This is a genomic window from Mycobacterium vicinigordonae, assembly GCF_013466425.1.
GTDB classification, from domain to species: Bacteria; Actinomycetota; Actinomycetes; order Mycobacteriales; family Mycobacteriaceae; genus Mycobacterium; species Mycobacterium vicinigordonae.
Map to the genome: position 1 here is coordinate 1,093,043 of NZ_CP059165.1, position 115,343 is coordinate 1,208,385.

112 protein-coding genes, 3 tRNA genes and 1 pseudogene (1 of these 116 cut by a window edge) are annotated in these 115,343 nt (G+C 65.5%); 80 read left to right on the plus strand and 36 right to left on the minus strand.

Translation table 11 applies throughout. The features are described from left to right. Positions 1-296 precede the first annotated feature (296 nt). The gene (locus H0P51_RS04735) at positions 297-2,921 is read left to right on the plus strand and encodes a GH92 family glycosyl hydrolase (protein WP_180916871.1); all 2,625 of its coding nucleotides are present in this window, start codon (positions 297-299) and stop codon (positions 2,919-2,921) included. Positions 2,922-2,930: 9 nt separating this feature from the next. On the opposite strand, the gene H0P51_RS04740 is transcribed toward H0P51_RS04735, so the two are convergent. Further along, complete coding sequence (locus tag H0P51_RS04740) at positions 2,931-5,306, minus strand: lysylphosphatidylglycerol synthase transmembrane domain-containing protein (protein ID WP_180916872.1); 2,376 nt, start codon at positions 5,304-5,306, stop codon at positions 2,931-2,933. A gap of 144 nt (positions 5,307-5,450) precedes the next feature. Here H0P51_RS04740 and H0P51_RS04745 point away from each other — a divergent pair, with 144 nt between their 5' ends. After that, complete coding sequence (locus tag H0P51_RS04745) at positions 5,451-6,392, plus strand: class I SAM-dependent methyltransferase (RefSeq protein WP_180916873.1); 942 nt, start codon at positions 5,451-5,453, stop codon at positions 6,390-6,392. Positions 6,393-6,404: 12 nt separating this feature from the next. Here H0P51_RS04745 and H0P51_RS04750 read toward each other — a convergent pair whose 3' ends face one another. The 4 genes from H0P51_RS04750 to recC form a co-directional block, all read right to left on the minus strand. Next, complete coding sequence (locus H0P51_RS04750; RefSeq protein ID WP_180916874.1) at positions 6,405-7,676, minus strand: metal-dependent hydrolase family protein; 1,272 nt, start codon at positions 7,674-7,676, stop codon at positions 6,405-6,407. Positions 7,677-7,758: 82 nt separating this feature from the next. Beyond that, complete coding sequence (gene recD / locus H0P51_RS04755) at positions 7,759-9,504, minus strand: exodeoxyribonuclease V subunit alpha (protein ID WP_180916875.1); 1,746 nt, start codon at positions 9,502-9,504, stop codon at positions 7,759-7,761. Further along, the gene (gene recB / locus H0P51_RS04760; RefSeq protein WP_180916876.1) at positions 9,501-12,806 is read right to left on the minus strand and encodes an exodeoxyribonuclease V subunit beta; all 3,306 of its coding nucleotides are present in this window, start codon (positions 12,804-12,806) and stop codon (positions 9,501-9,503) included. Before recB ends, recD begins: the two co-directional genes overlap by 4 nt. Beyond that, on the minus strand, positions 12,806-16,102 hold the full coding sequence (gene recC / locus H0P51_RS04765; RefSeq protein ID WP_180916877.1) for an exodeoxyribonuclease V subunit gamma: 3,297 nt from the start codon (positions 16,100-16,102) through the stop codon (positions 12,806-12,808). Before recC ends, recB begins: the two co-directional genes overlap by 1 nt. 73 nt (positions 16,103-16,175) lie before the next feature. Between recC and H0P51_RS04770 the strand changes: the two genes are divergently transcribed. Next, entirely contained in the window at positions 16,176-16,691 is a 516-nt protein-coding gene (locus tag H0P51_RS04770) for a nitroreductase family protein (protein ID WP_180916878.1), read from the plus strand. Between the two features lie 27 nt (positions 16,692-16,718). Beyond that, the gene (gene cynS / locus H0P51_RS04775) at positions 16,719-17,174 is read left to right on the plus strand and encodes a cyanase (protein WP_425488960.1); all 456 of its coding nucleotides are present in this window, start codon (positions 16,719-16,721) and stop codon (positions 17,172-17,174) included. A gap of 27 nt (positions 17,175-17,201) precedes the next feature. Here cynS and H0P51_RS04780 read toward each other — a convergent pair whose 3' ends face one another. Next, positions 17,202-17,978: an SDR family NAD(P)-dependent oxidoreductase gene (locus H0P51_RS04780; protein ID WP_180916879.1), complete on the minus strand. Its 777-nt coding sequence runs from the start codon at positions 17,976-17,978 to the stop codon at positions 17,202-17,204. A gap of 123 nt (positions 17,979-18,101) precedes the next feature. Here H0P51_RS04780 and H0P51_RS04785 point away from each other — a divergent pair, with 123 nt between their 5' ends. Continuing rightward, a complete protein-coding gene (locus H0P51_RS04785; RefSeq protein ID WP_180916880.1) occupies positions 18,102-19,112 on the plus strand; it encodes a patatin-like phospholipase family protein in 1,011 nt (336 codons plus the stop codon). 10 nt (positions 19,113-19,122) lie between these two features. Here the strand turns inward: H0P51_RS04785 and H0P51_RS04790 are convergent, their stop codons facing one another. The 3 genes from H0P51_RS04790 to H0P51_RS04800 all read right to left on the minus strand — a co-directional run bounded on the left by H0P51_RS04790 (position 19,123) and on the right by H0P51_RS04800 (position 21,533). Continuing rightward, positions 19,123-19,818: a crotonase/enoyl-CoA hydratase family protein gene (locus H0P51_RS04790; RefSeq protein WP_180916881.1), complete on the minus strand. Its 696-nt coding sequence runs from the start codon at positions 19,816-19,818 to the stop codon at positions 19,123-19,125. A 49-nt stretch (positions 19,819-19,867) separates the two neighbouring features. Then, positions 19,868-20,701, minus strand: coding sequence for a hypothetical protein (locus H0P51_RS04795; RefSeq protein WP_180916882.1), 834 nt, complete (start codon positions 20,699-20,701; stop codon positions 19,868-19,870). Between the two features lie 115 nt (positions 20,702-20,816). Beyond that, positions 20,817-21,533: an MBL fold metallo-hydrolase gene (locus H0P51_RS04800; protein ID WP_180916883.1), complete on the minus strand. Its 717-nt coding sequence runs from the start codon at positions 21,531-21,533 to the stop codon at positions 20,817-20,819. Between the two features lie 84 nt (positions 21,534-21,617). On the opposite strand from H0P51_RS04800, the gene H0P51_RS04805 reads away from it, so the two are divergent. The 12 genes from H0P51_RS04805 to rplA all read left to right on the plus strand — a co-directional run bounded on the left by H0P51_RS04805 (position 21,618) and on the right by rplA (position 26,732). Further along, on the plus strand, positions 21,618-21,833 hold the full coding sequence (locus H0P51_RS04805; RefSeq protein ID WP_180916884.1) for a type II toxin-antitoxin system VapB family antitoxin: 216 nt from the start codon (positions 21,618-21,620) through the stop codon (positions 21,831-21,833). Between the two features lie 124 nt (positions 21,834-21,957). Continuing rightward, positions 21,958-22,030, plus strand: a tRNA-Thr gene (locus H0P51_RS04810). Positions 22,031-22,078: 48 nt separating this feature from the next. Then, positions 22,079-22,152: transfer RNA gene (locus H0P51_RS04815), tRNA-Met, on the plus strand. Between the two features lie 56 nt (positions 22,153-22,208). Continuing rightward, complete coding sequence (gene rpmG / locus H0P51_RS04820; protein ID WP_036352522.1) at positions 22,209-22,376, plus strand: 50S ribosomal protein L33; 168 nt, start codon at positions 22,209-22,211, stop codon at positions 22,374-22,376. A gap of 61 nt (positions 22,377-22,437) precedes the next feature. Next, positions 22,438-22,917 (plus strand): (3R)-hydroxyacyl-ACP dehydratase subunit HadA, encoded by a 480-nt coding sequence (gene hadA / locus H0P51_RS04825; protein ID WP_180916885.1) that lies wholly within the window; start codon positions 22,438-22,440, stop codon positions 22,915-22,917. Continuing rightward, positions 22,904-23,332 (plus strand): (3R)-hydroxyacyl-ACP dehydratase subunit HadB, encoded by a 429-nt coding sequence (gene hadB / locus H0P51_RS04830; RefSeq protein WP_180916886.1) that lies wholly within the window; start codon positions 22,904-22,906, stop codon positions 23,330-23,332. The genes hadA and hadB overlap by 14 nt, the downstream gene beginning before the upstream one ends. Before the next feature lie 3 nt (positions 23,333-23,335). After that, a complete protein-coding gene (hadC, locus tag H0P51_RS04835; protein ID WP_180916887.1) occupies positions 23,336-23,836 on the plus strand; it encodes a (3R)-hydroxyacyl-ACP dehydratase subunit HadC in 501 nt (166 codons plus the stop codon). 118 nt (positions 23,837-23,954) lie between these two features. Beyond that, a tRNA-Trp gene (locus tag H0P51_RS04840) sits at positions 23,955-24,027 on the plus strand. Positions 24,028-24,152: 125 nt separating this feature from the next. Continuing rightward, on the plus strand, positions 24,153-24,665 hold the full coding sequence (gene secE / locus H0P51_RS04845) for a preprotein translocase subunit SecE (RefSeq protein WP_180916888.1): 513 nt from the start codon (positions 24,153-24,155) through the stop codon (positions 24,663-24,665). A gap of 26 nt (positions 24,666-24,691) precedes the next feature. Continuing rightward, positions 24,692-25,471 carry a transcription termination/antitermination protein NusG gene (gene nusG / locus H0P51_RS04850; RefSeq protein ID WP_180916889.1) on the plus strand — a complete coding sequence of 260 codons (780 nt, stop codon included), beginning with the start codon at positions 24,692-24,694 and terminating at the stop codon, positions 25,469-25,471. Positions 25,472-25,513: 42 nt separating this feature from the next. After that, complete coding sequence (gene rplK / locus H0P51_RS04855; RefSeq protein ID WP_180916890.1) at positions 25,514-25,945, plus strand: 50S ribosomal protein L11; 432 nt, start codon at positions 25,514-25,516, stop codon at positions 25,943-25,945. Between the two features lie 76 nt (positions 25,946-26,021). Continuing rightward, positions 26,022-26,732 (plus strand): 50S ribosomal protein L1, encoded by a 711-nt coding sequence (rplA, locus tag H0P51_RS04860; RefSeq protein WP_180916891.1) that lies wholly within the window; start codon positions 26,022-26,024, stop codon positions 26,730-26,732. Positions 26,733-26,802: 70 nt separating this feature from the next. Here the strand turns inward: rplA and H0P51_RS04865 are convergent, their stop codons facing one another. The 9 genes from H0P51_RS04865 to H0P51_RS04905 all read right to left on the minus strand — a co-directional run bounded on the left by H0P51_RS04865 (position 26,803) and on the right by H0P51_RS04905 (position 35,850). Continuing rightward, on the minus strand, positions 26,803-28,041 hold the full coding sequence (locus H0P51_RS04865) for an RNA polymerase sigma factor (protein ID WP_180916892.1): 1,239 nt from the start codon (positions 28,039-28,041) through the stop codon (positions 26,803-26,805). A 9-nt stretch (positions 28,042-28,050) separates the two neighbouring features. Further along, complete coding sequence (locus H0P51_RS04870; RefSeq protein ID WP_180916893.1) at positions 28,051-28,749, minus strand: YciI family protein; 699 nt, start codon at positions 28,747-28,749, stop codon at positions 28,051-28,053. Between the two features lie 84 nt (positions 28,750-28,833). Beyond that, positions 28,834-29,730 (minus strand): hydroxymycolate synthase MmaA4, encoded by an 897-nt coding sequence (mmaA4, locus tag H0P51_RS04875; RefSeq protein WP_180916894.1) that lies wholly within the window; start codon positions 29,728-29,730, stop codon positions 28,834-28,836. Between the two features lie 146 nt (positions 29,731-29,876). Beyond that, complete coding sequence (locus H0P51_RS04880; protein ID WP_180916895.1) at positions 29,877-30,758, minus strand: cyclopropane mycolic acid synthase family methyltransferase; 882 nt, start codon at positions 30,756-30,758, stop codon at positions 29,877-29,879. A 143-nt stretch (positions 30,759-30,901) separates the two neighbouring features. After that, entirely contained in the window at positions 30,902-31,765 is an 864-nt protein-coding gene (gene mmaA2, locus H0P51_RS04885; RefSeq protein ID WP_180916896.1) for a cyclopropane mycolic acid synthase MmaA2, read from the minus strand. Positions 31,766-31,916: 151 nt separating this feature from the next. After that, positions 31,917-32,777, minus strand: a complete 861-nt coding sequence (locus H0P51_RS04890; RefSeq protein ID WP_180916897.1) for a cyclopropane mycolic acid synthase family methyltransferase — start codon at positions 32,775-32,777, stop codon at positions 31,917-31,919. Positions 32,778-32,862: 85 nt separating this feature from the next. After that, positions 32,863-33,765: an alpha/beta fold hydrolase gene (locus H0P51_RS04895; RefSeq protein WP_180916898.1), complete on the minus strand. Its 903-nt coding sequence runs from the start codon at positions 33,763-33,765 to the stop codon at positions 32,863-32,865. A 3-nt stretch (positions 33,766-33,768) separates the two neighbouring features. After that, a complete protein-coding gene (locus H0P51_RS04900; RefSeq protein WP_180916899.1) occupies positions 33,769-35,115 on the minus strand; it encodes an ABC1 kinase family protein in 1,347 nt (448 codons plus the stop codon). 213 nt (positions 35,116-35,328) lie between these two features. Continuing rightward, entirely contained in the window at positions 35,329-35,850 is a 522-nt protein-coding gene (locus H0P51_RS04905) for a DinB family protein (RefSeq protein ID WP_180918747.1), read from the minus strand. 81 nt (positions 35,851-35,931) lie between these two features. On the opposite strand from H0P51_RS04905, the gene H0P51_RS04910 reads away from it, so the two are divergent. The 5 genes from H0P51_RS04910 (at position 35,932) to rplL (ending at position 43,043) form a co-directional block, all read left to right on the plus strand. Beyond that, positions 35,932-40,110, plus strand: coding sequence for a glycoside hydrolase family 38 N-terminal domain-containing protein (locus H0P51_RS04910; RefSeq protein ID WP_180916900.1), 4,179 nt, complete (start codon positions 35,932-35,934; stop codon positions 40,108-40,110). Further along, positions 40,107-40,724, plus strand: a complete 618-nt coding sequence (locus tag H0P51_RS04915; protein ID WP_180916901.1) for a DUF7158 domain-containing protein — start codon at positions 40,107-40,109, stop codon at positions 40,722-40,724. The genes H0P51_RS04910 and H0P51_RS04915 overlap by 4 nt, the downstream gene beginning before the upstream one ends. A gap of 2 nt (positions 40,725-40,726) precedes the next feature. Beyond that, positions 40,727-41,650, plus strand: coding sequence for an ROK family protein (locus tag H0P51_RS04920; protein WP_180916902.1), 924 nt, complete (start codon positions 40,727-40,729; stop codon positions 41,648-41,650). Between the two features lie 370 nt (positions 41,651-42,020). Then, a complete protein-coding gene (rplJ, locus tag H0P51_RS04925) occupies positions 42,021-42,602 on the plus strand; it encodes a 50S ribosomal protein L10 (RefSeq protein WP_180916903.1) in 582 nt (193 codons plus the stop codon). A gap of 48 nt (positions 42,603-42,650) precedes the next feature. After that, positions 42,651-43,043, plus strand: a complete 393-nt coding sequence (gene rplL / locus H0P51_RS04930) for a 50S ribosomal protein L7/L12 (RefSeq protein WP_180916904.1) — start codon at positions 42,651-42,653, stop codon at positions 43,041-43,043. Positions 43,044-43,104: 61 nt separating this feature from the next. On the opposite strand, the gene H0P51_RS04935 is transcribed toward rplL, so the two are convergent. Further along, a complete protein-coding gene (locus H0P51_RS04935; RefSeq protein ID WP_180916905.1) occupies positions 43,105-43,785 on the minus strand; it encodes a TetR/AcrR family transcriptional regulator in 681 nt (226 codons plus the stop codon). A 93-nt stretch (positions 43,786-43,878) separates the two neighbouring features. On the opposite strand from H0P51_RS04935, the gene H0P51_RS04940 reads away from it, so the two are divergent. The 5 genes from H0P51_RS04940 to H0P51_RS04960 all read left to right on the plus strand — a co-directional run bounded on the left by H0P51_RS04940 (position 43,879) and on the right by H0P51_RS04960 (position 55,676). Further along, positions 43,879-45,435, plus strand: a complete 1,557-nt coding sequence (locus tag H0P51_RS04940) for a carotenoid oxygenase family protein (protein ID WP_180916906.1) — start codon at positions 43,879-43,881, stop codon at positions 45,433-45,435. Positions 45,436-45,564: 129 nt separating this feature from the next. Beyond that, positions 45,565-46,569: an ABC transporter ATP-binding protein gene (locus H0P51_RS04945; protein WP_180916907.1), complete on the plus strand. Its 1,005-nt coding sequence runs from the start codon at positions 45,565-45,567 to the stop codon at positions 46,567-46,569. 549 nt (positions 46,570-47,118) lie between these two features. Next, positions 47,119-50,610 (plus strand): DNA-directed RNA polymerase subunit beta, encoded by a 3,492-nt coding sequence (gene rpoB, locus H0P51_RS04950; RefSeq protein ID WP_425488961.1) that lies wholly within the window; start codon positions 47,119-47,121, stop codon positions 50,608-50,610. 35 nt (positions 50,611-50,645) lie between these two features. After that, on the plus strand, positions 50,646-54,596 hold the full coding sequence (locus tag H0P51_RS04955) for a DNA-directed RNA polymerase subunit beta' (RefSeq protein WP_180916909.1): 3,951 nt from the start codon (positions 50,646-50,648) through the stop codon (positions 54,594-54,596). Between the two features lie 144 nt (positions 54,597-54,740). Then, the gene (locus H0P51_RS04960) at positions 54,741-55,676 is read left to right on the plus strand and encodes a type IV toxin-antitoxin system AbiEi family antitoxin domain-containing protein (RefSeq protein WP_246398402.1); all 936 of its coding nucleotides are present in this window, start codon (positions 54,741-54,743) and stop codon (positions 55,674-55,676) included. Here the strand turns inward: H0P51_RS04960 and H0P51_RS04965 are convergent. Further along, entirely contained in the window at positions 55,663-57,579 is a 1,917-nt protein-coding gene (locus H0P51_RS04965) for a neutral ceramidase (protein ID WP_180916910.1), read from the minus strand. The genes H0P51_RS04960 and H0P51_RS04965 overlap by 14 nt on opposite strands. An 80-nt stretch (positions 57,580-57,659) precedes the next feature. On the opposite strand from H0P51_RS04965, the gene H0P51_RS04970 reads away from it, so the two are divergent. The 5 genes from H0P51_RS04970 to H0P51_RS04990 all read left to right on the plus strand — a co-directional run bounded on the left by H0P51_RS04970 (position 57,660) and on the right by H0P51_RS04990 (position 62,542). Further along, entirely contained in the window at positions 57,660-58,418 is a 759-nt protein-coding gene (locus H0P51_RS04970; RefSeq protein ID WP_180916911.1) for a deoxyribonuclease IV, read from the plus strand. Between the two features lie 64 nt (positions 58,419-58,482). Next, a complete protein-coding gene (locus tag H0P51_RS04975; protein WP_180916912.1) occupies positions 58,483-60,111 on the plus strand; it encodes an acyl-CoA dehydrogenase family protein in 1,629 nt (542 codons plus the stop codon). Continuing rightward, entirely contained in the window at positions 60,108-61,046 is a 939-nt protein-coding gene (locus H0P51_RS04980) for a crotonase/enoyl-CoA hydratase family protein (RefSeq protein ID WP_180916913.1), read from the plus strand. The genes H0P51_RS04975 and H0P51_RS04980 overlap by 4 nt, the downstream gene beginning before the upstream one ends. 3 nt (positions 61,047-61,049) lie before the next feature. After that, positions 61,050-61,778: a PaaX family transcriptional regulator C-terminal domain-containing protein gene (locus tag H0P51_RS04985; protein ID WP_180916914.1), complete on the plus strand. Its 729-nt coding sequence runs from the start codon at positions 61,050-61,052 to the stop codon at positions 61,776-61,778. Next, entirely contained in the window at positions 61,775-62,542 is a 768-nt protein-coding gene (locus H0P51_RS04990) for a crotonase/enoyl-CoA hydratase family protein (RefSeq protein ID WP_180916915.1), read from the plus strand. The genes H0P51_RS04985 and H0P51_RS04990 overlap by 4 nt, the downstream gene beginning before the upstream one ends. A 6-nt stretch (positions 62,543-62,548) precedes the next feature. Here H0P51_RS04990 and H0P51_RS04995 read toward each other — a convergent pair whose 3' ends face one another. Next, positions 62,549-63,052 carry a DUF3060 domain-containing protein gene (locus tag H0P51_RS04995; RefSeq protein ID WP_180916916.1) on the minus strand — a complete coding sequence of 168 codons (504 nt, stop codon included), beginning with the start codon at positions 63,050-63,052 and terminating at the stop codon, positions 62,549-62,551. A 37-nt stretch (positions 63,053-63,089) separates the two neighbouring features. Continuing rightward, a complete protein-coding gene (locus H0P51_RS05000) occupies positions 63,090-63,467 on the minus strand; it encodes a DUF3060 domain-containing protein (protein WP_180916917.1) in 378 nt (125 codons plus the stop codon). Positions 63,468-63,635: 168 nt separating this feature from the next. Here H0P51_RS05000 and H0P51_RS05005 point away from each other — a divergent pair, with 168 nt between their 5' ends. The 8 genes from H0P51_RS05005 (at position 63,636) to H0P51_RS05040 (ending at position 71,962) form a co-directional block, all read left to right on the plus strand. Beyond that, positions 63,636-64,292, plus strand: a complete 657-nt coding sequence (locus tag H0P51_RS05005; RefSeq protein ID WP_246398403.1) for a TetR/AcrR family transcriptional regulator — start codon at positions 63,636-63,638, stop codon at positions 64,290-64,292. Positions 64,293-64,549: 257 nt separating this feature from the next. Beyond that, positions 64,550-64,924, plus strand: a complete 375-nt coding sequence (gene rpsL / locus H0P51_RS05010; protein WP_007167812.1) for a 30S ribosomal protein S12 — start codon at positions 64,550-64,552, stop codon at positions 64,922-64,924. Then, positions 64,924-65,394, plus strand: coding sequence for a 30S ribosomal protein S7 (gene rpsG / locus H0P51_RS05015; protein ID WP_068033913.1), 471 nt, complete (start codon positions 64,924-64,926; stop codon positions 65,392-65,394). The genes rpsL and rpsG overlap by 1 nt, the downstream gene beginning before the upstream one ends. 75 nt (positions 65,395-65,469) lie before the next feature. Continuing rightward, entirely contained in the window at positions 65,470-67,575 is a 2,106-nt protein-coding gene (fusA, locus tag H0P51_RS05020; RefSeq protein WP_180916918.1) for an elongation factor G, read from the plus strand. Positions 67,576-67,674: 99 nt separating this feature from the next. Continuing rightward, entirely contained in the window at positions 67,675-68,865 is a 1,191-nt protein-coding gene (gene tuf, locus H0P51_RS05025; RefSeq protein WP_180916919.1) for an elongation factor Tu, read from the plus strand. A 148-nt stretch (positions 68,866-69,013) separates the two neighbouring features. Continuing rightward, on the plus strand, positions 69,014-69,817 hold the full coding sequence (locus H0P51_RS05030; protein ID WP_180916920.1) for an SHOCT domain-containing protein: 804 nt from the start codon (positions 69,014-69,016) through the stop codon (positions 69,815-69,817). A gap of 134 nt (positions 69,818-69,951) precedes the next feature. Next, positions 69,952-70,770 (plus strand): mycofactocin-coupled SDR family oxidoreductase, encoded by an 819-nt coding sequence (locus tag H0P51_RS05035; protein WP_425488962.1) that lies wholly within the window; start codon positions 69,952-69,954, stop codon positions 70,768-70,770. 25 nt (positions 70,771-70,795) lie between these two features. Next, positions 70,796-71,962, plus strand: a complete 1,167-nt coding sequence (locus H0P51_RS05040; RefSeq protein ID WP_180916921.1) for an NAD(P)/FAD-dependent oxidoreductase — start codon at positions 70,796-70,798, stop codon at positions 71,960-71,962. Positions 71,963-71,965: 3 nt separating this feature from the next. Here the strand turns inward: H0P51_RS05040 and H0P51_RS05045 are convergent, their stop codons facing one another. Genes H0P51_RS05045 through mftR form a run of 4 tightly spaced genes read right to left on the minus strand, consistent with a single transcriptional unit; the run spans position 71,966 to position 75,420 of the window. Then, a complete protein-coding gene (locus tag H0P51_RS05045) occupies positions 71,966-73,201 on the minus strand; it encodes a VOC family protein (protein WP_180916922.1) in 1,236 nt (411 codons plus the stop codon). Continuing rightward, on the minus strand, positions 73,198-73,716 hold the full coding sequence (locus H0P51_RS05050) for an RNA polymerase sigma factor (protein ID WP_180916923.1): 519 nt from the start codon (positions 73,714-73,716) through the stop codon (positions 73,198-73,200). The genes H0P51_RS05045 and H0P51_RS05050 overlap by 4 nt, the downstream gene beginning before the upstream one ends. Positions 73,717-73,771: 55 nt before the next feature. After that, a complete protein-coding gene (locus tag H0P51_RS05055) occupies positions 73,772-74,830 on the minus strand; it encodes a DUF2332 domain-containing protein (protein WP_180916924.1) in 1,059 nt (352 codons plus the stop codon). Continuing rightward, positions 74,827-75,420 (minus strand): mycofactocin system transcriptional regulator, encoded by a 594-nt coding sequence (gene mftR / locus H0P51_RS05060; protein WP_180918751.1) that lies wholly within the window; start codon positions 75,418-75,420, stop codon positions 74,827-74,829. Before mftR ends, H0P51_RS05055 begins: the two co-directional genes overlap by 4 nt. A 116-nt stretch (positions 75,421-75,536) precedes the next feature. On the opposite strand from mftR, the gene mftA reads away from it, so the two are divergent. From mftA to mftG, 7 genes are all read left to right on the plus strand, one after another. After that, positions 75,537-75,626, plus strand: coding sequence for a mycofactocin precursor MftA (mftA, locus tag H0P51_RS05065; protein WP_180916925.1), 90 nt, complete (start codon positions 75,537-75,539; stop codon positions 75,624-75,626). After that, positions 75,611-75,940: a mycofactocin biosynthesis chaperone MftB gene (gene mftB, locus H0P51_RS05070; protein ID WP_213016726.1), complete on the plus strand. Its 330-nt coding sequence runs from the start codon at positions 75,611-75,613 to the stop codon at positions 75,938-75,940. The genes mftA and mftB overlap by 16 nt, the downstream gene beginning before the upstream one ends. Beyond that, on the plus strand, positions 75,937-77,127 hold the full coding sequence (gene mftC, locus H0P51_RS05075) for a mycofactocin radical SAM maturase (protein ID WP_180916927.1): 1,191 nt from the start codon (positions 75,937-75,939) through the stop codon (positions 77,125-77,127). The genes mftB and mftC overlap by 4 nt, the downstream gene beginning before the upstream one ends. A gap of 2 nt (positions 77,128-77,129) precedes the next feature. Continuing rightward, positions 77,130-78,305 carry a pre-mycofactocin synthase MftD gene (gene mftD, locus H0P51_RS05080; RefSeq protein WP_180916928.1) on the plus strand — a complete coding sequence of 392 codons (1,176 nt, stop codon included), beginning with the start codon at positions 77,130-77,132 and terminating at the stop codon, positions 78,303-78,305. 217 nt (positions 78,306-78,522) lie between these two features. Beyond that, a complete protein-coding gene (gene mftE, locus H0P51_RS05085) occupies positions 78,523-79,221 on the plus strand; it encodes a mycofactocin biosynthesis peptidyl-dipeptidase MftE (protein ID WP_180918752.1) in 699 nt (232 codons plus the stop codon). After that, complete coding sequence (gene mftF, locus H0P51_RS05090; RefSeq protein WP_180916929.1) at positions 79,218-80,642, plus strand: mycofactocin biosynthesis glycosyltransferase MftF; 1,425 nt, start codon at positions 79,218-79,220, stop codon at positions 80,640-80,642. The genes mftE and mftF overlap by 4 nt, the downstream gene beginning before the upstream one ends. A 9-nt stretch (positions 80,643-80,651) precedes the next feature. Continuing rightward, positions 80,652-82,091, plus strand: a complete 1,440-nt coding sequence (gene mftG, locus H0P51_RS05095) for a mycofactocin dehydrogenase MftG (RefSeq protein WP_180916930.1) — start codon at positions 80,652-80,654, stop codon at positions 82,089-82,091. Between the two features lie 22 nt (positions 82,092-82,113). Here mftG and H0P51_RS05100 read toward each other — a convergent pair whose 3' ends face one another. From H0P51_RS05100 to H0P51_RS28335, 3 genes and pseudogenes are all read right to left on the minus strand, one after another. After that, a complete protein-coding gene (locus H0P51_RS05100; protein WP_180916931.1) occupies positions 82,114-82,800 on the minus strand; it encodes a PE family protein in 687 nt (228 codons plus the stop codon). Positions 82,801-83,062: 262 nt separating this feature from the next. Continuing rightward, a complete protein-coding gene (locus tag H0P51_RS28330; protein WP_246398404.1) occupies positions 83,063-83,581 on the minus strand; it encodes an MFS transporter in 519 nt (172 codons plus the stop codon). A 17-nt stretch (positions 83,582-83,598) separates the two neighbouring features. Next, a pseudogene (locus H0P51_RS28335) lies at positions 83,599-84,118 on the minus strand (MFS transporter); the annotation flags it as partial. A 229-nt stretch (positions 84,119-84,347) separates the two neighbouring features. Here H0P51_RS28335 and H0P51_RS05110 point away from each other — a divergent pair. The 12 genes from H0P51_RS05110 to rpsQ all read left to right on the plus strand — a co-directional run bounded on the left by H0P51_RS05110 (position 84,348) and on the right by rpsQ (position 90,903). After that, on the plus strand, positions 84,348-84,908 hold the full coding sequence (locus H0P51_RS05110; protein ID WP_246398407.1) for a TetR/AcrR family transcriptional regulator: 561 nt from the start codon (positions 84,348-84,350) through the stop codon (positions 84,906-84,908). A gap of 458 nt (positions 84,909-85,366) precedes the next feature. Beyond that, entirely contained in the window at positions 85,367-85,672 is a 306-nt protein-coding gene (gene rpsJ, locus H0P51_RS05115) for a 30S ribosomal protein S10 (protein ID WP_003873519.1), read from the plus strand. A gap of 15 nt (positions 85,673-85,687) precedes the next feature. Then, complete coding sequence (gene rplC, locus H0P51_RS05120; RefSeq protein ID WP_180916932.1) at positions 85,688-86,341, plus strand: 50S ribosomal protein L3; 654 nt, start codon at positions 85,688-85,690, stop codon at positions 86,339-86,341. Beyond that, positions 86,341-87,003, plus strand: coding sequence for a 50S ribosomal protein L4 (gene rplD, locus H0P51_RS05125; protein ID WP_180916933.1), 663 nt, complete (start codon positions 86,341-86,343; stop codon positions 87,001-87,003). The genes rplC and rplD overlap by 1 nt, the downstream gene beginning before the upstream one ends. After that, on the plus strand, positions 87,003-87,305 hold the full coding sequence (rplW, locus tag H0P51_RS05130; RefSeq protein ID WP_180916934.1) for a 50S ribosomal protein L23: 303 nt from the start codon (positions 87,003-87,005) through the stop codon (positions 87,303-87,305). Before rplD ends, rplW begins: the two co-directional genes overlap by 1 nt. Before the next feature lie 31 nt (positions 87,306-87,336). Further along, positions 87,337-88,179 (plus strand): 50S ribosomal protein L2, encoded by an 843-nt coding sequence (rplB, locus tag H0P51_RS05135; protein ID WP_180916935.1) that lies wholly within the window; start codon positions 87,337-87,339, stop codon positions 88,177-88,179. Positions 88,180-88,191: 12 nt separating this feature from the next. Then, positions 88,192-88,473, plus strand: a complete 282-nt coding sequence (gene rpsS / locus H0P51_RS05140) for a 30S ribosomal protein S19 (protein WP_085258074.1) — start codon at positions 88,192-88,194, stop codon at positions 88,471-88,473. Further along, positions 88,470-89,006: a 50S ribosomal protein L22 gene (rplV, locus tag H0P51_RS05145; protein WP_180916936.1), complete on the plus strand. Its 537-nt coding sequence runs from the start codon at positions 88,470-88,472 to the stop codon at positions 89,004-89,006. The genes rpsS and rplV overlap by 4 nt, the downstream gene beginning before the upstream one ends. Continuing rightward, positions 89,006-89,845 (plus strand): 30S ribosomal protein S3, encoded by an 840-nt coding sequence (rpsC, locus tag H0P51_RS05150; RefSeq protein WP_180916937.1) that lies wholly within the window; start codon positions 89,006-89,008, stop codon positions 89,843-89,845. The genes rplV and rpsC overlap by 1 nt, the downstream gene beginning before the upstream one ends. Positions 89,846-89,848: 3 nt before the next feature. Next, positions 89,849-90,265, plus strand: coding sequence for a 50S ribosomal protein L16 (rplP, locus tag H0P51_RS05155; RefSeq protein ID WP_047313519.1), 417 nt, complete (start codon positions 89,849-89,851; stop codon positions 90,263-90,265). Further along, on the plus strand, positions 90,265-90,516 hold the full coding sequence (rpmC, locus tag H0P51_RS05160; RefSeq protein ID WP_180916938.1) for a 50S ribosomal protein L29: 252 nt from the start codon (positions 90,265-90,267) through the stop codon (positions 90,514-90,516). Before rplP ends, rpmC begins: the two co-directional genes overlap by 1 nt. A gap of 6 nt (positions 90,517-90,522) precedes the next feature. Continuing rightward, the gene (gene rpsQ, locus H0P51_RS05165) at positions 90,523-90,903 is read left to right on the plus strand and encodes a 30S ribosomal protein S17 (protein WP_180916939.1); all 381 of its coding nucleotides are present in this window, start codon (positions 90,523-90,525) and stop codon (positions 90,901-90,903) included. Here rpsQ and H0P51_RS05170 read toward each other — a convergent pair whose 3' ends face one another. After that, entirely contained in the window at positions 90,904-91,482 is a 579-nt protein-coding gene (locus tag H0P51_RS05170; protein WP_180918754.1) for a TetR/AcrR family transcriptional regulator, read from the minus strand. It lies immediately after the preceding gene. A gap of 105 nt (positions 91,483-91,587) precedes the next feature. Here H0P51_RS05170 and H0P51_RS05175 point away from each other — a divergent pair, with 105 nt between their 5' ends. The 4 genes from H0P51_RS05175 (at position 91,588) to H0P51_RS05190 (ending at position 97,680) form a co-directional block, all read left to right on the plus strand. Beyond that, positions 91,588-92,907 (plus strand): oxygenase MpaB family protein, encoded by a 1,320-nt coding sequence (locus H0P51_RS05175; RefSeq protein WP_180916940.1) that lies wholly within the window; start codon positions 91,588-91,590, stop codon positions 92,905-92,907. Between the two features lie 399 nt (positions 92,908-93,306). Then, positions 93,307-95,664 carry an arylsulfatase gene (locus H0P51_RS05180; protein ID WP_180916941.1) on the plus strand — a complete coding sequence of 786 codons (2,358 nt, stop codon included), beginning with the start codon at positions 93,307-93,309 and terminating at the stop codon, positions 95,662-95,664. A gap of 28 nt (positions 95,665-95,692) precedes the next feature. Next, the gene (locus tag H0P51_RS05185) at positions 95,693-96,583 is read left to right on the plus strand and encodes a formylglycine-generating enzyme family protein (protein WP_180916942.1); all 891 of its coding nucleotides are present in this window, start codon (positions 95,693-95,695) and stop codon (positions 96,581-96,583) included. A gap of 104 nt (positions 96,584-96,687) precedes the next feature. Next, positions 96,688-97,680 (plus strand): DUF4436 domain-containing protein, encoded by a 993-nt coding sequence (locus H0P51_RS05190; protein ID WP_180916943.1) that lies wholly within the window; start codon positions 96,688-96,690, stop codon positions 97,678-97,680. A gap of 5 nt (positions 97,681-97,685) precedes the next feature. Here the strand turns inward: H0P51_RS05190 and pstS are convergent, their stop codons facing one another. Next, a complete protein-coding gene (gene pstS, locus H0P51_RS05195) occupies positions 97,686-98,807 on the minus strand; it encodes a phosphate ABC transporter substrate-binding protein PstS (protein ID WP_180916944.1) in 1,122 nt (373 codons plus the stop codon). Between the two features lie 442 nt (positions 98,808-99,249). On the opposite strand from pstS, the gene H0P51_RS05200 reads away from it, so the two are divergent. The 11 genes from H0P51_RS05200 (at position 99,250) to rplO (ending at position 104,435) form a co-directional block, all read left to right on the plus strand. Next, entirely contained in the window at positions 99,250-100,080 is an 831-nt protein-coding gene (locus H0P51_RS05200) for a DUF4436 domain-containing protein (RefSeq protein ID WP_180918755.1), read from the plus strand. A 229-nt stretch (positions 100,081-100,309) separates the two neighbouring features. Beyond that, positions 100,310-100,678, plus strand: a complete 369-nt coding sequence (gene rplN, locus H0P51_RS05205; RefSeq protein ID WP_003403649.1) for a 50S ribosomal protein L14 — start codon at positions 100,310-100,312, stop codon at positions 100,676-100,678. Beyond that, positions 100,679-100,996: a 50S ribosomal protein L24 gene (rplX, locus tag H0P51_RS05210; protein WP_180916945.1), complete on the plus strand. Its 318-nt coding sequence runs from the start codon at positions 100,679-100,681 to the stop codon at positions 100,994-100,996. Next, positions 100,996-101,559, plus strand: a complete 564-nt coding sequence (gene rplE / locus H0P51_RS05215) for a 50S ribosomal protein L5 (RefSeq protein WP_180916946.1) — start codon at positions 100,996-100,998, stop codon at positions 101,557-101,559. Before rplX ends, rplE begins: the two co-directional genes overlap by 1 nt. A 4-nt stretch (positions 101,560-101,563) precedes the next feature. Then, positions 101,564-101,749, plus strand: a complete 186-nt coding sequence (locus H0P51_RS05220) for a type Z 30S ribosomal protein S14 (protein ID WP_011739072.1) — start codon at positions 101,564-101,566, stop codon at positions 101,747-101,749. Positions 101,750-101,762: 13 nt separating this feature from the next. Continuing rightward, positions 101,763-102,161 carry a 30S ribosomal protein S8 gene (gene rpsH, locus H0P51_RS05225; protein ID WP_180916947.1) on the plus strand — a complete coding sequence of 133 codons (399 nt, stop codon included), beginning with the start codon at positions 101,763-101,765 and terminating at the stop codon, positions 102,159-102,161. Positions 102,162-102,175: 14 nt separating this feature from the next. Further along, positions 102,176-102,715, plus strand: coding sequence for a 50S ribosomal protein L6 (gene rplF, locus H0P51_RS05230; protein ID WP_180916948.1), 540 nt, complete (start codon positions 102,176-102,178; stop codon positions 102,713-102,715). Positions 102,716-102,756: 41 nt separating this feature from the next. Beyond that, entirely contained in the window at positions 102,757-103,125 is a 369-nt protein-coding gene (gene rplR / locus H0P51_RS05235) for a 50S ribosomal protein L18 (protein WP_180918756.1), read from the plus strand. Positions 103,126-103,144: 19 nt separating this feature from the next. Next, positions 103,145-103,819, plus strand: a complete 675-nt coding sequence (gene rpsE, locus H0P51_RS05240; RefSeq protein ID WP_180916949.1) for a 30S ribosomal protein S5 — start codon at positions 103,145-103,147, stop codon at positions 103,817-103,819. Continuing rightward, complete coding sequence (gene rpmD / locus H0P51_RS05245) at positions 103,816-103,998, plus strand: 50S ribosomal protein L30 (protein WP_180916950.1); 183 nt, start codon at positions 103,816-103,818, stop codon at positions 103,996-103,998. Before rpsE ends, rpmD begins: the two co-directional genes overlap by 4 nt. Next, positions 103,995-104,435, plus strand: coding sequence for a 50S ribosomal protein L15 (gene rplO / locus H0P51_RS05250; RefSeq protein ID WP_180916951.1), 441 nt, complete (start codon positions 103,995-103,997; stop codon positions 104,433-104,435). The genes rpmD and rplO overlap by 4 nt, the downstream gene beginning before the upstream one ends. Before the next feature lie 12 nt (positions 104,436-104,447). On the opposite strand, the gene H0P51_RS05255 is transcribed toward rplO, so the two are convergent. Further along, on the minus strand, positions 104,448-105,374 hold the full coding sequence (locus tag H0P51_RS05255) for an LLM class flavin-dependent oxidoreductase (protein WP_180916952.1): 927 nt from the start codon (positions 105,372-105,374) through the stop codon (positions 104,448-104,450). 58 nt (positions 105,375-105,432) lie between these two features. On the opposite strand from H0P51_RS05255, the gene sppA reads away from it, so the two are divergent. After that, the gene (gene sppA, locus H0P51_RS05260; RefSeq protein WP_180916953.1) at positions 105,433-107,229 is read left to right on the plus strand and encodes a signal peptide peptidase SppA; all 1,797 of its coding nucleotides are present in this window, start codon (positions 105,433-105,435) and stop codon (positions 107,227-107,229) included. A 10-nt stretch (positions 107,230-107,239) separates the two neighbouring features. Here sppA and H0P51_RS05265 read toward each other — a convergent pair whose 3' ends face one another. Then, on the minus strand, positions 107,240-108,151 hold the full coding sequence (locus H0P51_RS05265; RefSeq protein WP_180916954.1) for a class I SAM-dependent methyltransferase: 912 nt from the start codon (positions 108,149-108,151) through the stop codon (positions 107,240-107,242). Between the two features lie 10 nt (positions 108,152-108,161). Continuing rightward, entirely contained in the window at positions 108,162-109,124 is a 963-nt protein-coding gene (locus H0P51_RS05270) for a class I SAM-dependent methyltransferase (RefSeq protein WP_180916955.1), read from the minus strand. 105 nt (positions 109,125-109,229) lie between these two features. On the opposite strand from H0P51_RS05270, the gene H0P51_RS05275 reads away from it, so the two are divergent. Together H0P51_RS05275 and H0P51_RS05280 are read left to right on the plus strand one after the other, a co-directional pair. Continuing rightward, the gene (locus H0P51_RS05275; protein ID WP_180916956.1) at positions 109,230-110,015 is read left to right on the plus strand and encodes an SDR family NAD(P)-dependent oxidoreductase; all 786 of its coding nucleotides are present in this window, start codon (positions 109,230-109,232) and stop codon (positions 110,013-110,015) included. Continuing rightward, positions 110,012-111,244 carry a zinc-dependent alcohol dehydrogenase gene (locus tag H0P51_RS05280; RefSeq protein WP_180916957.1) on the plus strand — a complete coding sequence of 411 codons (1,233 nt, stop codon included), beginning with the start codon at positions 110,012-110,014 and terminating at the stop codon, positions 111,242-111,244. The genes H0P51_RS05275 and H0P51_RS05280 overlap by 4 nt, the downstream gene beginning before the upstream one ends. Positions 111,245-111,274: 30 nt before the next feature. Here H0P51_RS05280 and H0P51_RS05285 read toward each other — a convergent pair whose 3' ends face one another. Then, entirely contained in the window at positions 111,275-111,931 is a 657-nt protein-coding gene (locus H0P51_RS05285; RefSeq protein ID WP_425488963.1) for a class I SAM-dependent methyltransferase, read from the minus strand. A gap of 74 nt (positions 111,932-112,005) precedes the next feature. On the opposite strand from H0P51_RS05285, the gene H0P51_RS05290 reads away from it, so the two are divergent. The 3 genes from H0P51_RS05290 to H0P51_RS05300 are packed head-to-tail and all read left to right on the plus strand — an operon-like array spanning position 112,006 to position 114,688. Next, a complete protein-coding gene (locus H0P51_RS05290) occupies positions 112,006-112,884 on the plus strand; it encodes a helix-turn-helix transcriptional regulator (RefSeq protein WP_180916959.1) in 879 nt (292 codons plus the stop codon). Positions 112,885-112,916: 32 nt separating this feature from the next. After that, positions 112,917-113,465 (plus strand): TetR/AcrR family transcriptional regulator, encoded by a 549-nt coding sequence (locus H0P51_RS05295; protein ID WP_180916960.1) that lies wholly within the window; start codon positions 112,917-112,919, stop codon positions 113,463-113,465. Continuing rightward, the gene (locus H0P51_RS05300; RefSeq protein WP_180916961.1) at positions 113,462-114,688 is read left to right on the plus strand and encodes a cytochrome P450; all 1,227 of its coding nucleotides are present in this window, start codon (positions 113,462-113,464) and stop codon (positions 114,686-114,688) included. The genes H0P51_RS05295 and H0P51_RS05300 overlap by 4 nt, the downstream gene beginning before the upstream one ends. On the opposite strand, the gene H0P51_RS05305 is transcribed toward H0P51_RS05300, so the two are convergent. Next, on the minus strand, positions 114,685-115,343 hold the 3' portion of the coding sequence (locus H0P51_RS05305; RefSeq protein WP_180916962.1) for an MBL fold metallo-hydrolase. It continues 256 nt past the right edge of the window; the window shows 659 of its 915 coding nt (coding positions 257-915); the start codon falls outside the window, past its right edge; its stop codon occupies positions 114,685-114,687. The two genes, H0P51_RS05300 and H0P51_RS05305, sit on opposite strands and share 4 nt — an antisense overlap.

Below are 115,343 nucleotides of genomic sequence, written 5' to 3' on the forward strand. Positions count from 1 at the left end.
TGACGGTCTGGTCGTCGATGGTGTGGGTGACGTCCATCAGCGTTCTTGTCCCTGAAGCTGTCGTCGACGGTGTAATGGGCTTGACCCGGCGACGGACTCGGCGTCCCGACGAGGTCGAAGTCGACGTCGACGGCGAGGTGGAGACATTCGTGGAAGTGGAGGTCTTGAATTCGCCGGTTCTGTGCCGGCGATGTCGGACTGACACGAGTCGAACATGTCAAACGGTCCATAGATAGCTGGCGCGTCGTTTGCCCAAATACGCCCCTGAAGGCCGTGCGTGGAGTAATGAGACTGCTATGAGGTCGCGGCGGGTGTGGCGGGTTCTCGTCGCGATGCTTGCGGTGCCGGTCCTGTTCGTCCCGTTGATCGCGGGTTCGCCGACGGCCTACGACGGCGAACCCACCACGGTCGTCAATCCCGTCGATCACGTCGACACCCTGATCGGTACCGGGACGGGGGGCAAAGTGGTGGGGGAGATCAACAACTTTCCGGGCGCCACGGTGCCGTTCGGCATGGTGCAGTACTCGCCCGACACGGTGAACAACTACGCGGGTTACGCGCACGACAATCCGCGGGCCACGGGGTTTAGCATGACCCACGCATCGGTGGGCTGCCCTGCGTTCGGCGACATCTCGATGTTGCCGACCACCACCGCCACCGGTTCGCAGCCCTGGTACGCGTGGGAGCGCATCGCCCACGACCGCACCGAAGTCGGAACGCCCGGTTACTACGCGGTGCGGTTCCCCGACACCGGGGTGAAAGCCGAACTCACCGCGACCACCCACACCGGCATCGGACGATTCAGCTATCCACACGACGGCCGGCGAGCACTGTTCCATGTGCGTTCCGGTGCGTCGTTGGCCGGCGCCTCACGCGCCGCCATCCAGATCAACGAGGACAACACCACGATCACCGGCTGGGCGACCAGCGGATCGTTCTGCGACAAGTCCAATACCTACACCGTCTACTTCGCGATGAAGTTCAGTCAGCCGTTCAGCTCGTACGGCACCTGGGATGGCTACTCGGTGGCCGACGGGTCCCGCAGCTCCAATTCCCCTTACAGCGGGGGATATGTCGAGTTCGACGCCGGCTCGGTGGTCGAGGTGCGAACCGCGATCTCCTACGTCGGCATCGATGGTGCCCAGGCGAACCTCGCAGCGGAGGGCGAAAGGAGCTTCGACGACACGCACGCGGCGGCTGCCGACGAATGGAACGGCGCGCTCAAACGCATTGCGGTGGCGGGTCGCAACCCCGGCGACGTGCAGACCTTCTACAGTTGCCTGTACCGGTCATTGTTGCACCCCAACACATTCAACGACCACGACGGCCGCTACATCGGCTTCGACAACATAATCCACGTTGTACGACAAGGGCATACGCACTACGCCAACTACTCCGACTGGGACACCTACCGCAGTTTGGCCGCCCTGCAGGCGCTCATCTTCCCCGAGCGGGCCAGCGATATGGCACAGGCGCTGGTCGACGACGCCGAACAGAGCGGAGCGCTACCCCGCTGGGCGCTGGCAAATGCTGCGACAAGCCAGATGACCGGCGACAGCGTAGTTCCGCTAATCGTGAGCCTATATATGTTCGGGGCCAAGGACTTCGACACCCGGACGGCGCTGGCCTACATGGTCGACGCCGCGACCCGCGGTGGCGTCGGACGCAACGGCTACGTGGAGCGGCCGGGAATCGAGACCTATCTACGGCTGGGCTACGCCCCGCAGCTGCCCGAATTCGGACCGGGCGCCTCGGTCACGCTGGAGTGGTCGATCGACGATTTCACCATTGCCCGCTTCGCCGATGCACTGGGCGACGCGGCGACGGCCGGGGAATTCCAGCGCCGCTCCCAGTACTGGCAGAACCTGTTCAATCCCACCACCGGCTACATCTCCCCGCGCGGCCCCAGCGGCTTCTTCCGCACGGGCCCGGGATTCATCGAAAGTCACACGGGTTTCGGCCAGTTCGGTTACGACGAGGGCAATGCTGAGCAGTACCTGTGGTGGGTGCCCCACAACGTGGCCGGCCTGGCCACCGCCCTGGGCGGTCGCGCCGCGGCGGCGCAGCGGCTCGACAGGTTCACCCAACGCATCAACGTAGGCCCCAACAAGCCCTATCTGTGGGCGGGCAACGAGCCGGGTTTCGGTGTGCCGTGGTTATACAACTACTTCGGCCAGCCATGGCAAACCCAGCGCACTGTCGACCGCGTGCGCGGTCTGTTCGGCCCCACTCCCGACGGCGCTCCGGGAAACGACGACCTCGGCGCGTTGTCCAGCTGGTATGTCTGGGCGGCGCTCGGCCTGTACCCTAGCACCCCGGGTACTCCCATCCTGACAATCGCCACACCGCTGTTCGACCGGGCCGAAATCAGCCTTGGGGCAGGCAAATCCATTCGAATCACCGCGCCCGGCGCCTCCGGCGTCAATCGGCTCAGGTACATCCGGAGCCTCAGTATCGACGGGCAACCCACCGATCGCACGTACCTGCCCGAGTCGATCATCGGAACCGGCGGTGATGTCTCCTTCCTACTGTCGGGGCGTCCCGACAAGTCCTGGGGCACCGCCGAATCCTCGGCGCCGCCGTCGTTCGAGGCAGGTAGTGCGACGGTCACCATCAACGTCGCCCAACCGATCGTGGCCATCGCGCAGGGGACCACGCGCACCGTCGAACTCGACTTGCAGCGGATGCTCGCCGGTGTCGTCGACTACCGGGTCACCGGTGCCGCCGCGGCCGGCGGGATCACCGTGGCGCCGGTTTCCGGACGCTTCGACGACGACGGTTCGGCGACGGTCGACGTCGCAATCACGGTGGCGTCGTCGGTGCCCGACGACAACTATCCGGTGTATCTGACGACAACCGTCGGCGACACCAGCAGGCGAGCCGTCGTTCTCCTGGTGACACGGCCGTCATTCGACGAATAGCTAAGCTGCTTAGACCATTTCGTTCTTGGTCAGCCAGCGCATCACCGGCCATCCGATGAACACCGGCAGCCAGCAGGTGAGCACCCGGTACAGCAGTACGGACGGCACCCCGATGGCCGCGGGCACGCCGAACGCGGCGAGTCCACCGATCAGGGCGGCCTCCACTGCACCGACGCCACCCGGGGTGGGGGCGGCCGACGCCAACGTCCCACCCACCATCGTGACGACCGTGACGGTGACGAACGTGGTGCCCCCACCGAACGCTTCCACGCTAGCCCACAACGCTAGCGCTGCACCGAGGGTTGTTCCGGCACTGCCCAATACGATCAGCGCAAGTCGTTTGGGCTCTTTGGCCAGCTCGACGAGGTCATTGGTGACCTCCTTGAGTTTGGGTTGCAACTCAATGGCCAGCCAGCGCCGCAGGTTGGGCACGAACAGGAAGGTGCCGATGATGCCCAGCGCGACCCCGGCGATCAGGTACAGCACCGTGGCATTCGGCACGAAATGCGACAGGTCGGTCGAGGTTCCGGCCACCGCGCTGAAGAAGATCAGCAGCGACAGGTGGACGATCACCTGCACGGCTTGTTGCAGGGCCACCGCGGCGGTGGCGCGCAGCGCGTTGAGGCCGCTCTTTTGCAGGAACCGAGTGCTCAAAGCCAGCCCGCCCACCCCTGCAGGGGTCGTGGTTGCCGCAAAAGTGTTGGCAATCTGCATGATTGTGAGCTTCCAGAAGCTCACCAGCCCGTCGGCACAGGCCCACAGCGCGCCGGCCGCACCGACATAGGTCAAGCCCGATACCGTCAGGCCCAGTAACGCCCACCACCAATTGGCGTTCCGGAGCTCGGAGAAGAACGTCGGCACGGTGCTGATGAACGGGTATGCGACGTAGACCAGGGCTCCGATCAGCACCAGCTGGATGACCTGGCTGCGGCTGAACCGGGTGATGGTCTCGTCTTTGATCTGGTCGGCGCCGGTCTGCCGCTTGACTTCCCCGCGGGCGTCAGCGATCACCGCCTTCGCATTGGGCACTGATGCCCGGATACGTTTCGGCACAGCCGATTTCGTTAGTCGCCGGGAGGCGTCGAGGATGGTGTCCTTGCCGAACGCATCGATCGCGGCGGCCACCGCCGACCTCGCGTCATACAACGCCGATGTGGTCACCAGCAGGTGGGCGATATCGGATTGCAGCTGGGCGTCAGTGGCGCCGTATTCGGCGGCGCCGAAACCGCCGAACAAAACCCGGCCGTCGGCGACGGTGATCTCTTTGCAGCGCAAGTCGCCGTGGGATACCTGATGGTCGTTGAGGGTCCGCAATGCCTTCCACACCTGCAGTACCGGTGTTTCGGCCGCGCACTCGTCGAGCGGAATACCCTGAACTGGATTGTGCGCGTACAGGGTCCACCCGCGGTCGAGCGCGGCCATCGCGATGGTGGCGGAGTTGGCGACGCCAATATCACCGATCGCGATGGCCATTAGTGCGCGGTGCTCCACCGCCCGGCGCAGCGAGGTCTGCAGCGGAGCGGTCTCCGACCCGCGCAGCCGCAACTTCCACCACAGCTGGCGCAGCGCGCCGCCGCTGCGTTGATGCGGGCCGTACAGCTCGACCGTCGCACTGGCCTCGGGATCGGTGGATTCGGCCGAGAGCACCAGCGGTCCCGGGCCGCCGGGGCGCACCACCAGCAGTCGGGACGCCAGGAATCCGCGCTTGGCCAACGCGCGAACCGCGCCGTCCAGCGGCACCTCGAGTGCGGGAGTTCCGACCACCAGCACCACGAAGGCGCCGACGAACCAGCCCACTGCCAATCCGACCACCGCACGGGCGGGGACGATCGCGCTGACAACGAGGTGGATCGGCACAAAGGCCAGCAACAATCCCCACCACCAGTGCCGCCAGCGCGCCGGCAACCACGGGCCCGACACGGTCAGCACCGCCGCCAGCATCGCAATCCATCGAGGGTCGTCGAGAAACTGGGCGGGCAGCGTGCTGAGTTTGTCGGAGAGGTCGAAGTGCCAGCGCGGTGCCGCGATCCGGTTGCTGCTGATCGACAGCGGCAGGAAGGCCATCAACCCGGCGGCGGCGTATGCCGCAAGCAGCTTCCATTGCCGGGAAACGATCAGCCCGATCAGGATCACGAACGGAAGCGCGAGGATCGCGGTGCCGTACACCAGGTACACCAGATCGGCCTGGTTGGGGCTCAACACCCCGACGATCTCGGAGATGGATTTTTCCAGGGCCACCCATCGCGGCCGGGTGATCAGTGAGCTCGTCACCACCGCTATTAGGGCCACCGTCGCCAGCGCCAGCCGGATGATGTCGTTGGTCCGCCGGGTGAGTGGTTGCAGCAAGCTGCCGGACACAGTGATGTCGCGACCGTCAACTCGCATGTGCACGGCTCGTCCCTCGGGGTCCTTCGGATCGGTTGCGGGTGCCGGCGTCGGCTGTTCTACGACAACTTAACGTGCCGACCTCTGCCGATCCTGCTCAAGTAGGGTCGGCAGGGATGTGTCCCATAAAGAGGGGGTCTGGGCGTGGCGCGTAGCGATGGCGACAGTTGGGAGATCACCGAGAGCGTAGGGGCCACCGCGCTGGGGGTAGCCGCGGGGCGGGCCGCCGAGACCGAAAGTGAAGATCCGCTGATCAACGACCCCTTCGCACGGGTATTCCTGGACGCCGTCGGGGACGGGGTGTGGAGCTGGTTTTTCACCGCCGACCTGCCGGACGCGGTGATCGAGGCCGAGCCGCAGTTGCCGGCTGAGATGCAATTGATGGTGAGCTACACAGCGTGTCGGACCGCGTTCTTCGACGGTTTCTTCCTCGATGCCGCCCAGGCAGGGGTGAACCAGGCTGTGATCCTGGCCGCTGGGCTGGACTCGCGAGCATGGCGGTTGCCCTGGCCGGACGGGACCACGGTCTACGAACTCGACCAGATCAAGGTGCTGGACTTCAAGGTTTCCACCTTGGCCGGCCACGGTGCCGAGCCGTCCTGCGACCGGATCGGCGTCGCCGTGGACCTGCGTGACGACTGGCCGGCGGCGCTGCGACGGGCCGGGTTCGACCCGTCGGCGCGCAGCGCCTGGTCGGTCGAAGGTTTACTGCCTTATCTCCCGGCAGCAGCCCACGAGTTGCTGTTTGAGCGGATCCAGGGCTTGTCCGCCGCTGGCAGTCGGATCGCCGTGGAGGCGCACGGACCCGGTTGGATGGATCCGGACCTGTTGGCGCAGCGGCAGGAGCGAGGGCAACGGCTGCGTGGGCTGATCGCAAAGGCAGACCCGGATCGCCAGGTGCCCGCCACCCAAGAGCTGTGGTACCTCGAGGAACGCGAAGACGTCGGCAGCTGGCTGAGCCGGCACGGGTGGCAGGCCACGGTGACTCCGGCCAGGGAGCTGATGGCGGGTTACGGTCGCGGGGTTCCCGACGGGATCGAAGACCCCACGCCGCGCACGCTGTTTGTCGCCGCGGTGCGCTCCTAGCCGCGGCGCTCGCTAGGCGGTGCTGCCCTTGACCAGTCGTCCATCCTTGACGATGGCGGTGAAAGCCTCGGCGGGCCTGGCGATCAGTGAGATGTCGGCGACCGGGTCCCCGTCGACCAGGATCAGGTCGGCCAGCGCTCCTTCGTCCACCACCCCCAGCCGGCCCGGATAAGGGTTGCGCGGCCCAGACATGGCCAGCAGCTGCGCATTGTGGAACGTAGCCTGCTGCAACACTTCTGCCGGCTTGAACCAGCGCGTCAGCTTGGCCAGCTGGGCGCCTTGGCGGGTCGCGAGGTGGGCATCGAACAAGGTGTCGGTGCCGAACGCGATCTTGACGTTGTGCTTGATCGCGAGTTCGTAGGCCCGGTCGGTGCCGGCGACCATCTGCTTGAACTTGGGAATATTGGCGGGAGGCAATGGTGTCGCATCCTCGTCGTCGAGGAACGGCTGCAAACACCACCAGATGTCCTTTTCGGCCAGCATCTCGACAGTCTCCTCGTCTATGAGCTGGCCGTGCTCGATGCAACGGACACCGGCCGCCACGGCGGTACGGATCGCCCGGGGAGTGTAGGCGTGCACCGTGACGTAGGTGCCCCAGTTCTCGGCAGCTTCCACCGCTGCGCGCATTTCGGCGTAGGTGAACTGCGAGACATCGAGCGGGTCGTAGGGTGAAGCGACTCCGCCGCCAGCCATCAGCTTCACTTGAGATGCGCCGCGGCGCAAAACTTCTCGCGCCCCGCGCAGCACCTCGGCTTCACCGTCGGCGATGACGGCCGCACCCACGATCTCGGTGTAGCTCAGGTGACCGCAGATGCCGCGCGGTACCTCGTTGGGCAACCGGAAGTCGCCGTGGCCGCCGGATTGCGAGATGAAAGCACCGGCCGGGAAGATGCGCGGACCCAGGATTGCGCCCTCGTCGATGGCCTGCTTTATCCCGAACACCGGGCCGCCCAGGTCGCGAACCGTGGTGAAGCCGCGCGACAGCGTCTCTTCCGCGCTGACCACGGCCTTGGCGATCACGTAACCGATCTCGCTGACCTGCGCCTCGATCGCCGGGATGGTGGTGAAGGCAGCGTGCCAGTGTGCATCGATCAGACCCGGTAGCAAGGTCTTCCCCGTACCGTCGAGCGTTGGCCCGCTTGATGTTCCGGCGCCATTGCCAGTACTGGGGGTGACCGTCGCGATCAGGCCGCCGCGGAGCGTGACGTCCAGCGGTCCGGTGATGCGGGCGTCCACGCTGTCGAAGACGTTGACATTGGCGATGCGGAGGTCGTGCGTTTGCATCCGGAACTCCTCGTCGACACCTGGAAGCTGACGTCACCGGGCGCCGCAAAGCGTCCATGGCCAGCTTAAAGAACGCGTCCTCTCATTGACGCGGCGGTGGCATGAGCCGGTGCGCCAAGCCGCTGGCCCGGATCGCTCGTCGTCCGACGGCGGAGCGCACCGCGCTTTCAGGGCCGACCACACGAACCTTCGTCTTGGCGCGGGTGACCGCGGTGTAGAACAGCTCGCGCGTCAGCAGTCGCGAATCCTCCGGCGGCATGAGCACGGTGACGGTATCGGCCTGGCTGCCCTGACTCTTGTGGATCGTCATCGCGTGCATCGTCTCGACATCCGACAACCGGCTGGGGGCGAACTCGAGCACATCTTCGGCACCGGCGATGACAACGCGCAGCGTGTCCCTACGATCTGCGTCGAGAACGGTTACACCGGCGTCGCCGTTGTAGACGCCCAACCCGTAGTCGTTATTCGTGACGAGCACGGGTCTGCCGACGTACCAGGTCGACCAGATCGGCTCGCCCGTGGCCTCCGCCAGCCAGCGCTCGACCTGCCGGTTCCAATACTGAATGCCGTACGGGCCCCGCCGGTGCGCGCACAGCAGTCGATGCTCGTCGAGGGTCGACAGCGCGGCTGTCGCGTCCCCCAGCGCAGCGGCCTCCCGCAACCGGAGTGCATGCGGTACAGCTAAATTGCGCAATTGTGTCCTCGGATCGTCGGTGTCAATCCATTCGACGTGATCCCCGCCGGCACGCAGCACGTCGACTGCCAGGTCGGCGTCACCGTCGCGGATCGCCAGTGCCAGCGCGCCAATCGATTCACCGAAGCGGTGTGAGGTTTTCAACATCGCAAGTGCGGTTTGCTGCGTCCCCAGCCCGTCCACTAGGTCGGCCAGGACGGCCCCTGCTTCCACCGAGGCCAACTGGTCCGGGTCGCCGACGAGCAGCAGGCGGGTCTGGGGTCGCACCGACTCGAGCAGTCGCGCCATCATGGTCAGCGACACCATCGAACACTCGTCGACCACGATGACGTCGTGCGGCAACCGGTTGCCGCGGTGATGGCGAAATCGCGTCGCGGTATCCGGTCGGCTGCCCAACAACCGGTGCAATGTGGTGGCTCGTAGGCCCGAAACCCGTTGTTGGTCAACCGCAGTCAGTTTACTGATTTCTAACTGCACCGCCTCGTTGAGGCGGGCTGCGGCCTTGCCCGTCGGCGCCGACAATGCGATTCGCATCCTCGGTCTGCCGGCCAGTTCAGCCTGCTCGGCGAACAGCGCCAGCAGCCGAGCCACCGTGGTTGTCTTGCCGGTGCCCGGGCCACCGGTAAGCACGGTCAACCCTTGTCGTAGCGCGACGTTCGCCGCCACACGTTGCTCCGCGAAGTCAGGCGGAAACAGGCGGTCGATACCAGCCACGTCTTCCGCTGCGCGGCTGGACAACAAGGCTACGAAGTCTTCGGCGACCTGCTGCTCCTCGCGCCAGTACCGGTCCAGGTACAACAGGCGGTGGTCGTAGACGCGCAACACCGAAGGGAATCCAACTAGCGGGCTGGCCAGCACCGCGGCCAGCCACGCGTCCGGTGCCGGCCACGGCAAACCCGTCACGCCGACCTGCGCCTCGACCAAGCGCAAGTCGAGGCAGACCGAGCCGCCTCGCAACGCACGCACCGCCAATGCCACGGCCAGCGAGACCAGCGGGTTCGACTCGCCGGTAATCTCCGAAAGCCTTTGTGCAACATGAATATCCGCGGAATCGATCACACCGGCCTCGTTGAAAGTCCGCAACACCCCGGTGGCCCCGACGGCCTGCCGCCAGTCCGCCGGGTCGACGGTCATACGGCAACCCTGCCCGCGTCGAGCAGATCAGAAATCGACGTCACCAACGCCGCCGGCGGCGCCCAGCTGAACACGCCGGCCGGGTGTCCGTCGACCACCGGAGTGTCCGGTCCGCACATGCCGCGCAGGAACAGGTACAACACCCCGCCCAGGTGCCGGTCCGGGTCGTAATCGGCCACGCGCCATCGCAGAAACCGGTGCAGCACAACGCTGTACAGCAACGCCTGCAGTGGATAGTCCGAGTGCAGCATCGCTTCGACCAGCCGCCCCCGGGTGTAGTCGGCTGCCGTCAGCGCAGAGCGGTCCGGGTCGCCGAGCCAGTTGGTCTTGTAGTCGACGACCAGATACCGGTATTCGGCGCCGTCGGCAATCCGCAACACCGCGTCGATCGAACCGCTGAGATACCCGCGCAGCGATTGGTCGCCCAGCGGTTCGTCGATGAGCCTGTCGGCGTAGCAGGCCAACGCGTCACTGGCGGGCAAGTGGGATCGCAGCAACAGCCCCACATCCGCGAGTCGGATGTCCGCCGCGCCCCCGCGCACGTCACCGCCGGCCAAAGGAAATTCGAATTCCAACTCGCGCAACCGATCCCGTAAGCCGACTTGCCGCAGCGTCATACCCTCGGCCAGCGGGCCTAGCGGAGTGTCATGCATCGGGACCAGAGCATCGGCCAGTACCTCGGCGGGCACATCCACCGGCCACCACACCGAATGCACCCGGATCTGCGCCGCGAACTCACCGGCGAGATCGGCGGCGAACGGATCGGCTGTCTCCAGAACCGCGTGCACCAGCGAACCGAACTTCGCCCCGGTCGGCAGCGCAGCCATGGGCGAGGGTACATCGGCGGTGGCTGCGGGCTCGGCCAGCGCAATGTCGCCGACTTCGTCGTCCAGCTCGGCGACCTCGGGCTCACTGCTCGCGCCGACGGATCCCTCCGACACTCGGAGGAGGCCCGAGTAGGACGTGCGCCGCCATGCGGTGTCGATGGGTCGGTGGAAGTGGCGAATGCTCAGGTCTGATGGCGTTATTCGGCCCGAAATGGTCGGATGCGGGCCGATCACGGATTCTTCGATGACCGGGCCACCTGCGTCAGCCCACTCCTGCAGTCGCGCCCACGCTTCCTCATCGCTGATCTTGGCGGGCGTGCAGCGGTCGGGCACCGCCGCCTCTCCGGGGCGCCGGCCGCGCAGCAATCGGGACAAGCCCCCGTTTGGTTCGTCATACGCCGGCGACCACCAGGCCACAACTTGTGACTGGGCCCGCGTCAGCGCCACGTAGGTCAGCCGGCTGTCGTCGCTGGCCGCTTCCCGACAACCCAGCTGTTCGACCTCGGCGAAATCCGGACTGTCCTTGCCCCCGATATGCAGGCAACGCACCTGCCCATCGTGGAACAACACCAGATCGCGTTCCTGGATATTGCGATTAAACGCGAAAGGCAGGTAGACGATCGGATACTGCAGGCCCTTGCTCACCCACACCGTCATGATCTGGACCGCCGCGGCGTCGCTGTCCAGCCTGCGGTTGCGTTCGATGGCGCCGCCCCGTTCGTCACGCTGATCGCGCAGCCAATCCCGCAGCGCAGGCAGCGAATAATGCTCGCGGTGGGCGGTTTCCTGCAGGAGCTGCGTCAGGTGCGCCAGGTCGGTCATGTGCCGCTCGCCGCCTTGCCAGGACAGCACCCGGTCACTCATGCCGGCCATTTGCGCGGCCTCGAATATCGCCGCCACTCCGCGCTGTCGGGCGTGGTCGGCCCAGCTGCGTAAGGTGTCGGCTACGCCGTCGGTGAGCGAGTCACCGCCGCCGGCGAGGTCTTCGGCGGTATAGCCGAAGAACATGGTCGCCGCTGCGGCGCGCACTATGCCGGGTCGGTGTGGTTGGTCGAAGGCTTCCAGCAGCGCCAGCCAGTCGTCGGCCGCCGCCGAGGCGAACACGTCCGAATCGCCGGTGTACACCGCCGGGATTCCGGCGTCGGACAGTGCCCGGTGGCACGCGCGGGCATCCTTGTGCGTCTCTACGATCACCGCGACGTCCCGAGCCTCCAGCGGTCTGTCACCGAACGTGGCTCCGCCGGCCAACAGAGCGCCGATGTCCGCAGCGAGGTCGCGCCCGATGTGCTCCCGCAGTTCCCCGATGGGTATATTTTGAAGTCCGCTGCGGCCCAATGCTTCTCGTCGCACCACGCGGATCCGGAACGGATCGTTGCGCGGCGCGCCGGCCAAGCGGTGGCCTCGGTGATACGCCTGCACATCGCGCACGACGATGTCGGGGCCGCCGAGTTCGGCACCGAGCAACACCGCCTGCAGCCGGTCGACGAGCGCGGCGTCGCTTCGCCAGTTCATCGCCAGCGTCCGTTTGTCGCCTGCGTTGGCTGCGGCATGCAGATAGGTCACGATATCGCCGCCGCGAAACGCGTAGATGGCCTGCTTGGGGTCACCGATGAGGATCAGCGTGGACCGCCCACTGAACGCGCGCTGCAACACCTGCCACTGTACCGGGTCGGTGTCCTGGAACTCGTCGACCATCACGATCGGCCAGCGTTGATGCATGCGGACGCGGGCCGGGGAGTCGTCGGTATCGAGGGCGACTGCCAACCGGATAAGCAGATCGTCGTATCCCAGGATCCCGCGCTTGCGCTTGCGCCGTTCCAGCTCGGCCAGAACGTTTTTCACGAAATCAACTCGGACCGCCGCCGAAGATCCCTGCGGCGCGTCGAGTGGCCGCAGCTGCGTCGACGGGTTATTCACCGCCTTCCGCGCGATACGCAGCGCCTCGGGGTAATCCAGTACGGGATCGTCACGCTCCTGCCCGAAATGAGCCAGGAATAGGTCGTCGACGATTTCGGTGACCAGTTCGCCGAGATCCTCGACCAAGGTGACTCCGGCGTCGGTATCGCCAGCCACCCCCAGCGATTTGAGCACCAACTGACAGAACTGATGGATGGTTGCGATAGTTGCGGAGTCGAAGCCGGCCAATGCATCTCGCAGGCGTTGCCTGCGCTGTTCACGTTCGGTGTCGGTGGCCGCGACGAGGCGGCAGATAAGTTGGTTGTCGCCTACCGACGCAGGATCGTCGAAAGCATTGAGTGCGTCGACTATTTGGCATCGCACCCGCTCGCGAAGCTCTTGACTGGCCGCTCGTCCGAACGTGATCAGCAACATTTCATCCAGGGTGGCCCGGCCTTCGGCGACGTACCGGGTCACCAGGCCGGCCAACGCAAACGTCTTGCCGGTTCCGGCACTGGCTTCCAGGACCGTGGTAGAGCGATCGCCGGGCAGCGGCCCGAGCAGGTCGAACGCTAGCATCAGCGAGACCTCCGCTCGGCGCGCAGCTCGGCCCGCAGCATCGGCAGCCAGAGGCGAGCGGCATAGGCGCCCAAGCGATTGTCCTCTCCCTCGTGCTCCTCGCCGGGCCGCAACGGCTGCATCAGGTCGCTCAGCGGTGCGTGCCTGCCCCAGGCGCGCACGTGAGCAGGCTCGTCGTCCTCGCCGGGGTAACGCTCGGATTTCCACCGGTATCTGGCATTGGTCAGCGGGTCCTCGCCGGAGTAGCGGGCCACCGCCCACGCGTAGGACGTCTTGACGGGCAAGGGAACTGGCTCCCGGCGTCCGGCATCGTAGATGGATACGAGGTCGCGCAGCAATTCGACGGGGGACTGCTGTGGTTGCCCCAGCCCTTCCTCGCGCGGGGTGGATCCCCGCTTCGGCCGCCCTATGCAAATGGCGGACCAGTCGCGCCCAGGGAACTCGGTAAGCAACGCCAACAACGGAATCCACGATTGCAGCAGATGCTTGCCGTCGAGCTTGGAGTACGTCACCGACACCAGTCGGTCTCCGAAAACCTGTGGCACGGTGCCGGTCAACCGCCTGCCACCGAGGTCGATGTCCACGTCGTAGACAGCCGCTTCGGCGTGCCGGTATTGCAGTGCCGCATCCGCGAGCAGGGCAGCCTGGTCACGGATCTCGGTCACCTTGCGCCAGCCGAGTCGTCCGGGCGGCAGCGTGCCGCGCCGCCACTCCGCATGGCGGGCCTCGTCTGGAGCCATGCCGGCCAAGATGTCGTTGAGCATCCGATCGCCGACGGTCCACGCCTCCAACGCGTCGATCTCCACCGGCATGGCATCCGCGACGCCGTCCACGTCCCACGGCAACGTGTACTCGAGCGCCCGAAAGAAACCCTTCACGGGATCTTTGAAAAAGGTGATCAGATCGGCCAGGCCAACATCGTCGAGCGGCGGAGGCGGCAGCGGCCCACAGATGAACTTCGGTTGCTCGGCGCGAATTCCGCTGGCCGCCCGGGCCGCACGCAGCACGGTCGGATCGAAGCTGAACGGCTCGTCCGGCACCAGGCGCCCGCGTTCGACGTTACGAATGTCGAAAGGCTGCAAAGGATGTTCGATGACAATTCGGGAACGGACCTGGTGTTCGGTTGTCTTGTCCAAGGTGTCGAGCAACTCAGCCAGCGGCACCGCGGGTGGTCGGCGCTGACCCGAGTACTCGTTTGCGCCGGTATAGGTGATGACCAGATGGCTGGTGGCCGCACCGACCGCGTCGAGGAGCAGTTGGCGGTCCTCGGAACGGATGTCGCGCTCACCGGTCATTGGGCGGCGAGCCAGCACATCGTCGCCGTCGACGACACCTAGGCGCGGAAAGACGCCGTCGTCCAGACCCACCAGGCAAATCACCCGGTGCGGGACCGAACGCATCGGAACCATGGTGCAGACCGTCAGCGTGCCGGTGCGGAAGTTCGCTCGAGTGGGACGCCCGGCCAGGTGCCGGTGCAACAGCGCGCGGATATCGGGCAGCCGCAACGGTGTCTTTGACCGGGACCCCGCGGTGCCCAGCACGTCACCGAACTCGCGCTGCAGCTGACTGGTCTGCCAGGCATCGGCATCATCGATCTTGGTCAGCAAGGCGATGCCGTCCGTCAGCGCGGTCAACCAAGCCCGCAGCGTACGCGTTCCGGTCAGCGAGTCGACCACGCGCTGCAGCCGGTCGACGAATTCGGCGAACTGACCGACCAATTCGACCCGGTTGCTGCCGACGTCGTCGAGCGGCAAGGTCGAATCGATCCACGAGTGCGAGGCTTCCGACATCGCGACTCCCGCCAGCACACGGTCAATACCGAATCGCCATGTGTTGTGGACGAAGTCAACTCCGAATGGTGCGCGGTGTTCCCGATCGAAGCCCCACCGGATATTCGCCTGGCGCACCCACCGGGTGATGGCCTCCAAATCGTCGTCACCGAACCCGAAACGTGCTCTCACCGGAGCGGATTGCGCGAAGTTGAGCACCTCGCTCGCCCTCACCCGGCCGTTGGCCAGTTCGAGCAACTGCGAAGCCACACCGAGCAGCGGATTAGTTTGCAACAGCGCACGGTCGGCGAGCCGCACCCGCAGCCGGTGAGCCGGATGCACGCCCTGCACCACATCCCCGAGGCCGAAGTCCGCCACGATCAACGGCGCGTAGGTCTCGATATCTGGGCACATCACCAGGATGTCGCGGGGCTCCAGCGTGGGGTCGTCGGCAAGCAGGCCGAGCAGCACCTCGCGAAGCACGTCGATTTGCCGGGCCGGACCATGACAGCTGTGCACCTGGATCGAGCGGTCGTCGGCCGCCAACGTGCGGCCCCGCGGCCGCAGCGAGTTAGCAGCCAGGTCGGACTGCAGCCAGCCGAGTAAGGTGGCAGGGCGTGGGGGGCCGGCGAGCGCCTCATCGGTCGCGGGACGAGCGGGCAGGCTGTGCTGCAACTCGCGCAGATCCCGGCCCAGCGTGGCCAACAGTGGATGGCCGACCTCGCGGTGGCTGGTGTCCTCCCGACGAGGCAGCACGCCGTGACTGCCGGCCAGCACCCGCCACATTGCATCGCTGGGATGCGGCAGCCACAGGTGCAGCTCGTGGCGGGTGGCGACTGCCTCAAGCAACTCCACGTCGGTGCAGGCCAGCCGGGTATGACCGAACAGAGACAACCTGGCCGGTAGCACCGTTAAGCCTGCGCGCAGTCGCCCGAGCGTCTTTTCGTGCCGGATATGCGGCGGATCGGCAGACACCCGGGCCACCAGTGCCCGCCATAATTCGGGCTGCCAAGCGAGATCCTCATCAAGGTCGCCGACGGTGCCGGCCAGCCAATCGACCAGTAAGCCGGGACGCTGCCGAGCGTAGGAGGCGAACAATCCAGCCAGCCGCCGAGCCACCGAGTACCGCCGTCCCCGCCGTAGCTCGGCCTCGTCTCCAATTTCTAAGTGCCCCAGATGTTTTGCCAGCGTGGCGCACCACGGCTCGTCCAGCGAGCAGTCGATCACCTCCAGCAGGGGCCACGTCATCGCCTCGGGCGACCACGGATCGTCGTCGACGGTGCCGGTAATCTCGGCGATCAGCGACGCCGGGCTACGGAACGAAACGCCTGCGCAGACGCCGTCGCTACGATCCGCCTTGCACCCCAGCCGGTGGGACAGCCGCTGACTCAGCCAGCGCTCGACCCCCCGGGCCGGCACCAGAACCAGCTCCTCGGCAAACGGATCCGGCAGCGGCTCGGCCAGCAGGGCGCCGAGACCGTCGGCAAGCAGATCGGTTCGTTCGGCACGGTGCAGATGAAGGCCCATCGCGGGTCACCCTAGACCGTGGTGTCGACATGCTCGCGACCCGCTGCGCAGCACTTGGTGGCAGCATGGCCAGATGGAGACCTGGGATGCGATCTGCGCGCGGCGCAATGTCCGGCAATACACCAACCAACCCGTGTCCGATGCGGATCTCGACCGTATCGCCGAGGCCGGGTGGCGGGCACCGTCGGCAAAGAACAGGCAGCCGTGGGATTTTGTGATCGTCACCGATCGCGCTCAGCTGCAAGAACTCTCGACTGTCTGGATGGGTGCCAGGCACATCGCGTCGGCGGCGGCTGCGATCGTGCTGGTGGTGCCGGTGCCACCGGACGAACGCCGCAAGATCGTCGACCAGTATGATGTCGGTCAGGCGACCATGGCGATGATGCTGGCCGCCACCGACCTGGGCATCGGCACCGGCCACTCATCAGTGGGGGACCAGGACAAGGCGCGGGCGATCCTCGGTGTTCCTGACGATCGTCTAGTCGCCTTCATGCTAGGCCTGGGATATCCCGCTGATCGGCCGCTGCGGCCGATTCGCAAACCGAACCGTCGCCCGTTTGGCGAAGTTGTCCACCGCGGTCGCTGGTGAGACCGCACGCCGGGCATCCTGGTACGCGTGAACAGACACGAAATCACCGAACAGATCGTCGTGGCGCGGCTGACCAACGGCCTGAGCTGGCAGCAGCTGGCCGACGCCGTCGACCGGCCGCTGCTATGGACGACGTCGGCGCTGCTGGGTCAACACTCAATACCCCCCGAACTGGGCAAGATCCTGGTCGAGATGCTCGGTCTGGACAAATCGACCGTGCCGATATTGGCGGCAACCCCGATGCGGGGCGGACTGCCGACACCGGTGCCCACCGACCCCACCATCTACCGCTTCTACGAGGCGCTGCAGGTCTACGGTGGCGCACTCAAAGAAGTCATCCACGAGCAGTTCGGCGACGGCATCATGAGCGCCATCAACTTCAGCATCGACCTGCAGAAGAAGCCGCACCCTTCCGGCGACCGCGTCGTGGTCACCTTCGACGGCAAATTCCTTCCCTACCAATGGACTTCGGCCCACGATTAGATTTCAGCGAAGGCGCAAGCCGCGAGACTACTTGGGAGGCATCCGGATTCCGCCGTCCACGCGGACAACCTCGGCGTTCATGTAGGAGTTGCTGAGCAGCTCGAGAACCATAGAGGCGAGTTCGTCGGGTGCGCCCAACCGGTGCGGAAACAGCACCGATTCACCCAGCTTGGCCTTGAACGCCTCCGAAGCTTCGCCTTCCCCGTAAATCGGGGTGTCGATGAGGCCGGGAGCCACCGTATTGACCCGGATACCCACCGCAGCCAGGTCGCGGGCCACCGGCAGTGTCAGTCCGACCACGCCGCCCTTGGACGACGAGTACGCGGCCTGGCCGATCTGGCCGTCGAAGGCGGCGACACTAGTCATGTTCACGATTGCCCCGCGCTCACCGGTCGGGCTGGGTTCCAGTCGGCTCATGGCCGTCGCCGCCAGGCGGATGCAGTCGAACGTACCGACCAGGTTGATCGCCAGCACCTTCTTGTACGCGTCCAGGTTGTGCGCCGAGGCGAATTCGCCGTCCTTGCCGATGGTGCGCTGCGCCCAGCCAACACCGGCGGAATTGACCAGTGCGCGCAACGGACCGAGGTCGACCGCGGTGTTCACGGCATCCTCGATCTGCTCCGTCTTGGTGACGTCGACGGTGACGAAGGCACCGCCGATCTCGTGAGCGAGTTCCTTGCCGCGATCCTCCTGCAGATCGGCGACGACGACCCGGGCGCCCCTGGCGGCCAGTTGCCGTGCGGTGGCCGCACCGATTCCTGATGCCCCACCGGTGACGATTGCACTGATTCCGTTGATATCCACGAGGCCACACTAACGATTGGCAAATCGGCGACCGACAAAGGATCTGCCCGGACTGTGACCGGGCCGCGATCCGTGGCTAGTCTCATCAGTATCGCTGGTACAAAATCGCGGAATTCCAAACCCGTGCGCCGCAAACCCGTCGACCTGGTGCTCTCCGGCGGCGGCGTCAAGGGCGTCGGTCTGGTCGGTGCCGTCGTCGCCATCCTGGATGCCGGATATGCGATCAAGCGGGTCTCCGGTGTCTCCGCCGGATCCTTGGTCGGCTCAATCCTGGCCGCGGCGTCCAACGGCGACCAGCTGACCACCGATCAAATCAAGGAGATTGCGCTCACCCTGCCCTACGACAAATTCCGTGACAGCGGACCCGTCGGTCATCTGCCGTTGGTCGGCTCGGCATGGGGGTTGTTGCGCGACAACGGTTTGTATCGAGGCGATTTCGCCCATCAATGGATCCGCAGTGAACTGAAGAACCTGGGCGTGACTACCTTCGGCGATCTGGCCCTGACCGATCGGCAGATCACCCCCGAGCGCCGCTACCGGCTGGCGGTCACCGTCACCGACATCACCACTGGTCAACTTGTGCGGCTGCCGTGGGACTATCGACGGCTCTACGGACTGGATCCCGACGAGCAGGTTGTCGCCGACGCGGTGCGCTCCTCGATGTCGATCCCGTTCTACTTCCGCCCGACCATCCTGACCAGCTCCACTGGCCAGACGTCGACACTGGTGGACGGCGGCGTGCTGTCGAACTTTCCGATCGACTCATTCGACCGACTCGACTTCAAGCCCCCACGCTGGCCCACCTTTGGCATCACCGTGGTGCCGAACCTGCCCGAAGGCAACGACCAGTTGATCCCGGGTGTGGGCGCGCTACGTCTCCTGGGTCCGCCCTCGGTCTTGCTCGAGCAATTGATCACGACCATGTTCGTCGGTCACGACCAGACCTACCTCAACCAGCCGTGGGTCAGTGCCCGCGCCATCAGGGTCGACTCGACGGCGGTCAATTTCCTTGATTTCGGCATCAGCCGAAAAGAAGCCGAAGCCCTGTACGACAAGGGTTACGCGGCGGCCAAGGCGTTCTTGTCGACCTGGAACTGGGTCGAGTATCTCGAGCACTACCGGCAGTACCAGTAGCCGTCGGGAGTTACTGGCCGAACTCTTTCTCGACGCCGTCGAGGCCGGCGCGGATCGCCTTGAGAGCGTCCGCCCGGGCCCGCAGCTTTGTCGCGGCATGCGCGGACTGCTTGAGGTGAGCAAATTCGTGCGCCGCCTCCTCGGCGCGGGCGACCACCATATCGGGCAGCGCTATCTCGTCGATGAAGCCCGCGGCCAACGCCGTCTCGCCGAAGAACGTCTTCGCCAGGCCGGTCGCCTGCTGGTAGGCCGACGGAGTCAACCGCAGCTTCATGACTTCCAGTGCGGCCCAAGGGATCACCATGCCGATTGCGACCTCGTTGGCCTGGATGTTGTACGCATGGGCAGCGATTCGGTGGTCGCCCGAACACAGCAGGAACGCTCCCATCGCGATGGCCGGACCCGTGCAGGCCATCACCACCGGCTTGGGGTAGGACAACAGCCGGTAGGACAACTCGAAGCCGCCACGCAGCATGTCGATCGCGGGCTGCAGCTCCCCAGACGTCAGGATCTTCAAGTCGAATCCACCACTGAACACCCGTTCGTTCCCGGTGATCACCAACGCGCGGACATCGTCGCGGTCGGCTTGGTCGAGCGCTTCGTTGAGGGCCTGCTGCATAGTCGGGCCCAGTGCATTGACCTTGCCGTCGTCCATCCGGATGACCCCGATGGCGTCGTCGTGGGTGTAGACGACCGGACCGCTCATTCAGATTCTCCTTCGCTACAGACGTTCGATCGAGACGTATCCGCCGCGCCTACACGCGTTGGCTGCGATGCTTACCCAGTTCGTTCTCGGCGTCACCCCAGCGCAGGCTCACGTCCGTTGGCTCGTCCAGCTGCCGGGTGCGCCACCTGTCCTGGGTTTCCTGTACCGCCCGGTTGATGCGGTCGATCTCGCCGCGGAACACCTCGGGACGCGTTTCCTTACTCGCGTAGTGAAAGTAAGTCAGGACGCTGCGCAGCAGTTCCAGCTTCTGCTTCTCGCGCTTGGCCAGATCGTGCGTCGTCATCAGTTCGATGCGCTGCACGGGTGGCAGCGCATCCCAGTCCAGCACCACCTTGGTCTCCAGGGGCTGGCGCGCGCGCTGCCAGAATTTCCAGCCCCGCGGTCGCTGCGGCCGGTCGTAGTAGCTCACTGTGCCCTCGAAGCGCGACTCGACCCCGTGGCCGATCTCGGCACGGTCGAGCGCCGAGTCCCACACCATTCGCCATTCCTGGCCGGGCGCCAGCATCGGCAACTCCCGCGGCAACTGCAGTTCGACGACGTCGGCGTACCCGTCGGAGGCGTTTTCGTACTCGGCGACGGTCGGGGGGTTGGGAAAGTTGAACCGGATGTCGTAGGCCGCGGTGCGACCGAAGTTCCGCACCACCAGCTCGATGACATGCCAGTCTGCTACGTGCGGTTCCATCAGCATGGCGACGTAAGGCCGCGTCTGCTCCGACGTCAACGCACGGTTCCGCTGCAGCTGGCGGTAGGTAAAGATCAGCGCGACGACCCCCAGCGCCAGGGCCGCCCAAGCGGCCCAGGCCAACCAGGTGTTGGACTCGGCGTCCGTGATCCCCTGCAAGCTTCCTTGGATCCAACCCATGGAATCTGCCCTCCGCTCGGGAATATAGCTGTGATGATCGTAGAGGGACGAGCTGTGGATTGCTGACAGGCCTATCGACAGTGCCCAGAAACACGACCCGTGTTCGCCGAGACCATCAGCCGCCCATCATCATTCGCCACTGGTCGAGGTTGGCGGGCCGGTACACGTAGTTGGTGCGCTTGACCTCCGACAGCGCCGCGTGGGGCTCGGGCGCGTACCAGTGCCCCGGATACACCGTCGGGTCGCCCGGCAGCGAAGCCAATTGCTGCAGGCTGCGAAACATTTCGTCGGAGTCGCCGCCGGGGAAGTCGGTGCGCCCACACCCTTCCAGGAACAGCGTGTCGCCGGCCACTAGTCGCCCGTCGAGCAGGAAGCACTGGCTGCCCGGCGTGTGCCCGGGGGTGTGCAACAGTTCGATCGGGATGTCTCCGATGCTGAGCTTGTCCCGGTGCTCGTGCGTGGTCAGGTCGGTCATCGGGATTCCGGTGATCCGAGACACCCACAGCGCCTCGTGGGTATTGACGTGCACCGGCACGCTTACCCGGTCGAGTAGCTCGGTCAAGCCCTTTAGCTCGAACCCCATCATCGATCCGCCGACATGGTCCGGGTGGTGATGGGTGACCAGCACTCCCGACAGGTGCATTCCGTCTGCTTCCAGCGCGTCAATGAGATCGCCGGCGGCGTACGCCGGATCGACGACCACGCAGTCACCCGACTGCCGGTCACCGATCAGATAAGCGAAGTTGCGCATCTGCGCCGCGATCGGGTCGGCGGCGGCGAAATCGCGGCCGGAAAGCAGCTGACGGAAATACAGTCGATCCGAGTCTGGCATCCCATCAGAGTATGGGCTGCCCAGCAGCCGACCAATCCGGCCTTCGACCAGGCAAGACCTTGCTTCGGCTCGTAAAATCGAATAATGCTGAAAAGGGTCGAAATTTTGGTTGAAGACTCTTTGCTTCAACAGGTCATAGGCAAGTACCACCTGGCTGATGCGCGCGAAGCCGTTTTTCTGGCGCTCAAAGCTCTGCTCGACGAGACCGACCAGCCCGAGCACGAGCCGAAGGACGACGAGTACGACGAGTTCAGCGACCTCAGCGCCTGGCGCCTGCAACCACACCACGACACCGGTTAGCCACATCCCCTCGCTGTTTGCGAGCCGACGACCACGACACAACCGACCCGTGGTTTGGAGACGTTGCGCGCCAGGCTGTACCCTCTTTTAGGCCCGGGACCGGACTGGTCGCTACGGGCGAACGGCCCCCTTAGCTCAGTCGGTAGAGCGTTTCCATGGTAAGGAAAAGGTCAACGGTTCGATTCCGTTAGGGGGCTCGGCGGACGCCGAGCAGGCGACGGCCCCGACCCTCGGGTTGGCGCTGAGGCGGTGTAGCTCAGTTGGTTAGAGCGAACGACTCATAATCGTTAGGTCGCCGGTTCGAGTCCGGCCATCGCTACAAGGCAACATTGGTTTTCGACAGTTTTGAACGACAGACGCGAGAGAGATTGAGTCATGGCTTCCAGTACCGACGTCCGCCCAAAGATCACTCTGGCGTGCGAGGTGTGCAAGCACCGTAACTACATCACAAAGAAGAACCGCCGCAACGACCCCGACCGGCTGGAACTCAAGAAGTTCTGCCCGAATTGCGGCAAGCACCAGGGACACCGCGAAACTCGATAGCTGCCACCGAGCAGTCGGTTTCAGATTGGCCCCGGGAAATACTTAGGTAGGTTCGAGAACTGTGGCGTTGTCCAAAGACATCGTCGGGATGCATTATCGGTATCCCGACCACTATGTGGTGGAGCGGGAGAAGATTCGTGAATACGCCACCGCTGTCCAAAACGACGAGCCCGCTTTCTTCGGTGAGGACGCGGCGGCTGAACTCGGTTACAAGGGGCTGGCGGCTCCGCTGACGTTCATCTGCGTATTCGGTTACAAGGCGCAGACGGCGTTCTTTGACCACGCCAAAATCGCGATCTCGGACGAGCGGATCGTTCAGATCGATCAGGTACTCAAGTTCGTGAAGCCGATCGTTGCCGGCGACAAGCTGTACTGCGATGTCTACGTCGACTCGGTGCGCGAGGCGCACGGCACCCAAATCATCGTCACCAAGAACATCGTCACCAATGATGCTGGTGAGATCGTGCAGGAGACATACACGACCCTGGCGGGCCGTGCCACCGAAGACGGGGAAGAAGGATTCTCACATGCCTCTGCGTGAGTTCAGTTCGGTCAAGGTCGGTGACCAACTCCCGGAGCGGGTCTACCCGCTGACGCGTCAGGACCTGGTCAATTACGCCGGTGTCTCGGGTGACCTCAACCCGATCCACTGGGACGACGAGATCGCCAAGATGGTTGGGCTGGACACCGCGATCGCCCACGGCATGCTGACCATGGGAATCGGGGGCGGTTATGTCACCTCGTGGGTCGGCGATCCCGGCGCGGTGACCGAGTACAACGTGCGCTTCACCGCGATCGTCCCGGTGCCAAACGACGGCAAGGGCGCCGAGCTGGTGTTCAGCGGCCGGGTGAAGTCCGTGGACCCGGAGAGCAAGTCCGTGACAATCGCGCTGACGGCTACCACCGGCGGCAAGAAGATCTTCGGCCGGGCCATCGCCTCGGCGAAGCTGGCGTAGCGGATGGCACTCAAAACCGACATCCGTGGAATGACCTGGAAGTACCCGGACTATTTCGAGGTGGGGCGCGAGCAGGTTCGGCAATTCTCCCGCGCCATCAAGTGTGACCATGGGGCCTACTACGACGAAACCGCGGCCGCTGAAGCCGGCTACGACGCCATTCTGGCCCCGCTGACGTTTGTGTCGATCTTGGCGAAGTTGATCCAGGACGATTTCTTCCGCAACGTCGACGTGGGCTTCGAGACTATGCAGATCGTGCAGGTCGACCAGAAATTCGTCTATCACAAGCAGATCAGGGTCGGCGACAAGCTGTACGGCAGCCTCCGTATCGAATCCGTCGACGAGCGTTTCGGCGCCGACATCGTCGTCACGAAGAACTTCTGTCACAACCAGGACGGCGAGCTGGTTTTGGAGGCCTTCACCACCTTGATGGGCCACGAAGGGGACAATTCGATCCAGCTCAGATGGGACAAGGAAAGCGGGCAGATCGTCAGGACTGCGTAATTAGTATCTGGGTCCTGCGTCGATGTACACTCGGACCTCGGGTTTTCCCATTACCAGCGCGCTGTCCGTCGGTTCGCATCACCGCACGGGGAGCGCGCGAGTCATGTAAGCCCGCCGAAGGGGCGTAGCTCAACTGGCAGAGCAGCGGTCTCCAAAACCGCAGGTTGCAGGTTCAAGTCCTGTCGCCCCTGCTGAAGGCCGTAGGGCCTGAGGTGGAGCCGGGCCATGGTTGTGCCGTGCCATGGTGGACACTGGAAGATGTGGCCCACGAAAGTGGCACGGAGCGCGAAATAGCTAGCGAACGAAGGAGCATGCGGTGAGCGACGAAGGCGACGTTGCCGACGACGCCGCAAGCAACAGCGGTGAGACCGAGGACAACGGCGGTCGGACGGCCGTGGTGACCAAGGCGGTGACCCGACCGCAACGTCCGACCGGTAAACGGTCACGGCAGCGTGTGGAGGTCGACGACGACGCGTCGACGTCAGACGAGGAAACGTCGGCCGACGACTCCAAGCCCGGCAAGGTCTCCGCGACGAAGGGCGCCAAGAAAGACAAGAAGGGCGCTGCCAAGTCGTCGGCCAAAGCCAAGGCGGCCGTCAAGGACAAGAAGTCCAAGAAAGCCGGTTCGTCGAGCACGGTCAACCCTTTCGTCTTCGTCTACAACTACCTCAAGCAGGTTGTAGCCGAGATGCGCAAGGTGATTTGGCCCAACCGCAAGCAGATGCTCACCTACACGTCGGTGGTGCTGGTGTTCCTGGCCTTCATGGTTGCGCTGGTAGGCGGCGCCGACCTGGGTCTGAGCAAGCTAGTGCTGCTGGTGTTCGGCTGAGACAGAGATAGAGAGGACTGAGAACCGTGACTACGTTCGACGGTGACACGTCCGCGGGTGAGGCGGTCGACTTGCAGGATGCCCAGGACGCAGGCGCCCCGGCTGAAGATGCAGGTGCCGCTCCGGCTGAAGACGCAGGTGCCGCCCCAGCTGAAGACGCAGGTGCTGCCCCGGCTGAAGATGTCGACCCGGCCACCGCGCTCAAGGCGGAGCTACGCGCCAAGCCCGGCGACTGGTACGTCATTCACTCCTACGCGGGATACGAGAACAAGGTAAAAGCCAACCTTGAGACCCGTGTGCAGAACCTCGACGTCGGCGACTACATCTTCCAGGTGGAGGTGCCCACCGAAGAGGTCACCGAAATCAAGAATGGCCAGCGCAAACAGGTCAATCGCAAGGTGCTGCCCGGCTACATCCTGGTGCGGATGGACTTGACCGACGATTCGTGGGCAGCTGTGCGTAACACGCCCGGAGTGACCGGGTTCGTCGGCGCCACCTCCCGGCCGTCGGCGCTGGCGCTCGATGACGTGGTGAAGTTCCTGCTGCCGCCCGGGTCGGCCAAGAAGGTTGCCAAGGGCGCGGCGAGCACCGCGGCCGCGGCCGAGACGGGTGGGCTGGAACGCCCGGTTGTCGAGGTCGACTACGAGGTGGGCGAGTCGGTGACGGTCATGGACGGCCCGTTCGCCACGTTGCCGGCCACGATCAACGAGGTCAACGCCGAGCAGCAGAAGCTCAAGGTGCTGGTCTCCATCTTCGGCCGCGAAACACCGGTGGAACTGACCTTCGGCCAGGTCTCCAAGATCTAGCCCATTGGGCACACAAATCACGGAAGGAACGTAGGACAACTCATGGCCCCGAAGAAGAAGAAAGTCGTCGGGCTGATCAAGCTACAGATCGTGGCAGGTCAGGCCAACCCTGCACCGCCCGTTGGCCCCGCACTCGGCCAGCACGGCGTCAACATCATGGAGTTCTGCAAGGCGTACAACGCCGCAACAGAAGCTCAGCGCGGCAATGTCATCCCGGTGGAGATCACGGTCTACGAGGACCGCAGCTTCACCTTCGCGTTGAAGACCCCGCCCGCCGCCAAGCTGCTACTCAAGGCTGCCGGCGTGGGCAAGGGTTCGGCGGAGCCGCACAAGACCAAAGTCGCCAAGGTCACCTGGGACCAGGTGCGTGAGATCGCCGAGACTAAGAAGACCGACCTCAACGCCAACGACATCGACGCTGCGGCAAAGATCATCGCCGGCACCGCCCGGTCGATGGGCATCACCGTCGAGTAGTACCCGCAACAAGGAAAGCGTGGGAGGGCCAGCTTCGGCCCGCTAACCACGAACCCAACACAGATTGGACATCAAAATGAGCAAGACCAGCAAGGCATACCGCGCCGCCGCCGAGAAGGTGGACCGCAACACCCTTTACACCCCGTTGCAGGCGGCCAAGCTCGCCAAGGAGACCTCCTCGACCAAACAGGATGCGACCGTCGAGGTGGCGATTCGCCTCGGCGTCGACCCGCGTAAGGCCGACCAGATGGTTCGCGGCACGGTGAACCTGCCGCACGGTACCGGCAAGACCGCGCGTGTCGCGGTGTTCGCGGTGGGCGAGAAGGCCGAACAGGCGCAGGCCGCGGGCGCGGACATCGTTGGCAGTGACGATCTGATCGAGAAGATCCAGGGTGGTTTCCTGGACTTCGACGCCGCGATCGCCACTCCGGACCAGATGGCCAAGGTCGGTCGGATCGCCCGGGTGCTGGGTCCCCGGGGCCTGATGCCCAACCCGAAGACCGGCACTGTCACCCCCGACGTCGCCAAGGCCGTCGCCGACATCAAGGGCGGCAAGATCAACTTCCGCGTCGACAAGCAGGCGAATCTGCACTTCGTCATCGGTAAGGCGTCATTCGACGAGAAGGCTCTGGCGGAGAACTACGGTGCCGCACTCGACGAGGTGCTGCGGCACAAGCCGTCGTCGTCCAAGGGGCGTTACCTCAAGAAGGTGACGGTGTCGACGACCACGGGTCCGGGCATCCCGGTCGACCCGTCGATCACCCGCAACTTCAGCGCGGAGAGTTAGCGAGCGACGCCGATTCCGCGCGGCGAGAGTGACTCGTCCGACGAAGAATCGGCGTGTTCCGTCGTCATCTTCACGGCCGCCGCAGAGGGTGCGGGCCGCCGCATTCGACGACGCGACGCCTCAAAAAGTCGCGGCTCGGCTCGGAACCGTTGGACGCCAAGGCAATTCGATACCACTCGACGGCCTCACTGAAACGGCCGGCGCGCCGTAGCAGATCGGCCCGCACCGGTGCCACCAGATTGGACCGGGCCAGCCGCGGATCATCGGCTACCTCCGCCAAGACAGCCAGCCCGGCGTCTGGGCCGTCGCGGAACCCGACCGCCAGGGCCCGGTTGACCGCCACTACTGGCGAATCGGTGAGTCCGCGCAACCGGTCATAGGCCGCGCAGATAGTCCGCCAGTCGGTCTGTTCCCACGACGCCGCAGTGGCGTGGGCCGCCGCGATCACCGCTTGCGGCAAATACGGACCGGTCGATCCCGCGGCTCGTCGCAACCGCTGCACGCCGCGGGCGATGCGACTGCGATCCCAGCGCCGACGGTCCTGCTCCTCGAGCGGGACCAGGCCCCCGGAGCCGTCCACGCGTGTCGTCCGGCGTGAATCGTGCAGCAGCATAAGGGCCGCCAGTGCATGGCACTCCGGCTCCTGTGGCATCAGCGCACACAGCTCCTCACCGAGCCGTACTCCCTCGTCGCACAGCTCGTCACGAATCGCCGACGGGCCGGCCGTCGACCAGTATCCCTCGGTGAACACCGAGTAGATGCAGCCCAGCACATGCGGAGTGCGTTCGGGCAGCAGCTCCGCCGGCGGCACCCGCAGCGGGATGTTGGCGTGCCGAACCTTGTTCTTGGCCCGCGTGATCCGCTGACCGACGGCACTCTCGGACTGCAGCAGTGCGCGCGCGATCTCCGCGACGGTCAATCCCGACACCAGTCGCAGCGTGAGCGCCAGCTGCGACTGGCGGTCCAGTGCCGGATGCGCGCAGGTGAACATCATCCGCAGCTCGTCATCCCGCACCGGCTGCGGATCCCTGTCCTCGGTGCGCGCCCGGATGTCGTCCACCACGGCCGCCAATTCCTTTCCGGGACGGAGTGATTCACGACGCAGCCGATCTCGGGCGCGGTTGCGCGCCACCGTCACCAGCCAGGCGCCGGGACTATCCGGAATCCCGTCGCGCGGCCAAGCCCGAAGCGCCTCGGCGCACGCCTCCTGGACGGCGTCCTCGGCGAGGGTGAGGTCGCCGGACCACCGCGCGAGCGCGGCGACAGCGGGTCCCCACTCCCGCCGGAAGACACCGTCCAGGCCGGTCACGCGGCTCGGTTACAGTCCCGAGATGCCGGCCAGGCGGCGCAACTCCACCGCGGACGCCGGGATCATCGACGCCACCTTCACGGCCTCGTCTCGATCGCCGGCGCACAAGAGGTACATCCCGGTGGCGATTTCCGCGCCCTCGGCGAAAGGCCCGTCGGTGATCAGGGTTTCGCCGTTACGGACCCGCACGGTCGTCGCGGTGGACCGGTCGTGCAGCGCGGTGCCACCGATCACATGGTCGCCGGCGGCGGCCGCGAAGTCTTGGTGTTGGGCCGCCACCGCGTTCCACTCCGGAGTGCCTGGCGTGTGCGCGGACGCGGGCGGCTCCAGCAGCAGCGCAAGCCAGTCGGCACCGGAGACCTCACGCGACAGGTTGAGTGAGTGGACCACCGGCCACAATTCCACCGCCCCGAATTCGGCAACCGGGATCTCGCGCGCCAGCGCCAGGGCGTCGTCGAGGTTCTCCACCTCGAATAGGTAGTAACCGCAGGCGACCTCGGCGGACTCGGCGAACGGACCGTCGGTGGTGATCGGCGCATCCTGTCCGCCGGTGATCCGCACCCCGGCCGCCGTCGGTGCCAGCGCGTCACCGGCCCGGATCGCCGGACCCGCCTTAGCGTGAAAATTCTGGAACGCTGCCATCGCGGCCGCGCCGTCGTCGGGCTGGCGGTCCTGCTCCTTGCTGATCAGTAAGGCCAAATACTGCATGTCGTTACCTCCGGCAGTGAGCGAAACCCTGGTGTTTCACTCTCTACCTGTCCGACGAACGGTACCCGCCTGATCCGACAGCCGCTAAGCGGCAGCGCCGGGCTTGAGGTAGGTGACCAGGCTGCAATCAAGCATTTCGTCGTCGAAGTAGTGCTCACAACCGCGCAGGTACTTCATGTACCGGTCGTAGACCTCTTGCGAGGTCACCTTGATAGCTTCTTCTCGGTTGGACTCCAGCGTGTTGCCCCAAATGTGCAGCGTCTTGATGTAGTGCGAACGCAGCGAGACAGGTTCGGGGACAACAAAACCAGCCTTCTCGCCATGCTCGACCATCATCTCGGTGGTCGGCAGGCGGCCACCCGGAAATATCTCGGTGATGATGAATTTGATGAAGCGGACGGTCTCGAAGGTCAGCTTCTTGCCGCGCGCGTGCATGTTGTAGGGGTGGTAACTGACGCTGCTCTGGATCGTCATCCGGCCGTCGTCGGGCATGATGTCGAAGCAGCGCTTGAAGAAATCGTCGTAGTTTTCGTGCCCGAAATGTTCGAACGCCTCGATCGACACGATTCGGTCGACGGGTTCGTTGAAGTCTTCCCAGCCGTGCAGCAGCACCCGGCGTGACCGGTCGGTGTCGATCGCGTCCAGGATCTGCTGACTGCGGGCGTGCTGGTTCTTGGACAGCGTCAGGCCGATGACGTTGACGTCGTACTTCTCGACGGCGCGCTTCATGGTGGTGCCCCACCCGCAGCCAATGTCCAGCAGCGTCATACCGGGCTTGAGGTCCAGTTGGTCCAGGTTCAGGTCAACCTTGGCGATCTGGGCTTCTTCCAGAGAGATATCCGGGGGCTCGAAATAGGCGCAACTGTAAGTCCGCGTCGGGTCCTGAAACAAGGCGAAGAACTCGTCGGAGACGTCGTAGTGCGCCTGGATGTCTTCGAACTGAGTTTTCTTCGTGACGACATCGTTCGGTTTCTCGGCCATTAGCGGTGGTGTTCTCCTGGATGATGTGGCATTGACTCGCCGCGCGCACACGCCGCACGTCATTGACGTGCAACCATACCCGATCTAACGGGGCAGCCGACCGGCTCGGGGCTGCGGTCGGGTGCCCGTCTGTGACACCGGAAAGTCTACTTCTGCAGGGTGAAGTGGTGGCAGTCGATGTAGCCGATCCGGAACGACTCGGCGGAGCCGGTCAGATACTTCATGTACCGGTCATAGATTTCCTCGGACTGGATCTCGATGGCCGCTTCCCGGTTCGCGGCGAGGGCTTCGGCCCACAGGTCCAGCGTCCGGGCAAAGTGAAGTTGCAGCGACTCCACATGGGTCACCGAGAAGCCGGCCTTGGTCGCGTGCTCTTGCACTTTCTCGATCGACGGCAGCCGGCCACCAGGGAAGATGTCGGTGACGATGAACTTGATGAACCGAGCCATCTCGAACGTGACAGGCATGCCCCGCTCGACAATCTGGCCGCCGGTCAAGCCGGTGATCGAGTGCAGCAACATCACCCCGTCTGCCGGCAGAGCGTTGTAGACGAACTTGAAGAAGTCGTCGTAGCGCTGGAAACCAAAGTGCTCCAACGCCTCAATGGTGATGATCCGGTCCACCTGCCCGTTGAAATCCGCCCAGTCGCTCAGCAGCACCTGATGTGTGCGGGTGGTATCGACCTGGTCGAGCAGTTGCTCGCAGTAGGCGTGCTGATTCTTGGAGAGAGTCAGCCCAATGACGTTGACGTCGTACTTCTCCAGGGCCCGCTTCATAGTCGAACCCCACCCGCAGCCGACATCGAGCAAGGTCATCCCGGGCTCGAGTCCCAGCTTGCCCAGCGCCAGATCCAGCTTGGCGATCTGGGCTTCCTCCAACGTCATGTCCTCGCGCTGGAAATAGGCGCAGCTGTACGTCCGGGTTGGATCGGTGAACAGCTCGAAGAATTCGTTGGATATGTCGTAGTGCGCCTGGACGTCGTCGTTGTTCTCTCGTCTACTCCGGGCGCGAGTCAAGTTGTTAGACATTCGTCCTCCCGATGGGACTGACCATCCCCCCGCGAGGTGGCCATCCCCGGCACCCTACACGCGCGAGGGGGCAACCTTCGCATCTGACGGCCGCGGTTGCCGGAATTTTTGCAGAGTGAGTGAGCAGACGTCACTTCGGTCCCTTACTTTTCTAGCGTGAATTGATTGACGTCGATGTATCCCACCCGGAACGCATCGGCACAACCGGTCAGGTACTTCATGTACCGCTCGTAGACCTCTTCGGACTGCACCTTGATGGCCTCGTCCCGATGCGCCTCAAGCGCCTCGGCCCAGAGGTCGAGGGTCCGGGCGTAGTGCGGTTGCAGCGATTGGCGGCGGGTTAGCTTGAAGCCCGCCTTTGACGAATGCTCCTCGACCTTTTCGATCGACGGCAGCCGGCCGCCGGGGAAGATCTCGGTCACGATGAACTTGATGAAGCGGGCCATCTCGAACGTCAGCGGCATGCCCCGCTCGATCATCTGGTCCGGAATCAACGCGGTGATGGTGTGCAGCAGCATCACGCCGTCATCGGGCAGGACCCTGGCGGCCAGCGCGAAGAAGTCGTCGTAGCGGTCGAAGCCGAAGTGCTCGAATGCGCCGATTGACACGATGCGGTCGACGGGCTCGTCGAACTGCTCCCAGCCTTCCAGTAGCACCCGCTTGGTTCGCGGCGAGTCCAGCTCGTCGAACGACTTCTGGACGTGAGTGGCCTGGTTCTTCGATAGCGTCAGGCCCACGACATTCACGTCGTACTTCTCGATCGCGCGGCGCATGGTGGCGCCCCAGCCGCAGCCGACATCGAGCAGCGTCATTCCAGGCTGAAGCCCCAGCTTGCCCAGGGCCAGGTCGATTTTGGCGATCTGGGCTTCCTCCAGGGTCATGTCGTCGCGCTCGAAGTAGGCGCAGCTGTATGTCTGGGTCGGGTCCAGGAAGAGCCGGAAGAAGTCGTCGGAGAGGTCGTAATGCGCTTGCACGTCGTCGAAGTGCGGCCTCAGCTTCTGAGCCATGATGTATTGCCTTTCCGGAACCCCAGAAGGCCCCACGATCACATGTCCAATTTGTGCGTTACCCCCCGGCACATGCCCGAGGCATCTTATCGAACCTGACGCCGCATCGCTAAACCATCGCAGCGTCTTACCAGGTGAAAGGGGGTGAGCGCTACTTCGTCAGGGTGTACTGGGCGACGTTGGACAGGCCCTTGCGGAAAAGGCCCGCACAGCCGGTCAGATAACGCATAAAGCGGTCGTAAACCTCTTGCGACTGGATTTCGATGGCCCGCTCGCGGTTGGCTTCCAGATTGGCCGCCCACATGTCCAACGTCCGCGCGTAATGCGGTTGCAGGTATTGGATTTGACCGACCGAGAAACCGCTGTTCTTCGCGTTGTCGATGATGTCGACTTCGCCGCACATCCCGCCGCCGGGGAAGATCTCGGTAGCCAGGAATCGGAAGAAACGCAGATCGCTCATGGTGACCGTGATGCCGTGGTCGCGCCAGTACGTCTGCTCATGCGTAAAGATGCTGTGCAGCAACATCCGGCCATCGTCGGGCAGGATTTCGTACGCGCGGTCAAAGAACGCCGGCCATCTTTCTTTCTTGAACGCGTCGAAGGCCTCGAAGCTGACGATGCGGTCGACCTTCTCGTCGAACTCTTCCCAACCCTGCAGACGCGCCTCGGTGTGGCGCTTCGTCGGGATTTGGGCGAGTCTGGCCTGGCTGCGTGCAGCGTGGTTGCGGCTCAGCGTGATGCCGATGACGTTGACGTCATACTTCTCCACCGCGCGAACGACGGCGCCGCCCCAGCCGCAGCCGACATCGAGCAACGTCATCCCCGGCTCAAGGTTCAGTTTGTCCAGCGCCAGGTCCAATTTCGCGATCTGCGCCTCTTCCAGCGTCATATCGTCACGTTCGAAATACGCGCACGTGTAGACCATGTTGGGGTCTAGGAACAAGGCGAAGAAGTCATCGGAGATGTCGTACGTCGCTTGTGACTCTTCGTAATACGGTCTCAACTCGGCCATTTGCGGCCACCTCCCGCAGACACGACAGCACCTTTCATATGCGGTGTTACCCGAACACATTCTTCCTAAGCCGCCGGCTGAGGGCTTAACCGGCCGCGGCGAAATTGCTTGTCAACTCATCGATGACGCGATCCCAAAGTTGCTTGGGCAGATCATGGCCCATACCGTCGATCAACACCAATCGGGCACCACTGATAGCACGCGCAACCGCGCGGCCACCGGCCGGACGCATCAGCTTGTCGGCCCGGCCGTGGATCACCACGGTCGGCGCGATGATGCGTCTGTCGTAGTGCAGCAGACTGCCGGTACCCAGGATGGCGCCGAACTGTTGCGTGATGCCCCAAGGATGGAAGTTGCGGTCGTAACTCTCGGCGGCCTCTGCGCGCACCTGCTCTTCTGGGGTCGGGTAGCCGGGGCTGCCGATGATCTTGCTGACCCGCACCGAGTTGTCGATGATCACCTCGCGTGGCGAACTCGGCGGCGGCCCTTTGATGAGTGAGAACAGCGCACGCGGTGCCGGCGGCGGCAGGAACCGATGGTTGTTGCTGGAGAAGATGACCGCCAGCGACTTCGTGCGGTGGGCGAATCTAGCCGCGAATACCTGCGCGATCATGCCCCCCATCGACGCACCGACGATGTGCGCGTGCTCGATGTCGAGGTGACTGAGCAGGGCTGCAGCGTCCTCGGCCATATCTTCCAGGGTGTATGCAGCCCGGCTTCGCAGGCCGAGCCACGACCGCGCCATCCGTGTCACCAGCGGTGGCGGGGCGTAGCGCTCGGTCTTGGTCGACAGCCCGACGTCCCGGTTATCGAAGCGGATGACCCGTAGGCCCTGATCGACCAGCCGCTCGCAGAACCCGCTCCGCCACAGCAGCATCTGGGCGCCCAGCCCCATGATCAGCAACACGGGCGGATCGTCTTGGTCACCCATGTCCTCGTAGTGCAGTTTCACATCACCGGAGACCGCGGTGCCGCTACGGACCTCCATGGCTCAGACCTCGACGTCGGATTGGTGCTCGCGGCTGACCTCAACCATGAAGTTGGCGAAGTAGCCGGTCAGCTGCGGGTCAGACATCATCTGCCACTTCGGCGCCAGCAGCTTCATGTACCGCTCCACGTAGAGGAACTGCTTGCCGATCAGCACCAACTCCCGCGGCAACTTGACGTCGTAGGCGTCGGCCAGCGCCGACAGTTGGCGGCCGATGTCGGCATACGACATATCGCCCAGCGACTGCATGGTCAGCGGGGTGGCGAACTTCTCTAGATCCTTGGCGGCCTGCGCCTCGGGCTTCATGGTCCCGACCGCGCCCATCAGCACGACGATCTTGCCGGCCGCGGCGTGGTCCTTCTTCACCAGCAGCGCATACACCAGCTCGCGAAGCAACCAGCGGGTGCGCGGGTCGATGCGGCCCATGATGCCGAAGTCGAAAAAAACGATGCGGCCTTCGTCGTCGACGTAAAGGTTGCCCGCATGCAGGTCGCCGTGGAACAGCCCGTGCCGAAGCCCGCCCTCGAACACGCTGAACAGCAGGGCTTTGACCAGCTCGGTGCCGTCGAATCCCGCCTTGCGGATCTCGGCGACATTGTCGATGCGGATGCCCTGCACCCGCTCCATCGTCAGCACTCGTTCGCTGGTGAAGTTCCAGTGCACCTGCGGCACCCGGATGTTCTTGCCCAGCGGTGACGAATGCAGGTGCGAGACCCAGGCGTCCATCGACTGTGCTTCCAGACGGAAGTCCAGCTCCTCGGCCAAGTTGTCGGCGAAGTCGGCGACTACATCCTGTGCCGAAAGCCGGCGGCCCAGTTTGGCCAGTTCGACGGCCTGGGCGAAGCGTTGCAGGATCTGCAGGTCCGCGGCAACCCGACGGCGAATGCCCGGCCGCTGGATCTTGACGACGACTTCCTCGCCGGTCTTGAGGGTCGCGTAGTGCACCTGAGCGATCGACGCCGACGCGAACGGCTCCTCGTCGAAGGACGCGAACAGGTTGGCGGGATGGTCGCCGAGTTCCTCGACGAACAAACGGTGCACCTCGTCTGTGTCGGCCGGCGGCACCCGGTCGAGCAGGGTGCGGAATTCGCGCGACAGCGATTCGCCGAACGCCCCTGGGCTCGACGCGATGATCTGTCCGAACTTCACATACGTGGGGCCGAGATCGGCGAAGGTCTGCGGGATCTCCTTGATGATTTTCTGCTGCCAGGGGCCCTTGCCCGGCAGCTTGGTGACCACGCGCGCGGCGGTGCGGGTGACCTGCCAACCGGTGACGGCAACCCGGGCCGCCTCGACCGGCAACGGCACCCGGTCGAGCCTGGCGACATCGCGGTGTTTGGTGGAACTCATTTGAGCAGTGTGCCAAATTCGGCGAGTCAACTCCCAATTTGCGTGATGTCGCTCACGCGCCGCGCCACCGCGGGCGAACGCATCCCGAGCCCCGGTACTCGGGCTGTTTCGTCGGCTCAATCCCGGGTTGGGGTTCCCAACCCGGCCTGCGGTTGACTTGCTGTACCGGGGCGCCGCGCTCGTCGGGCACCGGCACGGTCACTGGAGCATGTGTCAGGCATCGACCATATGCAGATAAAGGTCTCGCAGACAGGCGATTTCGGCGCCATGGTGGATCGCCTCCCGGTTGATGTGCAGGATCAGCTCGCTCAGCGCGTACTCGGCGTAGGGGCCTTCGGCCGGCCCGCACGGGCGGTTCAGATCGTCCCCGGACAGCGATCGCACCCCGGCGATCCACCCCGCGTAGGTCTCGTCGAGCTGCTGCAGCGCGGTGGCGGCACTGGTGGCATAGGGCCAATTCTGGTAGTCAGCGGGCGGCCCGCCGAAGTGGTGGTGCGTCCGCATGGCGAATACTCCGACGATCACGTGGGCAGCCCGCCACGCGATGGTGGTGAACGGAGCAGGGTCGGGTGGCGGGTAGGCGAAGTCGATAGAACCGTCGGGCTGCACGGTCCAGCAGTCCGGTACCGGTTGCCAGAAATATTCGTCGTCGGTCAGGCCATCCAGGCGGGGCCGTAACTGTCCGCTCCAGTGCCAGTCGAGTTGCTCAACCAGTTGTGTCTTGAGGTCCACCACCCCATCTAGGCTGCCACCAATATCGGGCGAGTGGTCGCGCAACGTCTTCAACGGGCGGATGCAGGGTCGTAAGGTGCTGACATGCAGCTGATTTCGGCGGGATCGACCGAGCTGTTCGTGGGCCCGCCGGCGCGACCGCTGCAGTTGGCGCGGGTGATCGTTGCCGGGTGCGCCGCACCGACACCGCTGCGGATCGACGGCGACGGCCTGCACGGCAATGTGGTGGTCGCGGCGGGCCAGGAACTGGTCGAGGTTCCGATCGATGTCGAACATGCGGTGATCGGTCAGCGTCGTGTCGCCACGGTTCGGGCCGCTGCGGTGGAGCTGTCCCTCGAGTTCGTTATCGCCGAGCCCGGCTGGACCATGTTCATGGTCAGCCACTTCCACTACGACCCGGTCTGGTGGAACACCCAGGGCGCCTACACCAGCGAATGGACCGAGGACCCGCCGGGACAGTGCCGCCAGACCAACGGTTTCGAGCTGGTCCATGCGCATCTGGAGATGGCGCGCCGCGAACCCGAGTACAAGTTCGTGCTTGCCGAGGTCGACTACCTCAAGCCGTACTGGGACACCCGCCCGGAGGACCGCGCCGACTTGCGTCGCTTCCTGGCCGAAGGCCGCGTCGAGGTGATGGGCGGCACTTACAACGAGCCCAACACCAATCTGACCAGCCCGGAAACGACCATTCGGAACTTGGTGCACGGCATCGGTTTTCAGCGGGACGTACTGGGTGCCGATCCGGCTACCGCGTGGCAGCTCGACGTATTCGGCCACGACCCGCAGTTCCCGGGGATGGCGGCGGACGCCGGGCTGACCTCGAGTTCGTGGGCGCGCGGGCCGCACCACCAATGGGGTCCGGCTCAGGGCGGGGACGTCGATCGCATGCAGTTCTCCAGCGAGTTCGAGTGGATCTCGCCCTCCGGGCGCGGCCTGCTCACTCACTACATGCCGGCGCATTATTCGGCCGGCTGGTGGATGGATTCCTCGACCACCCTTGCCGAGGCTAAAGAAGCCACTTATGCGCTGTTCGCCCAGCTCAAGAGGGTTGCGCTGACTCGCAATGTGTTGTTGCCGGTCGGCACCGACTACACCCCACCGAACAAATGGGTCACCGAGATCCACCGCGACTGGGCCGACCGCTACACCTGGCCGCGGTTCGTCTGCGGGCTGCCACGGGAGTTCTTCGCGGCGGTGCGCGCCGAACTGACCGAACGGGGGGCGGTGGCGTCGCCGCAGACCCGGGACATGAACCCGATCTACACCGGCAAGGACGTTTCGTACATCGACACCAAGCAAGCCAACCGGGCCGCGGAGAACGCGGTACTGGACGCCGAGCGCTTCGCCGTCTTCGCCGGGGTGTTGACTGGGGCCGAGTACCCGCAAGCGGCGTTCGCCAAAGCGTGGGTGCAGTTGGCCTACGGAGCGCACCACGACGCGATCACCGGGTCGGAGTCCGACCAGGTATACCTCGATCTGCTGACCGGCTGGCGCGACGCCTGGGAATTGGGCCGCACCGCGCGAGACAACTCGCTGCAGTTGCTGTCGTCGGTAGTGGCGGGCGATCCCGACTCGGTGGTGGTCTGGAATCCGCTGACGCAGCGGCGCAGCGACGTCGTCACCATCCGATTGGACGCGCCGCTGGCAGCCGGGGTACGGCTGCTGGATACCGACGGCATCGAGCATCCCACTCAGGTCGACGACCACGGCCACTCGGTGAGCTGGCTTGCCCGCGACGTGCCGTCGCTGGGCTGGCGGGTGTACCGGCTGGCCCCCACGGCGGCCGCGAGCGGCTGGGAGCCGGTCGCCGGTGTGCGGATCGGCAACGAGCACTACCGGCTCAGCGTCGACCCGCAGCGCGGCGGAGCCGTGGAGTCGCTGGTCCATCAGGGTCGCGAGTTGATCGCCGCCGGCCGGGTCGGCAATGAACTCGCCGTCTACGAGGAGTACTCCTCGCATCCGAGCCAGGGCGAAGGGCCGTGGCACCTGCTGTCCAAGGGGCCGGTGGTCGGTTCGTCGGAATCGCCCGCCGCCGTAAAGGCCTACCGCGGTCCGCTCGGCCAACGGCTGGTCGTGCAGGGCCGTATCGGCATGGTGTTGCGTTACACCCAGACGCTGACGTTGTGGCATGGCATCGACCGACTGGACTGCCGCACCACCATCCACGAGTTCACCGGTGCGGACCAGCTGCTGCGGCTGCGCTGGCCGTGTCCGGTGCCGGGCGCTACGCCGGTCAGCGAGGTCGGGGACGCCGTCGTCGGGCGCGGATTCGCGCTGCTGCATGACGGGGATCGTGCTGTGGACACCGCTGAACACCTGTGGACGCTGGACAACCCGGCCTACGGATGGTTCGGGTTGTCCTCGGCGATGCGAGTCCGCGTCGGTGACGCGATGCGGGCGGTATCGGTCGCCGAGGTGATTGTCCCGTCGCAGGCGGCAGCGTCCAGTCCCATGGCTCGCGATCTGATGGTTGCTCTGGTCCGTAGCGGCGTGACAGCCACCTGCAGCGGCGCGGACCGGCCGCGCTACGGCCATCTCGATGTCGACTCCAACTTGCCCGACGCGCGGATCGCGCTGGGCGGCCCCGACCAGAACGCCTTTACCGCCGCGGTGCTCGCCGAGGCGGACCCGGTCTACGCCGCCGAACTTGATCGGCAGCTGACCGACACCGGCAAGGCCCGCGTGTGGGTGCCTGCGACCGCGGAGCTGTCGGACGTCTGGGTTCCCGACGCCGACCTGCGGGCGCCGCGCGCGCTCCCGGTGCTTGTCGTCGCCGGCCGCGACGACACGGCCCTGGCCGCCGCGATCGCCGCGGTGGTTCGCGACCTCTCCGACGCGGAGATCGTGGTCGACCAGCAAGCACCGCCTGTACTCCAACCGTTCGACGACTACACCATCGCGGTGCTCAACCGCGGCGTGCCGAGCTTCGCCGTCGACACCGAAGGAACCCTGCACACCGCGCTGATGCGGTCCTGCACAGGCTGGCCGTCGGGCACCTGGATCGATGAGCCGCGCCGTACCGCACCCGACGGCTCCAACTTCCAGCTGCAGCACTGGACACACGATTTCGACTATGCGCTGGTGTGCGGCAGCGGGGACTGGCGCCGGGCCGGGGTGCCGGCCCGCAGCGCCCAGTTCTCCAACCCGCTGTTCGCGGTGACTCCGCGCGTGCAGCGCGAAGCGCTCCCGCCGGTCGGTTCGTTGCTGCGGGTCGAGCCCGACACCGTGCACCTGGGTGCCCTCAAGGCGGCCGGCAATCCGCTGACCGCCGGCCGCACCGACCCGGTCGCACCCGACGACGTGGCGCTGCGATTGGTGGAGTCGGCGGGGACGGCAACACGGGTCGTGATCGGCTCGGACCTCGGCTCCCTGCGCACGCTGCGCCAGGCGGATCTGCTGGAGCGGCCGCAGGGGCGCAAGCGAACCATCGACCTGCACGGCTACCAGATTGCGACAATTCTGGCGCGGCTCGATATCCCGCCGGTGCTCGCCGAGCCGACGCAATTGGCCCCGCACGCCGAGCCGGCCCAGCCGCTCTACGCACGGTACTGGCTGCACAATCGCGGTCCCGCGCCGCTGGGCGGGTTGCCGGTCGTGGCCCACCTGCATCCGCCACAGCTGAGTGCCGGCGCCGGCGACCGAGTGGTCCTGCGGCTGAGCGCGACCAGCGACTGCACCGACGCCACCCTGGGCGGCACGGTCGAACTGCTCGGTCCCGCCGGCTGGCTGATCAGCCCCGCCGAGCTGCCGTTCACGCTGGGCGCCGGCGAGCACCACGAGACCGAGGTCGTGGCGACCGTCCCGGCTGGTGTTGCCGCCGGGCTGTATCCCATCCGGGCTCAGTTGCGCGTCACCGACGCCGATACCCCGGCGGCGTGGCACCAGCTGGTCGAGGACGTCGCCGTGGTGGCGGTGGGGACCGAGGACACCGGGCTGGTCTATCTGATCGATAGCCCCGCGGAGGTCGAACTGGCCGCCGGCCAGCAGACGAGCCTGACCGTGACGATCGGCAGCCGCGCCGGTGCGGACCTTGCTTTGGAGGCGCACCTGATCAGCCCATGGGGGACGTGGGAGTGGATCGGTCCGGCCGCGCTGGGCGCGACTCTTCCGGCTGGCGGCACCGCCGAACTCTCCTTCGGCGTGGCACCGCCGGGTTGGGTGGCGCCCGGGCGGTGGTGGGCACTGGTCCGCGTCGGCTGCGCGGGTCGCCTCGTGTATTCGCCGGCTGCGACGGTGACGGTGACGGCAGGAGGAGCGCAGTGAGCGAGGATCCCGTAGCGACCGTCGGGGGCGCGGTGGTCGCGGTCGCAGAGGTCGACGAGCGCGAGGCGCGGTTGCGCAACGGGCCCCGCGCGGCCGCACTGCCGCACCCCGGCACCAGCGAAGGGCGGCAGCTGCGACGCTGGCTGACCCAACTGATCGTGACCGAGCGGGTGGTCGATGTGGAGGTGGCCGCGCGTGGCCTTCGCGCGGACAATGCCCCGACTGAATCCGAAGTGCTGCCCGGCGTGACCGCCCGGCTGGAGATCGGCAGCGTCACCGCGGCCGCACTGGCCCGGCCGGCCGCGCGTGCCCTGTTCGCCACAGTCACCGCCGGTGTCGAAATAAGCGATGACGAGATCGCGGACTACCACGCCCGCAATCCGCTGCGCTTCGCGACCGCAATCGCGGGTGACCATGGCTGGCGGACTCCCGCTCTGGTCGGCCCACCGCTGGAGCAGGTGCGGTCCGCGGTCGCCGAACATCTGCTGGGTGCGGCTCGTCGGCGCGCGTTCCGGGACTGGCTGGACGCCCGTCGGGAGGCACTGGTGCGTCTGGCTCCCGGATACGAGCATCCCGGGGACCCCCGCCAGCCCGACAACACCCACCGGCACTGAGCATGCTGACCCTCTGTCTCGACATCGGCGGCACCAAGCTCGCCGCAGCACTGGCCGACCCCGCGGCCCGCGCCGATTCCGCGGCTCTGCTGGTGTACAGCGCCAAGTGCCCGACCCCGCAAGGCGGTGACGCCGAACAGGTTTGGCAGGCTCTCGCGGCGTTGATCGCCGACGCGGTGCAGGCCGCCGGGGGGGCGATCGCGGGGGTGGGCATCGCGTCGGCCGGGCCCATCGATCTGGCCGGCGGCACCGTCAGCCCGATCAACATTCGTGCCTGGCGCGGGTACCCATTGCGGGACAAGGTGGCCGCCATGCTGCCGGGTGTGCCGGTCCGGCTCGGCGGCGACGGCGTGTGCATGGCGGTCGGGGAGCACTGGCTCGGCGCCGGGCGCGGTGCCGGCTTCATGTTGGGCATGGTGGTGTCTACCGGCGTCGGCGGCGGTTTGGTGCTGGATGGGGTTCCCTACGACGGGCGCACCGGGAATGCGGGCCACGTCGGCCATGTGGTCGTGGATCCGGACGGTCGCGCCTGCGCTTGCGGTGGGCGGGGTTGCGTGGAGACTGCGGCTTCGGGTCCGTCGATGGTGCGCTGGGCACGGGAGAACGGGTGGACGGCGCCGGCCGAGGCCGGGGCCAAGGAGTTGGCCAACGCGGCGGCGAACGGTGACCCGTTGGCGCAACAGGCGTTTCGGCGAGGCACGCGTGCGTTGGCGGCAATGATCGCCTCGGTGGCGGCGGTATGCGACCTCGACCTGGTGGTGATCGGCGGGGGAGTTGCGAAATCCGGTGATGTGTTGTTCGCTCCGCTGCGGGCCGCGTTGTCCGAGTACGCAGGGCTGCGTTTCCTGTCCGCACTGCGCGTGGTGCCTGCCGAATTGGGAGGTGCGGCCGGTCTGATCGGTGCGGCCCGGCTGGCGGGCCTCTAGCCGTCTCCTCGCGGCACCACGGCCGGCGACTGTGGAATGCGCGACGGGACACGCCGTTCCGGCGTCGTATCGTTCACGCTCGGCGAGATGGCACGTTCGGCGGGATGGCTGGTGTGGGCCGAGGCGTTTTGGCTGATCCCAGGGCGTCACGCTATGGTGGTTGCCGATCCACCGAAGACCGTCGGTCACCGAGCAATCGGTTGAAGGTCCGAGAGAAATCTCGGCGGCCCACGCAGGAGGACGAGGCAGCACCGTCGGCGCACGCGTCGGCGTAATCCAACGCCCCGGCCGCATCCTGCGCCGGGGCGTATGTCGTTTCTCGGTGGCGCAGAGACCACGCATATCGGTACATCGACCACAGGAGGCAGGCATGGCCAGGGCTGACAAGGCCACCGCCGTTGCAGACATCGCCGAGCACTTCAAGGCTTCGAGCGCGACCGTCATCACCGAATACCGCGGCTTGACCGTCGCCAATCTGGCCGAGCTGCGCCGCTCCCTGGGGGAATCGGCCACCTACGCCGTGGCCAAAAACACCTTGATCAAACGGGCCGCCTCCGAGGCCGGGATAGAGGGGCTCGACGAGCTCTTCGCCGGCCCGACGGCGATCGCGTTCGTCACCGGTGAGCCGGTCGACGCTGCCAAGGCGCTCAAGACCTTCGCCAAGGAGCACAAGGCGCTCGTCATCAAGGGCGGCTACATGGACGGCCACGCGCTCAGCGTCGCCGAGGTCGAGCGCATCGCTGACCTGGAATCCCGCGAGGTGCTGCTGGCCAAGCTGGCCGGCGCCATGAAGGGCAACCTCGCCAAGGCCGCGGGGCTTTTCAATGCGCCCGCGTCGCAGATGGCCCGACTGCTGGCTGCTCTGCAGGAAAAGAAGGACTCCGAGGCTCCCGCGGCTGCCGCCGCGCCGGCCGCAGAGGCACCAGCCGAGGCAGCTGCCGAAGCCGAATAACACCCGCAAACCCCGACAAACCCGGAAATATCAGGAAGGACCCACACCATGGCCAAGCTGTCCAGCGACGACCTGCTCGACGCATTCAAGGAAATGACCCTGTTGGAGCTCTCGGACTTCGTCAAGAAGTTCGAGGAGACCTTTGAGGTCACCGCGGCCGCCCCGGTCGCTGTTGCCGCCGCTGGCGGCGGCGGTGGTGGCGCTGCCGTGGAGGCCGCCGAGGAGCAGAGCGAATTCGACGTGATCCTCGAGGCTGCCGGTGACAAGAAGATCGGCGTCATCAAGGTGGTCCGCGAGATTGTCTCCGGCCTGGGCCTCAAGGAGGCCAAGGATCTGGTCGACGGCGCCCCCAAGCCGCTGCTGGAGAAGGTCGCCAAGGAGGCCGCCGACGAGGCCAAGGCCAAGCTCGAGGCCGCAGGCGCCACCGTCACCGTCAAGTAGTTCAGAACCACGCGAGAGCCCCCGGCGCCGTTGGCCCGGGGGCTCTCGGCGTGCGTAGGTGTCAGCTCGTGGGGATCGCCGCCAACTGCGAGCGACCCACCTGCTCGGGGGAATCGCCCAGAGCGACAAGTAGGTTCGCGGTCATCGCCGCCAGTACGGGCATCAGGGCGGAGCCGTCATCGCCGTAGAATCCGGCCAGCTCGAGCATCACGAATCCGTGGATCAGTGCCCAGAACTGAGCTGCTGTCGCCACTACCGCGGCGTCGTCATCCACCGGGCACTTGGTGATCCGGCCGGCGTGCATTGACCGGTGCACGGCGCGGACGACGTGCGCGAAGCTCGGTTCATGCTGCTCGATCTCGGCGAGTGTCAACGTCAGGATGTTGCCCGCGGGCGCCCTGATGCCGTGCGCGCTGGTGCTGCCGAACATCAGCCGGTACATGTGCGGTTTTTCGATGGCATAGCGCCGATACGCGCCCCCGACGGCCAGCAGGTCCGCCACCGGGTCGTCGGTCCCCGGCAACGTGAGTGCGGCGTCGAACTGCCGCAATCCCTCCTGGGCTACTGCCGCGATCAGCTCCCGCATTCCGCCGAAATGCGTGTACACGGCCATCGTTGAGGTTCCCGCGGCGCTGGCTACCTTGCGGGTCTGCAGGGCGTCGGGCCCATGGTCGTTCAGCAGTCCCACGGCGGCGTGCAGCAGGTCGTCGCGGACATTGCGCTGAGTCTGGAAAGAAGTCATTGAGCTAATCATCTCCGATGAACCGTTGCCATCCCCTCGCTGCGGGCGTACCGTGCCTATAACACTGAAATAACAATGTTATAGGAGCTCAGGATGACATCTGTGCAAACCGTCGAACTTGGAAACCCCTACCTCGAGGGCTTCCTCGAGCCGGTGCGCACCGAGATCACCGCGACCGATCTGAAGGTCACCGGGCAGATCCCGGCGCACCTGAACGGGCGTTATCTGCGTAACGGGCCCAATCCCGTCGCCGACGTCGACCCGGCCATCTACCACTGGTTCAGCGGCGACGCCATGGTGCACGGTGTGGCGCTGCAGGATGGGCAGGCAGTTTGGTACCGCAACCGCTGGGTGCGCACGCCGCCCGTGTGCGCAGCATTAGGGGAGCCCCAACCGATGGGGCTGGACCCGCGGGTCGGCCTGCTGTCCGTAGGTCCCAACACCAACGCCCTCAGTCACGCCGGACGCACTCTGGCGCTGGTGGAGGGTGGCGGCGCCAATTACCAGCTCACCGATGAACTCGACACCGTGGCGCCCTGCGACTTCGACGGCACCCTGTTCGGTGGCTATACCGCTCATCCCCACCGCGATCCGGCGACCGGCGAACTGCACGCCATGTCCTACTCGTTCACTCGTGGGCGGACAGTGCAGTACTCAGTGATCGACAACCAGGGCCGGGCCCGTCGCACGGTCGACATCGAAGTGAGCGGGTCGCCGATGATGCACGACTTCTCGCTCACCGACGACTATGTGGTGATCTACGACCTCCCCGTGACGTTCGATCCCGTGCAGGTGGTACCGGTGAACGTGCCGCGTGCGCTGAGCGCGCCGGCCCGGCTTGTTCTGCAGTCGATATTGGGGCGCGTCCGGATCCCCAGTCCCATCACCTCGATGATCAATCGCAACCGCCAGCCCATGCATCGGATGCCGTACCGCTGGAACCCGAACTACCCGGCACGCATCGGCGTCATGCCTCGAGAAACCGGCAATGGCAACGCCCGATTCGGGTCAGTCCGGTGGTTCGACGTGGAACCTTGCTACGTCTTTCACCCGCTCAACGCGTACACCGAGAAGGGCGCCGATTCCCAGGGGGCCGAGGTCTTGGTTCTCGATGTGGTGCGCTATGCGCAGATGTTCGACCGCGACCGGCGCGGTCCGGGTGACAATCGGCCCACTCTCGACCGCTGGACCATCAACCTAACTACGGGTGCGGTGACGTCCGAACGCCGAGACGATCGGCCGCAGGAGTTTCCCCGCATCAACGAGACCCTGCTGGGTAGGCGGCACCGGTTCGGCTACACCCTCGGTTTCGACGGCGGCTATCTGTCGGCGGGGGCCAAAGACATGTCCACCACGCTGTACAAGCACGACTTCACGACCGGATCAAGCGCGACTGCGCCGCTCGATCCTGACCTATTAATCGGTGAGATGTCGTTCGTGCCCAACCCGGCCCCCGCTCCCGGCAACGCCGGCCTGGCTGAGGACGACGGCGTCCTGATCGGGATGGGCACGCATCGGGGCCGAGACGAGGGCGTGTTGCTGGTTCTGGACGCACAGACCCTCGAGACGATGGCTACCGTCCACCTGCCGCAGCGGGTGCCGATGGGTTTTCACGGCAATTGGGCCGGCAACGATGTTCAGTCCGCCTAATCGTCCCGGTCGCAAGCCCCCGAGGATTGTTACCTCCCAACCCTGATGTCGCGCGGTAGGCGTGCGCTACAGTGACTCAAGCCACACGGGGCTGGTGGCTTATACGCGCGTTCGACGGAAGGGTTTCCCATGGGTGTCGCGATCGAGGTCAACGGACTTACCAAGTCGTTCGGATCCTCGAGGATCTGGGAAGACGTCACGCTCACGATCCCCGCCGGAGAGGTCAGTGTGTTGCTGGGCCCGTCGGGTACCGGCAAGTCGGTGTTCCTCAAGTCCCTCATCGGTCTGCTGCGTCCGGAACGTGGCTCCATCATCATCGACGGCACCGACATCATCGAGTGCTCGGCCAAGGAGCTCTACGAGATTCGCACGCTGTTCGGCGTGCTGTTCCAGGACGGCGCCCTGTTCGGCTCGATGAACCTGTACGACAACACCGCGTTCCCGTTGCGCGAGCACACCAAGAAGAAGGAAGGCGAGATCCGTAACATTGTTATGGAGAAGCTGGAAATGGTGGGCCTCGGCGGCGACGAGAAGAAGTTCCCCGGCGAGATCTCCGGCGGTATGCGCAAGCGTGCCGGCTTGGCCCGGGCGCTCGTGCTGGACCCGCAAATCATCCTCTGCGACGAGCCCGACTCCGGTCTGGACCCGGTTCGTACCGCGTACCTGAGCCAGCTGATCATGGACATCAACGCCCAGATCGACGCGACCATCCTGATCGTGACGCACAACATCAACATCGCCCGCACCGTCCCGGACAACATGGGCATGTTGTTCCGCAAGCACCTGGTCATGTTCGGGCCCCGTGAGGTGCTGCTGACCAGCGACGAGCCGGTGGTCCGCCAGTTCCTGAACGGCCGCCGCATCGGGCCGATCGGTATGTCGGAGGAGAAGGACGAGGCCACCATGGCCGAGGAGCAGGCCGCGCTCGAAGCCGGCCAGCACGCCGGTGGTGTGGAAGACATCGAGGGCGTGCCGCCGCAGATCGAAGCGTCCCCGGGCATGCCGGAGCGCAAGGGCGTGGCTCGCCGCCAGGCCCGGGTGCGCGCGATGCTGCATACGCTGCCGCAGAAGGCCCAGCAGGCGATCCTCGACGACCTCGAGGGCACCCACAAGTTCCAGACGCACGACTACTGATCGGTTGCCGGTTGCCGGTCATGGCGGCCGACCGCTCCCTGCGAAACGCGACTTCGGCTCTGCGAGATTCGACCGGGTTCCGGCGCGTCTCGACGTGCCCGCGGCTACCTGTTCAGCCACGTCACACCCGGAATTTCCCACAACTTGCCGTGCCCACCTCTTGACGGAAAGGCCTAAACGGGTCAATCTGTTGGGCAGCATGTGTGCGTGTGAAGCTAGAGGTGCCAGCCAGCGCCGTTTCCCGTGCACGCCTGATTGTGCTGGGTGTTTGAGGAATGCGCCGTCCTGCGCTATTGTTGGACGTTGCGCTGGCTACCTCCTGCCCACCTCACAATCGCCACTTCGCCGCTAAAGACACCGTGGTCTTAGCCTGAGCCCCTGTTTGCGGCTCAGCTATTTGGTTGCGTGCGTGAGATCCGGACAGTTCGTTCGCCAGCCGAACCGACAAAATATCTGCGGCGAACAGCTCAGCAGGCACCGGCTCGCGCCGGCTCGCTCAATGGCTTCGGGACTTCCCGTACGTCGCACGAGGTGCTGGAAGGACGCATCTTGGCTGATTTCCGCCAGAGCAACACAGGTAGTCCACAAAGTTCTTCGAACAGTTCCGTACCCGGAGCTCCGAACCGGGTGTCTTTCGCCAAGTTGCGCGAACCCCTAGAGGTCCCCGGGCTACTCGACGTTCAGACCGACTCGTTCGAGTGGCTGATCGGCTCGCAGCGTTGGCGTGACTCCGCCGCCGAGCGCGGCGAAGTCAACCAGATGGGCGGGCTCGAGGAGGTTCTCCACGAGCTCTCGCCGATCGAGGACTTCTCGGGCTCTATGTCCCTGTCGTTCTCCGACCCGCGTTTCGACGAAGTCAAGGCGCCGGTGGACGAGTGCAAAGACAAGGACATGACGTACGCGGCTCCGCTGTTCGTCACCGCCGAGTTCATCAACAACAACACCGGCGAGATCAAGAGCCAGACGGTCTTCATGGGTGACTTCCCGATGATGACCGAGAAGGGCACCTTCATCATCAACGGCACCGAGCGTGTCGTGGTGAGCCAGCTGGTGCGCTCGCCCGGTGTGTACTTCGACGAGACCATCGACAAGTCCACCGAAAAGATGCTGCACAGCGTCAAGGTGATCCCGAGCCGGGGCGCCTGGCTGGAGTTCGACGTCGACAAGCGCGACACCGTCGGTGTGCGCATCGACCGCAAGCGCCGTCAGCCCGTCACCGTGCTGCTCAAGGCCCTCGGCTGGTCCAACGAGCAGATCCACGAGCGGTTCGGCTTCTCCGAGATCATGATGGGGACCCTGGAGAAGGACAACACCGCCGGCACCGACGAGGCGCTGCTGGACATCTACCGCAAGCTGCGTCCAGGCGAACCGCCGACCAAGGAATCCGCGCAGACCCTGCTGGAGAACCTGTTCTTCAAGGAGAAGCGCTACGACCTGGCCCGGGTGGGCCGGTACAAGGTCAACAAGAAGCTCGGCCTGCACGCCGGTGAGCCGATCACCAGCTCCACGCTGACCGAGGAAGACGTCGTCGCGACCATCGAGTACCTGGTCCGCCTGCACGAGGGTCAACACACGATGACCGTTCCGGGCGGCGTCGAGGTGCCGGTGGAGACCGACGACATCGACCACTTCGGCAACCGCCGGTTGCGCACCGTAGGCGAGCTGATCCAGAACCAGATCCGGGTCGGCATGTCCCGGATGGAGCGCGTCGTGCGCGAGCGGATGACCACTCAGGACGTCGAGGCGATCACGCCACAGACCCTGATCAACATCCGGCCGGTCGTCGCCGCGATCAAGGAGTTCTTCGGCACTAGCCAGCTCTCGCAGTTCATGGATCAGAACAACCCGCTTTCCGGTTTGACGCATAAGAGGCGTCTGTCCGCTTTGGGGCCGGGTGGTCTGTCCCGTGAGCGCGCGGGTCTGGAAGTGCGTGACGTGCACCCGTCACACTACGGCCGGATGTGCCCGATCGAGACCCCGGAAGGTCCGAACATCGGCCTGATCGGGTCGCTGTCGGTGTACGCGCGGGTCAACCCGTTCGGGTTCATCGAGACGCCGTACCGGAAGGTTGTGGACGGGGTCGTTTCGGATGAGATTCACTATCTGACGGCCGACGAGGAGGACCGCCACGTCGTGGCTCAGGCCAACTCGCCGATCGATGAGAAGGGCCGGTTCGTCGAGCCGCGCGTCCTGGTCCGCCGCAAGGCGGGCGAGGTCGAGTACGTCCCGTCGTCCGAGGTGGACTACATGGACGTGTCGCCGCGCCAGATGGTGTCGGTGGCCACCGCAATGATTCCGTTCCTCGAGCACGACGACGCTAACCGTGCCCTGATGGGTGCCAACATGCAGCGTCAGGCGGTTCCGCTGGTGCGTAGCGAGGCGCCGCTGGTGGGCACCGGTATGGAGTTGCGCGCGGCGATCGACGCCGGCGACGTCGTAGTCGCCGAGAAGGCGGGCGTTATCGAGGAGGTCTCGGCCGACTACATCACCGTGATGCACGACGAGGGCACCCGGCGTACCTACCGGATGCGCAAGTTCGCGCGCTCCAACCACGGCACCTGCGCCAACCAGTCGCCGATCGTCGATGCCGGCGATCGCGTGGAGGCCGGACAGGTGATCGCCGACGGGCCCTGCACCGACAACGGTGAGATGGCTCTGGGCAAGAACCTGCTGGTGGCGGTTATGCCGTGGGAGGGTCACAACTACGAGGACGCCATCATCCTGTCCAACCGGCTCGTCGAAGAGGACGTGCTGACCTCGATTCACATCGAGGAGCACGAGATCGACGCCCGCGACACCAAACTGGGCGCCGAGGAGATCACCCGGGACATCCCGAACGTCTCCGACGAGGTGCTGGCGGACCTGGACGAGCGGGGCATCGTGCGCATCGGTGCCGAGGTTCGCGACGGCGACATCCTGGTCGGCAAGGTCACCCCCAAGGGTGAAACCGAGCTGACCCCCGAGGAGCGGCTGCTGCGCGCGATCTTCGGTGAGAAGGCTCGCGAGGTCCGCGACACCTCCCTAAAGGTGCCGCACGGCGAGTCCGGCAAGGTCATCGGCATCCGGGTGTTCTCCCGCGAGGACGACGACGAGCTGCCGGCCGGCGTCAACGAGCTGGTCCGCGTCTACGTGGCCCAGAAGCGCAAGATCTCCGACGGCGACAAGCTCGCCGGCCGGCACGGCAACAAGGGCGTCATCGGCAAGATCTTGCCGGTGGAGGACATGCCGTTCCTGCCGGACGGCACCCCGGTGGACATCATCCTGAACACCCACGGTGTGCCGCGACGGATGAACATCGGCCAGATCCTGGAGACCCACCTCGGGTGGGTGGCCAAGGCCGGTTGGAACATCGAGGGCACTCCGGAATGGGCGGCTAACCTGCCCGAGGATCTGCGCCACGCCCAGCCGAACCAGATCGTGTCCACGCCAGTGTTCGACGGCGCCAAGGAGGAAGAGCTGCAGGGGCTGTTGTCGGCCACGCTGCCCAACCGGGACGGCGAGGTGCTGGTCAACGAGGACGGCAAGGCGGTGCTCTTCGACGGCCGCAGCGGCGAGCCGTTCCCGTACCCGGTAACGGTTGGCTACATGTACATCATGAAGCTGCACCACCTGGTGGACGACAAGATCCACGCTCGCTCCACCGGCCCGTACTCGATGATCACCCAGCAGCCGCTGGGTGGTAAGGCGCAGTTCGGTGGCCAGCGGTTCGGTGAGATGGAGTGCTGGGCCATGCAGGCCTACGGTGCCGCGTACACGCTGCAGGAGCTGTTGACCATCAAGTCCGACGACACCGTCGGCCGGGTCAAGGTCTACGAGGCGATCGTCAAGGGCGAGAACATTCCCGAGCCCGGCATCCCCGAGTCGTTCAAGGTGCTGCTCAAGGAATTGCAGTCGCTGTGCCTCAACGTCGAGGTGCTGTCCTCCGACGGCGCGGCCATTGAGCTGCGCGAGGGCGAGGACGAGGACCTGGAGCGGGCTGCCGCTAACCTGGGAATCAACTTGTCGCGCAACGAATCTGCCTCGGTTGAGGATTTGGCCTAATTGTTTTCTAGACCCGCAAGGGGAAAGGGAGTTACGTGCTAGACGTCAACTTCTTCGATGAACTCCGGATCGGCCTGGCTACCGCGGAGGACATTCGTCAGTGGTCCTACGGTGAGGTCAAGAAGCCGGAGACCATCAACTACCGCACGCTCAAGCCCGAGAAGGACGGCCTGTTCTGCGAGAAGATCTTCGGACCAACTCGCGACTGGGAGTGCTACTGCGGCAAGTACAAGCGCGTGCGCTTCAAGGGCATCATCTGTGAGCGCTGTGGCGTCGAGGTGACCCGTGCCAAGGTGCGGCGTGAGCGGATGGGTCACATCGAGCTTGCCGCGCCGGTGACCCACATCTGGTACTTCAAGGGCGTGCCATCGCGGTTGGGCTACCTGCTCGACCTCGCCCCCAAGGACCTGGAAAAGATCATCTACTTCGCCGCCTACGTGATTACCGCGGTCGACGACGAGATGCGGCATAACGAGCTGTCCACGCTCGAAGCCGAGATGGTGGTGGAGCGTAAGGCTGTCGAAGACCAGCGTGACGCTGACCTGGAAGCCCGCGCGCAGAAGCTCGAGGCCGACCTGGCCGAGCTGGAGGCCGAAGGCGCTAAGGCCGACGCCAAGCGCAAGGTTCGCGACGGCGGTGAGCGCGAGATGCGTCAGCTGCGCGACCGCGCGCAACGTGAGCTGGACCGGCTCGACGACATCTGGAACACGTTCACCAAGCTGGCTCCCAAGCAGTTGATCGTTGACGAGAACCTCTACCGCGAGTTGCAGGACCGCTACGGCGAGTACTTCACCGGTGCCATGGGCGCGGAGTCGATCCAGAAGCTGATCGAGAACTTCGACATCGACGCCGAGGCCGATCTGCTGCGGGACGTCATCCGAAACGGCAAGGGGCAGAAGAAGCTTCGCGCCCTCAAGCGCCTCAAGGTGGTGGCTGCGTTCCAGCAGTCGGGCAACTCGCCGATGGGCATGGTGCTCGACGCGGTGCCGGTCATCCCGCCGGAGCTGCGTCCGATGGTGCAGCTCGACGGTGGCCGGTTCGCCACCTCGGACCTCAACGACCTTTACCGCCGCGTGATCAACCGCAATAACCGGTTGAAGCGACTGATCGACCTCGGTGCGCCCGAGATCATCGTCAACAACGAGAAGCGGATGCTGCAGGAGTCCGTCGACGCGCTGTTCGACAACGGCCGTCGCGGCCGGCCCGTCACCGGGCCGGGTAACCGCCCGCTGAAGTCGCTGAGCGACCTGCTCAAGGGCAAGCAGGGCCGGTTCCGGCAGAACTTGCTCGGTAAGCGTGTGGACTACTCGGGCCGTTCGGTGATCGTGGTCGGTCCGCAGCTCAAGCTGCACCAGTGCGGTCTGCCCAAGCTGATGGCACTCGAGCTGTTCAAGCCGTTCGTTATGAAGCGGTTGGTCGACCTCAACCACGCGCAGAACATCAAGAGCGCCAAGCGGATGGTGGAGCGCCAGCGTCCGCAGGTGTGGGATGTCCTCGAAGAGGTCATCGCCGAGCATCCGGTGCTGCTTAACCGTGCACCCACCCTGCACCGGCTGGGCATCCAGGCTTTCGAGCCGATGCTGGTGGAAGGCAAGGCAATTCAGCTGCACCCGTTGGTGTGTGAGGCGTTCAACGCCGACTTCGACGGTGACCAGATGGCCGTGCACCTGCCGCTGTCGGCGGAGGCGCAGGCCGAGGCGCGCATCCTGATGCTGTCGTCCAACAACATCCTGTCGCCGGCGTCCGGCCGCCCCCTGGCCATGCCGCGGCTGGACATGGTGACCGGGCTGTACTACCTCACCACCGAGGTCGAGGGCGACAAGGGCGAGTACCAGCCAGCCGGCTCCGACAGCCCGGAGTCCGGTGTGTACTCCTCGCCGGCCGAGGCGATCATGGCCGCCGACCGCGGTGTGCTGTCGGTACGCGCCAAGATCAAAGTGCGGTTGACGCAGCTGCGTCCGCCGGCCGAGGTCGAGGCCGAGCGCTTCGGCGCCAACGGCTGGCAGCCGGGTGACGCCTGGGTCGCCGAGACCACGCTGGGCCGGGTGCTGTTCAACGAACTGCTGCCGCTGGGCTACCCGTTCGTGAACAAGCAGATGCACAAGAAGGTGCAGGCGTCGATCATCAACGACCTGGCCGAGCGTTACCCGATGATCGTGGTGGCGCAGACCGTGGACAAGCTCAAGGACGCCGGTTTCTACTGGGCAACTCGCAGCGGCGTCACCGTCTCGATGGCCGACGTGCTGGTGCCGCCGCGGAAGAAAGAGATCCTCGATCACTACGAGGAGCGGGCGGAGAAGGTCGAAAAGCAGTTCCAGCGCGGCGCTTTGAACCACGACGAGCGCAACGAGGCACTGGTGGAGATCTGGAAGGAAGCCACCGACGAGGTGGGTCAGGCGCTGCGGGAGCACTACCCCAGTGATAACCCCATCATCACCATCGTCGACTCGGGTGCTACGGGTAACTTCACCCAGACCCGGACGCTGGCCGGCATGAAGGGTCTGGTGACCAACCCCAAGGGTGAGTTCATCCCGCGTCCGGTCAAGTCCTCCTTCCGTGAGGGCCTGACCGTGCTGGAGTACTTCATCAACACCCACGGTGCCCGAAAGGGCTTGGCGGACACCGCGTTGCGTACCGCAGACTCGGGTTACCTGACCCGTCGTCTGGTGGACGTCAGCCAGGACGTGATCGTGCGCGAACACGACTGCGAGACCGAGCGGGGCATCATTGTCGAGCTGGCCGAGCGTCAGCCCGACGGCACTCTGATCCGTGATCCGTACATCGAAACCTCAGCGTACGCACGGACTTTGGGTGCCGACGCGGTCGACGAGGCGGGCAACGTCGTCGTCGCCCGCGGCGAAGACCTGGGCGACCCGTCGATCGAGGCGCTGCTGGCTGCGGGCATCACGCAGATCAAGGTGCGGTCGGTGCTCACCTGCACCACCGGCACCGGCGTGTGCGCCACCTGCTACGGACGTTCGATGGCCACCGGCAAGCTGGTCGACATCGGTGAGGCCGTCGGTATCGTCGCGGCACAGTCCATCGGTGAGCCCGGCACGCAGCTGACCATGCGTACCTTCCACCAGGGTGGTGTGGGTGAGGACATCACCGGGGGTCTGCCGCGTGTCCAGGAGCTGTTCGAGGCGCGCGTCCCGCGCGGCAAGGCGCCCATCGCCGACGTCACGGGCCGGGTTCGTCTCGAGGACGGGGAGCGCTTCTACAAGATCACCATCATCCCCGACGACGGCGGCGAGGAAGTGGTCTACGACAAGCTCTCCAAGCGTCAGCGGTTGCGCGTGTTCAAGCACGAGGACGGTTCCGAGCGGGTGCTGTCCGATGGTGACCACGTCGAGGTGGGTCAGCAGTTGATGGAAGGCTCGGCCGACCCGCACGAGGTGCTGCGTGTGCAGGGCCCGCGTGAGGTGCAGATCCACCTGGTCCGCGAGGTCCAGGAGGTCTACCGCGCCCAGGGTGTGTCGATCCACGACAAGCACATCGAGGTGATCGTTCGCCAGATGCTGCGCCGCGTCACCATCATCGACTCGGGCTCGACGGAGTTCCTGCCCGGCTCGCTGATCGACCGTGCCGAGTTCGAGGCGGAAAACCGTCGGGTGGTCGCCGAGGGCGGCGAGCCCGCGGCCGGCCGTCCGGTGCTGATGGGTATCACGAAGGCGAGTCTCGCCACCGACTCGTGGCTGTCCGCGGCGTCGTTCCAGGAGACCACACGTGTGCTGACGGATGCGGCGATCAACTGCCGCAGCGACAAGCTCAACGGTCTGAAGGAGAACGTGATCATCGGAAAGTTGATCCCGGCCGGAACCGGTATCAACCGCTACCGCAACATCCAGGTGCAGCCGACCGAGGAGGCCCGTGCTGCGGCGTACACGATCCCGTCTTACGAGGATCAGTACTACAGCCCGGATTTCGGTCAGGCCACCGGTGCCGCGGTTCCGTTGGACGACTACGGGTACAGCGACTACCGCTAGGTAGCGCGAGCAGACGTAAAGCACCCGCACGCTCCGCGTGTCGGGTGCTTTTACGTCTGCTCATCCGTGCACAGTCGAGCTCTTATCCACATAGCGCTCGCCGCTGCCTACACTGTCGGGGACTCGGGCCACATTGTTGCGGCCATGGACATCGAAAGTGTGCTGCAAAAGACGGGTGGTCTTGCGACCACGGCCGAGCTGCTGACCATGGTCACTCACCGGCAGCTGGCTGGACTTGTCAAGGCGGGCAGGCTGTTTCGCGTGCGGCACGGTGTGTATGCGCCTAGCCCGCCCGATGTGCTCGGCCAACTGGCAGCGCTGGACCTGGTGGCGCGTGAGCCGATTGTGGCCTGCATGGGTACCGCTGCGACGTTGTACGGGTTCGATACCGAGTCAACTTCACGCCTGCACATCCTCGATCCGGGTGTGCGCATGCGACCATCGACGAGTCTGATGGTGCATCAGCGAATTGGGGCACCGCTGCGACGGGTGCAGGGGCGACTGGCAACTGCCCCCGCCTGGACGGTGATAGAGGTCGCGCGGTCGCTGTCGCGGCCCCGCGGCCTGGCGACGATGGACGCTGCTTTGCGCATCCAAGCTTGCAGCACAGGCGAACTCGAAGCGGCTATCCGCCTGCAAAAAGGTCGACGCGGCATCGTCAAGGTTCGGGAGTTGATCGGCAACGCCGACGGGCGGGCCGAGTCTCCGATGGAGAGTGAGGCGCGACTTGTGTTCATCGACAATCAAGTGCCGACACCGGAGCTGCAGTACAGCATTGTGGATCTTTATGGCAGGGTTTGGCGCGTCGACTTCGCCTGGCCGGAGGCCATGTTCGTCGCCGAGTACGACAGCGTGCAGTGGCATCTGGGCCGCGATGCTCTCATGCACGACCGTCTCAAGACCGCGCGGTTGCAGGAATGCGACTGGCTGACGATGCCGTTCACGGTCGAAGATGTCCGCCGTGCGCCCGTCGACCTCTCGGACCGCGTCAAGTACCACCTGGCGAGCAGACGCAAAAGCACCCGCACGCCCGGCGTGTCGGGTGCTTTTGCGTCTGCTCGCGCACTCAACGCACGGTGAACTCGCCGGTGGTCGCGACGAACGGCTCGAGCCGACCGTGCCGGTCGCGGGTGGTGCCGTGGTGGACGATGCGGTACCGCCCGGCCGCAGCGTCGGCGGGAATGTCCCATCGGATGCGGACGTGCGAGCTGGCACGCCCTTCGCGTCGCCACTCGAAGGTGGTCGACCAGTCACCGTCGTCGGCGACCCGCACCCACTGTTCATCCGCGAGGTGCATCACTTCCAGAAAGGTGCGGTTGCGGTGCAAGTCGTTGTTCGGATACGCGCTGACGAACGTGGCTTCCACCGTTTCGCCGGGCCCGTACGTCCCCTCCGGCTGAGCCACGATCGCGCCGAATGAGCCGACGTCGGCCGGCGGCATGCGCAGCCAACTGCGCGGCTTGGTCCGTCGCGGTCCGGGGCCGGGTGACACCGCGCAGCCATCGCGCATTGCCTCGGCCAGCGCGGCGACGGTCTGCATGAGTGCGGGCAGCTCCCATCGGCCGAAGAGGGTGCTGCCGCCTTCGTAGCGCTGTTCGAGGTATTCCTCGGGAGTGGTCACGTAGTGGATATAGGCGTTCGAGTACCCCACGCACAGCACGTCATTGAGGTCAGCGTCGACGATCGAGGAAACGGTGCGACGCAGTCGAAGTCCCGAGGTGATAGTCGGCTCGCCGGGAATTCCGATCAGATACAGACGCCCGATCCGGACCAGCTGCACCGGGACTATTTCCTGGATGAAGGGCTGCAGCCGGTTCAGCAGGTGCGCCGGCATCACCATGCCCTTGGGTTCCTGCGCCGCCCGCAGTCCCGCGCCGACGCGGTAGATGCCACGGGATACGTTGTCCCAGAGTGCATTTCGACCCTGTCTGAATCCGCGGAAGCCTTCACCTTCGTCGGTCCCGGCGAACATCGCGGCGGCGATCATCGGCGGGCCGGTGCGGTGTTCGCGCCCGTCGGGTGTGTACTGCCCGCCGACGACGACGTTGGCCAGATCGAGGTAGGTGAGCCGGGAGTCGACGTCGGTGCCGATTAGTGTGCCGTTGCCCAGTTGCGCGACGGCGTCCTCGAATTGAGCCAACCCGATCTGGCGGGTGTTGGCCATTTCGTCCGCGGACCGTGACGGCCCGTAGGCGATGGGTCCGTCGACGTGGGGGCTCATGTCACCGGCGTTGGTCTGGGCGAACGCACCGACGAAGTCGGGCTGACCGGTCAGGTAGTCCGCGCCGCGCACGGTGCGCTCCCAGTGGTAGGCGGCGAAGCCCTTGTTATCTCCGGTGATGAGCAGGTTGCGGTTGGTCATGCTGGTGCCGTGGGTGGCGAAGAAGTGGAGTGCGCCCACGGTGTCGGGGCCGCGATCGATCTGGATCAGCGTGGTGAGCGGGTCGACGCGGCCGGGGAAGAAGTCCCGGTCGGTCGCCGGGTTGCGGTCGAACGACGACGGCGACCTGTTGATGCTCGCGTCACGCAGTTCGCCGTGCGACAGCCGCACCTCGGCAGGTGCCAGATCTTCGTGGGCGTGCCGGATCGATTCGACGATTCCGTCGACGATCGCGGTGAAGGTCGCCGGCCGGAAGCCGCTGGTCGACAGGTTGTACAGCAGATGTCCGCAATACCCGCCGGGACCGGCGTGGGTGTGCGTGGTGGTGATCAGCGTGTTGCGCGCGGTGTAGGTGTCGCCGTAGGACATCGCCAGCAGGCGCAAAACCTCGTCCGTCACGTTCTGCATGGGCAGCGGCAGCTCCGCGACGACCAGTAGCACCCGTTGCTCGCCGTCGTCGAAAACGAAGGCACGCGAACGCAATCGAAGGTGGATGCCGGCAGTGCGCTGCTCGATTTTGCCGTAGCCGAGCATCCCGCAGTCGGCCGCTTCGCCGGTGATGTCGGAGACGCCCCGTCCGACCGAAAGCCCCACCGAAGTCATTGGCGCACCTTCCACGACCGCTGTTCCTACGGATTCACACCATATGCGCCGTGTCGGGGTGTCTCGTTAAACTCGCCAGAGTGCTGATCGGTTCACATGTAAGCCCACAGGATCCGCTGGCCTCGGCCCAGGCCGAAGGCGCCGATGTGGTGCAGATATTCCTCGGTAATCCGCAGAGCTGGAAGGCGCCCAAGCCGCGCGAGGACGCCGCGGAGTTGAAGGCCGCGGCCCTGCCTATCTACGTGCACGCGCCGTACCTGATCAACGTGGCGTCAGCAAACAACAAAGTGCGGATCCCGTCGCGCAAAATCCTGCAGCAGACTTGCGATGCCGCCGCCCAGATCGGCGCCGCGGCGGTGATCGTGCACGGCGGTCACGTCGCCGACGACAGCGACCTGGACGCGGGTTTCGCCCGCTGGCGCAAGGCGCTGGACCAGCTGCGCACCGAGGTCCCGGTCTACCTGGAGAACACCGCCGGCGGTGACCACGCGATGGCCCGGCGCTTCGACACCATCGCACGCCTCTGGGATGTCATCGGCGACACCGGCATTGGCTTCTGCTTGGACACCTGCCACACCTGGGCGGCCGGTGAGGCATTGGTCGACGCGGTTGACCGGATCAAGGGGATCACCGGACGCATCGACCTGGTGCACTGCAACGACTCCAAGGACGCTCCCGGCTCGGGCCGGGACCGCCACGCCAACCTAGGTACCGGAGAGATCGACCCCGAACTGCTGGTCGCGGCGGTGAAGGCCGCGGACGCACCCGTGATCTGCGAAACCGCTGACGAAGGCCGCAAGGACGACATCGCGTTCCTACGGGATAAGACCAGCGGCTGAGCGAGGCGGCGCCGCCACTATTACGGATCTTGTGCGGTTGTCGAAAAAATGTAATATCGAGGTTATGTCAGATACGCACGTCGTCACCAACCAGGTTCCACCGCTGGAGAACTACAACCCGGCCACGTCCCCGCTCATCGTCGAGGCCGTCATCCGCGAAGGTGGGCAATGGGGGCTGGACGAGGTGACCGAACTAGGGGCGATCAACGGCAGCCGCGAAGCGCAGCGCTGGGGCGAGCTGGCCGACCGCAACAGGCCCGTGCTGCACACCCACGACCAGACTGGCCATCGCATCGACGAGGTCGAGTACGACCCGGCCTATCACGAATTGATGCGCACCGCGATCGCCCACGGTTTGCACGCCGCGCCCTGGGCCGACGAGCGACCGGGCGCGCACGTGGTGCGCGCGGCCAAGACGTCGGTGTGGACGGTGGAACCGGGCCACGTCTGCCCGATCTCGATGACCTATGCCGTGGTGCCGGCGCTGCGGTTCAACACCGAGCTGGCGGCCGTTTACGAGCCGTTGCTGACCAGTCGCGTTTACGACCCCGAGCTCAAGCCGGCCACCGCCAAACCCGGCATCACCGCGGGCATGTCGATGACCGAGAAGCAGGGCGGCTCCGATGTGCGGGCCGGCACCACCCAGGCAACCCCCAACGCGGATGGCACCTACAGCCTGGTCGGGCACAAGTGGTTCACCTCGGCACCGATGTGCGACATCTTCCTGGTGCTTGCGCAGGCGCCAAAGGGCCTGAGCTGCTTCATGCTGCCCCGGATCCTGCCCGACGGCACCCGTAACCGGATGTTCCTGCAGCGGCTCAAGGACAAGCTCGGCAACCACGCCAACGCCTCCAGTGAGGTCGAATATGACGGCGCCACAGCGTGGTTGGTGGGCGAGGAGGGGCGCGGTGTGCCGACCATCATCGAGATGGTCAACCTCACTCGGTTGGACTGCACGCTGGGCAGTGCCACCAGCATGCGCACTGGCCTGACCCGCGCCGTCTATCACGCCCAGCACCGAAAAGCCTTCGGCGCGTATCTGATCGACCAGCCGCTGATGCGCAACGTGCTGGCCGATCTGGCGGTGGAGGCCGAGGCCGCGACCATGGTCGCGTTCCGGATGGCCGGTGCCACCGACAAGGCGGTGCGCGGTGACCAGCGTGAGGCGCTGCTGCGTCGCATCGGCCTGGCGGCCAGCAAATACTGGGTGTGCAAGCGCTCCACACCGCACGCCGCCGAAGCGCTGGAATGTCTGGGCGGCAACGGCTATGTCGAAGACTCGGGCATGCCGCGGCTGTACCGCGAGGCCCCGCTGATGGGTATCTGGGAGGGATCTGGCAACGTGAGCGCGCTGGATACGTTGCGCGCCATGGTAACTCGTCCCGAGTCCATCGAGGTCCTGTTCGACGAGCTGGGCCAGATCGGTGGCCAGGATGCCAGGCTGGACAGTCACGTGGCGGAGCTGCGAACCGAGTTGGCCGACTCCGACACCATCCAGTACCGGGCCCGCAAAGTCGCCGAGGACATCTGCCTCGCGCTGCAGGGCTCGCTGCTGGTGCGCCACGGACATCCGGCGGTGGCCGAGGCTTTTCTGGCGACCCGGCTCGGGGGCCAGTGGGGTGGTGCGTTCGGCACCATGCCGGCCGGGCTGGATCTGGCGCCGATCATCGAGCGTGCGCTGGTGAAGGGGTGACCCACTCGATCCGGCCCGTTGACTTCGACAACCTCAAGACGATGACCTACGAGGTCACCGACAGGGTTGCGCGAATCACCTTCAACAGGCCCGAGAAGGGCAACGCGATCGTCGCCGACACGCCGCTGGAGCTGTCGGCGTGCGTCGAGCGCGCCGACCTCGACCCGAATGTCCACGTGATCCTGGTGTCCGGGCGCGGCCAGGGTTTCTGCGCGGGTTTCGACCTGTCGGCCTATGCCGACGGAACCGGCTCGGCGGGCGGCACCGGCGCGTACACCGGCACGGTGCTCGACGGGAAGACCCAGGGGATCAACCACCTGCCGAACCAGCCGTGGGATCCGATGATCGATTACCAGATGATGAGCCGGTTCGTGCGCGGTTTCTCGAGCCTGATGCACGCGGACAAGCCGACGGTGGTAAAGATCCACGGCTACTGCGTGGCCGGCGGTACTGACATCGCGCTGCACGCCGACCAGGTGATCGCCGCCGCCGACGCCAAGATCGGCTACCCGCCGACCCGGGTGTGGGGTGTTCCGGCGGCGGGTCTATGGGCACATCGACTCGGCGATCAGCGCGCCAAACGACTGTTGTTCACCGGCGACTGCATCACCGGCGCGCAAGCCGCCGAATGGGGGTTGGCGGTGGAGGCGCCCGATCCGCAGGACCTCGACGAGCGCACCGAACGGCTGGTCGCCCGCATTGCCGCGCTGCCGGTCAACCAGTTGATCATGATCAAGCTGGCGCTCAACGCGCCGCTGCTGCAGCAGGGGGTGGCCACCAGCCGAATGGTCAGCACCGTGTTCGACGGCGTTGCCCGGCATACGCCGGAGGGGCACGCCTTCGTCGCCGATGCCGTCGAGCACGGCTTCCGCGACGCGGTCAAGCACCGCGACGAGCCGTTCGGCGACTACGGTCGGCGAGCTTCCCCGGTGTAGGCCATGCGGAAGATGACCGCCCGGTCGGTGGTGCTCAGTGTCTTGCTGGGTGCTCACCCAGCCTGGGCCAGCGCCAGCGAATTGATCAGGTTGACAGCGGATTTCGGGATCAAGGAGCCGACCCTGCGGGTGGCCTTGACCCGTATGGTCAGCGCCGGTGACTTAATCCGCTCCGCCGACGGCTATCGCCTTTCCGAGCGGCTGCTGGCTCGTCAGCGTCGTCAGGACGAGGCCATGCGCCCATCCGCCGGGACCTGGCGTGGCACGTGGCACGTGGTCGTCGTCACCAGTGTGGGCACCGATCCACGGACTCGGGCCGCACTGCGAAACACTATGCACGACAGCAGGTTCGGTGAATTGCGCGAGGGCGTGTGGATGCGACCGGACAACCTCGAACTGAGCCTGGATGTCGACGTCGCGGCCCGGGTGCGGGTACTGACGGCCCGCGACGAGGCCCCGGCGCAGTTGGCCGGTCAGCTGTGGGACCTGGCCGAGTGGGACGCCGTCGGGCACCAATTACTCGGGGAGATCGGCGACGCGGCAGACGTGCCCGAGCGATTCGTCGTGGCCGCGGCGATCGTGCGGCATCTCTTGACCGACCCGCTGCTGCCCGACGAGCTGCTTCCCACCGACTGGCCGGGCGCCCGATTGCGCGCGGCCTACCACGACTTCGCCGCCGAACTGGCTCGGCGACGCGACGACGCGGAACGACAACTGCAGGAGGCTCTATGAGCGATCTGGTACGTGTGCGGCGCAGTGGCCCGGTGACCACGGTGAGCATCAACCGGCCCGAGGCGCGCAACGCGGTCAACGGTCCGACGGCGGCCGCGCTGTATACCGCGTTCGAACAATTCGACCGCGACGAGTCCGCCTCGGTCGCGATTCTGCGTGGTGAAGGTGGAACATTCTGTGCGGGAGCGGATTTGAAGGCGTTCGGCACACCGCAAGCCAATTCCGTGCACCGCAGCGGGCCCGGCCCGATGGGGCCGTCGCGGATGATGCTGTCCAAACCGGTGATCGCCGCGGTGGACGGTTACGCCGTGGCGGGGGGTTTGGAGCTGGCCTTGTGGTGTGATCTGCGGGTGGCCGAGCAGGACGCGGTGTTCGGCGTTTTCTGCCGCCGCTGGGGGGTGCCGCTGATCGACGGTGGCACCGTGCGGCTGCCGCGGTTGATCGGGCACAGCCGGGCGATGGACATGATTCTCACTGGCCGCCCGGTCAAGGCCGACGAAGCATTGGCGATCGGGCTGGCCAACCGGGTGGTGCCCAACGGGCAAGCGCTTGACGCGGCGCAACAGTTGGCATCCGAACTGGCCGCGCTGCCGCAGCAGTGTTTGCGTTCCGACCGGCTCTCAGCAATCCATCAATGGGGACTGCCCGAGTCTGCGGCGATGGACCTCGAGTTCGCCAGCATCTCTCGGGTGGCCGCCGAGTCGCTGGAGGGTGCGTCCCGGTTCGCCGCCGGAGCCGGTCGACACGGCGCTCCCGCCGACTAGCCCCTCTTAACCCTTTGTGACGGTGTTGTTGGGGCCGATCTTGTCGACCTTCGGGTCGCCATTCTTGTAGGTGATGGTGTTGTCCATCCCGAGCACAGTGATGCGGGTCTTGACGTTGTCGATGGTGATGTTGTTCTTCATGCCGCCGACGCTGACGTTCTCGCAGCTGCCGTTGACGGTCAGGGTGTTGTCGGACCCGGTGACGTTCAACGACTTGCCCTCTTCGCACGAGATGGTGGCGGTCTGCCCCTTGTATGCGTAGACCACGGTGTTGCCCACCTGCACCGAGGTGCTCAGGGTGGGGCCGTTCTCCTCGGTGCTCGTCTCCGCGGTCCCGCTGCTGGTCGCCGTGGACGACTTGGTCGAAGACGACGTCGAGCTGCTGCCGCCTGGCGGGGTGGCGGTCGAACTGCACCCGACCACTGCAGCCGCGCCGGCGATGGACAGCGCGCCGAGTAGTGCTGCCAGCCGCGTCACCCGCTGGGGGAAAGCAGTTGTGTTGGCGCGCATAATATTTCGGTCCTCTCCGGTTGAGGGGTTGGCTGGCTCAGGCGCCGACGCGCTGGATCCGGTTGGTCATGCCCAATTCGCGACCGCGATCCCAGATGAACGGGTCGCCGTTGTGGAAGAACACCGTGCCGTCGTAGCCGTAGACGGTGATGTCGTTGACCACGGTGTCGGCGATGACGGTGTTGGACGTCCCCATCATCGTGACCGCCCAGCAGGTTCCCTTGGCGGTGACGATGTTCGAGGTCCCGTTGACGATGAGCGTGGAGTCATTGCAGTCGATCGTCGTCTCGACACCCTGTCCGGTGACGTGGGTGTCGCCGTTCTTGGCATGCGCGACTGGGGCCGGGGCGGCCGAGACGGCAGCAATGCTTATCACGCCGATAGCCAGTGCTGCGGCGGCGGTTGTCCATCTCACTGCGGGCACCCCTTCATTGGGCGGTGATGTGCGTCTGAGCCTACGACGAAGGGCCGGTAGGAGGACAGACCCAACTGGATAAACCGCGCGTTGGTGTCGGCCGGTGCGGCTTCCGGTCAACTAGAGTCATTAGTTGAATGGCCATCCGAAACCGAAGGGCAAATCGCCATGGCAGCTCAGCCGGATCCACCGTCAGCCGGTGTCCGCGCGCGCGGCGGGAAGTCCGGGACCCGGCACGCCAAGCTGAGCCGCGAGGGCATCGTCGATGGTGCTCTGACGTTCCTGGACCGCGAGGGCTGGGATTCGCTGACCATCAACGCGCTGGCGACCCAACTCGGGACCAAGGGGCCGTCGCTGTACAACCACGTGGACAGCCTCGAGGACCTGCGTCGGGCGGTGCGCATCCGGGTGATCGACGACATCATCACGATGCTGAACCGGGTCGGCGAAGGCCGCGCCCGCGACGACGCGGTGCTGGTCATGGCCGGCGCCTACCGCAGCTATGCCCACCACCACCCCGGCAGGTACTCGGCCTTTACCCGGATGCCCTTCGGCGGCGAGGACCCCGAGTACTCAGCCGCGACAAAGGGTGCCGCGGCGCCGGTCATCGCGGTGTTGTCGTCGTACGGTCTGGTCGGCGAGGACGCCTTCTACGCGGCGTTGGAGTTCTGGTCGGCAATGCACGGCTTCGTGCTGCTGGAGATGACCGGAGTAATGGACGGTATCGACACCGACGCCGTCTTCTCCGACATGGTGCTGCGGCTGGCCGCCAGCATGGACACGCGCAGCGCCGTATCCGCTGATCGGGACGTGATCGGGACGTGATGCGCTGATTGAGTCCGGGCGGGCGGGCACCGCTTTGACCTGCCAGACCGCCGGCGGGTATTGTGGTGGCTCGTGCCTGGCGGCTTACGGCGCCTGACGTAAGGGAACGAATGCCGGGCTAATTCGCATGTCCACGATGCATCGGACCTCGTTGCCGATGCTCCACGTATGCGACACGCCCGGGCGTGGGGTAACGCGGCGGGGCATAACTGCAGTACACAGACTTGACATACAACAAAGACAGAGAAAGCCGGTAAATGCCAACCATCCAGCAGCTGGTCCGCAAGGGTCGTCGCGACAAGATCGCCAAGGTCAAGACCGCGGCTCTCAAAGGCAGCCCGCAGCGTCGTGGCGTGTGCACTCGCGTGTACACCACCACCCCGAAGAAGCCGAACTCGGCGCTTCGGAAGGTCGCCCGTGTGAAGCTGACCAGCCAGGTTGAGGTTACGGCCTACATCCCGGGTGAGGGCCACAACTTGCAGGAGCACTCGATGGTGCTGGTGCGTGGTGGCCGAGTGAAAGACCTGCCCGGCGTGCGCTACAAGATCATCCGCGGTTCGCTCGACACCCAGGGCGTCAAGAACCGCAAGCAGGCTCGCAGCCGCTACGGCGCCAAGAAGGAGAAGAGCTAATGCCGCGCAAGGGGCCCGCACCCAAGCGTCCGTTGGTCAACGACCCCGTCTACGGGTCGCAGCTGGTCACCCAGCTGGTGAACAAAGTTCTGCTGCAGGGGAAGAAATCGCTGGCTGAGCGCATTGTTTATGGTGCGCTCGAGCAAGCCCGCGACAAGACCGGCACCGATCCGGTGATCACCCTCAAGCGGGCTTTGGACAACGTCAAGCCCGCTCTGGAGGTGCGCAGCCGCCGTGTTGGTGGTGCCACCTACCAGGTGCCCGTCGAGGTGCGTCCAGACCGGTCCACCACGCTGGCGCTGCGCTGGCTCGTCAGCTTCTCGCGGCAGCGCCGGGAGAAGACGATGGTCGAGCGGCTGGCCAACGAGATCTTGGATGCCAGCAACGGCCTGGGTGCCTCCGTCAAGCGGCGCGAGGACACCCACAAGATGGCCGAAGCAAACCGCGCCTTCGCGCACTATCGCTGGTGATGACCGCCGGCTGAAACTGCCGGGGCCTCAAGCGACAGACAGCTAACTGAGCAACGAAAGAGTGGGAAGACTTCTGTGGCACAGAAGGACGTGCTGACCGACCTGAGCAAGGTCCGCAACATCGGCATCATGGCGCACATCGATGCCGGCAAGACCACGACCACCGAGCGCATCCTCTACTACACCGGCATCAGCTACAAGATCGGTGAGGTGCACGACGGTGCCGCCACCATGGACTGGATGGAGCAGGAGCAGGAGCGGGGTATCACCATCACCTCGGCTGCCACCACGACGTTCTGGAAAGACCACCAGATCAACCTGATCGACACCCCTGGGCACGTCGACTTCACCGTCGAGGTGGAGCGTTCGCTGCGGGTGCTGGACGGCGCCGTTGCAGTCTTCGACGGCAAAGAGGGCGTGGAGCCGCAGTCCGAGCAGGTTTGGCGGCAGGCGGACAAGTACGACGTGCCGCGCATCTGCTTCGTCAACAAGATGGACAAGATTGGCGCGGACTTCTACTTCTCGGTCCGGACGATGGAAGAGCGCTTGGGCGCCAACGTTATTCCGGTCCAGTTACCGATCGGCTCGGAGGGCGACTTCGAGGGCATCGTCGACCTAGTCGAGATGAACGCCAAGGTGTGGCGGGGCGAGACCAAGCTGGGCGAGACCTACGACACCATCGAGATCCCGGAAGACCTGGCCGAGCAGGCCGATGAGTACCGCACCAAGCTGCTCGAGGCCGTCGCCGAGACCGACGAGGCGCTATTGGAGAAGTACCTGGGCGGCGAGGAGCTCACCGTCGAGGAGATCAAGGCTGCGCTGCGCAAGCTGACGATCACCTCCGAGGCCTACCCGGTCCTGTGTGGCAGCGCGTTCAAGAACAAGGGCGTGCAGCCCATGCTCGACGCGGTCGTCGACTACCTGCCGTCCCCGCTGGACGTGCCGCCGGCCGTCGGACACGTGCCTGGCAAAGAAGACGAAGAGATCACCCGCAACCCGTCCACCGACGAGCCCTTCGCCGCGCTGGCGTTCAAGGTGGCCGCGCACCCGTTCTTCGGCAAGCTCACCTACGTCCGGGTGTACTCGGGCAAGGTCGACTCCGGCTCGCAGGTCATCAACGCCACCAAGGGCAAGAAGGAGCGGCTCGGCAAGCTGTTCCAGATGCACTCCAACAAGGAGAACCCGGTGGACACGGCCTCAGCCGGCCATATCTACGCGGTGATCGGTCTGAAGGACACCACCACCGGTGACACCCTGTGCGACCCGAACAACCAGATCGTGCTGGAGTCGATGACCTTCCCCGATCCAGTGATCGAGGTGGCGATCGAGCCCAAGACCAAGAGTGACCAGGAAAAGCTGAGCCTGTCGATCCAGAAGCTCGCCGAAGAGGACCCCACCTTCAAGGTGCACCTGGATCAGGAGACCGGCCAGACCGTGATCGGCGGGATGGGCGAGTTGCACCTGGACATCCTGGTGGACCGGATGCGCCGCGAGTTCAAGGTCGAGGCCAACGTCGGCAAGCCGCAGGTGGCCTACAAGGAGACCATCCGGCGCAAGGTGGAGAACGTCGAGTTCACCCACAAGAAGCAGACCGGTGGCTCGGGCCAGTTCGCCAAGGTGCAGATCAGTTTGGAGCCCTTCACCAGCGAGGACGGCGCCACCTACGAGTTCGAGAGCAAGGTCACCGGTGGGCGTATTCCGCGCGAGTACATTCCGTCGGTGGACGCCGGCGCGCAGGACGCCATGCAGTACGGCGTGCTGGCCGGCTACCCCTTGGTGAACTTGAAGGTCACGCTGCTCGACGGTGCTTTCCACGAGGTCGACTCGTCGGAAATGGCGTTCAAGATCGCCGGTTCGCAGGTGTTGAAGAAGGCTGCGCAGCAAGCGCAGCCGGTCATCCTGGAACCGATCATGGCCGTCGAGGTCACCACACCCGAGGACTACATGGGTGACGTGATCGGCGACCTGAACTCCCGCCGTGGCCAGATCCAGGCCATGGAGGAGCGGGCAGGTGCACGTGTCGTCAAGGCGCACGTGCCGCTGTCGGAGATGTTCGGCTACGTCGGCGACCTGCGGTCCAAGACTCAAGGCCGGGCGAACTACTCCATGGTGTTCGACTCGTACGCCGAAGTACCGGCGAATGTGTCGAAGGAAATCATCGCCAAGGCGACCGGCGAGTGATCTATAGCCAGGAGTAACCTGGCCCGGTTACTACCGCGGCAAAACCTAGGAAAATCAAAACTGCTTTAACGAGCACCAACAGTCCAGGAGGACACAGAAGTGGCGAAGGCGAAGTTCCAGCGGACCAAGCCCCACGTCAACATCGGGACCATCGGTCACGTTGACCACGGCAAGACCACCCTGACCGCGGCTATCACCAAGGTCCTGCACGACAAGTATCCGGACCTTAACGAGTCCAAGGCGTTCGACCAGATCGACAATGCGCCCGAGGAGCGTCAGCGCGGTATCACGATCAACATCGCGCACGTCGAGTACCAGACCGAGAAGCGTCACTACGCGCACGTCGACGCCCCCGGCCACGCCGACTACATCAAGAACATGATCACCGGTGCCGCCCAGATGGACGGCGCGATCCTGGTGGTCGCCGCGACTGACGGCCCGATGCCCCAGACCCGTGAGCACGTGCTGCTCGCCCGTCAGGTGGGCGTGCCCTACATCCTGGTGGCGCTGAACAAGTCCGACGCGGTTGACGACGAAGAGTTGCTTGAGCTGGTCGAGCTGGAGGTCCGCGAGTTGCTGGCCGCCCAGGAGTTCGACGAGGAAGCCCCGGTCGTACGGGTGTCGGCGCTCAAGGCGCTCGAGGGTGACGCCAAGTGGGTCGAGTCCGTCGAGCAGCTGATGGACGCGGTCGACGAGTCGATCCCGGACCCGGTCCGTGACACCGACAAGCCGTTCCTGATGCCCGTCGAAGACGTCTTCACCATTACCGGCCGCGGCACCGTGGTCACCGGTCGTGTGGAGCGTGGCGTGGTCAACGTGAACGAGGAAGTCGAGATCGTCGGCATCAAGCCGACCAGCACCAAGACCACGGTCACCGGTGTGGAGATGTTCCGCAAGCTGCTCGACCAGGGTCAGGCCGGCGACAACGTCGGGCTGCTGCTGCGTGGTGTCAAGCGTGAGGACGTCGAGCGCGGCCAGGTTGTCATCAAGCCCGGCACCACCACGCCGCACACCGAGTTCGAGGGCCAGGTCTACATCCTGTCCAAGGACGAGGGCGGCCGGCACACGCCGTTCTTCAACAACTACCGCCCGCAGTTCTACTTCCGCACCACCGACGTGACCGGTGTGGTGACGCTGCCGGAGGGCACCGAAATGGTGATGCCCGGTGACAACACCAACATCTCGGTGAAGCTGATCCAGCCCGTCGCCATGGACGAGGGTCTGCGGTTCGCGATCCGTGAAGGTGGCCGTACCGTCGGCGCCGGCCGGGTCACCAAGATCATCAAGTAAGTCCGTTCGGTACAGAGCCCGGACCGCCGTTTCGGCGGTCCGGGTTCTGTCGTTTCGGGCTTGTCGTTCGTCCTTTATTTGGGATCGGTAGCGCCGGCCCCGGGGCTAGTGTGACATCACCTTTCGGGCTCTAGCGAGGAGTGGGCACATGCTGGCGCGGTATATCAAGATGCAACTGTTGGTGCTGTTGTGCGGAGGACTGGTCGGGCCGATCTTTTTGGTCGTGTATTTCGCGACCGGATTCGGCGAGCTGCTCTCGTGGATGTTCTATGTCGGCCTGCTGATCACCGTCGCCGATGTGTTGATCGCGATCGCGCTGACCTACTACGGGGCGAACGCGCAGGCCAAGTCGGAGTTCCTCGAGCAGCACGGCGTGCTGGCGCTGGCGCAGATCGTCGGACTCACTGAGACCGGAACCCGCATCAACGATCAGCAGGTGGTCAAGGTGCGCCTGCATGTCTCGGGGTCCGGGATCACGCCGTTTGAGAGCGAGGACCGGGTGATCGCCAGTGTCACCCGGCTCGGCAACCTGACTGCGGGCAAGCTCGTCGTGCTGGTTGATCCCACCACCAACGAGTACCGAATCGACTGGGAGCGAAGCGCATTGGTCAATGGACTGGTGCCCGCCCAGTTCAGCGTCGAGGAAGACGGACGGACCTATGATTTGCGGGGTCAGGCCGGCCCGTTGCTGGAGATCCTGCAGATCCTCAAGGCCAACAACATTGCGCTCAATCGCATGGTGGATGTGCGGTCCAACCCTGGCCTGCGTCAGCAGATCCAGGCCGTGGTGCGCCGGTCGGCCGCTCAGCAGTCGGGGCCGGCCGGGTACCCCACTGCCGCGCAGGCCTCGGTCTCCGACCGCTTGCAAGAGCTCGACTCACTGCGTGCCAGCGGTGTGGTCAACGAGCAGGAATACGCCAGCAAGCGCGCCCAGATCATCGCCGAGATCTAGCCCGCGCTGCGGTTGGCTCCCCGGAGTTCGGGGCCGGAGCAAAGTGGCATGGAGCCACGGGCGGGCCAGGGGTAGGCCTACTAGAACACGTTTCAATTCCGCTGCTAGCCTGACTGGCAGCGAAAGGGGAGCCCGTGGCCGGATCACTACAGGGACGCGTCGCCTTCATCACCGGGGCGGCCCGCGCCCAGGGCCGCTCACACGCGGTGCGGCTGGCCCGCGAAGGAGCCGACATCATCGCGTCCGATATCTGCGCTCCGGTGTCGGACACCATCAGCTACCCGCCGGCGACCCCCGAGGATTTGGACGAGACCGTGCGGGCCGTGGAGGCCGAGGGGCGTAAGGTTCTGGCCCGCCAGGCCGACATCCGCGACGATGCCGCACTGCGCCAGCTGGTGTCTGACGGTGTGGAGCAGTTCGGTCGCCTCGACATCGTGATCGCCAACGCCGGCGTGCTGGGTTGGGGGCGGGTGTGGGAGCTCACCGACGAACAGTGGGACACCGTCGTCGGGGTCAATCTCACCGGCACCTGGCGCACGTTGCGGGCCACGATTCCCGCGATGATCGAGGCCGGCAACGGCGGCGCCATTGTGGTGGTCAGTTCGGCGGCCGGTCTGAAGGCCACCCCGGGCAACGGCCATTATGCGGCCAGCAAGTTCGGCCTGACCGGGCTGACCAATACGCTGGCCCTCGAACTCGGCGAATACGGCATTCGGGTGAACTCCATCCATCCCTATTCGGTCGACACCCCGATGATCGAGCCGGACGCGATGATGGAGGTGTTCGCCAAGCATCCGCGCTTCGTGCACGCCTTTCCTCCAATGCCGATGCAGTACAAGGGTTTTATGTCGCCCGACGAAGTATCCGACGTCGTCGTGTGGTTGGCCGGTGCGGGTTCCGGTACCCTTTCGGGCACCCAGATCCCGGTCGATAAGGGTGCCCTAAAGTACTGACCGGCCATCGTGGTATGAACACCACGTGACCAACGGAATCGTGATCGTCGGCGGTGGGCTCGCCGCTGCTCGGACCGCCGAGCAGCTGCGCCGCGCCGAATACGACGGCCCCATCACCATCGTCAGCGACGAGGTACACCTGCCATACGACCGGCCTCCGCTGTCCAAGGAGGTGCTGCGCAGCGAGGTCGACGACACCGCACTCAAGCCGCGCGAGTGGTATGACGAGAAAAACATCACCCTGCGTCTCGGTTCGGCGGCTACCGAGTTGGACACCGCGGCAAAGACTTTGACGCTGGCCGACGGATCCACGCTTGGCTACGACGAACTCGTCATCGCGACGGGGTTGGTGCCGCGCCGCATCCCGAGCTTTCCCGACCTGGACGGCATCCGGGTGCTGCGGTCGTTCGACGAGTGCGTGGCGCTGCGCACCCACGCGGCCTCGGCGAAGAAGGCAGTGGTGATCGGGGCCGGCTTCATCGGCTGCGAGGTGGCCGCCAGCCTGCGCGGCTTGGGCGTGGAAGTGGCACTGGTTGAGCCGCAACCGACCCCGCTGGCCTCGGTGCTGGGCGAACAGATCGGCGCGTTGGTGACGCGGCTGCACCGCGACGAGGGGGTTGACGTGCGCACCGGAGTGGGGGTTGCCGAGGTACGCGGCGACGGGCACGTCGAGCAGGTGGTGCTCAGCGACGGTACCGAGCTGCCGGCCGACCTGGTGGTGGTCGGCATCGGGTCGCACCCTGCGACCGGATGGCTCGACGGCAGCGGCATCGAAGTCGACAACGGTGTCGTCTGCGACGAGGCCGGCCGTACCAGTGCGCCCAACGTGTGGGCGCTCGGGGACGTCGCCTCATGGCGTGATGCGACGGGACACCAATCGCGCGTGGAACATTGGAGCAACGTCGCCGACCAGGCCAGGGTCGTGGTGCCGGCGCTGCTGGGCCATGAAGTGCCGTCGGTGGTGGTTGTCCCGTATTTCTGGAGCGACCAGTACGACGTCAAGATCCAGTGTCTGGGCGAGCCGGAAGCCGACGACATCGTGCACATCATCGAGGATGACGGCCGCAAGTTCTTGGCGTACTACGAGCGCGACGGAGTGCTGGTGGGTGTGGTCGGCGGCGGGCTGCCGGGCAAGGTGATGAAGGTGCGCGCCAAGATCGCCGCCGCAACACCTATCGGTGAAATGCTTTAGAACCTAAAACTGACCCAGGTAGAACCGCGACCCCTGGTCGTCGGTGCATTCGGCGGACAGACCATACGGTTGTTGGGACGGCTCGGCCAGCACCGTGCCACCTGCGTCGCGGACCCGCGCGACCGCGGCGTCGATGTCGGTCACCGTCCACATCGGTACGACAGCCGGGCGCCCGCTGCCGCCCGCAGCGCCCGACATCGGGTGCGCATCGCGCACCGCCCAGCCATCGGCGACTCGGCCGGGCTCAAAGGTCCAGCCCAGCACGCGGCTGTAGAAGTCGCGGAACGCCGCGGCATCCGCCACCTCGTAGGTGACATACGAGACTTCGCCGGGTCCAGAGCCGTTGAGCGCCGGGCGTTTCCGGCCTGGGGCCGCCTGGAAGACGGCGAACGCCATACCTTGAGGATCCGTCGCGTCCAAGATGTCGCCGTGTTCGGTTTGCCGCACCTCACCGACGCTGCCGCCGGCTTCGACGATGGCCGCTTGGGCGGCCCTGAGGTCGGTGACCGCATAGCAGCAGAACAGGGTCGGCGTGCCGGGGCTGGCCGAAATGCCGGTGGGCATGTCGGTGCTGGTCACCAGATGCGACGTCGGGTCGTAGCTCCAACCCAGGACTTTCCCGTAGAACGCGGCCGCGCGGTCGGCGTCGGGAACCCACACCGAGACGTACCCGACGTCTCCGTGCTGGATCGGTGCGCCCATCGGACCGCTGAACATCCAGCGGTGACCGAACGGGTCGATGATGGTTGCGTTGAGCGAGCCGTACCCTTCGTAGATCTCACGCTCGACCGTGGCACCTTTTTCGCGAGCCCGCTGCAACGACGTATCGGTGTCTGCGACATGCAGCATCAGGCTCACCGAAACCGATTCCGGTACCGGAGATTTCAGTCCCATCTCGGGAAACTCGTCGGCCAGATAGAAAACACCGGGTCCGATTTCGAGCTCGGCGTGGCCGATCCGGCCGTCGTCCATCACGATCGGTTCGCCGCTCAATGCCGCACCGAAAGCTTCGGTGTACCAGGCGATTGCGGCGCGCGCATCGGCTACCGCCAAGTAGGGCAGTGCCGCCGGACGGGGCGCTGTCGTGGCTGTGGTCAGTGTCTCAGCAGTCATGAGAATTCCTTCGGGTAGCGATAATGCGGACTCCAGCCGTCGACGCAGGCGCGCGGCGAAGGCCGGATCGGGTTGCACCGGAAGGTCATCGGTGTGCAGCACGTGCAGCGGGTCGTGTTGACTCATGACGTGCCCCCTTCCGGATATTCTTTCCTAAACGCCCTTTTGGCGCGGACCAGCAGCGCCTCGGTCGCGTGCACTGTGCGGCCGAGCAGTTCGGCGCATTCCCCGACGGTGCAGTCGTCCATGTAACGCAGCACCAGCACCGCGCGGTGTGGCTCGCTGAGCCGGTTCAGCACGCTCTCGGCGACCAGTCGGTCCAGCTCGGCGTCCCAGTCGTCGTCCGCCCCGGCGGGCTCGGGCGGATCGGCGACCAAGACAAAGTCACGGCGACGCCGGTAATGGTCGGCCAGCTTGTGCCGCGCCACGCCGATCAGCCAGGGCATCGCGATCGTCGGCGGATCCTTGCGAGTGCGGGCGGCCTGCATCGCTGCCAGGAACGTCTCCGAGGTCAGGTCCTCCGCGATCCCACGATCGCCGCAGCGCCGCACGAAGTAGCCGTACACCACCGGTAGCGACTCGTCGTAGAGCGCCAACAGCGCGCGGGCAGCGTCGCCTTGGCGGTCCGATTGGGCGCTCACATACTTATCGTCGCGTCGGCGACCCGAAATCCGACACCCACATCGAAAAAAATTCTTACCGCCAATGCACCGGCGGCCCGTGTGCGTGGCATTCGGCCCGTACCCGGTTGCCGCCGCGCGGCCAACTCGCCACGCGCACCAAAAACTTCAGCGGCGCACCAGGGCCGTCGCGGGCGGGCTCCATGGTCAGGTGCGCGAACGGGCAGCGGGTAGTGGCTTGATCGGCCAGCGCAGCGACGGCCTCTCGGATCACTGCCTGTTCCTCGGCGGGCAAATATTGCCACGTGATCGAATGCCAGAGCACGGTCAGCGCTCCGTCGGCCAGGCTCAACGCGGACACCGCGGCACCGGCCGTTCGACGCTCCAACTGCGCGGGCACCTCGCGCGCGACCTCGATCGCCCCGCGCAGTCGCCGCAGCCGCGCGTCCTGGTCGGGCCAGACATAGCTCAACACGGTCAGTTCGCCGTCGGTGCCGGTGACGTCCAGCGGCGAGATGTCGAACCCCCGTCGTTCGACGATCCGCGCCTCGCCGGCCGGGGGCAGGTCGCCGTGCCAGGCGTCCTCGATTACCACCGGTGAGTCCGACGGTCCCCAGCGGCCACCGGCGAATCGGTACTGGTAATGGTCGGCGCGCAGATTCAAGCCGGCGCTACACCCAATCTCGAAAAGCCTTATCGGCAAGGCGAATTCCCTTGCCAAGGACAACAAGCCGCCGATCAACGCGGCCGAGCGCCCCACCTCGTTGGTCTGCGGCGGTTGGTCCAGCGCGGCGCGCAGCGCGCTGGTGTTTTCGGCCGCCACCCGCGCAATGTCGGGCCACGCGCTCTCGGCGTCCCAGCTGCCTCCGGTGCTGGGGTACCAGCGGCGCAGGACGGCGGCCCGCCCGTCGAGCACCATCCGGTGCAGGCCGCCGAGCAAGCGCAACGGCACCGCGTGGCGTGACGGTGCGTCCTGATAGTCGGCCAGGATGCCCGCGAAGTCGCCACCGGCCTCGACGTTGGTGGCGATCCGCTCGAAGAGATCGCCGTACATCGACGAACCCGAGTCCGCGCAGAAGCGGCCCTGCGCGCGCAGGGTATGCGCCAGGTGCGCGGTGGGTTGCCGGTCGTTCACCCGAGCCCGTCCAGGGCGGTGCCGACCACGTCGAAGGCGTTGCCGAGTGCGGCGGGCAACGGGACCGATTCGTCGCTCAGCCAGAATTCGTAGGCGCTCAGCGCGACGCCGAGCATCGTCCAGGCCACGGTCTGGGGCAGCAGGTCGGTGGCTTTGGAGTTCGTTCGGTGCGCGACGAACCCCGCGATCACCTCGCGCCAGCCGGCGTACATGGTCATCGAATAGGCTTGCAGCTCAGCGGTTTCCAGTATTACGCGCATTCGCTGCCGATGCCTCGCGGTTTCGCATTCGTCGAAGGTGTTGAAAGCCAGCAGCGCCGCGCGCAGTGCCTCGCGCAACGGGATGCACGGGTCGACGGTGGCGAGCAGGTCCTGCAGCTGACTGAGGTAGCTGTCGAACTCGCCCCATGGGATCGCGTTCTTGGACGCGTAGTACCGAAACAACGTTCGCCGCGAGATGCCGGCGGCGTGCGCGACGTCGTCGACGCTGACCTCCGCGAAACCGCGGGCTGCGAATAGGTCGATGGCGACGTCGGCGATGTGCAGCGGCGTCGTCGAGCGGCGCCGGCCGAGCCGCGACTCGGGCAACATCAGTACCCGCCCTTCCATTACGGCACTCGATGCCATATTCTGGCCACGATTGTGACCACAACCACTCACAATTGTCCATCCCTAGTGTTCTAACCCCGCGGAGAAAGGCAAGCGATATGGACAACGAGAACCAGGCCGAGACCGAACTCGTCACCGAGACCCTGGTCGAAGAGGTCTCCATCGACGGCATGTGCGGGGTCTACTGACCGTGCCTGCGTCCGCGCGGACGGGGCGGCTCGACGCCAGGGAGTTCGACCCCGACCGCGGCTGGCGCCTGCACCCACAGGTGGCTGTTCGACCGGAACCATTCGGTGCGCTGCTGTATCACTTCGGCACCCGAAAGTTGTCGTTCCTGAAGAACCGCACCATCCTGACGGTGGTGGAGTCGCTGGCCGACCACCTCGACGCCCGGTCCGCCTGCCGCGCCGCCGGAATCCACGATCACGAGCAGGCGCCTTATTTGCACGCACTGGGCGTGTTGGCCCGCTCCAACATGCTGGTACCAGGAGAGACTCAATGACGACAGCCGCCGTCCCATCGTTGATCGAGCAGTTCGAGCACGGGCTCGACGCGCCGATCTGTTTGACCTGGGAGCTGACCTACGCCTGCAACCTGGCTTGTGTGCACTGCCTGTCGTCGTCGGGCAAACGCGATCCGCGTGAGCTGTCCACCCGCCAGTGCAAGGACATCATCGACGAGCTGGAACGCATGCAGGTGTTCTACGTGAACATCGGTGGCGGCGAACCGACTGTGCGCCCGGATTTTTGGGAGTTGGTGGACTACGCCACCGAACACCACGTCGGGGTGAAGTTCTCCACCAACGGGGTGCGGATCACGCCCGAGGTGGCCGCGCGGCTGGCCGCCAGCGACTACGTCGACGTCCAGATCTCCTTGGACGGTGCGACCGCCGAGGTCAACGACGCGGTGCGTGGCGAGGGATCGTTCGCCATGGCGTGCCGGGCCTTGGAGAACCTTGCCGCGGCGGGCTTCAAAGACGCGAAGATCTCAGTGGTGGTCACTCGGCACAATGTCGGACAGCTTGACGAATTCGCCGCTCTGGCAAGCCGGTACGGTGCCACACTGCGCATCACCCGGCTGCGGCCCTCGGGGCGCGGCGCCGATGTCTGGGAGGAGCTGCACCCCACCGCCGACCAGCAGGTGCAGTTGTACGACTGGCTGGTGGCCAAGGGCGAACGGGTGCTCACCGGCGACTCGTTCTTCCACCTGGCACCGCTGGGTCAGTCCGGCGCGCTGGCCGGGCTGAACATGTGCGGCGCGGGCCGGGTGGTCTGTCTGATCGACCCGGTGGGCGACGTCTACGCCTGCCCGTTCGCCATCCACGACCGCTTCCTGGCCGGCAACATATTGTCCGACAACGGCTTTGGCACTGGCTTTCAGAATGTCTGGAAGCACGCGCCACTTTTCCGGGAGTTGCGTGAGCCGCAGTCAGCGGGCGCGTGTGGTAGCTGCGGGCATTACGACAGCTGCCGTGGCGGGTGCATGGCGGCGAAGTTCTTCACCGGCCTACCGCTGGACGGTCCGGACCCCGAGTGCGTCCAAGGCTACGGCGCGCCGGCACTGGCGGCCGAACGCGAGACACCGCGCCCCCGCGTCGACCACTCTCGTGGCCGGCGGCTTGGCGCGCCGGTGCCGCTCACCCTCTCCATGAGGCCGCCGACTCGCCTGTGCAACGAAAGTCCCGTGTAGCCATGGCGGACCAATGGTTTGAAACCATCGCTATCGCCCAGCAACGCGCCAAGCGGCGCCTGCCGAAATCGGTCTATTCATCTCTAATCTCCGCCAGTGAAAAAGGCGTGACGGTCGCCGACAATGTGGCGGCATTCAGCGAACTGGGTTTCGCGCCGCATGTCGTAGGGGCGAGCGAAAAGCGGGACCTTTCGACCACCGTTATGGGACAGGACATCTCGCTGCCGGTGATGATCTCGCCTACCGGCGTGCAGGCGGTCGACCCGGACGGCGAGGTGGCCGTCGCGCGGGGTGCTGCCGCCCGCGGCACTGCAATGGGATTATCGTCGTTCGCCAGCAAGCCGATCGAAGAGGTGATCGCCGCCAACCCGAAGATCTTCTTCCAGATCTACTGGCTGGGCAGCCGGGACTCGATCGCCGAGCGGGTGGAGCGGGCCCGCCAGGCCGGTGCGGTTGGCCTGATCGTCACCACCGACTGGTCGTTCTCGCACGGGCGCGACTGGGGCAGCCCCAAGATTCCCGAGCAGATGAACCTGCGGACCACGTTGCGGATGTCGCCCGAGGCGATCTTCAAGCCGCGATGGTTGTGGAAGTTCGGCAAGACGTTGCGACCCCCGGACTTGCGCGTACCCAACCAGGGCCGCCGCGGCGAACCGGGACCCACGTTCTTCGAGGCCTACGGCGAGTGGATGGCCACACCGCCGCCGACCTGGGAGGACATTGCCTGGCTGCGGGAGCTGTGGGGCGGCCCGTTCATGCTCAAGGGTGTGATGCGCGTTGACGACGCGAAAAGGGCAGTCGATGCTGGTGTTTCGGCTATCTCGGTGTCTAACCACGGCGGCAACAACCTGGACGGTACGCCGGCATCCATCCGTGCCCTGCCGGCCGTGGCTGCCGCCGTCGGCGATCAGGTTGAGGTGCTGTTCGACGGCGGCATCCGGCGCGGCAGTGACGTCGTCAAGGCGGTGGCGCTCGGGGCGCGTGCGGTAATGATCGGGCGTGCCTACCTGTGGGGGCTGGCCGCGGCCGGCCAGCCCGGCGTCGAGAACGTGTTGGACATCCTGCGCGGCGGTATCGACTCGGCGCTGATGGGTCTGGGGCACTCCTCCATCCACGATCTCAAAGCGGACGACATCCTTATCCCGGATGGCTTCACCCGGGCACTGGGGGTCGGCTGAGCGCGTCGCGCATCGGCGGCGCGTCCCTTTACCACAGACGGCACCACCCCGAAAGAGGCGTGAATGTCGTCGCTCAAAAAACTGGTACTGGCGTGGCAGTCGTGGCGAACGAGCACTGAATTTTCTCTGCCAATGTTGGGGGCGGAAAAAAATTTGGATAGATAGGGCAACAATTGGTGCACGCCAGGTTAATTCGTCTTACCATCGGCGGGTGCCAATGCTCGGCGAACTGGGGAGTGCGACGTCGAGTCAACTATCGGTATCCACCCCGTCGTCAATATTGATTCCGTTGGGTTCCACCGAACAGCATGGCCCGCACCTGCCGCTGGACACCGACACCCGAATCGCGACCGCGGTCGCGAGCGCCATAGGCGCGCGCCTCGAGTGGCCGGTGGCGCCCGCGATCAGCTACGGCGCAAGCGGCGAGCACCAGGGTTTCGCCGGAACGATCTCGATCGGAACCGAGGCCCTGTCCACCCTGCTGGTCGAGTACGGGCGCTCAGCCACCTGCTGGGCGCAGCGCCTGGTATTCGTCAACGGGCACGGGGGTAACGTGTCCGCCCTGGCTCAAGCCGTCGGCCTGCTGCGATCCGAGGGCCGCGATGCCGGCTGGTGCCCGTGCGCGGTACCTGGCGGCGATGCGCACGCCGGTCACACCGAAACATCGGTGTTGCTGCATATCTCACCGAATGTGGTCCGTACCGATCGGATGCGGGCGGGCAACGACGCGCCACTGCGCGAGTTGCTCCCCTCGTTGCGCCGGGGCGGGGTGGCGGCAGTGAGCGGCATCGGCGTTCTGGGGGACCCAACCACCGCCACCGCGGCGCAGGGAAGGCGGATCTTTGCTGAGATGGTCGACGGCGGTGCCCGTCGCATCGCCCGGTGGCTGCCCGGATCCGACGGAATGTTGACATGACGGCGACCCGACTGCCGGACGGGTTTGCGGTTCAGGTCGATCGCCGCGTGCGGGTGCTGGGCGACGGCAAGGCCTTGCTCGGTGGGTCGCCGACTCGGTTGCTGCGGTTGGCGCCGGCCGCGCAGAACATGCTCTGCGACGGCCGTCTCAAAGTTCGGGACGAGGTCAGCGCCGAGCTGGCCCGCACCCTGCTGGATGCAACGGTGGCCCACCCGCGCCCAGCCACAGGTCCCTCGTATCGCGATGTGACTGTCGTTATTCCAGTGCGGGACAACGTAATCGGTTTGCGACGACTGGTGGCGTCGCTGCGTGGCCTGCGAGTCATCGTGGTGGACGACGGCTCCGCCCACCCGATCGAGCTCGACGATTTGGGCGGTGCGCACTGTGACGTCGAAGTTCTGCATCACCTCCGCAGCAAGGGGCCGTCGGCAGCCCGGAACACCGGCCTGGCCGCCTGTACCACCGACTTTGTCGCGTTCCTCGATTCAGATGTGGCGCCGCGGCGCGGGTGGTTGGAGGCCCTGCTCGGTCACTTCTGCGACCCGACCGTCGCGCTTGTCGCGCCGCGCATCGTCGGCCTGATGCCGACCGAGAATGTGATTGCCCGCTACGAGGCGGTGCACTCGTCCCTCGATCTCGGACTCCGGGAAGCGCCGGTGTTGCCGCACAGCACGGTGTCCTATGTGCCCAGTGCCGCGATCGTCTGCCGCGTGTCGGCGATCCGCGGGGTCGGCGGCTTCGACGAGACGATGCAGTCCGGTGAGGACGTCGACTTGTGTTGGCGGCTCGTGGAAGCCGGGGCCCGGTTACGTTACGAGCCGATCGCGCGGGTGGCCCACGACCACCGGACCGAGTTGGGCGAATGGATCTCTCGCAAGGCCTTCTACGGCGGCTCGGCGGCGCCTCTTTCGGTGCGGCACCCGGACAAGACCGCGCCGGTGGTGATCTCTGGGTGGGCGTTGATGGCCTGGATTCTGATGTCCCTGGGTTCCGGTCTGGCTCAACTTGCCTCGATTGTGATCGCGCTGTGCACCGGGCGGCGCATCGCCAAGGCGATGCGCGACGCCGACACGTCCCTGGACACGACGTTGTGGGATGTGATCGTGGTCGCCACCCGTGGGTTGTGGTCGGCCGCGTTGCAACTCGCCTCGGCGCTGTGTCGCCATTACTGGCCGGTGGCGCTGATCGCAGCGATCCTGTCCCGGCATTTCAGACGGGTCTTGGTGATCGCGGCGGTGGTGGACGGTGTGGCGGATTGGCTGCGTCGCCGCGACGCGGTGGAGGACGACGCCGAACCCATCGGACTGCTGACCTTCCTCTTGCTCAAGCGCGTCGATGATCTGGCCTACGGAATCGGCCTGTGGTACGGGGTGCTGCGGGAACGCAATGTCGGCGCCCTCAAGCCGCAGATCCGGACGTAGCGGCCACTATTGTCCGCGCTGGACCGCCATAGCGACGTCTTGGTCGTCGGCGCCGGAAGTGCCGGTTCGGTTGTTGCCGAACGCCTTTCCAAAGACCCCGACTGTACGGTGCGGGTGTTGGAAGCCGGACCCGGACTGACTGATGCGGGATTGCTGGCCCGCACCCGCAATGGGCTGCAGCTGCCGATCGGATCGGGTAGTCCGCTGGCCGAGCGCTATCTGACAACGCTGACCGACCACCCGGTGCACCGGATGCCGATCGTGCGGGGCACGACGGTGGGTGGTTCCGGCGCCGTCAATGGCGGTTACTTCGGTCGCGGTCTCCCGGCCGATTTCGACGGCCTCGGGCTGCCGGGCTGGGGGTGGTCCGATGTGCTGGAGCATTTCCGCGCCATCGAGACCGATCTCGATTTCGACACCCCAGCGCACGGCCGCAGCGGACCCATTCCGGTGCGGCGGACCTCGGAGTTGACCGGCGCTACTGAAAGGTTTGTCGCGGCCACCGAGCGAGCGGGATATCCTTGGTTACCTGACTTGAATGATGTTGGACCGCAGCTGACTTCAGGTGTAGGTGCGGTGCCGCTCAACATTGTCGACGGGGTGCGCACCGGACCGGGGGTGGCGTTTCTGTTGCCGGCGCTGGGGCGTAGCAACCTGACATTGCAGGCGCAGACACGCGTCCTGCGGCTGTGCTTTGCCGGCGGCAGTGTGGTGGGCGTGGACGCGATCGGTCCGGACGGCCCCGTGACGTGGACTTCAGACCGAGTCGTATTGTGCGCGGGCGCTATTCGGTCGGCGCATCTACTAATGCTCTCGGGCCTGGGGGAGGAGGTCACGTTGCGGGCGGCCGGCGTTGACGTGCGTGTACCTGCCCCTGTTGGTGCACGCTGCAGTGATCACCCGGAGTTGGTGATGCCGACCGATTGGGAGGTCGCGGTGGATCGCCCGGTGCTGGAGGTGGTGCTGAATACTTCTGATGCTGTCGAGATCCGGCCTTATACAGGTGGTTTCGTTGCGATGACCGGGGATGGCACGCCGGGACACCGGGATTGGCCGCATCTTGGTGTGGCGCTGATGCGGCCTCGGGCGCGTGGACGGATCACGCTCGTCTCAGCAGATCCCGATGTGCCGCCACGGATCGAACATCGCTACGACAGCGAGCCCGACGACGTCGAGGACCTGCGGGCCGGAGTTGAGCTGGCACACGAATTGTTCAGTACTGCAACGTCGATTGGACCGGCGGTGTGGTCGACATCGCAGCACCTGTGTGGTAGCGCCCCGATGGGCCGAAGGGGCGACCCTAATGCCGTCGTGGACAATCGATGTCGGCTTGTCGGTATCGAAAACCTATGGGTCATAGACGGTTCCATCTTGCCCGTAGTGCCGAGTCGCGGCCCGCATGCGAGCATCGTGATGCTGGCTCACCGGGCAGCGGAATTCGTGGTCTGACGTCGCTGAGGGCATGCCCGGCTCAGGCTGAAGCCCTCGCCTCACCGGTCGCTACGACACGAGCTACCGGCGCGGGTACCTCGGCCGCCGGCGCCGCCCGCGCGGCCAGCGGAGCGGGCAGCGCCGAAACCGCGGCCGCGGGAGTTTGCACCTCGACAATCTCCCGCGGGCTAGTCTGCAGCGACGGGATCGGTTGACGCTTCACCGACCCCACCGATCCCGCCGCTACTGCCGACCCCGACGAATACACCGGCCCTGGCTGCGCGGCCGGTGTTGTCGCAGGGCCCCCCGGCCCCAACGGTCCAACAAGTGCCGCCGGTTGCGCGGTTGCGCCGGCGGCGGGCGCCACCTGGGCGCCGTGACTGAGTACCGAGCGTCCCAGCGTCGGCTGGGGCGCGGCTGCGTCGGTCTGGATGCTCGAAACGTTCGCGGCTTCGCTGAGGCCGTACTGCTGAGCACCGAGACTCATCATTTGGACGAATTGGTCGTGGAAGGCTGCCGCCTGCGCGCTGATAGCCTGGAATGCCTGGGCATGCGCCCCGAACAAGGCCGCAATTCCCGTCGAGACCTCGTCCGCGCCTGCGGGTGCCAGGACGCCCATCGTCGGGCCGACCGCCATCGCGTTGGCATCGTTGATCGCCGTGCCGATATTCGCCAAATCCGTTGCCGCAGCGGCAACATACTCCGGCGTGGCGATCACATACGACATTCAGGTTCCCCCAGCTAACTGGAAAGAGTCCGCTGCCCACCTACGAACTTGCCCCCGGGGTTCAAATGCTAACCGGGCACGGGTCCGCGCCGCGGGCTTTTCGCAAAATCCGTTTCAGGGGCGGCCGGCTACCGCCAGCCGGCGACGATGCGGCGGACCGGGCGAAGCTGGCGGCCGTCGCGCCCGGGGGCCTAGAGACCGATCAGCACGGCGGCGATTCCTACGATGACAGCCAGCACGGTCGTCGAGGCGTGCATCGAGTTCAGGAAGGCGATCTTGCCGAGCTCGGCCAGGCAAATTCAGGATAGGTGGAGTGCAGGTCGATGCCGCGCATGCACGCGAAGCCGACCGCCATCAGCAGCGTGCCGAGGAACTGCACCGTGCGCAGGCCCAGCCGTGGCACATACCAGAACGACGTCGCAGTGAAGATTCCCAGCGGAATCATGAACGGGCCCAACGCCACCGCTGTCATCAGCGGGGAATAGCCGATGATTTGCTGCACATATTGCATGGCCAGGAAGAAGAATCCGAACGTCGCGCCGAACAGCACGATGATCGTCGCGACGCCAGTGGTGAAGGCGGGGTCGCAAAACAGTCGAACGTCCAGAAGTGGCTGGCGTTTCCGAAATTCGACCACGCCGAATACCGCGGCGATGACACCGCCGGCAACCAGCCCGCCCCACACCAGAGTGTCGCTACACCCTCGGGTGGGTGCTTCCAGGATGGCGTACACCGCGATCGCCACCGCGGTACCGACTAGTCCGGCGCCCAACCAGTCCACCCGGGGGACGGCGAGTCCCAGAAGCGCAGCAGCACACCGGATCCGAGCATTCCAAGCCCGCCGCCCGAACCGGCGGTGCCGGCCCACATCCCGACTGCCTTAATGCGCTGCGCTTTCGGTATAGGCCACCGTCAACAGGGACAGCGTCGCGGGCATCACGAATGCGGCGCCTACCCCGGCCATCGCGCGGCCGGCGATGATCTGGGTGGGTGAGTGCAGCAGCGCCGGTGCGACCGAGGCCAGCGAGAAGATCGTCAAACCTGCCAGCAGGGCGCCGCGCCTGCCGTAGCGGTCACCGATGGCGCCCGCGGGCAGCAGCAGGCAGGCCAAGGCCAGCGTGTAGCCGTCGACGATCCATGTCAGCTGTGTCTGGGCTGCCGATGTGGCCACCGCGATGTCGCCCAGTGTGGTGTTGAGCGCCGTCATCGACGCAACTACCAGCGACACTGCGATGCAGGCGACGGTCAGCGTCCAGGTGCGGGCGCGGGAGCTAGCGCCGGCTCCTGCTGCCTCAGTAACCTGGCTGGGTTGCAGCAAGGTGGTGCCGGGCCGCGTCAGCGTTTTCGACCATGCAGTGCGCCTCCTTTCGGGGGCGAAGTAGTGACCGAGACTAATGGTCTCGTGCATAGACGGTTAGTCTTGGTCACAAACCGGGAGGTGCATCACAATCAGCAAGGCCAGTGACGCAGATCCCCGCCCGGCGCGGTCGCGGGCCCGTTTGCTCGAAGCGGCCGCTTCGCTGCTGCGCTCCGGTGGCCCCAGTGCGGTGACAATCGACGCCGTGACCCGTGCCGCCAACGTCGCCCGGGCTACCTTGTATCGCCATTTTCCGAGCGGAAACGATTTGCTGGCAGCAACATTCAGCAGCCTCATCCCCGCGGCGCCGATGCCGCCCGCAGCGGGGTCGCTGCGAGACAGGCTGGTGGCGCTGCTACTGGCGCAGGCCGAGTTGATCGCCGAAGCGCCGGCCGTGCTGTCCGCGACGGCCTGGTTGGCGCTGGGCTCCGACCTGCAGGAGCTGCCGGAACCCCGGCGTAGCGACACCGACGACAGTGCGATCAGCACCCTGCGGGAGCGCATCGCTCAGCAGTACGCGGCGCCATTCGACGTCATATTCGATAGCCCTGATGCGGTTGCCGAACTCGGCGAGGTCGACCGGTCCCGGGCTATCGCCCTGCTGATTGGCCCGGTGGCGCTGGGCCGGCTGTCCACGCTGCCGGATTTCGACTACCGGGAGACGGTCCAAGCGGCCGTCGACGGCTTCCTGCACGTGCAGCGCGCACAGGCGCGTTCTGACACGGCGACTAGCGAATCGGCCGGTACGTAAGCGCCGTGCGTGGCGTTCGCGCCCACCGGCCCGGCGCGAGTGTGACGCCTAGCCGGGCATACGCCCAGCTAGGGGCGCCGTCGATGCCAACTGTGGGGCGCCGCGGACCTACCTGCGGCGATGGCCACCCAAGAGACCACCCAAGATTTGGCCGAACCGGCGTTCTGAGGCATACTGTTCAGGTTGCCCAGCGCCAGGTTTGCGTCTGGCTGGGTATACGACCAGCGCCCACCAGGGCGCGTCCGGTCCCATCCTTGGAGAGCGACTATTTCGGCCGCCTACAAGGCTGCGTGTGGGTGACACACCCGAACGCGGGGAGCGGATGGACCACGACAGGTAAACAGCGGCGCAGTTCCGGCGCAACGCTCGATCGGCCCCCGTCAGGGCGGCGGTTGTGCGCGCCGGGGCGCACCAGGTCCGGACCCGGGCTCGAGTGTGGAAGAAGAGGTAGGAGAAGCGTGGCGGGACAGAAGATCCGCATCAGGCTTAAGGCCTACGACCATGAGGCTATTGACGCGTCGGCGCGCAAGATCGTCGAGACCGTCGTACGCACTGGGGCCAGCGTCGTAGGACCGGTGCCGCTGCCGACCGAAAAGAACGTGTACTGCGTCATCCGCTCACCGCATAAGTACAAGGACTCGCGGGAGCACTTCGAGATGCGCACGCACAAGCGGCTGATCGACATCCTCGACCCGACCCCGAAGACCGTCGACGCGCTGATGCGCATCGATCTTCCGGCCAGTGTCGACGTCAACATCCAGTAGGGGATCGGCGAGCAAATGGCGAGAAAAGGCATTCTGGGTACCAAGCTGGGCATGACGCAGGTATTCGACGAGAACAATAGGGTCGTGCCGGTGACTGTGGTCAAGGCCGGACCGAACGTGGTGACCCGCATCCGCACTCCGGAGCAGGACGGGTACAGCGCGGTGCAGCTGGCCTACGGCGAGATCAGTCCCCGCAAGGTCAACAAGCCGGTGACTGGTCAGTACGCAGCCGCGGGAGTCAACCCGCGTCGGCACCTGGCCGAGTTGCGGCTCGAGGACGCGGCGGCGGCGGCCGAGTACGAGGTAGGCCAGGAGCTGACGGCGGAAATCTTCGCTGATGGCGCCTATGTCGACGTGACCGGCACCTCTAAGGGCAAGGGCTTTGCCGGAACGATGAAGCGACACGGTTTCCGCGGTCAGGGCGCCAGCCACGGTGCCCAGGCAGTGCACCGGCGTCCCGGGTCGATCGGCGGATGTGCCACTCCAGCAAGGGTGTTCAAGGGCACGCGGATGGCCGGCCGGATGGGCAACGACCGCGTCACCGTGCAGAACCTGGTGGTGCATAAGGTCGATGCCGAGAACGGCGTGCTGCTGATCAAGGGCGCGGTTCCCGGCCGCACCGGCGGACTCGTGGTGGTCCGCAGTGCGATCAAGCGAGGTGAGAAGTAATGACACTCAAGATTGAGGTCAAGACGCCGGCAGGCAAGGTCGACGGCTCCATCGAGCTGCCGGCCGAGCTGTTCGACGTCCCAGCCAATATCGCGTTGATGCACCAGGTGGTCACCGCTCAGCGGGCGGCCGCCCGGCAGGGCACGCACTCGACGAAGACCCGCGGCGACGTCAGCGGTGGTGGTCGTAAGCCGTACCGGCAGAAGGGAACCGGTCGTGCCCGACAGGGTTCGACACGGGCGCCGCAGTTCACCGGCGGCGGCGTCGTGCACGGTCCGCAGCCGCGCGACTATAGCCAGCGCACGCCCAAGAAGATGATCGCCGCCGCACTGCGCGGCGCACTGTCGGACCGAGCGCGCAACGGACGCATCCACGCGGTCACCGAATTGGTTGCCGGCCAAACCCCCTCCACCAAGAGCGCCAAGGCGTTTCTGGCCACGCTTACCGATCGCAAGCAGGTCCTGGTGGTCGTCGGTCGCAGTGACGAGGCCGGCGTGAAGAGCGTGCGCAACCTGCCGGGTGTGCATATCCTGCCGCCGGACCAGCTCAACACCTACGACGTGTTGCGGGCCGACGACGTGGTGTTCAGCGTGGAGGCGCTCAACGCCTACATCTCGGGCAACACGGCACCCACGGCATCTTCCGAGGAGGTTTCGGCCTGATGACGACCATCGCTGACCCCCGCGACATCATCCTGGCGCCGGTCATCTCGGAGAAGTCTTACGGACTGCTCGACGACAACGTGTACACCTTTGTGGTGCACCCCGATTCGAACAAGACGCAGATCAAGATCGCTGTCGAGAAGATCTTCGCCGTCAAGGTCGCATCGGTGAACACCGCGAATCGGCAGGGCAAGCGCAAGCGCACCCGCACCGGTTACGGCAAGCGCAAGAGCACCAAACGCGCGATCGTGACGCTGGCCCCAGGCAGCAAGCCGATCGACCTGTTCGGAGCACCGGCTTAAAGCCGCGCGCGAGAGAAAGATCTGATTAGACATGGCAATTCGTAAGTACAAGCCGACGACCCCGGGCCGGCGCGGCGCGAGTGTGTCGGACTTCGCCGAGATCACTCGCTCGACCCCGGAAAAGTCGCTGGTGCGCCCCCTGCACAGCAAGGGTGGGCGTAACGCACACGGCCGCATCACCACTCGGCACCAGGGCGGTGGCCACAAGCGCGCCTACCGGGTGATCGACTTCCGTCGCAACGACAAGGACGGCGTCAACGCCAAGGTCGCGCATATCGAGTACGACCCGAACCGCACGGCACGCATTGCCCTGCTTCATTTCCTCGACGGCGAGAAGCGCTACATCATTGCGCCGAACGGCCTTTCGCAGGGTGACATTGTGGAGTCGGGTGCCAACGCCGACATCAAGCCCGGTAACAACCTGCCGCTGCGCAACATTCCGGCCGGCACCTTGGTGCACGCCGTGGAGTTGCGGCCCGGCGGCGGTGCCAAGCTCGCGCGTTCGGCCGGGTCGAGCATTCAGCTGCTCGGCAAGGAAGCCACCTACGCTTCGCTGCGCATGCCCAGCGGTGAGATCCGCCGCGTCGACGTGCGCTGCCGCGCAACCGTCGGCGAGGTCGGCAACGCCGAGCAGGCAAACATCAACTGGGGCAAGGCCGGTCGTATGCGGTGGAAGGGCAAGCGTCCGTCCGTCCGTGGTGTGGTGATGAACCCGGTGGACCACCCGCACGGTGGTGGTGAGGGTAAGACCTCTGGTGGTCGACACCCGGTGAGCCCGTGGGGCAAGCCCGAGGGCCGCACCCGCAACCCGAATAAAGCGAGCAACAAGCTCATTGTCCGACGCCGGCGCACCGGCAAGAAGCACGGCCGGTAGGAGTAGCCAACCATGCCACGCAGCCTGAAGAAGGGTCCGTTCGTCGACGACCATCTGCTCAAGAAGGTCGATGTTCAGAACGAGAAGAACAGCAAGCAGGTCATCAAGACCTGGTCGCGTCGGTCGACCATCATTCCGGACTTCATCGGCCACACCTTCGCGGTGCACGACGGCCGCAAGCACGTGCCGGTGTTCGTCACCGAATCGATGGTGGGTCACAAGCTCGGTGAGTTCGCACCGACGCGCACCTTCAAGGGACACATCAAGGACGACCGGAAGAGTAAGCGGCGATGACTACCACTACCGAATATCCGTCGGCGACCGCCAAGGCGCGGTTCGTCCGGGTGTCGCCACGCAAGGCGCGCCGCGTGATCGACCTGGTACGTGGCCGGTCGGTGACCGACGCGCTCGACATCCTGCGCTGGGCTCCCCAGGCAGCCAGCGAGCCGGTGGCCAAGGTGATCGCCAGCGCCGCGGCAAACGCTCAGAACAACAATGGGCTCGACCCGGCCACTCTGGTGGTGGCCACGGTGTACGCCGACGAGGGTCCGACGGCCAAGCGCATCCGGCCGCGTGCCCAGGGGCGTGCGTTCCGGATCCGTCGCCGCACCAGCCACATCACCGTGATCGTGGAGAGCCGGCCGAGCAAGGACCAGCGTTCGTCGAAGTCCGCACGGACCCGTCGCGCCGAGGGCAGCAAGGCGGCCGCTAAGGCGCCCGCTACCAAGGCGCCTGCCAAGAAGGCCGCCACCACTGCGCCGGCGAAGAAGGCTGCACCCAAGGCCAAGACGTCTGAGGCTGCGCAAGCGAAGGGAGGCTCAGACTAGTGGGCCAGAAGATCAATCCGCACGGCTTCCGGCTGGGCATCACCACTGACTGGAAGTCGCGCTGGTATGCCGACAAGCAGTACGCCGAGTACGTCAAGGAGGACGTCGCGATCCGGCGTCTGCTGTCCACCGGCTTGGAGCGCGCCGGCATCGCCGACGTGGAGATCGAGCGGACCCGCGACCGGGTTCGGGTGGACATCCATACCGCGCGTCCGGGCATCGTCATCGGCCGCCGCGGCACCGAGGCCGACCGCATCCGCGCCGACCTGGAGAAGCTGACCGGCAAGCAGGTCCAGCTCAACATCCTTGAGGTGAAAAACCCTGAGTCGCAAGCGCAATTGGTGGCCCAGGGTGTCGCCGAGCAGCTGAGCAACCGGGTGGCGTTTCGCCGCGCGATGCGCAAGGCCATCCAGTCGGCCATGCGCCAGCCCAACGTCAAGGGCATCCGGGTGCAGTGTTCGGGCCGCCTCGGCGGCGCGGAGATGAGCCGTTCGGAGTTCTACCGTGAAGGCCGGGTTCCGCTGCACACGCTGCGCGCGGACATCGACTACGGCCTGTACGAAGCCAAGACCACCTTCGGCCGGATCGGCGTGAAGGTTTGGATCTACAAGGGCGACATCGTTGGTGGCAAGCGTGAGCTCGCCGCCGCCCCGGCCGGGGCCGACCGTCCGCGTCGCGAACGTCCGTCGGGCACCCGCCCGCGGCGCAGTGGTGCTTCGGGCACCACGGCGACGGGCACCGACGCCGGCCGCGCCGCCGGCGGTGAAGAGAGCGCAGTGCCGGCCGCGGCAGACGCCGCAGCCGCGGCGCCCGCTGAAGCGCAGAGCACGGAGAGCTGAATCATGTTGATTCCCCGCAAGGTCAAACACCGCAAGCAGCACCACCCCCGCCAGCGTGGCATCGCCAGCGGCGGTACCACGGTGAATTTCGGTGACTACGGCATCCAGGCACTTGAGCACGCCTACGTCACCAACCGCCAGATCGAGTCAGCTCGTATCGCCATCAACCGGCACATCAAGCGTGGCGGCAAGGTGTGGATCAACATCTTCCCCGACCGCCCGCTGACCAAGAAGCCCGCCGAGACCCGGATGGGCTCGGGTAAGGGCTCGCCGGAATGGTGGGTCGTCAACGTCAAGCCGGGCCGGGTGCTCTTCGAGTTGAGTTACCCGAACGAGCAGACCGCCCGGGCGGCGCTCACCCGTGCGATCCACAAGTTGCCGATCAAGGCACGCATAGTTACCCGAGAGGAGCAGTTCTGATGGCAGTGGGAGTTTCCCCTGGCGAACTGCGCGAGCTCACCGACGAAGAGTTGCTGGAGCGGGTGCGCGAATCCAAGGAAGAATTGTTCAACCTGCGTTTCCAGATGGCGACGGGTCAGCTCACCAACAACCGGCGGCTGCGCGTCGTGCGTCAGGAGATCGCGCGCGTCTACACGGTGCTGCGCGAACGAGAATTGGGCTTGGCATCCGGGCCGGACGGGTCCGATGTTGCCGACGAGAAGAACGCGTAAGGAATCGTGATGGCAGAGGCTAAGACTGGCGCCAAGGCTGCGCCGAAGAAGGCGGCATCGAAGGCCACGACCTCCAAGGCAGCGGACGCCGCGCCGAAGGAGAAGGGCCCCAAGAACACTCCAGCCACACCTAAGCCGCGCGGTCGTCGCAAGACGCGCATCGGCTATGTGGTGAGCGACAAGATGCAGAAGACCATTGTGGTGGAGCTCGAAGACCGGGTTCGGCACCCGTTGTACGGCAAGATCATTCGCACCACCACTAAGGTCAAGGCGCACGACGAGAACAGTATCGCCGGGATCGGTGACCGCGTCTCGCTGATGGAGACCCGTCCGCTGTCGGCGACCAAACGCTGGCGGCTTGTCGAGATTCTCGAAAAGGCCAAGTAGCTAACCGTTTCGACCGATCAGGTCGGAGCGCAAGTGGTGCAGGAAACTGCGCAGCCTTTCCCGGGTGGCATTCTCGGGGTCACCCAGGCGTAGCTGTAGCAGTTCGCGGCCGGCCGCGTACAGGATCCGTGCGGTGTATTCGGGATCGTGCAGATCCGGATTGATGCGCAGTAGCTCCGCGGTCAGGAATTTGCGTACCAGTTCCTGGGATTGGGCCAGCCGGGTGTGCAGCTCGGGTGGCGCGCCCTGCGGCGGGAACAGGAACAACCGCCACGTCGCGGGATGGGTGTCCACGGCCGCCAGCACACCGTCGAGTGCACGGACCAGGGTCTGATTCTGTTCACTGGGTTCGCCCAAACCGCTGATTGCGGTGAAGAACTGCCCCCCAGCACGCCCGGCCTCCCGGTCGATCAGCGCGACGAACAAGCCCGCCGGGCCGCCGAATTGCTGATAGATCAACGATCGATTGATGCCGGCAGCCGCGGCGATACGGTTCGGTGTCGCGGCGTGGAATCCTTCGGCGTCGACGATGGCGTGGGTGATGTCGAGGATCTGCTTGCGCCTGCCCTCGGCGGTCATCCGCCGCTTCGGCGTGTCCTTCGTGATAGCGGGAGTCACGCTTGACAGCATAACTAACACTTTGTGAGTATTGCTCACAAGTTGTTACTTAGTCCAGGGGTGTCGATGGTCACGTATTTTCCCGAACTCGCTCAGCGGGTCGCTAGCCAGCGCGAGTTGCAGCCAGACCTGTACGGAGACATCGACTTTGACGAACACCCCTACCGCCTCACCGGCCGGCCGGAAGACAAGTCGGCGCTGCCCCACTGGGTCGGCGACCGCGAGTCGATCCTGCAGGACAACCGCATCCGGGAGCTGATGGAAACGGCCACCATGCTCGGCGACGTCGTGGCGGACCCGTATGCGGCACTGATGAACAGCTATAGCGTCACCGACCTGATCGAGATGCTCAAGACGGCCTGCCGACAGGGGATCGACGCCGTACCCGACGCGCCGGACGAGTTGGCGGCGTTCATTGCCGCCATGGAGGCAACCCCAGACTGGATCGACCTCGACCTGGTGGAAGAAGGCGCCCGGACCGCACGCATTTCTGCGGCGCTACTGGCCCACTTCATCACCCGCGGCGCCTTCATCGCGACCTTCACCAACACCTACGCCGCGCTACCGATGGGACTGACGGGCGCGCTCTCGGGGCGCCGCGCCGCGCGGCGGGTCAACGAGACGGCCAGTTTCTTCGCCGTCACCACCCTGCCCGGCGCGTTGGCGCGTTTCGGTCCAGGATTCGAAGCGGCCGCGATGGTCCGGTTGATGCACTCAATGGTCCGCTACAACGCGTTGAAGAAATCGGACAAATGGGACACGGCCATATACGGCGTCCCCGTCCCGCAGGTCGATCAGATGCCGGCCGGAATGATCGGCCAGTACCTGACCTCGCAACAGGTGCTGCGGCAGGGCCGCACCGAGTTCAACGACGAGGAGCGGGCGCTCGTCGAATTCGGGCGCTACCGGTGCTTTCTGCTCGGCCTGCCGGAGGAGTTGCTGCCCACCACGCCGACCGACACCATCCACGTCATGCACGCCCGTGCTGCACTGCTGCGCGACGGCTTCGACTCGGTCTGTCGTGAACTCGTCGACTCCACGATGGGTGCCTATTTGCGGCCGAAGACCACGCTGTTCGACCGGGCCGCGGAGTCGGTCGAGAAGAGCTACAGCAAGGAGACGTTCGTGCGGGCGTTCTGCAACTCTGACCGCGGAGTCGCCGCTGCCATGGGTGTCTCGATCGGGTTGGCGGATCGGGTGCGCATCGCAATCACCGGACCCTTCATCGCCGGCCGCTTCGTGGCCGTGCATCGCGCCGCCCGCATCCCGGCGCTGCGTCAGATCGTCGATTCCTACATCATCAGGCTGCTCAAACTCCGGCTGGCGACTTACGGAAAGCCCCAATTTACCAGCGACTCAGCCCATTACACGCCGATCGCGGGGTGAACCGGGGAGCCGCACACGGCCAAACCGGTCAGGGGTGGCACCCCCCCGATTGGGGGAGTGCGACTAGGACCCCATTCGGTCGGATCGGAGGACACCACCCAACGCGTCGCCAGGGTAGTTTAGGGATTCGCGTATCCGCGGATCCAGCGCGATGAAGGAGATTCAACACTGCCGGGGGAGTCGAATTGCCATTCCAGGAACCAACTTTCGATCGGCTCCCCATGATCCGGGCAGGGCGGGCGTAGCGTCGTGACGGCACCGGTGGGATACGCCCGCGTCGGGGCGTATCAGTGACGGCGTCTGCTCGGGTTTTTCATCGGTCAGGTCACTAGCGTGAGCGCGGGTGTAATCTCGCACGCAATGTTCGATGGGTGCACTACGGGAGTGAGGCGGGCAGGCATGACAGGGTCGACCGAGTTTCAAGGAAAAATCGCGCTCGATATTCGCGATTCCGAACCGGATTGGGGCCCGTACGCGGCGCCGACCGCCCCGGAGAACTCGCCGAATGTCCTCTACGTGGTGTGGGATGACATCGGGATCGCGACCTGGGACTGCTTCGGTGGTTTGGTCGAGATGCCCGCGATGACGCGCATCGCCGAGCGCGGGGTGCGACTGTCGCAGTTCCACACCACGGCGTTGTGCTCGCCTACCCGGGCGTCGCTGCTGACCGGACGCAACGCGACGACTGTCGGCATGGCCACGATCGAAGAATTCACCGACGGTTTCCCCAACTGCAACGGCCGCATTCCGGCCGACACAGCGCTGCTCTCCGAAGTGCTCAGCGAGCGTGGTTACAACACCTACTGCGTAGGAAAGTGGCATCTGACCCCGCTGGAAGAATCCAGCATGGCCTCGACCAAGCGGCACTGGCCGCTCGCGCGTGGTTTCGAACGCTTCTACGGGTTCATGGGCGGCGAGACCGACCAGTGGTACCCGGACCTGGTGTACGACAACCACCCGGTAGATCCGCCCGGCACCCCCGAAGACGGCTACCACCTGTCGAAAGACCTCGCGGACAAGGCAATTGAGTTCATCCGCGACGCCAAGGTGATCGCCCCCGACAAGCCATGGTTCAGCTACGTCTGCCCAGGTGCCGGACACGCGCCGCATCACGTGTTCGCCGAGTGGGCCGACAAGTACGCTGGTGTCTTCGACATGGGTTACGAGAAGTACCGTGAGATCGCGCTGGAAAAGATGAAGGCGATGGGGATCGTGCCCGCCGACACCGAGTTGTCGCCGGTGAACCCCTATATCGACGTCAAGGGCCCGCACGGCGAGCCGTGGCCGTTGCAGGACACGGTGCGGCCATGGGACTCGCTCAACGACGAAGAGAAGAAACTGTTCTCCCGGATGGCCGAGGTCTTTGCCGGCTTCCTGAGCTATACCGACGCCCAGATCGGCCGGATCCTGGACTACTTGGAGGAGTCCGGTCAGCTGGACAACACCATCATCGTGGTGATCTCCGACAACGGCGCCAGCGGCGAAGGCGGCCCTAACGGTTCGGTTAACGAAGGCAAGTTCTTCAACGGCTACATCGACACCGTGGAGGAGAGCATGAAGCTCTTCGACCACCTCGGCGGACCCGAGACCTACAACCACTATCCGATCGGTTGGGCGATGGCGTTCAACACGCCCTACAAGCTGTTCAAGCGCTACGCCTCACACGAGGGAGGGATCGCTGACACCGCAATCATCTCCTGGCCCAGAGGTATTGCCGCCCACGGTGAGGTCCGCGACAATTACATCAACGTCTGCGACATCACTCCGACCGTTTACGACCTGCTGGGGATGGCCCCCCCGGATATCGTCAAAGGCATCCCGCAGAAGCCCTTGGACGGTGTGAGTTTCAAAGCGGCCCTTGCCGATTCGACGGCCGACACCGGCAAGAAGACGCAGTTCTACACAATGCTGGGCACCCGGGGGATCTGGCATGAGGGCTGGTTCGCCAACACGTTGCACGCCGCCTCCCCGGCGGGCTGGTCGCAGTTCGACCGAGACAGCTGGGAGCTGTTCCACATCGAAGCAGACCGCAGCCAGTGCCACGATGTGTCCGCCGAGCACCCGGACAAGCTGGAGGAGCTCAAGGCGCTGTGGTTCACCGAAGCCGAGAAGTACAACGGGCTGCCGCTGGCCGACCTGAATCTGATGGAGACGCTGGGCAGGTACCGGCCCAGCCTGGCTGGCGACCGCAACCGCTACGTCTACTATCCCTATTGCGCCGACGTGGGCCTCGGTGCCGCCGTCGAACTCCGCGGCCGTTCGTTCGCTGTGCTGGCCGACGTCACGGTGGACACCACCGGTGCCGAAGGGGTTTTGTTCAAACAGGGCGGTGCGCATGGCGGGCATGTGCTCTTTCTTCAGGACGGACGCCTGCATTACGTCTACAACTTCCTCGGTGAACGCCAACAGCTAGTCTCCTCCAACGGCCCGATCCCACTGGGCAGGCACCTGTTCGGGGCCCGGTACGAACGCAGCGGAACCGTTGAGAACAGCCATACCCCGATCGGCGACGTGACGTTGTACTTCGACGACCACCCGGTGGGATCACTGGCCGCAGTGGTCAGCCACCCGGGCACGTTCGGGCTCGCCGGTGCCGGCATCACGGTGGGACGCAACGGCGGATCGGCTGTGTCCAGCCGCTACAAGGCACCCTTCAACCTGACCGGTGCCTCGGTCGCCCAGGTCACCGTCGACTTGTCCGGACGGCCGTACGAAGACGTGGAAAAAGATATCGCGCTTGCCTTTTCGCGGGACTGAGCAGCAGCCGTCGTCGTACCCTGATGCCGTGCTGACTCAGCTGATCGAACTGCCCGGCGGATCCTTCCGCATGGGCTCGACCAGCTTCTATCCCGAAGAAGCGCCGATTCACACCGTCACCGTGGCCGCCTTCGCGATCGAGCGGCACCCGGTGACCAACGCACAGTTCGCCGAATTCGTCGCAGCCACAGGCTATGTGACGGTCGCCGAGCAGCCACTGAACCCCGCACTGTATCCGGGGGCCAATCCCGGCGACCTGACGCCGGGGGCGATGGTGTTTCGCCCGACCACAGGTCCGGTCGACCTGCGGGACTGGCGGCAATGGTGGCATTGGGTGCCCGGTGCCTGTTGGCGCAGCCCCTTCGGTCCGGGCAGCGACACTCGGGACAGGGCCGACCATCCCGTCGTGCAGATCGCCTATCCCGACGCCGCGGCCTATGCGCGGTGGGCGGGGCGGCGGTTGCCAACCGAGGTCGAGTGGGAGTACGCCGCGCGGGCCGGGGCGACGGGTGTCTACCCGTGGGGTGAGGTAGACAAGCCCGGCGGCCGGCTGATGGCCAACACGTGGCAGGGCCGGTTCCCGTACCGCAACGACGGTGCGCTGGGCTGGGTCGGTAGCTCGCCGGTCGGGACTTTTCCGCCCAACGCGTTCGGTCTGGTCGACATGATCGGCAATGTATGGGAGTGGACCGCAACGGAATTCAGTGCCCATCACCGATTGGATCAGCCGGCCAAGGCCTGCTGTACACCGACTGGACCCGCCAACCCAGCGGTCAGCCAAGCGCTCAAGGGTGGCTCGCATCTGTGCGCGCCGGAATACTGCCACCGGTACCGGCCGGCGGCACGATCGCCGCAGTCACAGGACACTGCGACCACCCACATCGGATTTCGCTGCGTGGCGGATTCGGCAACAGGGTAACGAAATTCGCGTATCTGTCGCTCGCCCTGATGTCGGCGGTTAGTGTGTGAGATTCGCCGGCTCCCCGCGGCGTTCTGCCCGACCGACCGAAAGGCCGCGACCAGATGAGTTATCAGGCCCCGCCGCCCGCACCACCGCCGACGCAACCGTCAGGGCCGCCGACGCAACCGTCAGGGCCGCCGACGCAACCGTCAGGGCCGCCGACGCAACCGTCGGGTCCGCCGGGGCCGCAGCCCAAGTCGCGCGGCAGACGCATCGCAATCGACCTGGCCGTGGTGTTGGCCGTCGTAGTGGTCTATGTGCTCTCGCTGTTCGGTGTCCATCTCCTGGCTACGTCGGCGGTGGGCATGGAAGAGCCGAACCTGGACACCAGCGACAACACGGTGGTCCAGGTGAAGCTGGAGGAGTTGGACACGGTCAACAACCGGCTGAAGGTCAGTGTGCTGGTCAAGCCGCAGAAATCGCTGATCAACCCGAAGTACTATGTGCTGGCTCAAGACGTCACCGTGCGCATGTTCCCGGAGAACGACCTCGGGGACCTGGTGTACCCGGTCGGCAAGTCTCCGGCACAGCAGACCACTTACATCGACGCTGAGGGCGACCCCGCCAATTGGCCTTTCGACACCTACCGGAGCCCGAAGATCTCCGCCGAGGTCTTCGCGGGGACCGGCGACAACCGCACCGTGGAAGACGCCCGCGTCGAAATCACCGGTTCGGTAGGAGGATGGGACGTCAGCCTCCGTCGGGTGCAGTCCCCGGGCGATGAGGATCCCCGCCCCGACGACGTGATCATCACGCTGCAAAGGTCCAAGAGCACGCTGATATTCGATATCGGCATCATCTTGGTCCTTATCTCGCTGCCGGCGTTGGCCCTGTGGGTGTCCATCCCGATGGCGCTGGGAAAGAAGAAGTTCCTGCCGCCGTTCGTCTCCTGGTTCGCTGCCATGCTCTTCGCGGTGGTCCCGTTGCGGACTATCTTCCCCGGCAAACCCCCGGAGGGTTCCTGGATCGACCAGGCCATCACGTTGTGGGTGCTGCTTGCGCTCATCGTGGCGATGACCCTCTACATCTTGGCCTACCGAAAACAGTCGGACTGACCCGCTCAATCCGTCTGGATCGAGCCACTTGCCGCGCTTATCGCGTCGACCGCTTCGGAGACCCTGGCCTGGAACGCGGGCGAAAGCGGGATGTAGCCGGACTTGTTCAGGTCGAGCTGACCCGGCCCAATTGCGGCCTGCAGGAACGCCTTGACGGCCTGGGCGACCTCGGCTGTGGGATACCGCGAGCACACGATCTCGTAGGTGGCCAGGACAATCGGGTAGACGTCGGGGTGGGCTGGGTTGTAGAACGACGAGATGTCGAGGACAAGGTCGTTGCCGCTTCCCACGATCCTTGCGGCGCTGATCGTCTTGCCGACTGTGTCGGTGCCGATCCGTACCGGTCGCAGCGACCTGCGGCTCGCCGGCGTCTTGATCTCGGCGGCGTAGAGGCCCTGCTCGAGGGCGAAGGACAATTCGTTGTAGCTGATCGAGCCTTCGGTGGATCTGACCAGCTCCGAAGTACCTTTGTTGCCGGTGGCGCCGACGCCGATGTTGCCGTTGAATTTCTTGCCGGTGCCTTCACGCCAGGCTCCGCCGGACGCCGCCTGCAGATAGGACTGGAAGTTCTCGGTGGTGCCGGAGGCGTCGTTGCGGTAGACGACGCGGATCTCCTCGGCGGGCATTGACGCGTTGAGTGCGGTGAGAGCCGGGTCGTCCCATCTTGTGATGGTGCCGTTGAAGATCTTGGCCAGCGTGGGCCCGTCCAGCACCAAGGTGTCCACGTTGGCCAGGTTGTAGGTGATGGCGAGCGGGCCGAAAACCACCGGCAGGTTCCACGCGTCGGCGCCGCCGCATCGCACTTTGGCCGCGGCCTGCTGCTCTACCGATAGCGGCGAGTCGGAGCCAGCGAAATCTGTTTTGCTAGAGAGGAATTCGCTGATTCCCGCACCTGATCCGTTGGCGTTGTAGTTTAGCGTCTGGTCGGGGCAGGCTTTGTGGTACGCGCTGACGAAGTGGGTCATGGCATGGGCTTGTGCGGTCGAGCCGCTGGCGGCCAGAGTCTGCTTTCCGCCGCAGTCCACCTTCGCGCCACTGATGTAGGGCAGGGTGGCCCCAGTGTTGTCGCACGCCGACAACATCAGTGCCCCCGCGGTGAGCAACGCCGCGGCCCGGGTTCGGATCATATTGCGATATATGACTGTCGAACCGGCCCGCAAGCGAACATCAGGTGAACCGCCCCGCCGGACGGGATGAATGTCTGGTGCTTGTGTCTCGCCGGAGCCAGTGCACGTGCCTGGCTGCGGCTGTTGGGCCATCTGTCGGATGACCGCGAGATGTATTGCGGGTAAACCGAAATCAGTAGCGGCGCGAAGTGCTCACGAGGCCGCTAGCATCTGAGCCCGTGTGGTGCCGACAAGCTGCATCGGGCATGCGAGTGCCGAACGGAGATGTTCGGTGACCACTCAAGCGCCCCCTGATCCGTCGGCGCAAAGGGCCCAGAAATCGGAGAAGTCGGCGAAGCTTCTCGAGGCGGCGAGCAAGTCGAGCAAGAAGATCGCAAAGCAGCTGGCCGCGAAGAAGGCGCACCAGCGGCGCGTTGTGATCGGCGTCAGCATCGTGACGGTTATGGTGATCGTCTACGCCCTGTCCCTGGTCGGTGTGCACTACCTGCAGAGATCAGATGGTCCGCTGCCGCCGCTGGATCTAAGCCAGGGCGGCAGCGACGCCACGATCGTTCAGCTGCGGTTGGAGGAGCTCAAACCGGTCGTCAACCGGTTGACCGTGAATGTGCTTGTCTATCCAGGCATTTCGTTGTATGACAATCGCTACGACGTGCTCGCTACCGATGTCGCGGTGCGTCTGTACCCAACGAGCGATCTGGGCGACCTGCGCTACCCGAAAGGAAAGGCACCGGCCCAGCTCACCACCACTGTCGAGGCGCACGGCGATCCGGGCAACTGGCCGTTCGATTCCTACCGCACCGAGCCGATCGCCGCAGACGCGTTCGTCGGCTCCGGCGACAACGTCAAGAAGGTGCCGGCCCGGGTCGAAGTGACCGGTGCGCTGGACGGTTGGGAAGTAAGCGTCAACCGCCGGCACGACACCGCCATGCTGCCGACGTCGCGCGGGATGGACAACGGCGACGTCGTCATCACGTTCAAACGGGCGAAGGGTCCCCTGATCTTCGACCTTGGCATCTGTTTGGTGCTGATCGCATTGCCCACGTTGGCGCTGCTGGTGGCGGTTCCGATGGCCTTGGGGAAAAGGAAGTTCCTGCCGCCGTTCGCGACGTGGTACGCCGCCAACCTGTTCGCGATCGTCCCGCTGCGCAATATTCTTCCGGGCGCTCCGCCGCCCGGTTCCTGGATCGACCAGGCCATCGTGCAGTGGGTGTTGATCGCCCTGGTGACGGCAATGAGCTTGTATATCTTCGCCTGGGTGCGCCAAGGAGACTGACCAGATGCCCACGAGCTGTAGGGTCATCTGACCGGCACTTGAGCAGCAATTTGGTGCTGAGCAGGCTTTCCCCTAGACTCTAGGGGTTGCCTTGGGCAGACCTCGGCTGGCGTTGCGCAAGCGAAGCCGGCCCCGCGTGCTCTTAGGCGATAAAGACCGCGCACGGCAGGTGCTCACTCGAGCTGGTTTTCGCTTGCCGTGCACACGCGAAACCAGGTCAGGAGATCGAGTGATTCAGCAGGAATCGCGGCTGAAGGTCGCCGACAACACGGGCGCCAAGGAGATCTTGTGCATCCGGGTGCTCGGCGGCTCGTCGCGACGCTACGCCGGCATCGGTGACGTGATCGTCGCGACCGTCAAAGACGCCATCCCCGGCGGCAACGTAAAGCGCGGGGATGTCGTCAAGGCCGTCGTGGTCCGCACGGTCAAGGAGCGTCGCCGTCCCGACGGCAGTTACATCAAGTTCGACGAGAACGCCGCGGTGATTATCAAGCCCGACAACGATCCGCGCGGCACCCGCATCTTCGGCCCGGTCGGTCGCGAGCTGCGCGAGAAGCGGTTCATGAAGATCATCTCGCTCGCCCCGGAGGTGTTGTAGGTGAAGGTCCACAAAGGCGACACCGTGTTGGTGATCGCGGGCAAAGACAAAGGCGCCAAGGGCAAGGTCATCCAGGCCTACCCGGATCGCAACCGGGTGCTGGTCGAGGGTGTCAACCGGATCAAGAAACACACGGCGATCTCCACCAACCAGCGTGGTGCGCGCTCCGGCGGCATCGTCACCCAGGAAGCGCCCATCCACGTCTCCAACGTGATGGTGGTCGACTCCGACGGCAAACCCACCCGCGTGGGCTACCGGGTGGACGACGAGACCGGCAAGCGGGTCCGCGTCTCTAAGCGCAACGGCAAGGACATCTGATGACCACTGCAGAGAAGACTCAGCCGCGCCTGAAAGAGCGCTACCGCAACGAGATTCGCGATGCGCTGCACAAGCAGTTCGGATATGGCAACGTCATGCAGATCCCGACGGTCACCAAGGTTGTGGTCAACATGGGCGTGGGCGATGCCGCCCGCGACGCGAAGCTGATCAACGGCGCGGTCAACGACCTCGGTCTGATCACCGGGCAGCGGCCCGAGATCCGTAAGGCGCGCAAGTCCATTGCGCAGTTCAAGTTGCGCGAGGGCATGCCGATCGGCGCGCGTGTGACACTTCGCGGCGACCGGATGTGGGAGTTCCTCGACCGGCTCACGTCGATCGCGCTGCCCCGCATCCGTGACTTCCGCGGCTTGTCGCCCAAGCAGTTCGACGGTGTCGGCAACTACACCTTCGGTTTGGCCGAGCAGTCGGTGTTCCACGAGATCGACGTGGACAAAATCGACCGGGTCCGCGGCATGGACATCAGCGTCGTCACCTCGGCGACGAACGACGAAGAAGGACGAGCGCTGTTGCGGGCCCTCGGCTTTCCCTTCAAGGAGAACTGAGCAGATGGCGAAGAAGGCACTGGTCAACAAGGCCGCACGCAAGCCGAAGTTCGCGGTGCGCGGCTACACACGCTGCAGCAAGTGCGGCCGGCCGCGCGCGGTGTTCCGCAAGTTCGGGTTGTGCCGGATCTGTTTGCGCGAGATGGCGCACGCGGGTGAACTGCCCGGCGTGCAGAAGAGCAGCTGGTGAGGAGTAGCGCTCAATGACTATGACGGATCCGATCGCAGACTTCTTGACCCGTCTGCGCAACGCCAACTCGGCGTACCACGACGAAGTGAGCCTGCCGCACTCCAAGATCAAGGCCAACATCGCCGAGATCCTCAAGAAGGAGGGCTACATCACCGACTTCCGGACCGAGGACGCCCGGGTCGGCAAGTCGCTCGTCGTGCAGCTCAAGTACGGGCCGAGCCGGGAACGCAGCATCGCGGGCCTAAAGCGTGTCTCCAAGCCCGGTCTGCGCGTATACGCGAAGTCCACCAACCTGCCGCGGGTCCTCGGTGGCCTCGGGGTGGCGATCATTTCGACGTCGTCGGGTCTGCTCACCGACCGTCAGGCAGCCAGGCAGGGCGTGGGCGGCGAAGTCCTCGCGTACGTCTGGTAAGGGGGTAGGCAAACATGTCGCGTATTGGTAAGCAGCCGGTTCCGGTCCCCAGCGGAGTCGATGTCACGATCGAGGGCCAAAACGTCTCGGTCAAGGGGCCCAAAGGCACCCTGGAGTTGACGGTCGCCGAACCGATCACGGTGTCGCGCAACGATTCCGGTGCCATCGTGGTTTCCCGGCCGGACGACGAGCGGCACAACCGCTCGCTGCACGGGCTGTCCCGCACCCTGGTGGCCAACTTGGTCACCGGCGTGACCGAGGGGTACACCACCAAGATGGAGATCCACGGCGTCGGTTACCGTGTGCAGCTCAAAGGCACCAACCTGGAGTTCGCGCTGGGATACAGCCACCCCGTAGTGATCGAGGCTCCGGACGGCATCACTTTCGCGGTACAGGCTCCCACCAAGTTCACTATCTCTGGGATCGACAAGCAGAAGGTCGGCCAAATCTCGGCGAATATCCGTCGTCTGCGCCGTCCCGACCCGTACAAGGGCAAGGGCGTGCGCTACGAGGGCGAGCAGATCCGCCGCAAGGTCGGAAAGACAGGTAAGTAGTCATGGCGCAATCACAGGCTGCATCCGATGCGCGTAAGCCAGTGGGGCAGAACGCATCCGCGACTCGGCGGGTATCCCGGCTGCGCAGGCACGCACGGCTGCGCAAGAAGATCTCCGGTACCGCGGAGCGTCCCCGTCTGGTGGTGAACAGGTCGTCGCGGCACATTCACGTGCAACTGGTGAACGACCTCAACGGCACCACGGTGGCCGCCGCTTCGTCGATTGAAGCCGACGTCCGCGGCCTGGAGGGAGACAAGAAAGCCCGTAGCGTGCGGGTCGGCCAGTTGATCGCGGAGCGGGCCAAGGCCGCCGGCGTCGACTCCGTGGTCTTCGACCGCGGCGGCTACACCTACGGTGGACGTATCGCGGCTCTGGCCGATGCCGCGCGCGAGAACGGATTGAGTTTCTGATGAACGGAAGGACCGCATAATGGCGGAACAGTCCGCTGGGGGCCAGGGCCCCGACAGCCGCGACTCGCGCGACGGCCGGGACGGCCGGGGGCGCCGGGACGGCGGCGGCCGCGGTGGTCGCGACCGTGACCGCGACGGCGATAAGAGCAACTACCTGGAGCGGGTCGTCGCGATCAACCGTGTCTCCAAGGTGGTCAAGGGTGGACGGCGATTCAGCTTCACCGCCCTGGTCATCGTGGGCGACGGCAACGGCATGGTCGGGGTCGGATATGGCAAGGCCAAGGAAGTTCCGGCCGCCATCGCCAAGGGCGTCGAGGAGGCTCGCAAGGGCTTCTTCCGGGTCCCGCTGATCCGCGGCACCATCACGCACCCGGTGCAGGGTGAAGCCGCTGCCGGTGTGGTGCTGCTGCGACCGGCCAGCCCGGGTACCGGTGTGATCGCCGGTGGTGCGGCGCGTGCGGTACTGGAATGCGCTGGCGTGCACGACATCCTGGCCAAGTCGCTGGGTAGTGACAACGCGATCAATGTGGTGCACGCTACCGTCGCGGCACTGAAGATGTTGCAGCGTCCCGAAGAGGTGGCCGCCCGGCGCGGTCTGCCGATCGAGGATGTTGCCCCGGCCGGCATGCTCAAGGCACGCCGCGAAAGCGACGCGGTAGCCGCCGCTGCGGCCCGGGAGGCTAGCCAATCATGAGTCAACTGAAGATCACCCAGGTGCGCAGCACCATTGGGACACGCTGGAAGCAGCGCGAAAGCCTACGTACGTTGGGCCTGCGCAAGATTCGTCACTCGGTGATCCGCGACGACAACGCGCAGACCCGCGGGCTGATCGCGGTTGTGCAGCACCTCGTTGAGGTGGAGGAGGCCAAGTGACCATCAAGCTCCATGACCTGAAGCCCGCGCCGGGGTCGAAGACCGCGCGCACGCGCGTCGGTCGCGGTGAAGGTTCCAAGGGCAAGACCGCGGGCCGCGGTACCAAGGGTACGAAGGCTCGCAAGAACGTGCCGGCAACCTTCGAGGGTGGGCAGATGCCCATTCACATGCGGCTGCCCAAGCTGAAGGGTTTCCGCAACCGCTTCCGTACCGAGTACCAGGTCGTCAATATCGGTGACATCGACCGGTTGTTTCCCGAGGGTGGGACCATCGGGGTCGACGAGTTGGTGGCTAAGGGTGCCGTTCGTAAGAACTCTTTGGTCAAGGTGCTCGGTGACGGGAAGCTGACCGTCAAGGTGGACCTGACCGCGCACAAGTTCAGCGGCAGCGCACGCGAGAAGATCACCGCGGCGGGCGGCTCGGCCACCGAGCTATAGCACTCGCGACGTTCAGCCCAGTCGCGAGATCACTTCCACGGCAAGGCGTTCCATCTGCTCACGGTCCTGCGCGACATCAGCGCCGACAGGATTGAGCAGCAGCATTTGCGCCCCCGCGTAGATCACCTCGGATAGACGGCGGGCGACCTGCGCCGCGGTCCCGGCCACGGCGACCTCGTCCAGCGCGGGCCGGTCGCCGTAGATGCGTCGCAACCCGGTCAGCGCAAGTTCCTGTGCCCGTTCGGTGTCGTCATCGATGACCACGTACACCCGCTTGGCGATGGTGAAGCCAGTCGGGTCTTTGTGCTGCTCGTCGAGCTCGCGACGAATACCGCGGACCGCGTCGGCGAAGGCTTCGGTGGTCGAGGAACCCGCCCCGATAAACGCATCTCCGAGCCGCACCGCCCTGGCCAGTGCCGCGGGTGCGTGACCACCGAACCAGATCGGCGGATGCGGGCGCTGCACGGGCTTGGGCTGGATCGGCAGGTTGTCGAGCTCGCGGAACCGTCCATGGAAGGTGACCCTGGGGTGCTCGGACCAGGCGGCCCGCATCAATTCCAGGCCCTCGGTGAAATAGCGTACATGCGTTGACTTTTCGACGCCGAACGCGCTGAACTTGCGGGATCCGCCGCCCGCCGCCACGCCGAGGTCAAGGCGCCCGTTGCTGAGCCGGTCGACGGCGGTCACGGCCGCGGCGAGCTGGAGCGGATCGTGGAGCGAGGTCACCATCACCGCTACCCCCAGGCGCAGTCGTTGGGTGCAGGCGGCCGCATACGCCAGCAATTCCAGTGGCGCCAACAGCGTTGAATCCCCGACGGCCTGCTCGAGGGTCCACCCGCCCTCGAACCCGAGTTCCTCGGCCCGAACCAGATAATCCCGCAACTGCGTGGTGTCAAAGTCGTCGGTGCCCAACTGGGGGATCGCGATGGAAAACCTCACGGCTGTCACCGTACCGGTGCCAACCAGGTGAGCCGGCGCGGATCGGTAGGCTTCAGGGATGTTCGCCTTTTTGCCCAGCCTGCCCGGCTTCGACGATGTGCGGGCCCTGGCCGACCGCCTCGACACCGCGCGTCACCATGGCATTCCCAACGGCTGCGTACTTGAATTCAGCCTGCGCGGCATACCGCCGGAGACCACGGGCTTCGATCCGATCGCCCTCGTCACCGGCGGCGGCCGGCAGTTGTCATTAGCTACGGCGGTCGCGGCGATCCATCGTGCCGCCGAGGATCCGCGGGTCGCCGGGCTGATCGCCCGCGTACAACTGGGACCGTCGCCGATCGGCGCGGTCCAGGAGTTGCGGGATGCGGTCGTTGCGTTCAGCGCGGTCAAGCCGTCCCTGGCCTGGGCTGAAACCTATCCCGGCACGCTGTCCTATTACCTGGCTTCGGCTTTCCGTGAAGTCTGGATGCAGCCCGCCGGTGAGGTCGGATTGATCGGGTTCGCGGCTAACGCCATGTTCTTGCGCGACGCGCTCGACAAAGTGGGGATCGAGGCCCAGTTTGTCGCGCGTGGCGAATACAAGTCTGCGGCAAACCTTTTCACCGAGGACGGTTTCACCGAAGCGCATCGCGAGGCGGTGACTCGGATGCTGGAAAGCTTGCAGGCCCAGGTGTGGAAGGCAGTCGGCGAATCGCGCGGCATCGAGGCCGGTGTGCTCGACGACTTGGCCGATCGGGCCCCGCTGCTGCGTGACGATGCGCTGGCAGCTGGCCTGCTCGACCGGGTCGGGTTCCGCGACGAGGCCTACGCGCACATGGCGGAATTAGTTGGCGCACCGAGAAATTCGGCATCTGACGGAATCGATGACCCAGATCGCAATCCGCCGCGATTGTATCTGGCGCGCTACGCGGGTGCGGCCCGTTCGCGGCTGGCGCCGGCGACACCGTCACTGCCCGGCCGCCGGCCCAAGCCAACGATCGCCGTGGTCAGCGTCACGGGCGCCATCGTCAACGGCCGCGGTGGGCCGCAGGGCCTTCCGTTCGGGCCGTCGAACGCCGGCGGCGACACGATTGCCGCGGCGCTACGGGAGGTGGCCGCCGACGATTCGGTGTCGGCGATCGTGCTGCGGGTGGACAGTCCCGGCGGCTCGGTAACCGCATCGGAGACGATCTGGCGCGAGGTGAAGCGGGTCCGGGAGCGCGGCAAGCCGGTGGTGGCGTCGATGGCATCGGTCGCTGCCTCTGGTGGCTACTACATCTCGATGGTCGCTGACGCGATCGTCGCGAATCCCGGTACCATCACCGGTTCCATCGGCGTGATCACCGGCAAGCTGGTGGTGCGCGATCTCAAGGACCGGTTGGGCGTCGTTTCCGAAACGGTCCGCACCAACGCCAATGCCGATGCCTGGTCCGTCGACGCTCCGTTCACCCCGGAGCAGCGGGCTCATCGGGAGGCCGAAGTGGACCTGACCTACGCCGACTTCGTTGAGCGTGTTGCGCAGGGCCGCAACCTGTCGCCCGAGGAGGTGGATCTGGTTGCGCGCGGTCGGGTTTGGACCGGAGCCGATGCGCTTGAGCGCGGTCTGATCGACGAACTCGGCGGTTTTCGCGCCGCAGTTCGCCGCGCGAAGGTGCTGGCCGGGCTGGAGCCGGAGGCCGAGGTGCGCGTCGTGCATTACCCGGGTTCGTCGCTGCTGGACATGCTGCGGCCGCGCGCGTCGTCGCAGCCGGCGGCCGCTACGCTGCCCGAGGCCGTCGGCGCGCTACTCACCCGTTCGGTCGCCGGGATCGTCGAGAATCTGGAGCAGGCAATGAGCGGGTCAAGTGTGCTGTGGGTGGGCCAGACCCGCTTCTGACGCTTCGCCGTTAGGCCAGCCGACCGCTGATGAAGATGATCTCGCCGAGCGGATCGTTGTCCTCGGGGTTGGGGGCGTGCAAGCCGTGTCGTTCGAACAGTTCGGTGCGCGTCACCCCCTCGACATCCCAACCCTTGCCGCGCAGGTAGTCGACAACATGGTTGCGCGCACCCGAGTACACCAGTGACGCCATGTCGATGTCGACGCCGTGGTCGCGGAATCCGCCGGACATCTCGCGGACCTTGTCCGCATCGAAATCGACTATGCCAGGCACGAATTCGGTAGCCACGGTGCTTCCGGGCGTGCTGAGCGCGGTGATGTTGTCGAACAGCCGGTCCTGGGCGTCCGGGGGCAGGTAGATCAGCAGTCCCTCGGCCAGCCAGGCCGTCGGCTGTGTCGGGTCCAGGCCGGCTTTCCTCAACGCCGTCGGCCAGTCCCCGCGCAGGTCGATCGCCACGGTGCGCCGGGTCGCGGTGGGCTCGGCGCCGAGGCCGGCCAGCGTGGTCGTCTTGAACTCGATCACCGCAGGTTGATCGATTTCGTACACCACCGTTCCGGCCGGCCAAGGCAACCGGTAGGCCCGCGCGTCCAACCCGGATGCCAGGATCACCACCTGCCGCACCCCGGCCTCAGTAGCTTCGGCGAAGTAATCGTCAAAGTACTTGGTGCGCACGCCCATTCCATCGATCATCGCCTGCACTCGTTCAGGCGTGATGTTCTCGAACGACTCGGGATCGAGCTCACCGTCCATCATCTTGGTGAAGAAATCGACCCCGACCGCACGTACCAGCGGTTCGGCAAACGGGTCGTCGATCAGCCCGTCCGGGGCGTTGGTAACCATCGCCCGCCCGGCCGCGACCATGGTCGCGGTGGCACCAACGCTGGACGCGAGATCCCAATTGTCGTCGTGAGCGCGTGGCATGGCCGTCCTATCAGTTCTCTGAGTGGTTGGGGTCCAGGGTGCCAGTGATGTAGACCATCTCAACTTTGGGTGCATCCTCCTCTTCGACGGCCGGTCCCAGACCGTTTGCGGCCCGAAGCTCGGGAAGCGGCACGGTATCCACCTGCCACCCGCGTTCGGCGAGGTAAGCTGCGGCTTCGTTGCGTTCACCGAGGTAGATCAGGTTGCTCATGTCCAGGTCGAAGCCGTGTGCGCGCCACCGCTCGGAGGTCTTCTGCATGTGTTGCTTGAGTTGCTCCTCGTTGGCAAGCTCGTTCCCGCGCATGCTCTCGGTGGCCAGCCGGCTGCCCGGGGCGCTGAGCTCGGTGATGGTGTCCAGCAGCCGGTCCTGGGCCTCCGGCGGCAGGTAGCCTAAGAGACCCTCGGCGCTCCAAGCCGTGGGCTTGTCGGAGTCGAATCCTGCTTCCCGCAATGCAGTCGGCCAGTCGTCACGCAGATCGACAGCGACCGCGAATCGGGCGGCGCTGGGCGTGGCGCCCAGTTCGGCCAGGGTGCGCGACTTGAACTCGATCACCTGCGGCTGATCGATTTCGTACACCACGGTGCCGGTCGGCCACGGCAGCCGGTAGGCCCGCGCGTCGAGTCCCGACGCCAGGATCACCGCTTGCTGGATACCCGCTTCGGTAGCGGTCAGGAAAAATTCATCGAAGAACTTGGTGCGCACCGCCATGTTCTCGGCCACATTGGCCACCCCGGCGAACGGGCGCTGCGGGTCGTTATCCAGCTCGGCAACGGTCATCTGTCCGGTCGCCAGACGGGTGAGCAGGTCCACGCCGACCGCCTGCACCAGGGGTTCGGCGAAAGGGTCTTCGATCAGCGGGTTTTCCGCCCGGGTCGCCATCGCGCGGCCGGCGGCGACCATGGTTGCGGTTACCCCGACGCTGGACGCCAGATCCCAGGTGTCGCCGTCGTGCCGTGCACTCTTCGATGTCATGGCAAGCCTCATTCCGAAGTCGCAGGTTGATACTTAGCCAATATAACAAATATCTTGCGCTCCGATTTGGCCCCGCCGACGTCACCGAAGCGGCACTCTTGAGCCATGGCTGACCCGACATCGTCCGTCGCGGGCAAACGGGTGCTCGTTACGGGGGCGTCCTCCGGGGTGGGCGCGGCCTTGGCCCGCGCGCTGGCCGCCCGAGGAGCGGTGGTGGGCCTGGTCGCCCGACGGGAGGATCGACTGGCCGAGGTGCTGGCCGACTGCCGAGCCAGATCGCCCAGATCGATCATGTGGGTGGCCGACCTTTCCGAAAGCCTCACCGCCAGCCGGTTGGGCCTACAGGCCTGGCACGCGATGGGCGGCATCGACATCCTGGTGAACAATGCCGCAATCCCGTTGCGACGTGCGGTGACCGCACTGCGGCCCGACGACGTCGAGCGTGTTATGCAGGTCAACTTCGTTGCCCCGATGCGGCTGGGTCTGGCCCTGTTGCCACGAATGCTGGCGCGGCACTCCGGCCTGATCGTGAACGTGTCCAGCGTCGCGGGGCGGCTCGGCATCAAGGGTGAATCTGCCTACTGCGCCAGCAAATTCGCCCTCTGTGGTTGGAGTGAGACGATGGCAATCGACCTGGCGGGCAGTGGCGTCTCGGTGAAGCTGATCGAACTCGGGCCGGTGGACACCGAGATCTGGGACCAGCCGGACAACGACGAAGCTTATTACCGTGGGCCCAAGATCGCGGCCGCCGAGGCCGCTGCCGGCATCATCGAGGCCATGGGTAGCGATCGTTTCGAACACTACGTGCCCGATCTGAAAGCGGTGATCGATGCCAAGAACGCCGATCTCGACGCATTCATCGCCGGCGCGGCGCGCATGACACGGCCATGAAAGCCCTCGTCTACGGCGTGCCGCCCGAGCGGTTCGAGGTTCCTGACGACGCCGATCCGCTGGTGGGCAATCTAGCCCGGACGCCGACAGCGCTGCGCGAGATTCCCGATCCCGTTCTGCTGCGCGGTGATTGGGTGATCACCCGGCCGCGGCTGACCGGAATTTGCGGGTCTGATTCTAAACAGATTTTGCTGGATTTCGGAGCAGGCGACGCCGACAACGCGATGTCCGCGTTCTGCTCCTTTCCGCAGGTGATGGGACACGAAGTGGTTGCCGACGTGGTCAAGCTGGGTCCCGCGGCCCGGGGGCTTGAGGTTGGGCAGCGGGTGGTTCTTAACCCGTGGCTGTCCTGCGGGCCGCGAGGTATCGAGACACTCTGTCCCGCTTGTGAAGACGGCGACTACAGCCTTTGCTTCAGCTTCACCGACGGCGAAATCAAGGCCGGCATCCACACCGGGGTGTCGGCCGACGTGACCGGCGGCTATGCCGAACTGATGCCAGCCCATGACAGCATGCTGTTCCCGGTGCCCGATTCGATTCCCGACGAGCAGGCGGTGTTCGCCGACCCGTTCTCAGTGTCGTTGCACGCGATAACCCGGCATCCGCCGCCTCGCTCCGGCCGGGTGCTGGTCTACGGGGCCGGGTCACTCGGATTGTGCGCGGTCGCGATCCTGCGGGCGCTCTATCCTGAGGTGGCGGTGGGCGTCATTGCCCGATTCCCGGCCCAAGCGCAGCTCGCCGCCCAGTTCGGAGCCACCAAAGTCGTTGCGCACGAGCCGCGTTCGGCTGTCATCGAAGAACTATCCGGCTGGGGTGGCGGGCGGTTGCGTCAACCGTTGCTGGGCTTGCCGATGGCGCATCCCGGTGCCGTCGACGTGGTGTACGACACCGTCGGCAAGCCAGAGACATTGGAAGTCGCAGTACGGCTGCTGACCGCTCGCGGGACTTTGGTGAAAGCCGGCGTGCACGCGCCCGGCCGGTGGGAGTGGAGTCCGCTGTACTTCAAGGAGATCAGCTGGGTCGGCTCCAACGCCTTCGGTATCGAGGAGGTCGACGGGCGCCGCAGACATGCCATCGAGCACTATCTCGAACTGGTCTTGGACAGAGGAATCGATCTGCGTCCCATGCTGACTCACACATTTCGGCTCGAGCAGTGGCGCGATGCGTTTCTGGCAATAGCCGACCAGGGCCGGCGCGGTGCGGTGAAGGTCGCCATCGATCAGCGCTAAACGCGGATCGGCGGGAGCTTTGCACGCGGATCAACTCGGACGGGTGGCCTGGTAGAAAGTGAGCTGACCTAGTAGCCGGTGTGGCTGTGCGGCGAGCTGAGTGCAGTCGAACCCGACCTTGCGCAGCAGTCGCGGAATCGCGTCGCCGAGATTGCCGGCAGCGTGCTGGTTGCGTTTCATCAATCGCGCCAGTAACCCACCGTGGTCCGCCGCGTCCCCGCCGATATCGACCAGGTGCAATCTGCCGCCGGGCCGCAGCACCCGGAAAGCCTCCTCGGCCGCCGCGGCTTTCGCCTCCTCGTCGAGATGATGGAACATCATCGACGAAAGCACCCGATCGAACTCGCCGTCGCCATAGGGGAGTCGCTGGGCATAGGCCTGTTCGAAGAGGATCCCGCTCAGCCCGCTGGCCTTTCGTCGGGCAAGGGCCAGCGCCCGCGGGTCCGGGTCGCATCCGACCGCATCGATACCCCGACGAGCCCGCTTGGCGCCGATCGTCACATTTCCGGTGCCACAGCCGATGTCCAGTACGCGCATGCCGTCGGTGAGCTCGGCCTGCGCGATCAGTTTCGGGTACACAGAACGCACGCCCATCACCCGAGAGATCAGATCGTATGCAGGGAGCAGGGCGTCGTGGCCCGCCGCCGGCAGATAGTCGCGGGTCTGGTGTGGATGATTTTTCGTCACGTATCCCATGATCTGTTTGTGCAGCGCCCTGTGATTGGGTGATCATTGCCAAAAATAGGACTATCTTTGGCAAGGTGACCTCACCTGCTCGGTTGGCGCGGTATCGCGGTGGCGTGCCCGTCTATCAGTATCGGACGGGCCCCGAAACGCCACCGGTATCGGTGGCGCGGCGTGGTGACCTCGTCGTGCGCGAACGCCACATCCACGATTTTCCGGCGCTCTGGTACGTACCCGCGGCGGGCCAGGTGTACGTTGCTGCGGCGGGCGAGGTTCTCGACCCCCGCGAAGTCCTTCCCCCGGACCAGGGAGTCGCGATCTTCTTCGACCCGGCCGCACTCGGCGAGGATGCACGGTCGCCCTGGCCCACCTGGCAATCGCACCCACTGCTCTTCCCGTTTCTGCACGGACGCTCGGGTGGGGTCCTGCGCCTGGATGTGCCAGCGGCTCGACAAGTTTTGTGGGACAACGCGATTAGTTCAATCGAGTCCGAACTGGGTGCGCGGCAGCAGGGCCATCACCAGGCCGCCCTGGCGCATCTGACATTGCTGCTGATAGACCTCGCCCGGCTCGCCGGCGACGTCGTGGCCGACTTGCGGCGCAGCGGCGAGCCGCTACTCGCCGAAGTGTTCGCGGTGATTGACCGCCGTCTGGGTGAACGCCTGTCGCTGCGCGACGTGGCGAGTGAAGTCGGCATGACCCCCGGGCACCTCACCACCGTGGTGCGCCGGCGTACCGGCCGCACCGTGCAGGACTGGATCATCGAGCGGCGCATGGCGCAGGCGCGGGATCTGCTGGCCTCGACCGATCTGCCCGTCGGCGAGGTGGCCAGGCGAGTGGGCATCTGCGATCCGGGATACTTCAGCCGGCTGTTCAGTCGGACGCACCGCGCCACGCCCCGGCAGTGGCGGGCCGGTCAGCGGGACATTGACAAGCCAACTCGAACGTTGTTCTAATCAGAACGCTGTTCGAAACGGCGGAGGAACCCATGGACAATGCCGCACCGGTGCTGCGTTACGGCGCGCTGGACCGAGCGCATCTGACAAAACACCTGTGGCAGCTGGCCAAACGTGTCGGTGTCAACCGGGTAACAATGCGCGAGTTGGCCGCCGCGGCGGGTACTCGGCCGTCGTCGGTTTACTACCACATCCGCGACAAGAGCGAACTGCTCGACCTGCTGATCGAATCCGTGCTCGCCCAGATCGAGGTGCCAGGCCCGGGTGACTGGGCATCCCGGTTGGTCGCGCTCTACAGCAACGCGTGGCAGGTGCTCGTCGAGGTGCCCGGAATCGCGGGCCTTCTCTTGGAGCATCCGCACACCGCCGCCGCAACCGAGATGGACCGGGCGTCCCGCACCATCCTGCACGAATCCGGTTTACCGGCAGAGCATTTCGAGTCAGCCCACGCGACCCTGTACATCCATCTGCTGGGCTCGGTGCAGCTCGAGCACATCGCCGGATCCGCCGCCCGCGGGCCGGACGCATTCGGGTACGGGCTGCGGCTGATCCTCAATGGTCTGCGTGGGGAGATCAAATGACCGACACCACGATCGACCTTGCCCAACCGGGATTGTGGGCCGCACGGTTTCCCGACGACCTATTCGCCGAACTGCGAACTCACCAGCCGGTGTTTCACCAGCGACTCACCGACGACGTGAAATCCGCTGTCGGCCGCGAGTTCTGGGTCTGCACGAAGCATACCGACGTGGCCCGGGTGCATCGCGATTACGAGTCGTTCACGGCGACCCGGGGCCCGCTGATCCAGGACATGCCCCTGTTCGACCTCTACCCAGCCATCGTCAGCCTGGACCCGCCCGATCACACCGTGCGCCGCAGGGTGATCACCCGGGCGTTCACACCGCGCGCGGTCGCCAAGCTCGAAGACGGAATTCGGGCCCGGGCCAAGTCGATGGCCAGCGCTTTGCTGGATGCCGGTGGCGGCGAGTTCGTCGATTTGGCAGCGGGACTGCCGATCTCGGTGATCGGTGACATCGTCGGCATCCCGGAGCCGGACCGGCCACATGTCTTCGAGCTGATCGACAAGGTGCTCAAGACCGCGGGGGGAGGGCTGTCCATTCCTGGCGGCGACGATCTGATGCCGTTCATGGAGTTGTTCCAGTACGCCAGCGAGTTGACCGCCCAGAAGCGGGAACATCCCGTCGACGACATCTGGAGCGCGCTGTGCACCACCGAGATCACCGCCGAGTCGGGGGAACGCTTCCTGCTGCCGTCCAACGAGCTGGAAATCTTCTTCTTCATCCTGGGGTTGGCCGGTGCCGACACCACGCGAAATGCGTTGTGCGACGGGATCAGAGCCTTCGTCGCCAACCCTGAGCAGATCGAGGCGTACCGGTCGGACCCACAGGCCCGGCCTACCGCCGTGGAGGAGGTGGTCCGCTATTCCACACCGATCATGTTCTGGGTACGCGGCGCCACCAGAGACGTCACCCTGGGCGACACCCTGATCCCCGCGGGTGCGCGGGTCGTTACCATGCTGCGCTCAGCCAACCGTGACGAAGACGTCTTCACCGATCCGTACACCTTCGACATCCGTCGCGAGCCCAACCCGCACCAGTCCTTCGGTGGCGGCGGCGCCCACCACTGCCTGGGGGCGATGCTGGCCCGCGCCGAGGTCAGGGCTGCACTCGACGAAATATTGTTGAACACCAATGAGATCGAGATCGGGGAGCCGAAGCTGTTGCTACCGAACATGGCCAACAACATGACCGTGTACGAATCGCTGCCGGTACGGCTGAGTTAGAGGCGCGCGAAGTCCAGCCAGCTCTCGACCTCGAACCCGTTCTCGGCAGTACGCAGGGTCGCGCCCCCGCGGCCTGGGTAGTGCGCGGGGACCACCACCGCGCCGGCCCTGGTGGCCTCGGCGAAGATGCGACGACGGCTGACAGCCGCGGCATCGGCGTTCACGTCGAAAGCGCAGGCGTCGTTGGGCCGGCGCACCTGCACCGGGCTGTGGGTGAGGTCGCCGACGAAGATGGCGGGCCGGCCGGCCTCCAGCCACAGTACCGACGAGCCCGGGGTGTGCCCGGGTGCCGGCCGCAGCCGCAGCGACGGGCTGATCTGGTAGTCATCAGACCATTGGACGATCTGCTGGTCGACGGGCAGCACGCTGTCTTCGAACACCAGGCGGTTGCCGCGCTGCGCCAACGCTTCTTCCTCGCTGCGCGGCCGTTGCTGCGCCGCCCGCCCGTCAGGATGGAAGTGGCGGTAGTCGGGCGCCGGTACCAGGTATGCGGCATTGGGAAAGGTGGGAATCCAAGAGCCGTTGTCCAGCATGGTGTTCCACCCGACATGGTCGGAGTGCACGTGCGTGTTCACCACCACGTCAACCGCGTGGCGGTCGACCCCGGCGGCCCGTAACGCGGTGAGGAAGCCCGTGTCGAGGTGATCCAGCGGCG

Coding starts and splice junctions, on each gene's coding strand:
- H0P51_RS04770 (WP_180916878.1), top strand. CDS start 16,176: ATGGAGACCTGGGATGCGATCTGCGCGCGGCGCAATGTCCGGCAATAC.
- H0P51_RS04975 (WP_180916912.1), top strand. CDS start 58,483: ATGTCAGATACGCACGTCGTCACCAACCAGGTTCCACCGCTGGAGAAC.
- rplJ (WP_180916903.1), top strand. CDS start 42,021: ATGGCCAGGGCTGACAAGGCCACCGCCGTTGCAGACATCGCCGAGCAC.
- rplA (WP_180916891.1), top strand. CDS start 26,022: ATGAGCAAGACCAGCAAGGCATACCGCGCCGCCGCCGAGAAGGTGGAC.
- H0P51_RS04735 (WP_180916871.1), top strand. CDS start 297: ATGAGGTCGCGGCGGGTGTGGCGGGTTCTCGTCGCGATGCTTGCGGTG.
- H0P51_RS05030 (WP_180916920.1), top strand. CDS start 69,014: ATGCTGGCGCGGTATATCAAGATGCAACTGTTGGTGCTGTTGTGCGGA.
- mmaA4 (WP_180916894.1), bottom strand. CDS start 29,730: ATGGCCGAGAAACCGAACGATGTCGTCACGAAGAAAACTCAGTTCGAA.
- H0P51_RS04995 (WP_180916916.1), bottom strand. CDS start 63,052: ATGCGCGCCAACACAACTGCTTTCCCCCAGCGGGTGACGCGGCTGGCA.
- rplK (WP_180916890.1), top strand. CDS start 25,514: ATGGCCCCGAAGAAGAAGAAAGTCGTCGGGCTGATCAAGCTACAGATC.
- recD (WP_180916875.1), bottom strand. CDS start 9,504: ATGACCGTCGACCCGGCGGACTGGCGGCAGGCCGTCGGGGCCACCGGG.
- H0P51_RS04990 (WP_180916915.1), top strand. CDS start 61,775: ATGAGCGATCTGGTACGTGTGCGGCGCAGTGGCCCGGTGACCACGGTG.
- rplB (WP_180916935.1), top strand. CDS start 87,337: ATGGCAATTCGTAAGTACAAGCCGACGACCCCGGGCCGGCGCGGCGCG.
- hadB (WP_180916886.1), top strand. CDS start 22,904: ATGCCTCTGCGTGAGTTCAGTTCGGTCAAGGTCGGTGACCAACTCCCG.
- H0P51_RS04880 (WP_180916895.1), bottom strand. CDS start 30,758: ATGTCTAACAACTTGACTCGCGCCCGGAGTAGACGAGAGAACAACGAC.
- H0P51_RS05295 (WP_180916960.1), top strand. CDS start 112,917: ATGGACAATGCCGCACCGGTGCTGCGTTACGGCGCGCTGGACCGAGCG.
- H0P51_RS04910 (WP_180916900.1), top strand. CDS start 35,932: ATGCAGCTGATTTCGGCGGGATCGACCGAGCTGTTCGTGGGCCCGCCG.
- rpsL (WP_007167812.1), top strand. CDS start 64,550: ATGCCAACCATCCAGCAGCTGGTCCGCAAGGGTCGTCGCGACAAGATC.
- rpmC (WP_180916938.1), top strand. CDS start 90,265: ATGGCAGTGGGAGTTTCCCCTGGCGAACTGCGCGAGCTCACCGACGAA.
- mftA (WP_180916925.1), top strand. CDS start 75,537: ATGGACAACGAGAACCAGGCCGAGACCGAACTCGTCACCGAGACCCTG.
- H0P51_RS05175 (WP_180916940.1), top strand. CDS start 91,588: ATGGTCACGTATTTTCCCGAACTCGCTCAGCGGGTCGCTAGCCAGCGC.
- rplD (WP_180916933.1), top strand. CDS start 86,341: ATGACACTCAAGATTGAGGTCAAGACGCCGGCAGGCAAGGTCGACGGC.
- H0P51_RS04800 (WP_180916883.1), bottom strand. CDS start 21,533: ATGCCAGACTCGGATCGACTGTATTTCCGTCAGCTGCTTTCCGGCCGC.
- rpsE (WP_180916949.1), top strand. CDS start 103,145: ATGGCGGAACAGTCCGCTGGGGGCCAGGGCCCCGACAGCCGCGACTCG.
- H0P51_RS05180 (WP_180916941.1), top strand. CDS start 93,307: ATGACAGGGTCGACCGAGTTTCAAGGAAAAATCGCGCTCGATATTCGC.
- H0P51_RS04900 (WP_180916899.1), bottom strand. CDS start 35,115: ATGAGTTCCACCAAACACCGCGATGTCGCCAGGCTCGACCGGGTGCCG.
- mftC (WP_180916927.1), top strand. CDS start 75,937: ATGACGACAGCCGCCGTCCCATCGTTGATCGAGCAGTTCGAGCACGGG.
- rpsH (WP_180916947.1), top strand. CDS start 101,763: ATGACTATGACGGATCCGATCGCAGACTTCTTGACCCGTCTGCGCAAC.
- rpmG (WP_036352522.1), top strand. CDS start 22,209: ATGGCTTCCAGTACCGACGTCCGCCCAAAGATCACTCTGGCGTGCGAG.
- H0P51_RS04940 (WP_180916906.1), top strand. CDS start 43,879: ATGACATCTGTGCAAACCGTCGAACTTGGAAACCCCTACCTCGAGGGC.
- sppA (WP_180916953.1), top strand. CDS start 105,433: ATGTTCGCCTTTTTGCCCAGCCTGCCCGGCTTCGACGATGTGCGGGCC.
- H0P51_RS05190 (WP_180916943.1), top strand. CDS start 96,688: ATGAGTTATCAGGCCCCGCCGCCCGCACCACCGCCGACGCAACCGTCA.
- H0P51_RS04960 (WP_246398402.1), top strand. CDS start 54,741: ATGGACATCGAAAGTGTGCTGCAAAAGACGGGTGGTCTTGCGACCACG.
- H0P51_RS05045 (WP_180916922.1), bottom strand. CDS start 73,201: ATGAGTCAACACGACCCGCTGCACGTGCTGCACACCGATGACCTTCCG.
- H0P51_RS05200 (WP_180918755.1), top strand. CDS start 99,250: ATGGTGATCGTCTACGCCCTGTCCCTGGTCGGTGTGCACTACCTGCAG.
- H0P51_RS05280 (WP_180916957.1), top strand. CDS start 110,012: ATGAAAGCCCTCGTCTACGGCGTGCCGCCCGAGCGGTTCGAGGTTCCT.
- pstS (WP_180916944.1), bottom strand. CDS start 98,807: ATGATCCGAACCCGGGCCGCGGCGTTGCTCACCGCGGGGGCACTGATG.
- recC (WP_180916877.1), bottom strand. CDS start 16,102: ATGGGCCTTCATCTGCACCGTGCCGAACGAACCGATCTGCTTGCCGAC.
- rplP (WP_047313519.1), top strand. CDS start 89,849: ATGTTGATTCCCCGCAAGGTCAAACACCGCAAGCAGCACCACCCCCGC.
- H0P51_RS05100 (WP_180916931.1), bottom strand. CDS start 82,800: ATGTCGTATGTGATCGCCACGCCGGAGTATGTTGCCGCTGCGGCAACG.
- mmaA2 (WP_180916896.1), bottom strand. CDS start 31,765: ATGGCTCAGAAGCTGAGGCCGCACTTCGACGACGTGCAAGCGCATTAC.
- rplE (WP_180916946.1), top strand. CDS start 100,996: ATGACCACTGCAGAGAAGACTCAGCCGCGCCTGAAAGAGCGCTACCGC.
- H0P51_RS04895 (WP_180916898.1), bottom strand. CDS start 33,765: ATGGAGGTCCGTAGCGGCACCGCGGTCTCCGGTGATGTGAAACTGCAC.
- rplV (WP_180916936.1), top strand. CDS start 88,470: ATGACTACCACTACCGAATATCCGTCGGCGACCGCCAAGGCGCGGTTC.
- mftE (WP_180918752.1), top strand. CDS start 78,523: ATGCTCGGCGAACTGGGGAGTGCGACGTCGAGTCAACTATCGGTATCC.
- mftF (WP_180916929.1), top strand. CDS start 79,218: ATGACGGCGACCCGACTGCCGGACGGGTTTGCGGTTCAGGTCGATCGC.
- rpmD (WP_180916950.1), top strand. CDS start 103,816: ATGAGTCAACTGAAGATCACCCAGGTGCGCAGCACCATTGGGACACGC.
- H0P51_RS05265 (WP_180916954.1), bottom strand. CDS start 108,151: ATGCCACGCGCTCACGACGACAATTGGGATCTCGCGTCCAGCGTTGGT.
- H0P51_RS04935 (WP_180916905.1), bottom strand. CDS start 43,785: ATGACTTCTTTCCAGACTCAGCGCAATGTCCGCGACGACCTGCTGCAC.
- H0P51_RS05275 (WP_180916956.1), top strand. CDS start 109,230: ATGGCTGACCCGACATCGTCCGTCGCGGGCAAACGGGTGCTCGTTACG.
- H0P51_RS05170 (WP_180918754.1), bottom strand. CDS start 91,482: ATGACCGCCGAGGGCAGGCGCAAGCAGATCCTCGACATCACCCACGCC.
- mftD (WP_180916928.1), top strand. CDS start 77,130: ATGGCGGACCAATGGTTTGAAACCATCGCTATCGCCCAGCAACGCGCC.
- H0P51_RS04750 (WP_180916874.1), bottom strand. CDS start 7,676: ATGCAAACGCACGACCTCCGCATCGCCAATGTCAACGTCTTCGACAGC.
- H0P51_RS04740 (WP_180916872.1), bottom strand. CDS start 5,306: ATGCGAGTTGACGGTCGCGACATCACTGTGTCCGGCAGCTTGCTGCAA.
- H0P51_RS04920 (WP_180916902.1), top strand. CDS start 40,727: ATGCTGACCCTCTGTCTCGACATCGGCGGCACCAAGCTCGCCGCAGCA.
- H0P51_RS04870 (WP_180916893.1), bottom strand. CDS start 28,749: ATGCAGTATTTGGCCTTACTGATCAGCAAGGAGCAGGACCGCCAGCCC.
- hadC (WP_180916887.1), top strand. CDS start 23,336: ATGGCACTCAAAACCGACATCCGTGGAATGACCTGGAAGTACCCGGAC.
- H0P51_RS04805 (WP_180916884.1), top strand. CDS start 21,618: ATGCTGAAAAGGGTCGAAATTTTGGTTGAAGACTCTTTGCTTCAACAG.
- rpsS (WP_085258074.1), top strand. CDS start 88,192: ATGCCACGCAGCCTGAAGAAGGGTCCGTTCGTCGACGACCATCTGCTC.
- H0P51_RS04795 (WP_180916882.1), bottom strand. CDS start 20,701: ATGGGTTGGATCCAAGGAAGCTTGCAGGGGATCACGGACGCCGAGTCC.
- rplC (WP_180916932.1), top strand. CDS start 85,688: ATGGCGAGAAAAGGCATTCTGGGTACCAAGCTGGGCATGACGCAGGTA.
- rplF (WP_180916948.1), top strand. CDS start 102,176: ATGTCGCGTATTGGTAAGCAGCCGGTTCCGGTCCCCAGCGGAGTCGAT.
- H0P51_RS04890 (WP_180916897.1), bottom strand. CDS start 32,777: ATGGCCGAGTTGAGACCGTATTACGAAGAGTCACAAGCGACGTACGAC.
- H0P51_RS04790 (WP_180916881.1), bottom strand. CDS start 19,818: ATGAGCGGTCCGGTCGTCTACACCCACGACGACGCCATCGGGGTCATC.
- H0P51_RS04945 (WP_180916907.1), top strand. CDS start 45,565: ATGGGTGTCGCGATCGAGGTCAACGGACTTACCAAGTCGTTCGGATCC.
- H0P51_RS05300 (WP_180916961.1), top strand. CDS start 113,462: ATGACCGACACCACGATCGACCTTGCCCAACCGGGATTGTGGGCCGCA.
- H0P51_RS05005 (WP_246398403.1), top strand. CDS start 63,636: ATGGCAGCTCAGCCGGATCCACCGTCAGCCGGTGTCCGCGCGCGCGGC.
- rplL (WP_180916904.1), top strand. CDS start 42,651: ATGGCCAAGCTGTCCAGCGACGACCTGCTCGACGCATTCAAGGAAATG.
- H0P51_RS05270 (WP_180916955.1), bottom strand. CDS start 109,124: ATGACATCGAAGAGTGCACGGCACGACGGCGACACCTGGGATCTGGCG.
- recB (WP_180916876.1), bottom strand. CDS start 12,806: ATGCTAGCGTTCGACCTGCTCGGGCCGCTGCCCGGCGATCGCTCTACC.
- rplW (WP_180916934.1), top strand. CDS start 87,003: ATGACGACCATCGCTGACCCCCGCGACATCATCCTGGCGCCGGTCATC.
- H0P51_RS04965 (WP_180916910.1), bottom strand. CDS start 57,579: ATGACTTCGGTGGGGCTTTCGGTCGGACGGGGCGTCTCCGACATCACC.
- H0P51_RS04985 (WP_180916914.1), top strand. CDS start 61,050: ATGCGGAAGATGACCGCCCGGTCGGTGGTGCTCAGTGTCTTGCTGGGT.
- mftR (WP_180918751.1), bottom strand. CDS start 75,420: ATGTTGCCCGAGTCGCGGCTCGGCCGGCGCCGCTCGACGACGCCGCTG.
- H0P51_RS05220 (WP_011739072.1), top strand. CDS start 101,564: ATGGCGAAGAAGGCACTGGTCAACAAGGCCGCACGCAAGCCGAAGTTC.
- rpsG (WP_068033913.1), top strand. CDS start 64,924: ATGCCGCGCAAGGGGCCCGCACCCAAGCGTCCGTTGGTCAACGACCCC.